Origin of the sequence: uncultured Phascolarctobacterium sp. (assembly GCF_958349595.1) — a bacterium.
In the GTDB taxonomy this organism is placed as follows: Bacteria; Bacillota; Negativicutes; order Acidaminococcales; family Acidaminococcaceae; genus Phascolarctobacterium.
The window spans coordinates 115,344-230,686 of the sequence record NZ_CATWDQ010000003.1 but is presented as its reverse complement, the minus strand read 5'-3'; the positions used below and the strand labels follow the sequence as shown (position 1 = coordinate 230,686).

The following is a 115,343-nucleotide window of genomic DNA, read 5'->3' as shown; positions in this document are numbered from 1 at the left end:
CTTTTAGACGGCTTCAGTTCTTCCATAGATTTACGATACTCCGCTATCGGCATTTCAAAAAACCGCTGATCCCTGCAAGCCTGTCCTTCACACTCCTGCCAGAAATCATCCAACGATGTTTTCAGTTTACGGTCCCTGCGCACATGATTCATCGCATAATAGCCCGCATTGGAAACAGCGTATAAATGTTTGCAGCCTAATGCCGCCGCCACATTACGAATACCATAGAAAATCAGATTTTTAGTCCGGTAACCAAAAAAAGCCTTGGTCAGTCCTTTGATAACCTCACTGCCGTTAGGAGTTCCCTGCAGCGCGCCTATCCACAGCGACATTTCGTCATCTTCGGGTGATGGCGCCAGCCAGAACATGATCTGATAAAGCTCATCTTCTCCCAGCGAAAGTACCAGTGAAAGGCAGCCTTCCTTACGCTGCCCTCCATGAAACAACAGGTCCATCGTCAACGGCTGTTCTTCATAAAGGTCTTCCCATAATCTGATTCGTTCGCCACGCGCATATAATTTTGACATGGCTTCTTCATTTAAAGTATTTTCCAAATATTCAATATGATGCTTTACAATAGCAATACGCTCATCCCAGGTAGAATCTTTATAAAAAAAGGCACGCGTAGTTTGCTCCACAAAAGAAGTTGTATGCTCCAGCATGGCTTTGCGCAGCGGCGTAGCCGCAAAAAAACTCAGCAAATCCCCGATCTGCCCCTTATGTAAATGGCATCTCATTCTAAAAACAAGATATCTTTTTCTTCCTTTGAGTTTTTTTACATTATATAGGTCATACCCGACATATTTTAAAATTTTTTTATCCATTAATACCTCTCCAGTTATATCGTTGGTTACATTATAGCATAATCTAAAAAAACAAGGATAACTATCATCAAATGTTAATATTATAGCATATTTATCAACGATTTACTATGAACAGGTAATCATAGAAAAAACGACCGCTAAAGCGGTCGTTTTGCCAAAAACTTTTACTTATTTTAGAAAGTGAAAGTAACGTCAGTCCACAATCTTTTATCTTTCAGACTATTGCCCTCACTGGTAACATTTTTAGCCTTGGTATCATAATATGCTAAAGTAGCTACGATGTTTTTAGCAACAGCATAATTAGCACCTACGGCGTAACCTTTAAAGCCTGTATTCCAGAAGGTATTGGCATCAGTAGTATGCTCCCAATAAGTGCCTTCACCCTGATCATAGTAACGGGCAAACACACCATAAGAACCGGCCTCAGAAGCTTGAGCGCCTTTATAATTCAAACCAACGGTCCAGCCGTCATCATCGGAATTTCTTTCACCATCCCAATTGGAATTGAGGTACATACCGGATAAAGCAAGGTCATCATTAAAGTTATAAGCTGCGCCTACATGCCAGATACCGTCATCTTTACCGGAATCTCTGCCCATGACGTCCTGGAATTTTACATAGCCGGCAGCAAGGTTCAACGCATCGCTGATATTACCGGAAACTTCACCACCATAATATCTGTTGGCAATGGTTTTAGTTGCGATAACATTATTCACATCAAAATCAGTATCATCGGAAGCCTTGCCCATATAAGCCTTAACTTTAATGCGATCGCCATAGGTAGCAACCAACCCGTCAGCCTGAGCATCCATGATATTACCATCAGCCAGAAAAGCATCGATACGGCCAGCTTTGAGGCCTACACCGCCGACACGGCCATTAACATAAGCACGTTTAAAATCTGTGCCTTCGTCGCCGCTGTCATTACTGAAATCCTGAATATTCTGGATCATAGCTGTATAAGTCCAGTCATCATTGATCTGGCCATTCAGCCACAAACGGCTACGCAGATCAGAATCATATTTGCTGCCCTGGTTGGCTTTGGCTTTTTGGTCAACATAGCGGGCACGGATCTCACCGGTGATTTTTACATTATCGGATTTCTTTTCCAAACCGGCAACACGCACGCCCAAAGAATCAAGTTCGTCAGCAAATTCGGCAGCCAGACGGTCTACATTAGCACCTTTGGCCATAGCTTTAGCTACGATCTGTGCCATTTCATAACGGGTCATCAGACGGTCGCCGCCAAAGGTACCGTTAGGATAACCATCGATAATACCTTCTGCCGCCAGTTTGTTGACAGCATCATAAGCCCAGCTGTTAGCCGGCACATCAGAAAACGGATTAGCGGCATAAGCAGAAGCTGTTACACCTAACGCCATGGCCATACCCAAAACTACAGATTTGTTCATTTTCTATTCCTCCTCAGGAAAGATATTTTCTGCAGCGGTAAAATTCTCAAACAGCAACCAACAAAACACGGACAAGTTACCATGTTACCTCTTCCATTTGCTGTTTCTGCTTTCAGAAATCTATCGGCTACGTCCCTTATCTTACCCCTAGTCAACCCCCTATGCAACTTAGCTTAATTGCAAAAAAGTTTAACTTTAAACAAGTTAATGGAATAAAAAAATTTAAGAAAGCTTTATTTTAAACAGCTATGCTCCATAACGATACCGATAAACAGACAAGCTTAGCTTTTGATAGAAATATAAAAAGCGGACGCATACGCGTCCGCTTAAGCATCTAAGTTAATCTTAGAAAGTAACGATCAATTGAGACCACAGGGTCTTCATTTTGTCGTCAGAATAAGTTTGTTTCAGATCGTAGTATTCAACACCAGCGATCATGTTTTTAGCAACGGTATAGTAACCAGCCAGGCTGTAGCCTTTAAAGCCTTCACCAGCATAAGTCGGGCCATATTCGCCATTCATAGTATGTTGGATAGCAGTACCTGCAGCTTGTTGATAGTATTTAGCAACGAAGCCCAAGGAACCCGGTTTGGAAGCTTTAGCACCGCCTAAAGTACCGGTGATTACAAAACCGTCTTTATCGCCATCAAGATCTTCAACGTCAGATCTCAAATACATAACACCAAGAGATGCTTTGTCGCTGAAATTATAAGTTGCGCCAACATTCCAGATGCTGTCGTCGTCGCTAGTAATAGGAGTAGCATCACCTTCAAATTTAGTCCAGCCAGCTTCTGCATTTAAAGCGCCGATTTTACCATTAACGCGTGCGCCATAAATTTTATCGAAGCCCCAGTTTTTGAAAGAGTTGGTCGGTTTGCCATAGAAGGCTTCCAATTTCACTTCTTTACCGAAAGTCAGGTTTACGCCATCATAACGGGTATCATAGATGTTACCGTCAGCCAGGTTCAAGTTTTGACGGCCTGCGGAAACACCCAATCCACCGATTTTACCTACAAGGTAAGCACGTTGGAAATCAGTTCCTTCATCGCCAACATCATTAGTCAGGTCTTGCTCGTTTTGGAGCATGCCAACATATTTCCAGTCGTCATTGATTTGACCAGTCATGAAAATACGGGAACGGATTTTGGAACGATGGCCGTCGATATCACCGGAATAATCGGTGTAGTCATAACGGATCTGACCAGTGATTTTTACGTTGTCAGATTTTTTCTCTAAAGCAGAAACGCGTACACCCAGGCTGTCCAATTCATCAGCAAATTCAGCTGCCAGACGGTCTACGTTAGCGCCTTTAGCCATAGCTTTTGCTACGATCTGAGCCATTTCGTAACGGGTCATCAGGCGATCGCCACCGAAGGTGCCGTTGCCATAGCCGTCAACGATACCAGCCGCAGCCAGTTTGTTAACAGAGTCATAAGCCCAATGGCCTGCCGGCACATCGGAGAAGGGGTTTGCAGCATAGGCAGAAGCAGTTACGCCCAAAGCCATTGCCATTGCGAGTACTAAAGATTTTTTCATGTTGTTTCCTCCTCGGAAATTTATTAAGCTCAGCTTTCGCCATTTACAATAAATTCCGAAACAAATATGCCATACGAGTTACCTAGTTTCCTCTACACACTATCTGTTCTTCAATTATTATAAACTTTAAAAACTATAAGCTTTAGTTTATTTTATCTGCTCCCTTTAGTTTTTGCAATACTATTTTATATTTATTTAATTAAACTAAAAATCAGTAAATTAATCGTTTGTTCAATTTTTAATAATAATATTTTCAAAAAAAATAATATTTTATCCTTATCGTTCCTGTATTTGCTCAAAAAAAATTTTGTTTTTCTGTTCAAAAATATACAAAAACGGCCACTTTACAGTGGCCGTTTGCGTTTAAACTTATTATCCAGCTTCTTCTACAACCAGTTTCTTAGAAAGTAACTGTCAAGTCAGTCCAGATAATCTTGTCTTTATCACTGGTATCAAATTTAGATTTAGTATCATAATAAGCAGCAGTCAGGACCATATTTTTAGCAACAGTATAGTTAGCACCTACACCGTAACCTTTAAATCCCTGTCCATCAAATGTATTCGCATCAGTAGTATGGGCAATATAAGTCTGCCCACCCAAATCATAGTAATTGGCAAACAGGCCCCAGGAACCTTTTTCAGCAGCTTCTGCGCCTTTGAAGGTCAGTCCTACTGTCCAGCCGTCATCATCAAGACCATCGAGATCACGATCATCAAGACTCATGTCACCTTTAAGATACATAGCGTTCAAGCCAAAATCGCCAAAGGTAGTGCCAGCTCCTACAAACCAGATAGCATCATCAAGCTTGCTGTTTTTAGTTAAAATATCTTTGAAGTTAAAGTAACCCGCAGAAGCGTTAAATTTACCAAAATCAGCAACTACAGCGCCGCCGGCATAGCTGCCGCCAGTAGTTCCGGAATAACCAAATTTATCAAGATCGTCAGTTGCCTTACCGGCAGCACCGATGACTTTGATTTTATCGCCGTAAACAACTTCCACGCCGTCAGCACGATTATCATAAATATTACCGTCAGCAAAGAAAGCATTATAGCGGCCGGCAGTTACATCCATACCACCGAGGCGGCCTTCAAGATATGCGCGCTGGAAATCAGTACCTTCGTCGCCGAAATCAGTCGACAGATCCTGTGTATTCTGCAGCATACCAGTATATTTCCAGCCATCATTGATCTGACCGGTGATCCAGATACGGGAACGCAAAGTGCTTTCATGGCTGTTAGGAATACTGCCTTTACCTTCATGGTTAGCATACAAAGCACGGAACTCACCGGTAATTTTTACATTATCGGATTTTTTCTCCAAAGCTGCTACGCGCACACCCAAAGTGTCCAGTTCGTCTGCAAATTCAGCTGCAAGGCGGTCTACGTTAGCGCCTTTAGCCATTGCTTTTGCTACGATCTGCGCCATTTCGTAACGGGTCATCAGGCGATCGCCACCGAAGGTGCCGTTGCCATAACCGTCAACGATACCGGCTGCTGCAAGTTTGTTAACAGAGTCATAAGCCCAATGGCCTGCCGGCACATCGGAGAAGGGATTGGCGGCATAGGCAGAAGCTGTTACGCCAAGTGCCATAGCCATTGCAAGTACTAAAGATTTTTTCATGTTGTTTCCTCCTCGGAAATTTATTAAGCTCACGATTTTACAGTCAGTTAATAACCTCCGAATTTCCTACTGATACGAGTTGCCTTGTTTCCTCTATTTTCAGAAATTTTTTGTTCTTATACTGCTTAAAACCACAAGCTCTTTTACATTCTAGAGGCTTTCTGAGTATTTTGCAAGCTAAATTACTATTTATTTAATTAAACTAAAAATCAGTAAATTAATTGTTTTTGATATCGATTTATTATTTATTGCCCAACGATTATATTTTTATTGCTTCTCCTTCATTTCTTTCTTTGAAACTTTTATCAGCAAACAGTAAAAAATAAGCCAACCATTTAAATGGTCGGCTTATTGCAGATAAAGCTACTGATTTTTGAAATTATTTAATTTGATCTACTTTTTTCAAATAACTGCGTACAGTCTTAGCAAATTCTTCGCTTTTCCAGTCACTGCGCACTGTCAATGCTTCTTCTATTTCCATATCGTCAGAATACTTTTTAACATAATATCTGCCGGTAACTTTGTTCAAAAATGCAAACTCACCACTCATATCCAACTTCAAAGTAGGCTCGCGACGGGGAAACAAAGCTTTATCATCCAGCTTGTCAAGCGACATGGCGATAACAATATCGGCACCTGTTTCACCGGCAATGCGTTCCAGATTAGCCTTGCTGAAATCAGAAATATCTTTAACACCTACAGCTTTTTCCACGACATCCTCGGCAAGCATGTCAAATTCAGGGAACTTAAACATATCCATGATTTCTTCCATGTAGATCATACTGGCAGTAGTATTATCCTCCACGTGGTTAGCCAGGGGAACAACAGCCAGTTTTGCCGCTTCAGCCTTACCTGCTGCCGGCAATACAAAACAAACAGCCAAAACAGCCATTAATACAAAATTCATAAACTTTTTCATTAAAGAGCCTCCTCTATACCAGATTAACTATTTACTCTGAACATCTTAGCATATTTTCACTGTAAAAAACAAGAGGAGATACAAATTTGCTTTTTTCACAAGCACCTTTGTTAAATTTTATTCCGATGGCTTTAAAAAGATAAACGATAAAAAATAACGTCAGCCGCAACGGCTGACGTTATTTTTATAAAATTACTGATTATTTATCTGCAACTTTTTTGAAAGCATTGCGCACTACATTCTGCAGCACTTCATGCTTCCAGTCACCTCGTACGGTAACGGCTTCTTCGATATTTCTGCTGTCACGCAGATCTTTGTAATAATAAGCGCCGGTAAGGGTATCCAGCGAAGCAAATTTGCCGCGCAAGTCCATTTTCAAAGTTGCTTCCTTGCGCTGCGGCATCCGTTTGGCATCCAGTTTATCCAACTGCATGGCAACCACGATGTCAGCGCCGGTAGCCTGGGCTACCTTCTGTAAGGCTGCTTTACTGTAATCGGCCAACCCATTTTCACCAACAGCCGCGATCACCACATCATCACCCAACAGATCGAATTCCGGATAACGGAACAGCGCCAGAGCCTCCTGCATATAAATGGTACCGGCCATATCGTCGCCAGCCACATTGTTAGCCAATGGTACAACGGCTACTTTTGCAGCTTCAGCCTTGCCGCCCAGCGGCAGGGCAAAACAAACCGTTACTAAGGCCAAGAGCAAATAGTTTAGAAATTTTTTCATCGTTTACCTCCTTTATTAAAATACGTCTGCAGCTATCTTACCACATTTCCGAAAAATCAAAAACTGTTTTGTTGAAAAAAGCGGCTGCCTAAGCAGCCGCTTTGAAATTTACAGCATCTAATTCAGTTAAATTAGAAAGTAATGGTCAGGTCAGTCCAGATAATCTTATCTTTGTCGCTGCTGTGCAATTTAGATTTAGTATCATAATATGCAGCAGTGAAGACCATGTTTTTAGCAACAGTGTAGTTAGCTCCTACGCCATAACCTTTAAAACCTTCGCCGTCAAAGGTATCAGCATCAGTAGTATGAGCGATATAGGTTTGACCGCCTAAATCGTAGTAATTAGCAAACAAGCCATAGGAACCAACTTCAGCAGCTTCAGCGCCTTTCCAAGTCAAGCCAACAGTGTAACCATCATCGTCCAGCTCATTTACGTCTCCATCTTTATCGCTTAAATCACCTTTAAGGTACATGGCATTCAGACCAAAATCACCGAAAGTCGTGCCAGCGCCAACGAACCAGATAGCATTGTCAATACCAGAATCTTTTTGCAGAATATCTTTAAAGTTATAGTAACCAGCAGTAGCATTTACAGACCCGAAATCAGCAGAAACAGCGCCGCCTGCATAATTGCCACCAGTTTCTTTGTCAGTATAACCCCATTTATCAATAGCATCAGTTGCTTTACCAGCAGCCAAAGATACTTTTACTTTATCGCCATAAGCAAGTTCTACGCCATCTGCACGGTTATCATAGATATTACCATTGGCAAAGAATGCATTGTAACGACCAGCGGTAACGTTCATACCACCCAATTTACCTTCAACATAAGCACGTTGGAAGGAAGTATCTTCATCACCTTCATAGTCACCTGCAAAATCCTGGATATTTTCAATCATACCAGTGTATTTCCAATCTTCATTGATCTGACCAGTCAACCAAATGCGGGAACGCAAATCACCAACATAATCATCAGCAACATTGCCTTTACCGTTGGAATCTGCATAACGGAAACGAGCTTCACCGGTGATTTTTACGTTGTCAGATTTTTTCTCCAAAGCAGCAACACGAACACCGAGGCTGTCCAGTTCGTCAGCAAATTCAGCTGCCAAACGGTCGACATTAGCGCCTTTGGCCATAGCTTTAGCTACGATCTGAGCCATTTCGTAACGAGTCATCAGACGATCGCCACCGAAGGTGTTGTCGCCATAACCGTCAACGATACCAGCAGCAGCCAGTTTGTTGATGGAGTCATAAGCCCAATGACCTGCAGGTACATCGGAGAAGGGGTTGGCAGCATAGGCAGAAGCGGTTACGCCCAAAGCCATTGCCATTGCGAGTACTAAAGATTTTTTCATTGTTATTCCTCCTCAGGAAATTATTAAGTTTATAATTTTGCCGTTCAGGAATAACGCCCACCGTCATCATTGTGCGAGTTGCCTTGTTTCCTCTACAAACAGACAGTAAACTATATTCTTTAATTAACTAATTATAAACTTAGTTTATTTTACATCGTTTTCGCAATTTTGACAAGTATTTTTATTTTTATGCAATAAAAATGTAGTATGTTTTTCTTTTCATCTTTTATTTTGCGAATTTATAAAACTTAATTATAAATTCAGCTTATAAATATAATAATTAAAGCCAACAATCATCATGATTGTTGGCTTGAGAAACAATATTAAAATTTAGCAACTTTTTTTAATTCGCGGATCACGTGATTGCGGAATTCATTATGTTCATAATCAGTACGAGCAATAACAGGATATTCTACCATTTCCTCATCATTGATATGATCTTTAGTAACTTTACCATTAAGACCATTGACATACATGATCCGGGCTTTGATTTTAAATTTATAATAATCTTCAATCATACCCATCTGCGGTTCCAGGCTCAGTTCATCCAAAGTCATCATCAAGGCCATATCAGCGCCAGTCTTTGCCATGATACGTTTCAGCATGGCTGCATCAGGGCCGTTTTTACCAACAGCAGCATAATTTTCTTCCTTTAAAGCTTTGTCCAATACGGCATCATCGACCATATCAAATTCCGGAAACTTGAAATAATCCATACATTCATTGAAGAAAACCGGCCCGGAAAGTTCATCATCGGCAACATTGTTAGCCAGCGGCAGAATAGCGATCTTAGCAGCTTCGGCCTTACCAAAAACGGGGGCAGCAAAACCGAGAACAACCACAGCTAACAGCAAGTAACGCAGAATATTTTTCATCAAATATAACCTCCTCTAAATAACTATCAACTATAAGTTATTTTAGCATAAATCAAGCTAAAATAATAGAGCATTATCAGATATTATATCAACGATCATAATAATATTGATTTTAAATATAAAAAAGGGCGATCATAAGATCGCCCTTGGAGAAGCAATTTCACTGAAATTAGAAAGTGAAGACAACCTCAGACCAAATGGTCTTGTCGTTTTTATCAGTTTCTTTTGCATCAAAATCAGAGTACTCAACAGCTGCAACGATATTTTTAGCGAAAGCGTAGTTTAAGCCCAGCATATAACCTTTGAAACCGCCTTCTTTATTGAAATCGTTAGCCAAATCGGTATTCATACCATGATGGATATAAGTACCAGCGCCCTGGTCATAGTATTTAGCATAAACGCCATAAGTACCAGCTTTAGCTGCTTTAGCGCCTTTATATGCCAAACCAATTACATAACCATCTTCATCAACAGACATAGTATTAACTTTATCTACATCAGATTTCAAATAGGTAGCGTCAACTGTGAAATCTCCGAATTTATAATCAGCGCCTACGTACCAGATTTTATCGTCTTGAACAAGTTTACGAACATTGTCAGCTTTGACATAACCAGCATTCAAACCAAGTTTGCCAATCTCGCCGCCTAAAGTAGCTGCTAAATATTCGTCTGCTTTAGGTGCAACACCGTTACCACTGGAAATTTTACCATATTGGAAGCCAACTTTCAGGTCTTTACCAAAACCCAATTTTACAGCATCAGTACGGTTGCTGAGAATGTTACCAACGCCCAAGCCCAAAGCGGTGTTGTTACGGCCCGCTTCAACTTTCACGCCGCCGATACGGCCAGTAACGAATGCGCGTTGGAAGTCAGTGTTTTCATCACCTTCATCGTTGAGCAGATCTTGTTCGTTCTGCAGCATGCCAACATATTTCCAGTCTTCGTTGATTTGGCCGTTGAGCCAGATACGGGAACGCAGAGTGCTGGTAGCATTAGTACCCTTTAAATTAGTACCCTTTAAATTAGTACCCTTTAAATTAGTACCCTTGTCATAAGATTGATACATAGCACGAATCTGAGCGTTAATCTTAACGTTGTCGGATTTTTTCTCCAGAGCAGCAACGCGAACGCCGAGGCTGTCCAGTTCGTCAGCAAATTCAGCAGCCAAACGGTCTACGTTAGCGCCTTTTGCCATAGCTTTAGCTACGATTTGAGCCATTTCGTAACGGGTCATCAGACGATCGCCACCGAAAGTGCTGTCGCCATAACCGTCAACGATGCCAGCAGCAGCCAGTTTGTTGATGGAGTCATATGCCCAATGACCTGCAGGTACATCGGAGAAGGGGTTTGCAGCATAGGCAGAAGCAGTTACGCCCAAAGCCATAGCCATTGCTAATACTAAAGATTTTTTCATTGTTATTTCCTCCTTCGGAAACATTTTATTTTTATAAAACGTCCCGGAAAGAAATCGCCGCTCAGCAGTTTGCTTCATGCGAGTTACCTAGTTTCCTCTACTCGGCGCACTGTTTTGCCTGGATGCTTTCCCAAAACGTATTATAAACAGATTTAAAAACAATTATTATCCTATATATAATTCATTGTTTGGACATATTTTACATTATTTTCAGAATTATTGCAAGTTATTTTGTTAAAAATATAACTAATGATTGTATTTTTCTTTATTTTCGGATAATTCTCTGTATTTTGCAACGCATTGCCGCGACCTGTTTAACAGCCAAAATTTATTTTTACAGGCTATGCTTTTATAAATTACTTATTTAAAGCCGCGCCGCCGTATTTTCAAGCCATTTTCAACATATTTAAAAAGTTTATAAACCTATTTGCTACTGCTCTTTTTGACAAAAATAGGTTAAACTATAGATACAGAAACTTATCTGCATAGGCGGATTTTTAAGCTTCTCCCAGATAAATACCTGTACTAAAAACCTTTTTATAAGGAGGGATATTGTATGAAAAAACAAGAATTATCGTGGAAGGCCGGAGGCCAGCAGGGCGAGGGCCTGGAAAGCCTGGGCGAAATTTTCGCCGCAGCTTTATGCTCGCTGGGCTATGACGTATATGGCTACCGTCAGTTTTCGTCACGCATCAAGGGCGGTCACACCAGCTACAAGCTGCGTATCGCCAACTATCCGGTTGCCACTATCGCCAGCAGCTGCAATCTGCTGATCGCTATGGACCCGGACACACTGGCAGTAGACGCGCCGGAGCTTACTGCGGACGGCATTCTGGTCACTGACTCCGCCTGGCTGCAGGAGAATAAACCACAGGTGCGCACAGTGACGCTGTCCTGGAACGAACTGAGTAAAACCGGCGGCCAAACGCTGCCGAAAAACATTCTGGCTTTAGGCATCACCGCCGCTTTACTGGGCATCGATACCGCAAAGCTGCTGCCGCTGCTGGAGAAACAATACGGACGCAAAGGCGCGGAGGTCATGGCAACCAACCGTCTGGCTTTGGAAACAGGTTACGAATATATCAAGACCAACTATGCTGAGCTGCTGGGAGCCTTAGAGATGCCCGAGCTGGAAAATCCCCAGCCGAAGCTGTTTATGCTGGGCAACGAGGCTGTTGCTTTGGGAGCGTTGACTGCCGGAGCTAAATTTATGTCGGCCTACCCGATAACTCCCTCCTCGGAAATCATGGAATATATGGTCAAGCATGCACCGGCGGAAGGCGGTGTGATGCTGCAGACAGAAGATGAGATCTCGGCCTGCACGATGGCGATCGGCGCAGCTTATGCCGGAGCCCGCGCTTTTACGGCGACAGCCGGCCCGGGGCTTTCACTGATGGCTGAGGCTATCGGCCTGGCAGAAATGACGGAAACGCCGCTGGTAGTCGTCGATACGCAGCGCGGCGGTCCCAGCACAGGCCTGCCGACCAAGCACGAACAGTCGGACCTGATGGCGGCGATCTACAATACCCACGGCGATACTGCCAAGATCGTTATTTCACCTTCTTCAATAGAAGAATCTTTTTACGATACCTTTGAAGCGTTTAACCTGGCGGAAGAATATCAATGTCCGGTCATCGTACTTTCCGACCTGCAGCTGTCGCTGGGCAAGCAGTCCGTAACCAGTCTTGATTACGACAAGCTGCAAATCAACCGCGGTAAACTGGTCAGGGAAGGGCTGCCGGAAATCACTTCGCCGGAATATTTTAAGCGCTACGATCTGGAAGCAGAAGGAAATATTTCCATGCGCGTGCTGCCAGGCACACCCAACGGTATCAGCCTGGGTACCGGTCTTGAGCATGACGAGGTCGGCCGGCCTTCCGAAAACAAGGCCATGCGTACGGCGCAGTCCGATAAACGTCTGCGCAAGGTCCGCAGCGTTGTTGATACTTTTGCAAACCCGCTGTATGAGGACGCGCCTTATCCGCAAAGCGATCTGCTGATCATCGGTATGGCTGGTACACGTGCCGTGATCGGCGAAGTAGCTGAAGAACTGCGCGCCAAAGGCCTGCGCGTCAACCATGTCCAGGTACGGCTGTTGTCGCCGTTCCCGGTCTGCGCGCTCAATCATTATCTGCAGGAAGCGAAAAAGATCGTCGTTGTTGAGCATAATGCTACAGCACAGCTGGCGCGGCTGATAAAAATGAATGTACCGCCCTGCCCGCAGTTACATTCCATCTTAAAATACAACGGCGATATTTTCTATAAAGAAGAATTGCTGGCCAAATGCAAGGAGGTGCTGTAAGATGTCGACTTTAACCAGCTTTCAGAATCAAGTAAAACCTAACTGGTGCCCTGGCTGCGGTGATTATGCCGTGCAAATGGCTTTGCAGCAGGCAGCAGTAAAATTAAATCTGGAGCCGCATCAACTGGCACTGGTCTCCGGCATTGGCTGCAGCGGCCGTATCGGCGGTTATCTGTATGCCTACGGCATGCATACGACCCACGGACGCGCCCTGCCTTTTGCCCAGGGCGTCAAGCTGGCGAACCCTGAGCTGACCGTTATCGCCTGCGGCGGCGACGGCGACGGTTTTGCTATCGGCACAGCCCACACGATCCATGCGATGCGCCGCAACGTCAATATCACCTATATCCTGATGGATAACCATGTTTACGGTCTGACCAAAGGCCAGACCTCGCCCCGCAGTGATATAGGGTTTAAGACCAAAACCACGCCGACCGGCAATATCGAAACGCCGATCGCGGCTTTGGAACTGGCTTTAGCCTCCGGGGCAACTTTTGTAGCGCAGGGATTTTCGGCTCAGCTGCCGCAGCTGGTCGATCTGATCGTCGCGGCCGTTCAGCACGAAGGCTTCTCCTTCGTCAACGTTTTCAGCCCCTGCGTGACCTTCAACCACACTAATACTTATGAGTGGTTCCGTGAGCATTTGAGCGACGTCAAAGATATTGCCGGTTACGATCCGCATGACAAAGGGCTTGTAGCCAAGCACATCATGGAAAAAGAGGGCATGCTGACAGGGCTGCTGTACGAAAACGACCGTGCTTCTTATGAGCAGGCCAGTGGTCTGGCAAATTTCAACACGATCAAAAATGTAGAAAAAATGCCCAAGGCCAACTTTGAAGAACTGCTGGAAGGCTTTAAGTAAAGACAAAGTGAGCATAAAAAATACCACCCTTGCAAGGGTGGTATTTTTGTTTATTAGCCTTATTTTAAAACATGTTCAAAAACAGAGTAATGATAAACGCATTGATAAAATCAATGAACAGGCTGCCTACCAGCGGCACGATAAAATAGGCTTTGGGAGCAGGCCCGTAACGGGCGACAATGGCATTCATATTAGCCATGGCATTCGGCGTCGCACCCATGCCAAAACCGCAGCCGGCAGCAGTGATCACAGCCGCTTCATAATCCCGTCCCATGAGATTGAAAATAACGAACCGGGCAAACAAAGCCATCATTGCTGTCTGCGCCAGTAGCATCACAATCAGCGGCAAAGCCAGCTCGCTGAGCTGCCACAATTTCAGGCCCATCAAAGACATGGACAGGAATATCGACAGGGACACACTGCCCATAACGTCGATTTCTTTAGAAAAAACCTCATAACGTCCTGTCAGGTCGGAAAGATTGCGGATCACCGCAGCCGCCAGCATGGCCCCGATATAGGACGGAAAGGTGATGCCAAAAGAAGTTATCAGTCCTGTGATCCAGGAACCGATACCCATGGCCACCAGCAGCTGACCGATGCCGAAAAGAAAATATTCTTTATCGACGGCGTAAGCCTCTTTGCCAACAACAGGAGTTTTGTGCACAGGCTCCTGCACACATTCAAAGCAGAAAAGGTTATCTTTATCGATCAGATAACGGGCAATCGGCCCGCCGATAACGCTGCCCATAACAAGCCCGAAGGTTGCCGCAGCTATAGCTACGGTAGCCGCTCCCTGTGCGCCCATCTGTTCAAGCAGCGGCCCGAAAGAGCCTGCAGTGCCATGTCCGCCGACCATCGGGATCGAACCTGTCGCCATTCCGATCAGCGGCCCCAGTTTAAAGACCGAGGCCAGGCCGATACCGACCAGATTCTGCAAAATGATCAGTACGGCGCAGATCGCAACCAGTTTCAAAACGCTGAGGCCGCCCTCTTTCAGCATGCGTAAGCTGGCGGTATAGCCGATACTGGTAAAAAACATGGTCATAAAAAAGCCCTGCAGCGAAGTATCCATTGTCAGCTGCCAAAAACCACCTGTCGTCATAACCAGATTCAGCAGGGAGAACAGGACGCCGCCGATAACCGGAGCAGGGATACAATACTGGTCAAAAATATTGAACCTGCGTTTTAAACGCAGGCCAATATAGTAAACGACTACTGCCACAGCAGTCATTTGATACATATCCAGGTCAATATTCATCAGGTATCACGATCCTTAAAAAGATTGTTCCACCCTTTCTTCCATCATAAAAGGTCAATGTAATCGCAGGCTGCCAAAGCAGCTTCCGTACCATCTGCGGCAGCCGTTGTCAGCTGGCGCACCTTTTTCACGCGTCCGTCCCCGGCTGCAAAAATACCGGGACAGGAGGTAGCGCAGTTTTCATCTGTTTTGATATAACCGTAGGCATCTAATTCCACTAAAGCGGCAAAAGCTTTGTTATCCGGAACATGCCCGATGGCAATAAAGACCGCTTCAACAGCCAGAGTCTGCTCGGCGCCGCGGACCTTATTGCGGATATTCAGCGATTCCAGCCGTTCGCTGCCGTTGATAGCAGTTACTTCACTGTCCAGAATAAAAGTAACATTTTTCTGTTCCTGCAGCTTTTCCAGCAGCCGTTTTTCGCCGCTGAAATCAGTGCTGCGGTGGATAAGATAAACATTTTTACTGGTAAAGCTCAGTACCAGCGCATCATCGAGCGCCGTATTGCCACCGCCGACAACAGCCACGTTTTTATCTTTAAAAAAGGCGCCGTCGCAGGTAGCGCAGTAGGAAACGCCGGAACCAATAAATTTGTCTTCATTTTCCAAACCCAGCGGACGTACACGGGCGCCGGTCGCCAGGATCACGGCTTTAGCCAGCAGCTCGCCGCCATATTCGGTCTGGACGCCTTTATGGTCGCCATAATCCTGCAAACCCGTAACTTTATCATAAACGATTTCCGCACCCATTTTGATAGCCTGATTATAAAGGGCTTCGGCAAACTCAAAGCCGGCAATGGATTCAAAGCCTGGAAAATTCTCTACGTGCGAGGCGTTGATGATCTGACCGCCCTGCAGATACTGCTCGACCAGCTTGACGGATTTACCGGCACGCGCCGCATAAACTGCCGCCGTCAGTCCCGCAGTACCTGCGCCGACGATCAAAACATCAGTCATGGTTTTTTTCTCAGTCATAATTTCACCGCTTCCCAGCCGTAATTATTTCAGCATTGCCAAAATCGCCGGCTTCGGCTGCACGCCGACAGAACGCTTCACTTCCTCGCCACCCGCAAACACGACCAGTGTCGGAATAGTTTCAACTTTATACCTGGCTGCCAGATCCTGATTAGCATCCACATCGATCTTGCAGACTTTCACATCAGTCAGTTCACTGCCAAGCTGATCAATAACAGGTCCCAGCATACGGCAGGGGCCGCACCAGGACGCCCAAAAATCGACCAGGACTTTGTCTTCCGCCTGCAGAACTTCTTTTTCAAAGGTTTCATTAGTAACATGTACAACTGCCATAATAATCGCTCCTTTTATCAATATATTTTATCTATATTTTAATTTTACCTATTCATGATTATAATTGCAACAAATAATAATTACATTATCATTGCTAAAAGCTCCATAAATTTATTCCACGATTAGCCGAAAAACTAAAAGCACTTTACCTGTATATACTCTGGTAAAGTGCTTTTATGATCATTTATGATAGATCTTATATTGTTTTTTACCGTTTCTTTTAGCTTCGTACAAGGCTGCATCACTCTGCCTGATCAGCAGGTCGATATCTGTAAGGACATCGCTGACAGCAATACCGACACTGGCAGACAGCACAGAAAATTTATCATTAGAAACTATCGACTGCTGCAAACCATTTAAAAATGTTTCTGCCATCGCAGCCAGTTCCGCATCTGTTTTCTCGCCTAAAACTACCACTAAAAACTCATCGCCGCCGATACGGGCAAGAAAATCGCCGCTGAACGTCTGCTTCAACAGTTTGGCAACCATCACCAAAGCCGTGTCTCCAACCTGATGACCATATTCGTCATTGATCTTTTTAAAATTATCAAGATCGATATAAAAAAGATTGACGTGCCTGGACATGATTTTATTCCGCGTCATATACTCATAAAAATAACGGCGGTTATACAGGTCTGTCAGCTGATCAGTATTAGCGCTGTAAATAATCTTCTTTTCCAGATGACGCTCGACTGTTACGTCGCGGCACATACACAGCATACCTACGGCCGTACCAAAAACATCAAAAATCGGCTTTTCGTAAATTTCCAAATTCTTTTCACGCTTACCCACAATAATTTTGGTATCAGCATAACCTTTGGCATTTATTTCGCTCATATGCGCTAAATTCTGGCGTTTCCACTGCTGATATTCCTGTCCGATCAAAGCTTCCTTCTCCGTCGCAAAATACTGCGCACAGACATCATTGACATTGATGATTTTACCAGCCTCATTAGTCAGAAGCACTGCAAAAGGCAGATTACGCAGAATCACTTCCAGTTCCGCGCCCATATTTTCCAGATCGGTAACGTCATGCGCAATACCAACAGTGCCGATCAGCTGCTCATTATCGTCAAAGATCGGAGATTTATAGGTCTTAAACTGCCGCATCCCGTGCTTTGTTTTAACTTTTTCATCAAAGATACAGGTTTTCTTTTCCTGCAAAACGATCTCTTCTGATTCCAGACAAATATATTCGCCCTGCTCGTATTCTTCCTTCTTCATATCCCAGATATAATAGTGGCCGCGGCCTTCAATATCCTCTTTGGTCTTGCCCACGGCCCGGCAAAAGCTGTCATTGACCTTTAAATGAGCACCGCGAATATCCTTGAACCAGATCAAACTGGGAATACTGTTAATAGCCGTCTCAATATAGCCCTGTGCTAAATTACGGTCTTTAGTGATTTTGATCTGTTCAAAAAGCTTTCTTAGTTTAAACGTCACAAAAGACTTACTATAAGGTTTGATCCAAATATCTGCCAAAGCCTGACTATAAATTTCATCATGACCATTTAAAGTGTCGGCAGCCGTACAAAATATCACTACTGCATCTTTTTTAGAATTTTTGACAACATCTGCCAAAACAGCTTCCGGCAGCTCACAAATAATGACATCAGCAGTTTTTACGGCGTCGTCAGCCGCCTGCTTGAAAAACAGCTCGTGTTCAAAACCGGTCAACGGTTCGATGGCGCTGGCAGCGTCATATATGCAATTATCCTTACTTAAAATCAATACCTGTAATTTGTAATGATACACAATTTCACATCCAAGTTTTTCATTTCCCCATAAATTATTATACAAACATATTATTATAATTTTAACAGCTGTTTTATTTGCATTATATCAAATTATATGTTATTAATTCTTTTTTGTCTACGTCTTAGGCAACATCCGCTTTTCTATGTTATACTATTTTCAAGAAAAAACAGAGGTCAGCTATGTCAGATATCAATACGCTTTTAGAAACCGCAATATCACAAGCCCTACCCACTGACTGGCAACAGCATCCCGACGCACATTTTCCGTCGCTGGCGCTGATCATCAGCAATATCCTGCTGCCTAACTGCTGTAAAATGTCCAACTTGAATAAGCTGGCAGCTTTTATAGAACAAGCTGATGTTTTAAAACAGCTGCCCGCCGCCAGCAAAAACAAATTGACCCATGCAGTTTATGATACTTTGGCACGCTTTAACGGTCTTGGCTAAAAATACAACCACCTTCAACAGATGGGTGGTTGTATTTTTATTTATTGTATTTCAAAAAACAGACTGCAGCTGCAGATCCAGCTTAGGCGCTTTTACCCTTACTGTAATCGTTTCATTCACCAACTGGCTGATCTGGATATCGCAGGCAGCGCTCAGCAGCCTGTAGGCATCAGCGAAATCCAGACCTTTTTTCAGCATTAAAAATTCTACCATATCATTTACTGCCGTTTTTATGGCTTCATTGATATCATTTTTACTGGCCAGAGTATACACAGCTTCCGCCGTTTCAAGCATCGGCCGCTGCAGCTTTTGTTTTTTGATGACATCCACCTTTAAACAGACCCTGCCCGCTGTTTCAATACCGGTCCCGCTCAATTCACCATCACCCATACAGGCATGCAGGTCGCCCAAAGCCATATTGGCGCCGCTGACAAATACCGGTAAATATACTCTTGAACCCACCTTAACAAGTTTAGTATCCATGTTAGAACCATGGTCTCCGGGAACAGCGCAATGCACACTGCCTTCGACCGGAGCAACGCCCAGCACCCCGATCATTGGTGTTAAAGGAAGTTTTATTCTTTCGTTGAATTCGGCAAAGCCATTTTTAATGGGAATTATTTTGGTGTGGGCTTTCATTATTTTTTCACCCAGCACACCCAGGCCGGGTGAAGTTACCATCACGCCTTGTTCTGCCAGCTGAATCGCCAGCACTTCGACACAGAGAACATCTCCCGGTTCAGCGCCATTGACAGCGATAGGCCCCACAGAACAGTCCATAATGCTGATATCAATATCAGGTCTTAAAACTTTTTCCGTTTTGATCTGGCCACTGTAACAATCGTCAGTTTCAACCCAAAATGTTTCACCGGCCTCTACAAAATATACCGGCGCATTGGCCTTACTGAAATCAAAAACGACTTGATCTTTTGCAAAAACCTTCATTTTACTTCGCTCCTTACCAGGCTGCCGGCAGCATTCCAAATAATCCTAAAACAGCATACACAGCCGCGCCGCAGAATAAAATGATCATCAACCACTGTACCCAGGCAGCTGCGATCCAGCCGCATTGCCAGGAAGGTTCCAGATCGCCTGTTTTTCTTGCCGAACGCAGCATTAACACAGGCAGTACCGACATAATAACGCCGCCGAACGTACCCGCCAGATAAATAGCGTCGACAAAGCTCACCAAGCCGCTGTAGGCTAAAACAAACGGCGGAATGACCACACATGCCAGTACAAACAGCCTGGTCTTCACATCATCTTCCGATTTAAAATTAAACTTGTCGACAATATTTGTTAAAAAACTACCGGCTACAGCCCAATAGGACGTCATCATCGCTGCCAGCGCAAATAAATTGGCTGTAAAAAATGCCCATTCGCCCAGCGCCCTGCCCCAGGCAATAGTTGCTACCTGCGTTACATTCTCAGGCCCGGTCAAAGAAAGCACTGCCAACGGTACAAGCGCCAATAAAACCATCGTCAAAGACATTCCTGTAACAATCGCCGGCGCCAGCTTCTGCTGATCGTGGGCTAAGCCACGCGCCAGTTCCGGCACCGCATACTGCGCGATATAGCAAAAGATAGCAACGTTAAATACCGGTATCGCATAAGTCCAGTTTGTGAAAATAGCATTGGAAAAATCAGAGTTCTCTGATAGAAAGGACGCTACTATAATTACAGCCAGCAGCGCCATCATGCCAAAGCTGATGACTTTCTCGGCTACGCCTGTGGCTTTCAGGCCAAACCAGACTACGATAACAGCAGGAACCGAAAAAAGTAAGCTGCCGATCTGGGTAGATAGACCAAACATTTCACTTAAGATCCTGCCGCTGCCATTAGTATAAGCGATCAGACAGCCGATCGTATTGGCCGCCACCGAGATGAAAACAAGCCAGGCTCCCAATTCACCTACATATTTTTTTGCAAGGCCGGGCAGCTGCATAACTTTCCTGGTCCTTAATGTGGTTTCAGCCACATACAGCATTGACGCTGTCGTAAAAAAGCCTGCTATGATCAGCCACAGCATCAATACCGGCCAGCCGGCCTTTCTGGCTGAATAGGCCAGTCCTAAAATGCCCGACCCGATATTAGCGCCGACAATGATCATGGCCGCTTCCCAAAAGGTCAATTTGTGAACCTTGAGCGCACCTTCAACAATATTATTTTCTGATTTCATCATTTTCGCCCCCTCAAACTTACCCAATTTATATTTTAATTGTATTATAATCCTTCGATTTTTCAACTATTTCTTCATAAAAAGCAACTCGAAGTTTTTTCTTATTCGTTTTCTGATAAGTTTATTACACAGGAACATTGTACTGGCATAAAAAATAATACCGATTTGCTCACGTGCATAAAAAAAGAACCTTCGAGAAAAATCTCAAAGGTTCCGTTTTTTTGATAGTGGCGGAGTGGGTGGGATTCGAACCCACGCACGAGTCACCCCGTCTAACGATTTAGCAATTGGTGCAACATCAATTTATACTTTTTAAATACTACATTCAATCCATTCTGTACACTAATTACAATACTTTATTCTTTTTATAATCACTTTTCTTATGTCTTTTTTTACTATTGTCCACCTAAAACTTTACTCATTTTAACCTCTATTCTAATAATTATTAGAATAATTTTGAGCTTATTCTTCACAGTATATTTATAATATCATCACATAGAGGGTATTTTCATATCCCTCTTATTTTTTGTCTTCTTCCGTGTCCGCAACATGTGCAAATTTTGCACATGTTGCGGACAATTCACCGTCAGCGTAAATATTTTTCAGATGTTTTGTCACAACGCTTCTCTCTACATCAAAAAGCTGTCCAATCGCTTATTGTACAATGTTATACTGTGATATTCAAATTATAATGATATAACGCTTGTACCAGGTGATTGGCTGGCTATAGTACAGCCATAACTAAAGCGCCATTGCTTACCGCGCTCTCCATCATGCCTTTTAAGCATTAGCATCACAGACATTTTAAGTATTAGACATAAGTGTTTGTAATTTTCTATAATTGAGCTAAGAAAACCACAAAGGAGGCACCCTATGAAACGACGCGATTTTATCAAGCTCAGCGGTATGAGCATAGCTTCTTTAGCACTCAGCGGCTGCGTACCCAGCCAGGCCAATACTAATACCGGCGCTGCTGCCCCGCCCCCGGCTGCCGCACCGGCGCCAAACATTCCAGAACTAGCCTATCGGGTGCAGGACGCCAACGCCCCGGCCGTTTATTTTCTTCCACAGGTTTCACAAGATGCGCTAGTCAAAGCCTACACAGCCACCGGCCGCCAGCTCACCGGCAAGGTAGGCCTTAAGCTTTCCTTTGAAACTCCCGACGGCCCTTATCTTAATCCGCAGCTGCTGCAAAAGCTGCGCGACCAGCTTGACGGCACCTTTATGGACTGCAACGGCTTTTCCGCCCCCCGCAATACCACTGCTGGTCATTTACGGCTAGCGCGTGACCACGGCTTTACGGCAGTTGGCCCCGTAGATATTTTAGATGCCGATGGTGATCTGGATCTGCCGGTACACGGCGGCAAATACCTAAAAGTCCACCGTACCGGAGCTCATTTTGCTAACTATGATTCTATGCTTTCTTTGGTACGCTTTAAAGCGCATCACATTCGCGATTACGGCGGCACTATCAAAAATCTAACCATCTGCCTTGCCTCCACCTCCGGCAAAGCGCTTATTCACAGCGCTGGTCGTGAAGAATACGGCTACAGCCCATCAGATATGGAAAGTTTTTTGGAATCCATGGCCGACGCAGCCAAAGCGGCTCTGGACGCTAAGCCTGACCGCTGGATCTTTATCAACGTACTTTGCGGCTTTGCCCCCAGCGACAGCTGCCGCGATGCCAAGCCGCTGCCGGATATCGGCGTGCTGGCTTCGCTGGACCCAGTGGCGCTGGATCAGGCTGCCGTGGACTTCACCTTCGGCGCAGCTCCCTCCCCGGCAGTACGCGAAGTATGGGAGCGCGATCACAACGTGCGCGTATTGCAATACGCGGAAGAACGCGGCGTAGGCCGCAGACATTACAGGCTTTTGCCTGTCGATTAAGGAGGAAAATTTTATTATGCAACAAGAAATGATGAAAGCCGCCGTTTTAGCAGGCCCTGAGCAAATTGAAATTAAAACCGTCCCCGTTCCCGCTCTTGAGCCGGGCATGATTGAAATTAAAGTATCCGCCTGCGGCGTTTGCGGCAGCGATATTCACATGTGGAAAACAGGCAAAGGCTGGGGCGATCCCCAAGGCGCAGACTTTTATATGGGCCACGAATTTTGCGGCGTCGTTACCAATCCCGGCGACAGTAATTTCAAAACCGGCGACCGCGTAGTTTTCTGGGCCAATCTATACTGCGGCCAATGCGATATGTGTCAGGCAGGACAGGAGCAATTATGCCGCGATGTTAACGGCACCAACTATATCGGCTTTGTCTGCAACGGCGCTTACGCTGAAAAATATGTGGGCAAAGCTACCAACGCCTACAAACTTCCAGATTCCGTTTCCGATATTGCAGCAGGCTTAATTGACCCGCTGATGGTAGCCTATCACGCTATTCACCAAGCGCAGCTAAAGCTGCATGACAGAGTTTTAGTCGTAGGCAGCGGCATTATCGGCCAGCTCATCGGCAGTCTGGCAAAACGGGCAGGTGCGTCTTATGTAGCTATGTCCAAGGTTAACGACAGAAAAATTGCCAAGGCGAAGGAAATAGGCGATTTCGACGAATATTTTGACGGCAACGACCCTGACCGCGCTGAAAATATGAAGGCAGCTACCAACGGCGGCTTCGACATTGCTTTTGAAGTCGTAGGTGCAGCCGATACGCTGAAAACCTGTATGGATGGCATTAAGCCAGGCGGCAGAATCGTTATGATCGGCAATTCTATCGAACCAGAGGTTTCCTTCTCTCTGAACCGCGCCGTACTGCAGGAAATGCAGCTGATAGGAAGCGTATCCTGCACACGCAAGGAATTTGAAGAAACCATCGACCTGATTGCAAGCGGCATAATCGACCCGGAAAAATTTGTGACGAGCGTTCTGCCCTTAGACCAGCTACAGCACGCCTTTGAACGGCTCACATCCAAAACCGATCAGGTTCTGAAAATTGTTATCAAGCCGTAAGAAAGAAAAATGAAAATCAAAGGATGATCCAATATGTTAAGCAAAAAACTACTCGCAGCAATTTTACTGGGAAGCATTTGCACCATAGGCGTTCTCCCCGCTGCCAACGCCGCCGCACAAGAGCAGTCTGACATTACCGTAAAAAAGGTAAGCTTCAAAAACAATCAAACAAAAATGGCCGGCAATTTATATTTACCCGCTGATTTTGATAAATATAAAAAATATGCCGCTATCAGCGTTGCCCACCCCTGGGGCGGCGTAAAGGAGCAAACAGCTGGCATTTACGCCCGCAAATTAGCGGAAAAAGGTTTTATCGCTCTCGCCTACGACGCTTCTCATTACGGTGAAAGCGGCGGTGAGCCCCGCTATTATGAAAATCCCTCGGAAAGGGTAGAGGATATCCGCAGCGTCATAGATTATTTAAGTACCCACGCTAATGTGGACACGGAAAAAATCGGCGCACTGGGCATTTGCGCAGGCGGCGGCTATACCATTGCTGCCGCTGAGCTGGACCCGCGCATTAAGGCTGTCGCCGGAGTTTCCACCTACGATGTAGGCTCTGCGGCCCGCGAAGGCTTGAAGGACGTTTGGCCTACTACGCCCCAGCAGCTCCAAGCCACGCTAAAGGATTTGGCCCAGCAGCGCACACGTGAAGCCAGGGGCGAGCTCCCGCGCATAATCAAGCTGCTGCCCACCTCCGCTCCGCCTGCCGATGCGCCTCAGTTCGTGCGCAACGCCTACGATTATTACAATACGCCCCGCGGCCAGCATCCCAACGCCACCGGTAATTTCTATTACACCTCCACGCTGCGCCAGCTGGAATTTTACCCCTTCGCTCAAATTGAGTTGCTGTCCCCGCGCCCGCTGCTTTTAATTGCCGGACGCAAGGCTCAAACCCTCTATTTCAGCCAAGAGGCTTATGACTTAGCCAAAGAGCCTAAGGAGCTGTACCTTATCGACGGCGCGACCCACTTCGACCTTTACGACAAGGACGAATTCATTACCCCTGCCGTAGACCGTTTAGCGCAATTTTTTAAGGATAATTTAGGAGTACATTAAGATGAAGAAAATATTACTTGCGTTTGTATGTGCCGCCTGCGCAGCAACAGTAGCAAGCATGGCTCTGTACGCTTCTTCCCCAGCCGCAGAGCCTGCGCCCCTGACGCAAACGCAGCAAACGGCAGCAATAACAACTAACGCTGCCGTCCTTGTTAACGGCCGACAAATCCCCATCCTTTGGGAAGCAACTCCCTTAGCTAAGGAGCTGCAAAGCCGTTTCCCGCTGCGCGTCAACATGGTAGGCTACGATCAGCGAGAATATTACGGCCCTCTTTCCTGGCATCCTGCCGACCCGGGACGCGGCAGACTGAATTTTGACGACGGTGATATCACCTACTGTCCGCGCAATAATACGCTGGCGATTTTTTATTCCCAATCCTCCCAGCCCAACCTGACCATGGAGGTCATCAAGGTCGGCAGCGTTCCGTCCGAGCAGTTGCCCCTTTTCCATCAGCTGGGCGGCAGCATTGAAGCTGTATTTACCATGCAGCAATAATCCCTGGAAGTGTTAACCCATGTCAATAAAATTTCTGCAGACGACGGCTCTTTTGCGTGCGCCTGCAGCTTTTCATACTGCCAATAGCGAGCGCTTATTCAGCGGCCGCGACCTGCGGCAGCTAGTCATTCCACTGGTGCTGGAGCTATTCCTAACACTTTTAGTAGGCATGATCGATTCCGTCATGGTAGCAGGCGTTGGCGAAGCCGCCGTTTCTGCCATTTCCTTAGTAGACACAGTAATGCAGCTAATAATCTATCTCTGTGCCGCTCTCGGCACCGGCGGCGCTATTGTTGCAGGCCAATATCTAGGCAGCGGCGACAGAAAGCAGGCCTGCGCCAGCGCCCGGCAGCTGCTGCTTTTCGCCGCTCTTTTTTCTCTGGCAGCAACAGCCGCTTTACTAGCCAGCAAAGCCCTGCTGCTGGATTATTTCTTTGCCCAAATCACGCCGCAGGTCAAAGACTATGCCGACATTTATTTAACCATCACCGCCTTGTCTGTGCCAGCCATCGCCGTTTATGAAGCAGCGGCCGCTGTTTTTCGCGCTGCAGGCAACGCGAAGGTCACTATGTACAGCGCTCTTTTGATGAATGCCGTTAACATTGCTGGCAACGCTCTTTTCATTTACAATCTGCACATGAATACGGACGGCGCGGCTCTTGCTACGGTTCTAGCCCGCCTGTCTGCCGCCGTTATGCTTTTATACCTGCTGACTAATAAGCAAGGACTGCTGTACGTAAGCTTCCATGACAAATGGCATTTGCAAAAGGATATGCTCCGCAAAATTTTATCCGTCAGCATTCCCAACGGCGTGGAAAACGGTATGTTCCAGCTAGGTAAAATTTTAACCCTCGGCTTAGTCTCCGTCTTCGGCACTCCTGCTATCGCTGCTAATGCCGCAACCTCCCATCTTGCGTCCATTCAGGTCATTCCAGGCCTGGCCATCTCCCTGGCCATTACTACCGTAGTCGCCCGCTGCGCAGGCAAGCGTGATTATGCGCAGGCCAAATATTACAACCGTCTGCTACTCTTTGCCACCTACGGCGCTCTGTTCCTTATGGGCTGGGGCATCTATTTGGCTCTGCCTCTTATCCTACCTCTATACCACTTCTCGCCCCAGTCCGCCGGTATGGCACAGCAAATGCTTTTAATCCATACGATAGGAGCCGTACTGATTTGGCCGCTGGCCTTCGACCTTCCCGCCTCCATGCGGGCCGCAGGCGACGTAAGATTTCCTATGGTGGTTTCCGTAATCTCCATGTGGTCGCTGCGCATCGGTGTTGCCTGGCTATTGACAGAGTACACCAATATTGGCGCTGCAGGAGTGTGGCTGGCTATGCTGGGAGACTGGTTGCTGCGCGCCGCTGTCTTCGCCTATCGCTGGCGCAGCAATGTTTGGCAAAGCAAGCGACTTATTTAAGATTTACAAGCCGCAGCCTGCGCGCTATAATTTTCTTAACAAGCATAACGGAGGTCACGACTATGAACCTGCGCATTTTAAATTACTTTCTGACCGTCGCCCAAGAGCAAAATATTACACGCGCCGCCGCTATCCTGCACATCACCCAGCCCACGCTGAGCCGCCAGCTGATACAACTGGAGAAGGATTTAGGCGTAGCGCTCTTTGAACACAGCCAGCACAAACTAACGCTGACGCCTGCCGGCGACCTTTTAGTGCACCGCGCCAAAGAAATTTTATATTTGGTGGAAAAAACAGAAAACGACCTGCGGGATCAGGAAACTAATCTAAGCGGCAGCATCAGTCTGGGTGCAGGCGAGCTCATGGCTGTGCAAACACTGGCTAATATCGTCCATGCCTTTCAGGAAAAATATCCTGCCGTCACCTTTGACCTGTTTACCAGCACGGCGGACATTATGCGCGAACGAATGGAAAACGGCCTAGCCGACGCCGCGCTGATGTTAGCTCCTATCGATATGGTCAACTATGATTTTATCTGCCTGCCGCAAGCGGAGGAATTCGGCATTTTGATGAGCGCCGATTCCCCCCTGGCAAATAAGCAGCGCATTACAGCTAAAGACCTAGAGGGCAAACCCCTGCTGCTCCCCAGCCGTTTGCAAGTGCGCAGCCAAACGCTTAACTGGCTCAGCGGTAGTATTGCCAACATAAAATTTATCGGCACCTGTAATCTGCGCGGCAACGCAGCTACCTTAGTCGACAGTTCCCATTGCTACGCTATTGTAGTTCGTTCCCCCATGCTGGAAGAAAGCAGGCTGCGTTTTGTTCCTTTAGACCCTCCCGTTACCAGCGAAGTATTTTTCGTTTGGCGGCGCGGCAGCAAATTCAGTTTAACGACGCAAAAATTTATCGAGTTCACGCAATGCTTTTTAGGCATGAAGTAGCCGCTCATTTTAAGTATTAGACATTATACCCCAAGAAATTTATAATTTAGGTATGCAGAACAAGCTGCATACCTTTTCTTTTTACCGGTAATAAAAGAAAAACCTCTTGGCTTAGAGCTAACTTTAAGCTGTATGCTGTTAGTAAAAACAGGAGGCAATTATGACGAAGACAAAATTTTTACTGCAACGTGCGGCAGGCTATCTCGCCGGCTTCGCACTTTTCTACGAGCCCTTTATGCTCTTCGGGAACTTAACCGGCAGATTTTTAATTGAAACAGGCTTCACCTCCATTCACGTTCCCTGTGCCCGTATTCCCCTGGCCAATATCATTACCGGCCAATGGCAGGAAAGCGGTCCCACGTCCCTGTTCTTCTGTCTGCTGCTGGCAGTGACATCCATATGGTTCGGCCCGCTGTTCTGCGGCAGGCTGTGTCCGGCCGGAGGCTTCAGCGAGCTTTTAAGCAAAGCCCTGCCGCCCAAATACCAACTGGATCTGGCGTACCTGCTGCCCTTAACGCCTCTGCGCTACGGATTCTTCGTCGGCTTCCTCTTTTCCGTGTGGCTTGGTCTGGGGGTACCCTGTGCCTACTGCAATTATTACACCTTAGAGCTGCTCGCCGGCTATCTACACACAGGTGTACTGATCAGCAGCTCCCTTTCCCTGCTGGCCACCTTTTTGCTGGCCAACGTGCTGCTGGGACTTTTCACTAAAGGCGGACGCGGCTACTGCAGCCTGCTGTGCCCTGTAGGTACGTTTAACTCCTTGTGCCATATCATCGGGCAAAAGATGCCCGGTCCCTTTAAAATGCAGGTACGGACAAACGCCTGCGTAGGCTGCGGCCGCTGCGCCCAAGCCTGCCCCATGCAGGCCATAGAACTGCACGAGCGTAAGTCCGCTATCAATATTCAGCGCTGCATCGTCTGCGGCCAGTGCCAAAACTGCTGCCCGGTCAAGGCCATTCGCTACGGCAGCAATCTGCAGCAGGAGGAACCGCGCCATGAAAAATAAGCTTACGGACATTTATTTAGCAGGCGGCGCGGCAGGCAGCGTACTTCTGCCCCAGGCCGTCGCCCGGCTTTACCCGCAAATTTTAGCTCCAGTCGCTCCCAATATAGCCCACGCTCTGCCATACTGTACGGGCGTATGCGGATCCTGCGGCGGCAGCTGCCTTACCAGCACCTGTGCCGTAATTTGGCTGGGATGCTGTGCATATTTTAAAAAGGAGTCTAAATACTATGAATAGACGCGATTTTTTAAAGGTCGCCTCGGTAGGTTTCGGCACGCTGCTCGTAAGCGGACTAGGCCTTTCTCTTATTAACAAGCCTGCTACGGGAGCATCAGCTAACGCACAAGCCGCACCGGTATTACCAACCGCTGCCGACGTCAGGCAAAGCATCGTTGTAATAACTGGTAGTCCGCACCGCAACGGCACCTCGGCTCTCTTAGCTGATAAATTTATCGAAGGCGTACAGGCAAACGGCCACAAAACTTTCCGATTTAACGCCGCCTTTGAAAATATAAAGCCTTGCCAGGGCTGTAATGCCTGCCGTCAAAACGGCCCCTGCGTACTGAACGACGCCATAGAAAAAAGTCTGATACCGCAGCTTTTGCAGGCTGATATTATCGCGCTGGTCACGCCGTTGTATTATTATGGAATGTCCACACAGCTGAAAACCGTTGTCGACCGTTTTTATTCACATCTGCGCGGCTTCGACGGCAAAAAAGCCTTGCTGATGGCCACGGCCTACAACAGCGCTGGCTGGACCTTTGAAGCCCTAGTGGATCACTACCAAAGCCTGGCTGAATATATGCACTGGCAGGATCTGGGCATGGTTTTGGGCTATGGCTGCGGTTCCCGCAACGCCACCGAGCGCAGCGAATTTCCCCAGCAAGCCTATCAGCTTGGGCAAAGTATTTAACACGAGGTAACGCTTATGAAGATAGTACTTTTAACTGGCAGTCCACATCGAAACGGAACAACCTCGATACTGACGGACCAATTTGCCGCAGGCGCTCAAGCCAAGGGGCACGAAATTTTTCGCTTCGACACTGCTTTCAAAAACATCCATCCCTGCCTGGGCTGCGACTCTTGTGGCATGAACGGTCCCTGCGTCCACAAGGATGATATTGAAAACGAATTGATTATGCGTCTGGTAGACGCCGATTTAATCGCCCTAATATCACCGGTATATTACTTTCACGTTACAGCGCAGTTGAAAACAGTTGTCGACCGTTTTTATTCCCGTACGGGACGCATCAGCGATAAGCAGGCGGTTCTGCTGGCGGCAGCCGGATCCGATAACGACCTGACCATGCGCAGCCTGCGAAAATTTTACACCACTCTGTGCCGTTATATGCGCTGGCAAAGCCGCGGCATAGTTTTAGCACCAGGCTGCTCTGCCAAAGAACAAATCCTGCGCACAAATTTTCCAAAAGAAGCTTACGAGCTGGGCTTCAAATTATAAAACGAAATACGCGGAGGTGTAACACTATGCAAATCAAAATGAAACAAATTTTCAGCAAAATTTGTTTAAGCCTTTTAACAGCAACATTATTTACATCTGCCATGATAGGAGGTAATCAGGCTATGGCGCAAACAAGGACTGAAACCGCTGCCGCCGCAATGGCCCAGCTGTATGGCAGCACCACGCAAGGCATCGTTCCCCAGGACGCAGAACTGAACGCTATTATGCAAAAATTCGTCTATGCCGATATTAACAAGCAGGTACAGATGCCGCTCCGTCAGCAGGAGCTGCTGACGCTGGCAGCCTTGACCGCTAACAACGCGTCGGCAGATATTCCCATACATGTACGCGGCGCGCTAAAAGCGGGCGCAACTCCCGCGCAGGTACGCGAAACAATTTTTCACTGCACTCCCTATGTAGGTATAAGCCGTGCTAAAGCAGCTCTCGTCACCATGGCCCAGGTTTTCCAGGAGCAAAATATAGCGATCCCTACTGAAGCAGGTACTGTAACCGACGAAACAAGGCACGACGCAGGGCTTGCAGTGCAGCGCGCCATCTTCGGCCCCGCTATCGATAAAGGCAACGCCTCCGCTCCCCCGGATGAAAAGCATATCCGCACCTATCTTTCCGCCAACTGCTTCGGCGATTATTATACGCGCCAGGTATTGGACGTTAAAGAGCGCGAACTGATCACCTTCACCGCCATCATCAGCCTAGGAGGCTGCGAGCCTCAAGCACAGGCCCACGCAGGAGCCAACATTGCCGTCGGCAACACTCGCCAACAGCTATTGGACGCTATCACCATAGCACTGCCCTACATCGGTTATCCCCGCACCCTTAACGCCCTGGCCTGCATTAACGCCGTAGCTCCCGCGCAAGTCGAAGGTTAAAACATTACGCTAATAAATCAATTTCAGGAGGAACGTATTATGAAAAATATCCGCACTATGAAAAAAACACTTCAAGGCTTATTAGTCCCTGCCGTTATCTTCACCGCCTTCAGCGCAGTCTCCGACACAGTGAAAGCAGCCGAAGTCGCTAACGATTATCCGCCCGTCGCCCAGGTACAGGCGGAGCTGGAAAAACTTCCAGGAACAGTATTCCCCATCGGCAACCCCAATCAAAGCCTTGAAATGTATTTCACTGGCCGCACATTCCTCTCGCCGTTGACTAATGACAGTATCAACGTTTCCAATGTCACCTTCATCGACGGCGCCCACACCTACTGGCACATTCATCACGGCTCCTGCCAAATCCTTGTTCCCGAATCCGGCCGCGGCTATTACCAGATTTGGGGCGAAGAGCCGCAGCAGCTTGTTCCCGGCGTAGTCGCTACCATCCCGGAAAATGTTAAGCATTGGCATGGAGCTGCTCCCGAAACCTACATGCAGCATCTTTCCATCATGCAGTCCAACCCCGAGGTTTCCACCGAATGGCTGGAGCCCGTGGACGACGCGGTTTTCGCAGCGCTGAAGTAAATTTTATATTGTTGCGAAGAAATAAAATCAAACGCTACTACACTATAAAATCAAGGAGGTACTCATTATGTTTGGTCTCGGTTTACCTGAATTACTGCTCATCTTAGTCATCGGTCTGGTATTTTTCGGCCCTGGCAAGCTGCCCGACGTAGGTAAAGCCATCGGCAAAAGCATGCGTGAATTTAAAACCGCGTTGAACACGGACGACCCTGCCGACGCTCAGGCTAAGGAAGCGGCAGCAGCTGGGCCTGCTGCCAGCGTGCAAAAAAATGACGGCGTTACTCAATAACCGTCAGCCAGCATACCCTTGGGATGTGCAGAACACCGACAGGGATATGAGCCTAGCCGAACATTTGCAGGACCTGCGTCGCTGCCTGCTGCGCAGTTTGGCAGCCTGGGCCGCAGGCAGCGCTCTTTGCTTTTACCATATTCAGGCCATTGTCGACCTGCTGACAGCAGCGGCAGGCAACCTTTATTATATGCGCCCCGCGGAAGCCTTCATGATTTACATGAAGCTGGCGCTTTTAGGCGGCCTGCTGCTGGCCGCTCCCGTCATTTTGTATCAGCTGTACGACTTTATCAGCCCGGCGCTAACCTTCAGAGAAAAACGCTTTACCATAATGTGCCTGCCGCTGACGCTGTTTTTGATTCTTATCGGTATGCTCTTTTCCTACTATTTCGTTTTTCCCCGTGGCCTGGAATTCTTTTTAGGTTTCGCCGCAGGCAAGGTCAGTACCCTGCTGTCCCTGGAAAGTTATCTGGACTTTTTTCTGATGCTGGTAGTTCCTTTCGGCTTTATTTTTACACTGCCTTTAATAGTACTACTTTTATGCTATTTACAGCTCGTCAAAGTGCCAACGCTACAAAAATACCACAAACATATTATTCTGGCGACTTTCATCGTCGCCGCCGTTATTACGCCTACGCCGGACGTTATCACTCAAAGCCTGCTGGCCTTGCCCATGATTCTACTCTATGAAATCAGCATCGTCCTAGCAAAATTTTTTATCACTGCTTAACGAGGAGGTCTAATTTATGAAACGACGCGAATTTTTAAAAACCACCGGCTTTTCCCTGATGGGTATGGCCGCCCTTTGCCTGGGCTGCGGCTCTTCCACCGCCGCCCCCGTTACTGCTAACGTAACCGCAAGCAATACCGAAGGAGCAAATGCAACCATGAAAACAACTAAAAAAATTCTCATCGCTTACTTTTCCTGGAGCGGCAACACTAAAGCCGTAGCAGAAGAAATCCATAAGCAAATCGGCGGCGAGCTGGTAGAAATCGTTCCCGAAACGGCTTATCCAACTTCCTACAACGCTACTGTAGATAAGGGCAAGCAGGAACAGCAAGCTAACGCCCGTCCCGCTGTAAAAACAAAAATTCCCGACTTCGCCCAATATGACATTGTATTTTTGGGCTATCCCAACTGGTGGGGCAGCTACCCTATGCCCGTAGCAACTTTTATCGAAAGCCTCGATTGGCAGGCTAAGACCGTAGCGCCCTTCTTCACTCACGGCGGCGGCGGCGTACAGCGCTGCCAAAGCGACCTAGCAAAGCTGCTTCCCAATACCAGCTTCGCGCCTTACCTGGCTCTTTCTGGCAGCAGCGCTAAAAACGCCTCCAAGGACGTAGCTCAATGGCTGTCTAAGATGAGCCTGTAAAAATTTTTCATTTATGTTCGTTTTTAGTTCAATATAAAGAGTAACGCCTAAAAGACATTACTCTCAAATATTGCAAATTACACTGTAAATTCATTCTATATCTTTCGCCTAAATTCTATACCCTCATATACTCTCACCGGGTTGCCACGTACTATTTGGGCATGTTCACGCCAAGCAGAATTTATCTGCTTGGCGTTTTCTGCGTCCTGCATTTGCTCAAGGATAGCATTCAGCTTAGTTAAGGCATCCTTCTTATTCAAAAATTGACTTCGTTCCGCAGTAGAAGTCACCGTTAATCTAGAATTATATTTTAATGTACGTCATCATCATTTTTTATAAAATTTTTTCTATTATTGCCCCACAAAACAGAAAAAGAGCCTTCGAGATTTCTCTCGAAGGCTCTGAACCTTTGATAGTGGCGGAGTGGGTGGGATTCGAACCCACGCACGAGTCACCCCGTCTAACGATTTAGCAAACCGTCCTCTTCAGCCACTTGAGTACCACTCCGTTTGACTTACTTGGATAGTATACACTATCCTGATATTTTTTTCAAGAGTATCGCTGCAAATATTTATTCTGCCGCCTTTGATAGCAGACAATAAAAATATGGCGGAGAGGGTGGGATTCGAACCCACGGAGGCTTGCACCTCGCTGGTTTTCAAGACCAGAGCCTTCAACCACTCGACCACCTCTCCGTGCTATTTTGTTATTATACGGCAAATACGCCTTCTCGTCAAGTTCAAACAGACAGACAACAAACTGTCCGGGCTCCTGCTGCACCGCAGTAAGCAAAGACCGCCGTCATTTTTGACGGCGGTCTTATTGCAGCTAAACTCAGGCTTTGCCTGCCAGACGTTTATAGTTATTCAAACGTTCTTTAGCATCCTGTTCAGTTTTCTCGAACAATGCTTCAGCTGTTTCAGGATACTGTTTGAGCAGGGAAGAATAACGAACCTCGCCCAAAAGGAACTCTCTGAAATCAGCAGTAGGCTCTTTGGAATCCAGGCTGAAAGGATTCTCGCCTTTTTCTTTCAAAGCAGGGTTATAGCGGTAGGTTGCCCAGTAACCGCAGTCTACAGCACGCTTAGCTTCCAGCTGGCTGCAGCCCATGCCTGCTTTCAGACCGTGGTTGATACACGGAGCGTAAGCAATGATCAGGGAAGGTCCGTCGTAAGCTTCTGCCTCGGCGATCGCCTTCAAGGTTTGATTTTTATCGGCACCCATGGAAATCTGAGCCACATAAACATAACCATAGCTCATAGCCATCATGCCCAGATCTTTTTTCTTGGTCTTTTTGCCGCTGGCAGCAAATTTGGCAATAGCCGCAGCAGGCGTAGCTTTAGAAGACTGGCCGCCGGTATTGGAATAAACTTCGGTATCGAAAACCATCACATTGACGTTTTCGCCGGAAGCCAGGACATGATCCAGACCGCCGTAGCCAATGTCATAAGCCCAGCCATCGCCGCCAAAGATCCAGTGGCTGCGTTTGACAAAGAACTGTTTTTCTTTATACAGCGCCGCGCATTTATCGCATTGGCCCTGATATTTTTCCAATACAGCCGTCAAAGCTTCAGCACGTTCACGCGTACCTTCGCTGACTTCCATATTGTCGAGCCAATCCTGCATTGCCGCTTTCAGGTCAGCGGGAATATCCCCTGCCAAAGCTACTTTTACCATCTCGGCAACACGTTCGCGGGATTGTTTGACACCCAGGTACATACCCAAACCATATTCAGCATTGTCCTCAAAGAGGGAATTTGCCCAGCTGGGGCCGTGGCCTTTGCTGTTGGTAGTATATGGCATGGAAGGCGCGCTGGCGCCCCAGATCGAAGAGCAGCCTGTCGCATTGGCGATCATCATGCGGTCGCCGACCAGCTGAGTTACCAGTTTGGCATACGGCGTTTCGCCGCAGCCGGCACAGGCGCCGGAGAACTCAAGCAAAGGCTGTTCAAACTGTACGCCTTTAACAGTGTTCTTATTCATCGGGTTAGGTTTAACTGTGACCTGATGTGCGGTGTAATCCCAATGGGCCGTTTTGGCCAGCTGGCTTTCCAGCGGTTTCATAACGAGGGCTTTTTCTTTAGCCGGGCATACCTGCGCACAGTTACCGCAGCCGGTACAATCCAGCGGAGAAATCGCCATATGGAATTTAAGCTCTTTCGCTCCGACAGCATCTTTATATTCCAGTCCCTGCGGTGCGTTGGCAGCTTCTGCTTCCGTCATCAGCACAGGGCGGATAACTGCGTGCGGGCAGACGAAGGAGCATTGGTTACACTGGATACATTTATCCATTTGCCATTCCGGCACATTGATCGCGATACCGCGTTTTTCATAAGCAGAGGTACCGCTGGGGAAAGTACCATCGATGTTTTTATCGAAGGTGCTGACAGGCAGATTATCGCCTTCCAGACGATTGACCGGAGTCAGGATATTATCGATAAATTCGTTGCCGGTAACCGCGATATTGGCATCGCCGGCAGCTTCAGCCCAGGCAGCCGGTACATCGATCTTCACGATGGCATCGACGCCGCGGTCGATCGCCGCATAGTTCATATCGAGCACAGCCTGTCCTTTCAGACCGTAGGAATGATCGACAGCTTCTTTCAAATACTTGACAGCGTCAGCCAGAGGGATGATGTCCGCCAATTTGAAGAAAGCGGACTGCATGATCATGTTGATACGCCCGCCCAGACCGATTTCCTGAGCGATCTTGACTGCGTCGATAGTATAGAAATTAATAGCATTTTTAGCGATGTAGCGCTTGATATTACCCGGCAGATGCGTTTCCAGCTCTTCCTTCGACCAGTTACAGTTCAGCAGGAAGGTGCCGCCTTTTTTCAGGCCCGCGGTAACATCATACTTATCTACATAAGACTGGTTATGTACGGCTACAAAATCTGCAAAGGTGATCAGATAAGGAGCACGGATCGGCTCATGCCCGAAACGCAGATGCGAAACGGTGATACCGCCTGATTTTTTGGAATCATAGGAGAAATATCCCTGAGCGTACATATCGGTATAATCGCCAATGATCTTGATCGCGCTTTTGTTGGCGCCGACAGTGCCGTCACTGCCCAGGCCCCAGAACTTACAGCTCTTGGTAGCGGCAGGAGTAGTATCCAGCAAAGTTGTTACCGGCAGAGAAGTATTGGTAACATCGTCAACGATACCGACCGTGAAATTGTTTTTCGGCTCGGGCGCAGCAAGATTTTCAAAAACCGCCATAACTTCTGACGGAGTCAGCTCTTTGCTGCCCAGACCATAACGGCCGCCGATGATGAGCGGAGAAATTTCTGCTTCATAGAAAGCGCCGCGCACATCCATGTATAAAGGTTCGCCAAAGGAACCGGGTTCTTTAGTACGGTCCATAACAGCAATACGTTTAACTGTTTTAGGAACAGCGCCCATAAAATGTTTGATCGAGAACGGACGATACAGATGTACAGCGAGAAGGCCAACTTTTTTGCCTTCGGCGTTAAGCTTTTCAACAACAGTCTGGATCGTTTCGCAGGCACTGCCCATAGCGATGATGATCTCTTCCGCATCAGGCGCGCCATAATAGTTGAACAGGCCGTATTTACGTCCGGTCAGCTTGCTGATCTCGTTCATATATTCTTCAACGATACCCGGCAAAGCTTCATAATAAGAGTTGACAGCTTCGCGGGTCTGGAAATAGATATCAGGATTTTGAGCCGTACCGCGTACAACCGGATTATCGGGGTTGAGGCCGCGATTACGGAACGCAGTCACTGCGTCATAATCGACTAGTTTAGCCAGATCATCATAAGCCAGAGTTTCTATTTTCTGGATTTCATGCGAAGTGCGGAAACCGTCAAAGAAATTAATAAAGGGAACGCGCCCTTTGATGGCGGCCAAATGCGCCACTGCCGACAGATCCATAACTTCCTGCACGCCGCTTTCAGCCAGCAGCGCAAAACCGGTCTGACGGGTAGCCATAACGTCCTGGTGGTCGCCGAAAATAGACAGTGAGCTGGCAGCTAAAGCACGGGCAGAAACATGGAACACGCCCGGCAGCAGTTCGCCTGCCATTTTGTACATATTAGGAATCATCAGAAGGAGACCTTGCGAAGCAGTATAGGTAGTTGTCAAAGCTCCGGATTGCAAAGAACCGTGTACGGCGCCGGCAGCACCAGCTTCAGATTGCATTTCCAATACTTTTACAGTTTGACCAAAAACATTTTTCTGACCTTGCGCAGCCCATTCGTCTACAACTTCGGCCATGGGAGAGGACGGAGTAATAGGATAGATAGCGGCCACATCGGTGAACGCATAAGAGATATACGCCGCCGCCGTATTACCGTCCATAGTTTTCATTTTTGTCATTTGATCCCCTTCTTTCTTTTTTATCAGAGTACAAGATATGGGAACCGGCCTTATCGGTTCCAGTGAGACGCAAAATAAATGTGCAGCAAGACATAGTTCACCCCTGCTCACACAATTAGTATACACTATTTAAGCACTTTTGTAAATTTGCTTTACATGTATACATGTGAATATTATGCAAGCGTTTTGTAAATTTTTAAAACAACTCGTTTGATTGACAAATGCTATAATAATGCTACGGAGGTGTTGAATTTGCAGACGCTTGTTAACTACATCGCCAAAGCTCTTCGAGCCCGTATTCCCAGAATAAAAATAGATACAGTCAATAATGCTGACACAGCTCACTTGACTATACTAAACAAACACGGCGGAAAACCAATCAACATCTTAACCGGAAACCATACGGGCATCACGGTCGTTTATAACAAAACCCCGCGAATTTTTACGCAGGACATCAAAGACGTAGACAAAATGGTCTTTGATATCGGCGAGTACCTGAATGGCCGCAGCGTATATCTGGATCTGCTGAGACCAGATGGCAGCTGCGAGGCCAAAGATTGTTTCGCCAATTCTATCGAAGTACAGGCAGAAAACTTTGACGCGCTGACAAACCTTATTACCCGCAAGGGGCTTTTGACCGGTGCTGAACTGGCAAAGGCTCTGCAGGCGGGCGACATTGTACGGGTCAATTACTGGGACCCGCGCAAAAATTATGGTTATAAGCTTGATGGCGACCATCTTGCCAAAATAGCCTTATAATCCAATAAAAGAAGAGCTGCTTTGTCAGCTCTTCTTTTATTTTTAAATCACTTCATATTCAGGCCACAAAGGAAGACAAAACAGACGCCTTGGTGATGATCCCGCGAAAAACCTTTTCTTCATCCACAACTGCCAGCGGAAAACTGGCATTAGCAGCCAAAGGTACGATATCTGCAACGGGGGCATCCAGATCGTTGACCTGCGGCACATCGCGAATGATCGCTTCACTGAAGGTCTTTTTGCCGTCACGGACAGCTAAAGCTCCGTCCAAAGTCACGATACCGATAAAGTTCATGTGATCACCAACAACGTAAGCGCTGGAAACCCCATTGGCACGCATGCTGGTAATCGCCGTGTTGGCGCCGTCACTGGCCTTGACGATACAGCTGGGTGTAGACATAATATTGCGCACGCAAAAAACCTTACTGGTATTGACGTTATGGATAAATTTTCTGACATAATCATCAGCAGGATTGGCCAGCATCTGCTCCGGCGTATCGATCTGCACCATACGCCCGTCGCGTAAAATACCTACCCTGTTGCCCAGCTTGAAAGCTTCATTGATATCATGGGTAATGAAAACTATAGTCTTGCCCATCCGTTCCTGTATCCGCAGCAGCTCAAACTGCAAATCGTTTTTGACCAGTGGATCAAGCGCCGAAAAAGCTTCGTCCATCAGCAAAATATCCGGATCGTTGGCCAGCGCCCGGGCAATGCCGACGCGCTGCTTCATCCCGCCTGATAAGCTGCTGAGTTTTTCGTGCTCATAGCCCGTCAGACCGACCATATTGATCATTTCCATAGCTTTGTTTTCACGTTCTTCTTTACCGACGCCGCGCACTTCCAGCCCATAAGCCACATTGCCCAGCACATCGCGGTGACTTAAAAGACCGCCGTTCTGGAAAACCATGGAAACCTTAGTGCGCCGCAATTCCTGCAGCTGTTTTTCATTATATTTGGTAATATCCTCGCCATCGATCAGAATTTCACCTTTCGTAGGCTTGTGCAGCATATTCAGGCAGCGCACGATAGTCGATTTACCGCTGCCGGACAGACCGATCAGTACAAAAAGCTCGCCGCGTTTGACGCTGAAAGAAACATCGCTGATCGCCGCCATGATCCCCGTTGTTTCCATAACATCCATCCTGGTGGCGCCAAGCTCCAGCAGCTTGAAGGCAGCTTTTCTTTCGTCCAGGAAATCATAGGGGCCAAACAATTTATATAAGTTTTTGACTTCTAAAACCGTATCTTGTTCCTGCATCATTTACCCTCCTTCTGCACCAAGCTCTGCGTCAGGCGATCGATAATGATCGCGATAATAACAATGGCAAAACCGGCGATAATACCGCGGCCGGATTCCATGCGGTTGATAGCGATCAAAACTTCCATACCCAAACCATTGGCACCGATCATAGCGCAGGTAACAACCATCGCTACCGCCATCATCATCGTCTGGTTAATGCCGGTCATGATCGTCGGCAGCGCCTGCGGTATCTGCACCTTAAACAAAGTCTGCCAGCTGGATGAGCCAAAAGAACGGGAAGCCTCAACGACCTCCTGATCGACCTGACGGATACCATGACTGGTCAGCCTGATAACAGGCACTACCGCATAGACGACGGTCGCCAGCACTGCCGGGACTTTACCGGGTCCCAACAGCATAACTGCCGGGATCATATAAACGAAGGTCGGCATCGTCTGCATGGCGTCCAGTATCGGCCGCACGACAGTATCAGCTCCGCGCACTGCCGCCAGCGCGATCCCGATCGGCAAACCGATCAAAAGCGAAAAAATTACCGCCGTGATCACGATAGCCAGAGTTTCATTCATCATATGCCAGTAACCACAGGCACCGATCATAAACAACAGGCCACCGTAAAGAACCCCGTTTTTATAACTGTTCATCAATTTTTTTGTGGCAAAAATAACCAGCAGGATCATCAGCCACCAGGGAATCATATCCAGCGCGCCGTTGATGCCGTTAATAAAAATACTGAGCATTTTTTTGGCGGCGACAAAAACCTCGCCATAATTGATGTTGATATAACGCACAAATTCATCTATCGGTTCTGCTATATTCAAATTGATATTCGGAAAATTTAACAACCAACTCGGCATTTCCCCGCCCCCTTACTGTTCTTTTAAAGCCGCTCGCATGGTCTGCGCTTTATCAGGCGGCAGCCACTGCGTCAGCAGATCATCGTGTTTTTGCAGAAACCAGCGGGCCGCCTGGTCGTAAGTCGCTTTATTATCAGCAATATAAGCCAGAGCTTCCGCCGTCAAAGCGCTGGAAGTATGATATTTTTTCAGAAACTCCGCAAATTCAGGCTGCCGTTTGGGAAACCGGCTGTTAGCCGATACCATGACGACTACGGAAGGAGCAGCGGTTTCGCCTGCCTCAAAGCCGGCCTGCGTATAGGGTGCGTCTTCCAAAAGTACCAGGTCCAGCTTGCCGCTGATCCAGGTCGGTTCCCAGTTATAACCGACGATCGGCAAACCTTTTTCATACGCCGTTACAAAGGCCGTACTCAAAGTCGCCTCGCTGCCGGGACGGAAATAGATATAATTTTTGTCCAGACCATAATACTTATATTTTTTAAACATCACTTCATCAACGGCCCAACCGGGGATCGCCCCGTAAATACGACCTTTGGAAGGATTTTCTTCATCAACAAAAAGCTGACTGTAGCGTGCCAGATCAGCAACATTGTGCAAATCAGGAGCCATCGGCGCAATACCACGCTGAGGATCACCTTCGATCACATAACGTGGTACATACAGGCCCTGTTTATTATCATCGAAGTTGACTCCCAGATCAACGATACCACCAGCGGCTTTATCAGCTTCATAAGTAGCAACATTGTCAGTCCACAGTTCCATATTGACATCGACATCACCGCGAACCAGAGCCGCTTCCATGATCGGCGTTGAACCGTTCATAGTTTCCACTTTTAAACCATAAGCCTTTTCTGCAATCAAACCGGCTACCGCATTGTGAAATTTCACACTGTCCCAGCCGGCGTCAGAAAAAACTACCGTTTTTTCGTTACTGCTGCCACAGCCTGCCGCCAGGCACACAAACAAAACCAGGCCTACCAGCTGCAGTATTCTTTTCTTCATCAAAACTCCCCCCTTTACAATCCGACAACTTTATATTATTATTGAGTTGCCTCTATCTGCTTTTTTAGTTTAACTTACTTGGAAAAGCTTGTCAATTTACTTTAATTACTTTTTTACACTGCAAATATCATGTCGGATCAGTTAATCCCGGCTCTCCGCAATGGCTGTATGCCAGCCTGCCGGCTTATCTGCAACAGCTGCGGATATGGTATAATAATAAATAAGATTAAATTTTTCAGGGAACAATTTTTACTATTTTTTTACTGCAAAGGATACCATCATGGCTAATAAACACAAAATAGCAGAACCGATCTACCAAAAAATCGCCGTCGATATCGCTTCTAAAATCGCTGCCGGTAAATATAAGGTCGGCGAAAAAATCTACGGACGCTCCATGCTCGCAGCCCACTATGCAGTTTCGCCGGAAACGATCCGCCGCGCCATGTTCATGCTGCAGGATGTCGGTATCGTGGCGATCGAATCGGGCAGCGGCAGCGTCGTGCTTTCAGCAGAACGGGCAGCGCAGCTGGTAGGCCGCTTCCGCAACATTTCTACTATCACCGAACTGAAAAAAAATATCGAGACCCTGTCAGAACAGCAGAAAAAACAACAGGACGATATTTTGGATAATGTGCACCAGCTGCTGGAATATATTGAAAAATTCCGTCTGGCATCACCTATCCTGCCTTACGAAATAAAAATAACCAGGGATTGCCGTTTTCTCGGTAAAATGATTTCAGAAATCAACTTTTGGCAGAGCACCGGCGTTACCGTGGTAGCGATCCGCAAAGGTGAAGAACTGATCGTCTCGCCCGGTCCGTACGCACTGTTCGAAGCCGGCGACGTCTTCATCATGGTCGGACCGGAAGACAGCCACAGCAAGGTGCAGGATTATTTATACAAAGGCTGATAAAAAACAGGACTTACTTATGTAAGTCCTGTTTTTGCATTTATTATTGTTTTTTACGGTGTGCTTCCAAATACTGTCCTACGATCTTAACAGCGCAGTAATCGCCACACATGGAACAGGCTTCGTCCTCCGACTTATTTTTCTTATCACGGTAAGCCTGCGCTTTTACCGGGTCAAGCGCCAGACGGATCTGCTCCGGCCAGTCAAGATTTTTACGGGCCACAGCCATTTCCCTGTCCCAGGCGATCGCCTGCGGCAGACCTTTGGCAATATCGGCAGCGTGAGCTGCGATCCTTGTAGCGATCACGCCTTCGCGCACATCGTCGATATCCGGCAGACCCAGATGCTCGGCCGGCGTTACATAACACAGAAAATCAGCGCCGCTGACTGCTGCCAGTGTGCCGCCGATAGCAGAGGTGATATGATCATAGCCAGGCGCCACATCAGTCACCAACGGCCCTAAAACATAAAACGGCGCGCCATGACACAAACGCTTCTGCAGCTGCATATTCGCCGCGATCTGATTATAAGGAACATGGCCGGGACCTTCCACCATTACCTGCACGCCGCGCGCCCAGGCCCGCTGAGTCAATTCTCCCAAATTCAAAAGCTCCTGGATCTGCGCCCTGTCCGTAGCGTCAGCCAGGCATCCTGGACGCAGTCCGTCACCCAGACTGATCGTTACATCATATTCGGCACAGATCTCCAGAATCTCATCATAATATTCATATAAAGGATTTTCCCGGTCATTATGCAGCATCCAGCCTGTAATAAAGCTGCCGCCGCGGCTGACAACGTCCATCACCCGTCCTTCACTGGTCAGAGCGTGCAGTACCTGGCGGTTGATCCCGCAGTGGATCGTCATAAAATCAGCGCCGTCAGCGGCCTGCTGGCGAATGACTTCAAACAGGTCTTCTTTGGTCATTTCCACAACGGCGCCGCGTTTTTTGATCGTTTCTACCGTTGCCTGATAAATCGGCACTGTGCCTACCATTACTGTAGACGCTTTGATAATAGCCTTCCGTGAAGCGTCGATATTATCGCCTGTAGACAGATCCATCACAGAATCTGCACCGGCCTCGATCGCGGCGCGCAGCTTAGCCAGCTCCTGCTCAGGGTCAGGATAGGCGCTGGAAGTTCCGATATTGGCATTGACCTTGACCGATAATCCCTGACCAACACCGCGCGGGATAAGATTTTTGTGATTGATATTGCAGCAGACAGCGATCGTGCCTGCCGCCACACCAGCCCTGATAACCTCCGGGTCTAAATGTTCCTGCGCCGCTACCAGACGCATCGCTTCTGTGATCACGCCCTGACGGGCCAATTGCATTTGTGTTGCCATTATTCAACGCTCCCTTCAAAATAAAAAGCCAATCTCCCGCAGGAAATTGGCTTTGGCTTGCGCTTGTGCCACTTCCCTACGCCGGCATTACCCGGAAATCAGGTTCTAAGGGTCGGCCTTGCGGCCTCTCAGCATAACGCGCCCCCAGTGGATCGACTTATGATATTAAATTAACTTTAGCACCTTTTACCGGCAATAGCAAGCAAAATTAAATTTTATCCCCCGGCTCATAAACATGATAGCCGCCCTTGCCGTTGTTTTTTACAACATATGCGGCCATGTCAGCCAAATGCACCAGTTCCTCAAAATCCTGTCCATGTTCAGGAAAATAACAGATGCCGACGCTGGCGGAAACGGTAACATCATCATAAGTAGTATGCAGAATACGGCATAATGCTTCGGCACGCTGCACTGTCGCCTCCGGTGACAGCCCGGGTACGTAAATGTAAAATTCATCGCCGCCAAAACGGCCGATAATATCTTCAGAACGGAAAAACTGCCGCAATTTCGCTGCCATTTCCTGTAAAACTTTATCGCCAGCCTGATGTCCCAGGGTATCGTTGACCGTCTTAAAATTATCCAGGTCCGTAAAAATGAAACTGCCAAACCCGCCGTCACGCAGCAGCGGTTCTACCACGGTCTTAAAGCCGGCTTTATTGTAAACGCCGGTCAACTGGTCCGTCCTGCTGATATCCTGCAACTTTTCTTTCTCCTGCATCTCCTCGTCGATATTTTCCAGCTTGCCTACCAGCCGTACTACTATCTCATCCTTGATAATGCGCTTGGCTCTGACCCTGAACCAGTGCTGTTCGCCATTGGCATAAGCAAGCAGCAGCTCAGTACTGTCAGACTGTTTGTTTTCTATAGCCTTCTGCATAAAGCACCTGATGGCGGCAGCATTTTCAGCAGCTCCCGCAGCAGTCAAAGGCTCCTTATTATCGGAACCAAGTTTAACAAAAGGCTCAAAGCCAAAGATCTTACGATACAGCGGCGACCAGGTGATCTGCTCAGGCAGGACCTCCACATCAAAAATTATTTCGTTAGAAGCCTGCACTAAAAGATCATAACGCTCTTTCTCCAGTTCTAATTCCTGAATGATCCGCTTTTGTTCGCTGATATCGACAATAACGCAGTACATCACTAAAACGCCGTCTTTATCAGTCCCTACGCTGCCACGGATCAAAACCGGTATATAATGCCCGTTTTTATGCAGCAGCCGCATCTCCAGATCGATTTTATCATGAAGATGCCAGACCCCATCCATTAAAGCCTGAAACTTAGGCGTATCCTCTTCGTAGATCAAATGCGCCCTCAAAAAAGACGGGACGTTTTCCAGTTCTTCTCTGGTATACCCGATCAGTTTTAAAAAACCGTCGTTAGCATAACGAATACAGAAACCCACATCATTCGCCAAAGTCAGCACACCGCCGTTGATATTATCGGCGATCTGCCGCAGGATCTCTTCCCGGTCAGCGATCTCGCGATGCGCTTCTTTATTTTCCAGCCATTTTTTTACAGCAAAAATACTCAGCAGCCACACAAAGAAAGCTATACCGATATTCAGGAAAATTATCCGGCTGCCGATCCAGCCTCCTGCTTTATCTACTTCTATGATGCAGCTGGCATTCGGCAGCTCGATATCATATTTCATCCCTCCTGTCATTGCCATTGCCGCCTGGTCAGAAGCAGCTATCGTCAGTTTGGCGCCGTTTTCTATTTTATACAGATGATAACGGTATTTCTGTCCCTGCAGTGCGGCAAAGTTGATATTCTGCAAGGCATATTTAGGACTTGCAGGGTTCATGTCCAAAGTTACAGCAACTAATCCCCAGGGAGAACCGTCAGTATTTTTCACGGCAACGCGTCCTGTCAGCACCAATTCATTGTCCTGAATCCTTCTGAACGGCCCTTCGATCACCAATTCACCCTGCCTTTGGTAAACCTTTCTGATCGCGTCATCCCTTTTGGGCTGCACCATCAGGTTTTTACCCAGAGCACTTTTATTGGTTTCATAAGGAAAACAATAGGAAATAACAGTTTTTTCAGGAATACCGCCCTGCAGCGGACCTTCCGCCATAGCCAAAGATACATTGATAATCAGGTCCATATCGTCAAAAGCTATACAGACATCGTTCATCCTCCGAATCCCAATCTCTGACATATTGCGAAACCCTTTTTCTGTTACCGCCATTTTAGTGCCTTTGGCATCCAGCATCCCCTGCTCAATCAACTCACGCAGAACAAAAGCATCGTCATAAAGATTCATCAGTTCATATCTGGTCTGAGAACCATAGCTTTCTGCCAGAAAGACCGCTCTTTCGCGGGTATATCTATAAGTATCATACAGGCTGCTGCCTGCGGCCAGAGCACAAAGCAACGCCGCTGCTAAACTGAACAGCAGGAAATATTTTTTATTATAACCACGTTTTTTCTCCATGTCCGGACTCCTCAATCTTTATCTTTCACTTTTGTTTTATTATAGCTCATTTTTACTTATTAAACACCAAGTATTTTTATCAAATAAATATTTACGCAGTTTTACTGTTGCTTTTCTGCACAGTAAAAAGCCTGCCGGCATATAATGCCGGCAGGCTTGAAGTTTTATAATCAGCCAAAAATCACTACTGCATCCTTGCATTTGATACGCAGCAAGGCTGTCTCAAAAACGCGGAATTCATGATTCAGCTTAGCAGAACCCATATAACCGGTAATAAGGTCCTGACCGATAACAAGATCCATATTCTGCGGTTCGGCGCAGACTAATACGGCTTTATTGAGACCCAACGCCGGAGTCATATATAATCCGCCGCCAACCAGGCTTTTGATGCGTTCGCTTTCCAGTAATCCAGTGCTGACCTGCAGGCGCTGTAATTGCGCATATAAGTCAGGGCTGACTGCTAAAGCATAACGGCCTCTCAAATTCTTGTCCGCAAAATGCTGCAGACCTTTAACTACATCGCTGAAAGCATTTTCATCCTTGCTCCAGTCTGTTTTTTTAACTTTAAAAGCACCTTCCGCTGTAGCCAGGCCTTCATAACCGGCTTTTGGATTACCTGCAAAGATCATCAGATCTTCTTTTTGCGCGCAGGCATTGGCAGCAGCGCTTACCGCTCCTAAATCGATCGGCATCCCGATCTGTTTGGCCTGTTCCATATCTCTCCAGGACAAAACAAAATCCCTGTAGATCATCGGCAGCTCTTTAAAGCTGCGGCCTGTAACTTTTACCGCTTCTTCTTCTTCACCAAAAAAGTCCACACTGCCTTTTTCAGCAGGAGTCAGCACATCTACGTTCACACTTTGTGCACCGGCGCCTAACGGTCCATAAATCTGTAAAAATTTACGTCCCACTAAAACATTTTTTGCCGCCTGAACCACAGCACTATCAATAGACTGCCATTGCTCGGCAGACAGATTAACATCATCGCGCATTAAAAATTCCATAACCATACCTCCTATTTATCCAGCAGGCTGCCTACGGTAGTCGCCTTATTAGTAACTTCCGTTTTGTCATCGGCAATACCGGCAGCTTTCATGCCCAGCCCTTCCAGCATTTCCTTAACTTCGCCTTCACCGGAAATAAAATGCTCTGCTTCAGCAGGATCGAGATAACGCAGCAAGGTCATCAATTCACCGACATGGGCTTTTTCTTCGTCACGAATGTCGGAAATGACCATTTTAGCCACTTCGTCATCAGTAGCCTGTACATGGGCATCATACAGGTAAATAGCTTCCAGCTCACCTGCAATATCCAGACGTACGGCTTGGATCAATTCTTCTTTAGTTAACTTTCTGTTGACATTACCTTGAAACGGGTTTGCAAAATTTGGCATTACTGCCACCACCTTTCAAAATTTTGATTTATTTGCAGTGTCTAATCGCAACAAATAAAAATTATCTTTTACTACATTATAGCACCAGGAATTTTAAAAAGCAATCAACTTTTCCAAGCCGGCCATTGCTTTAAATTCTCCTTATAGTTTTATTATAACACCGTCACGTTTTTCTACAAGCCCAAAACCTGCTTTCTGCCAGCTTTTTCGCACTTAAAACCTGTTTTTTTTGTTAAGATAATCATTTACAAAAACTAAAAAACAGCCGCCTCTTAAAGAAGCGGCTGTTTAAAAATCAGAAAAAACATTTTAGCAGCAGCACCCATACTGCCGGAATAAACAGCGCCGGCAGCATATTGAGCGTCTTAAACTTTTTCAATTCTAAAATCGCAAAGCCGGAGCTCATAATAAAGACTCCGCCGATAATTGAAATTTCCGTCATCAGCTCGGCTGTCAGAAACGGCGCCAGCCAGCCGGCCAGCAGATAGATCGATCCCTGCCAGCAAAACAGTACTGCCCCGGCCAGAGCGATGCCGATACCATAAGCGGAAGCTAAAACCATCGAAGCTACAAAATCCAGCGTAGCGTTAGTAAAAAGATAAGTATTATTATCATGCAGAGCACTTTCTATCGGTCCCAGGATCGACAATGTCCCGATACAGAAAAGCAGTATCGCCGTAGACAACCCCTGTCCCAGGTCAGAGCCGCCCTTGAGTCGCCCTGCCAGCCGCTGAAAGCGGCCGTCAATATCAAGCAGAGTTCCGATAATACTGCCTACAGCCAGACTGAGGATGAACAGGACCGGAAATCTGCTGTGCGGCATATTACTGACTACCGCATTGGCGCCCAATCCGACGGTCGCCAGTCCCAATGCGTCAAATAAAGCTTTTTTATAATTTTCTTTGATCCCCTGTCTGAAAATACTGCCCAGCAAACTGCCGGCAATGATGGTGCCCGTATTGACGATGGTACCCAGCATGCTTTCATTCCCCCATTGATCGTGCTTCATTTTTCTTTATACTCTAATATTATATGCGTTTCAATGACGATGCACAACTACAGTAATTCACCGTAACGCCGGATATAGAGTTTTTTCATAACTGTAGCCAGGATCATATAGGCCAATATGATGGCGGCCAGCCAGCCAAAATAATCAGCAGGCAGCGACGCCAGTCCTATAGCATGTCCCAGCGGGGTAAAAGGGATCACTGTCAGTACCGCGATACCGATAAAAGTGAGAAAAGTCACCGGCGCTGAAGCATGGCTCTGCAGGAACGGGATCTTCGGCGTCCTGATCATATGGATGACCAGCGTCTGCGACCACATAGACTCTACGAACCAGCCCGCCTGAAAAACAGCGATATACAAAGCCTGCTGTGCCGGATCGTTCAGCTCGTGGAACAAATGGCCGCCGACAGCAGCCGGGCAAATAATGAAGTACATGAGCGCATAGGTCACGATGTCGAAAACAGAACTGGTCGGCCCGATCCAGATCATAAAATTACTGACGCTGGAAGCATCCCATTTTCTGGGTCGGGTCAGGAATTCCCTGTCCACATTGTCCCAAGGGATCGCCGTACAGGAAATATCGTAAATCAGATTCAGCAGAATCAAATGGATCGAAGCCATTGGCAGAAATGGTAAAAAGGCGCTGGCGACCAAAACGGAAAACATATTGCCAAAATTGGACGAAGCCGTCATCTTGATATATTTGATCATATTGGCATAAGTTTTGCGTCCTTCCAGAATCCCTTTTTCCAGGACCAGCAGGTCTTTTTCCAGTAAAATGACGTCTGCCGATTCCTTGGCAATATCCACAGCCGTATCTACGGAAATCCCTACATCAGAAGCCTTCATCGCCGCCGCATCATTGATGCCGTCGCCAAGATAGCCTACAGAATGTCCATTTTCACGCAGCAGCCGCACGATCCTGGCCTTCTGGGCCGGCGCTAATTTAGCAAAAACCGTGGTAGTTTCCGCTGCTGCCGCCAGCTCTTCGTTGCTCATCGCTTCTACTTCAGAACCCAGCAGCATTTTTTCTGCAGTCAGCCCTACATGCCGGCACACACATTTGGTGACCTTCTCATTGTCCCCGGTCAGTATTTTTACCGCAACGCCATGTTCCTGCAGCGCTTTGATCGCCGCCGCAGTCGTTTCTTTAGGAGGATCGAGGAAGGCCAGATAGCCGATCAGGACCATTTCCTTCTCATCAGCTACGGAAACAGCGCCGACAGGCGAAGGATTGGTTTTCTGCGCTACAGCAATGACCCGCATACCATCGTCATTGAGCTCGTCAACCTTCTCCATGACCAGCTTTTTCATTGATGCCGTCAGCGGCACTACGCGCCCTGCATATTCGACAAAAGACGAGATATTCAGCATTTCTTCCACAGCGCCCTTGGTGATCATCTGCGTTTTACCGTTTTTATCTTCTACTACCACGCTCATCCGGCGGCGTTCAAAATCAAAAGGTATCTCATCGACCTTCTGATAGAATTTTTCCAGATCGCCTAACTGGTCTTTATTTTCTTCCTCTTCCAGTTTCGTCCTGCTGATGATGGCAATATCCATCAGATTCTTTAACCCGGTCTGATAAAAGCTGTTTAAAAAGGCATGCCGCAAGACCCGCGGCGCTTCCTTGCCTTCAACATCCAGATGATATTCCAATACGACCTTATCCTGGGTCAGAGTACCTGTCTTATCAGTGCAGAGAATATCGATCGAGCCCAGGTTCTGGATAGAATTTAAATTTTTGATGATAACTTTTTCCCTGGACATCGATACCGCACCTTTAGCCAGGCAGGTCGTCACGATCATCGGCAGCATTTCCGGCGTCAGGCCTACGGCAACCGAGATCGCAAACAAAGCCGCGTTCATCCAGTCGCCTTTTGTAAAGCCGTTAATGAACAGAACTACCGGCACCATCACTAGCATGAAGCGGATCAAAACCCAGGAAACGGAATTGACGCCTTTTTCAAAACTGGTTTGCGGCGGTTTGCTGTTCAAGGCCCTGGCCATTTCTCCCAGCAACGTATCGTTGCCCACGGCCACAACGACTCCTACCGCCGTACCGCTGATAACATTACTGCCCATAAAGGCCAGATTAGGAGATTCTGTCACGGAATCCGACGCGCCGCCCAGGCCGGGATATTTCTCTACCGGTTCACTTTCGCCGGTCAGAGCCGACTGACTGATGAACAGATCCTTGGCAAAGATGATTCGAATGTCAGCCGGCACCATATCGCCAGCCGATAAATGCACCAGATCACCTACGACGACTTCGTCCAGCGGCAGTTCCTGCCGCCCCGTATCCAGTCTTTCCACACAGGTCGTAGTTTCGATCAGCGCCGATAATTTAGCGGCCGCATTGCCGCTTCTCGTTTCCTGCACGAACCGCAGAGTACCGGAAATCATTACCATCGTCGTAATAATGAGGACTGTCACAGCATCTTCTTCACCCGGATCGGCCATCCAGATATCCGTAACCGCTGATACAACTGCCAGAGCAAGCAAAATCATCGTAAACGGATTAACAAAGGCTTTACAGATACGCATCAGCAGCGATTCTTTTTTACCATGCGTCACGATATTATCGCCATACCGCCCGCGCGCCTGCTCCACCATACCGGACGGCAGCCCTTTGCCAGTAGTCTCCAAATGCTTCAGAACTGCATGCACCTCATGAGAGGAAGCAAAACGCAGCCTTTCATTGACCTTCTCACGATGCAGGATCTCCTGCGGGTTATTTTTTAAAAACATTAATTTCTTTTTCATTGTTCTCTACCTCCTTACAGTTTTACTGCATACTTTCAGGAAAGTAGGACACACAACGAAAAGACAAAGTATTTATATGTAATTGTCGTGGAAGAACAGACGCCCTGAAAGCAGACTGCTTCCTGATCCTTCGCCTTTTGGTTTTATGCCCCTACTGCCTCCTGCGTCCATTCTTCTCACCTCACTTTTTCGCTAAAATATCTATAATCAAAATTCTGCGGCGGGCCGCGGCAAATAAAAAAACCGCGTCAATGCTTAAACAAAGACGCGGGTAACAAAACAAAATTACCTTGCAGTTCAATCAGAACCGGCCCTGTTCAAGCTTTAACTCCACAGGGCGATGAAATTGCGTTAGATTATGCCTTGTTGTCGACATAGCCTGTTCAAACCTTCTCATGGTGTCTCCACCACTCCGCGGCAGCAATCCGTATCCCTATGGTAGCCTCACCTACCAGAATCTCCAGTTCCTAAATTATATATTGTCTTATTAAAATTTGTCAATACTTTATTTTAAAATTATATTTTCTCTATGTTCTTAGATGCTCTTGCTCAAATTTCAAACAGCTTGCTTCATAGCCAGCGATTTTTGTATCCAGACGCTCCAGCACTGACTGCATTTCAATAATTTTATCCGCCAGCTGCTGCCGCTGCTCTATCAAAAGCGCCTTGCGCGCACTGATCGTACTGTTTCCCTGCCGAAACAACGCTACATATTCTATCAGCATTTCGACAGGGATACCCACCCCGCGCATACATTTAATAAACCCTACCCAGTTGCAGGCAGTCTCATCATAATCACGGATACCGCTATTACTGCGCCTGACCGGCGGTATCAAACCGATCCGTTCATAATAGCGCAATGTATCAGCAGTCAGGCCAAACATTTTACTAACTTCGGCAATCGTCATAGAGCAACACCTCCTCTTACGGTTATTCTAACACCTGGAGTCAACTCTAAGTCAAGCAATAATTTATTTTCCCGGCTCCGCTTAAAACAAGCTCTTCCCGTGCCAAAACAGCGTCAGCAGCAGGTATAAAACAGGCTGATGCAGAAGATAGACCAGCAAAGACCGTCGGCCGCATAAACTCAGGCAGCGGCTGCCCCAGCTGAATATCTCCGGTAAAACGCCCTGTTCTGTACAGCAACGCCAGCTGTAATAGCCGGCCAGATATAAAAAGAACCAGGGCAGCAGCGAAAAATAATCACTGGAAGCAAAACCGGCTTCCGTAAAGCCCACATAAGTAGTCAGCTTATTTAAATACAGCTGTTCCGGCAGTTTCAACAAATTCCATTGTTCAAAGCCTAAATAGCCGTCGTTGATATTGCGGGTAATGCCAAACAAAGCTCCGCTCACAGCAACGCCCCAGCCCGCCCTCACTCTGCTCAGCTGCCGTTCCAGCAGCGTCAGCAGCAGCATGGCTGAACCAAGGAAAAACAAAACGCCAAAAGTCACCGCCTGCCGCGGTACAAAAACATGAGTTGCGACCAGCACCAACATACTGCCGGTCAAAACCTGCAAAGCCCTGCGTACAGGCCTTTTTCCCAAAGGCCAGCAAAAGCCCGAAAGAAAAATAAAACGCCAGCAAATACTTTGCTGCCACCAATAAAACAAATCATCATGAAACCAGGGCAGCTCCTGCTCAAACAGATATACCAGATCCCACAGATAATGATAAACGATCATTTCCAGCAGCAGCAGACCCCGCAGACTGTCCAGCAAAGCATATCTTGTTTTCTTAATCTGCTCCGCCATAACGACCCCTCCCCAGCACTTAAATTCAAGCCAATACTTTAGAGAGCCAGTTTCGCACTTCTGCCTGCGCCGACATGGCTTCCGCTCCGCGAACAGCCAGTCCCGACATGATCTCCGCCTGACGGCAGGCGGCAGTAATATCCTTAAGGCTCCGCCCCAGACCGCTGCCTTCATGGGTACAGAAAGGATAGAGGCGCAGATGCTGCCAATTGTATTTTTCTAAAAAGGTCAGCACTGCCATCGGCACAGTGCCCCACCAGATAGGATAGCCTAAAAATATTCCTCCATAGCCCTCCAGCGATTGCGGGCAAGCCGACAATCTCGGTCGGGAAGCATTGCGCTGTTCCTTTTGGGCCAGTGCGCTCAACGCCTGATAACCAGCAGGGTACGGCGTGACCGTTTCCAGCTCCCAGGTTTGACAGCCAGTCTGTTCTTTAAGTATTTCAGCAACGCGCTTCGTATTACCGACAGACAGATATATAGTTTTACCGCCGCTGTAATTTTCACCGGCATGCGAAAAATAGACGATCAGATTCTTTTCTTTTGCAAAGCTCATCTGTCTTGCTCCTTTTTAAGAGTAACACCTAAAGTTAACTCCAAATCAAGATCCAGGTAAAAAATTACTCTGTTCTATCATTATATAATACTTTCCGGCAGATGACAGTGATTCAAATAAAAAAAACCTTCAAGATTAATCTCGAAGGTTTTATGCTTTAATTGGTGCGAGTGACAGGAGTCGAACCTGCACGCCGAAGGCGCTAGATCCTAAGTCTAGTGCGTCTGCCAGTTCCGCCACACTCGCAAACAGGCAAAAAAAATGGTGATCCACCCGCGACTCGAACGCGGGACACCCTGATTAAAAGTCAGGTGCTCTACCGACTGAGCTAGTGGATCACATTGGCTGGGGCGGCTGGACTCGAACCAACGCATGCGGGAGTCAAAGTCCCGTGCCTTACCGACTTGGCTACGCCCCAAGGATAGAAAACAGGATAATTATGGGGTGACTGGAGGGGATCGAACCCTCGAGTAACGGAGCCACAATCCGCCGTGTTAACCGCTTCACCACAGCCACCAAATTGTCCAAACTTAATAGCTTGGCGACGAATGTTATTCTACCATAGCCACTAGTTTCTGTCAATCTTTTTTATAAACTTTTTTACATTTACTGAAGGGCTTATTGCCTGCAGACAGCGATCGCTTCGATTTCCACTTTAACGCCTTTAGGCAGCCCGGCAACCTGCACGCAGGAACGTGCCGGAGCGTTTTCGGCAAATTTTTCGCCGTAAATACTGTTGACAACGCTGAAATCTTCCATATCCGTCAGAAAAACCGTAGTTTTTACGACATCGTCAAAGGTCAAACCAGCTGCAGCCAGTACGCCCTCCATATTTTTCAGCACTCTGATCGTCTGTGCTTCAACACCTTCGTCCACTACTTCGCCTGTTTCCGGTACCAAAGCTATCTGACCGGACATATACAGCATACCATTGGCCTGTACAGCCTGAGAATACGGCCCGATAGCGGCCGGTGCTTTTTCAGTATTGATGATTTTTTTCATTTGAAACACCTCCATATTGATCCTCATTATAAATAAAATTTTCAGCTTTTATTATCAGCAGCAAAATAAGCCTGTGCCCAGGCCAGTGCCGTCGGGGTCTGCGCCAGGCCGCCTTCCGCTGTTTCTTTCAGCGTGCACGGCAGCCGGTCACCGACGGACTTCATAGCATCGATCGCCTCGTCGGCAGGAATAAAGCTGGTGATACCGGCCAGAGCCAGTTCAGCCGCCAACAAAGCCTGCGCCGCCGCACCGCCGTTGCGTTTGATGCAGGGTACTTCTACCAGGCCGGCCACAGGATCGCACACCAGACCCAGCATATTTTTGAAAACTATTGCCACGGCATGGCCTACCTGCTCCGGCGTTCCACCCAGCACATCTACAGCGGCTCCTGCCGCCATAGCGGCGCCGCTGCCGCACTCGGCCTGACAACCGCCCATGGCGCCCGACAGCGAAGCACGGTTGGCTATCACCAGGCCGATATTACCTGCCACTACCAGGGCTTCAGCCATTTGCCGCTCGTTCAGCGCATAATGTTTTTTCAGCGACAGCAATACGCCAGGCAGGACACCGCTGGCACCTGCCGTCGGAGCGGCAACGATGCGCCCCATGGCCGCATTACATTCGCCCACGGCCATGGCATAAGCCACAGCGTCATTCACCACGCCGCCCAAAAGATTTTTATACGTTTCCGTCTGACCGGCTTCCATCAGCTTTTTCGCAGCCCCACCGGTCAGACCGCTGTGCGAACGCACTCCCGTCAGACCAAAGGCTGCCGATGTTTCCATCACCTGCAGCATTTCCTGCATCTGAGCCAGGATCTCTGCTTCACTTCTTTCAAGCTCTTCACTGCTGAGCTGCAGCAGATAAGTATGCAAAGGTACTCCCTGAGCTGCTGCGGCTTCGATCCAGATTCTTAAAGAAATTTTCTCGTTAATCACGCTGCACCTCACAAAACATTACGAATGAACCGTACCGACTGCATAGGTTCCAAAGCAGCCACCAGATTGATGATTGGCTCCGGCACTACCTGGTCACATTCGATGACCATCGTTGCCAGTCCGCCTTTATTGGCCCTGAACACCCGCATCCCCGCAATGTTGATGCCGGCACTGGCCAAAGCGCTGCTGACCAGGGAAATGACCCCCGGCTTATCCTTATGCAGGGTCAGGATCGCCGGCAGTTTGCCGCTCAATTCTACGGCAGCACCGTCGATAGACGTTACCAGGACCTGCCCCCCGCCGATAGAAGAACCAATGACCTCGCATTGCCTGCCGTCGGCAGCGGTCAATTTAAAATAAACCGTATTGGGATGAGTCAGATCGCCTAAATTGATCGTCGAAAATTCATATTCCAACCCCTGCTCCCGCGCAAACTCCATCGCCTGCGGGATCCGCGCATCATCAGGCAGCCAGCCCATCAGTCCCGCAAGCAGCGCCATATCCGTACCGTGGCCACGGTACGTCTGGGCAAAGCTGCCGTGCAGGGCGATCTGTGCCTTTACCGGCCAGGCGCCCAGAATACTGATCGCCAGCAGCGACAGACGTACGGCGCCCGCAGTATGCGAACTGGACGGACCGATCATCACCGGACCGATAACATCGAATATATTCATAATAACCTCACTGTTTTTACTATTCCGCGCCCTTATTCCACATTATCCAGCGAACGATGCGCTAATCCGACACACAGCTCGTTGAGATTGAGCACGCCTACCGCCATATAAATGGCCACGCACAGATGCTCGCCGCAGCGGGCAATACCGATCTTGCCGCCCACATTGAAGCCCAGCGCCTTGGTTTTAACCTGCTCTAAAGCCGCATGGGCAGCCCCTGCTACCGCACCGGCACCCACGTGCGTATCCGAAACGAGCCCCTGCCTCTGAGCCGCCACTACGGCACGTTCAACGATCTTGACAATCGACGGGATAAATTCTCCGCCAAAATCCACCGCCGTTGAACGAATCCCATGTTCAGCCAGCTCCTGCTTGACCCGCTGCTCTTCGGTACGCGAACCGGTCACAGCTATTTTTAAGGCCGCACGGCCAATTTCGATACTGGTGAGTTTGCTGTCGGTCATAATATCAAGCCTCTTCTTCTACATATTCGGGTACTTTGATCGGAGTTTTATCAATAACCGCTACTGCCAGGAAGGTCACGATACAAATCAGCCATTCAAAATAAATAACATGCTGCAGCACATGCAGCGCCGGCACAAATTCCCAGACTACCAGGCCCAAAAGCCCGACCAGCGTCGTATAAAAAGCACTGCTTCTGCGGCAGAGTCCCGGCGCGAACACCGTAAATAAAAATACGCAGGTCAGCGCGGTCGTCATCGACAGACCGGCGATCATGGTCTTCAAAATACCAGCGGCATTAAAAGCAAACCACAGGGTTATCAGGCCGACGCCAAAAATCGTCAGCCGGTTGACCGTGACAAATTTTTCATCACTGACCGAGGGATTGATAAAACGCTTGTAAATATCCTGACTGAACAAAGTTCCCGCTCCCAGAAGGATCGTGCAGGCCGTAGAAACGTCAGCCGCCCACAATGCTGCCAGCGTCGTGCCGGAAGCCACCGGATTCAGGCTCATAACGACCTTCGGCAGCGCCATCGTCGCCGTAATATCGGGGAAGGAAACCTTGGCCACGATACCCAGCAGCGCACATAAAAAACCGATCGGAAAAATAAGGATACCGCCTAAAATAAATCCCTTGCGGGCAGTTTTGGCGTCACGGGCGCCGCAGGCTATCTGTACAGGCCCCTGCGCCGTGATCGCCTGCGTGATCATAACGATAAACCAGCCGATAATGACCGCCAGCGGGATCCCCGCTAAAGGATCGAACCAGTCCAGCGTTGGCGGCAACTGCGCTGTAATATTCCCGATACCGCCGGCATTATTGACAGCGGCAACGCAGGAATACAGCACGCCTAGATAGATCAGGCAGACACTGACGATATTGGAAAGACCGGAAGACCACAAGCCGCCGATCAGGGTAATGCCGATGAAAACGACGGCGCTCATCATCATGCCGCCTTTAAAGCTGAAAATATCAGGCAGCAGCGAAGCCAGAATCGCCCCGCCAGCCAAATACTGCAGCGCCGTAATAACAGACATGATGATGACAAGACCGACAGCACTGATGACACGGCCTTTGGTATCATAGTATTTTTCAAAAAATTCGGGAATCGTAGAAATCTTCATGGCTCGCAGCTTACCTGCGGCCACCAGCCCCATAATGATAGCGCCTGCCGCCCAGGCCGCATTATACCAGCCTGCCGCCATACCTACTTTAAAAGCATTCTCGGCCACGCCCACTGTCGAAGCCGCGCCTACGGCAAGCCCCGTAATATTGACCGCGATCAGAACCGGCCCCAGCTTGCGCCCGGCAAACAAATATTCCGCTGAGCCTTTATCGGCCCGCCGTTTCACATAAAAACTGATCCCAAACAAAAGCGCGATATACACGCACACGATAATCAACTGAATAGACAAATTCCACACTACCTTTCTACGCTGCTGCTTAATAAAACCAAATCCGCGCCTGCATCGGCGCCTGCTGCCATCCTACCCTCCTACCCCTTCAAGTATGGATATAATTATATCAATTTTCTGCTGCAAAGTGAAGTAAAACAGCTTTTAAAAATACTTTTTTACTTTCTTTACGTCATTTATATCAGTTGGCGGTCTTGTAAAATTTTTTATAGTTTCCTGCCCACAACAAGGATTTTAGCTTTTTATGTCGAATGTAAAAAAGATTACAGAAGATTTATTTATCTGAAATTCCCCAACAAGCGAGGTTTAAACTTATGTATTCTTATAAAACCAGCGGTACCTGCTCCCAGCAGATCAATTACGATATCATTGACGGTAAAGTACACAATGTTACTTTTGTCAACGGCTGCCCCGGCAATCTCCAGGCTATCGGCATCCTGGTCGAAGGGCTTCCCGTTGAAGAGGTTGCCGCAAAACTACGCGGCATTCGCTGCGGCAACCGCAGCACCTCCTGTGGCGACCAGCTGGCCCTGGCTCTGGAGCAGCATCTGCACAAATAACAGCTAAAGCAAAATTTTAAGGAAAGGAGGGCACCTGCAATGTATAAGATCCTCAAAAGTACACCCAACGGTATTGATGAATTTGAACTTGAACAATTAGAAAAGGGCTGCTGGATCGACATTGTCAGTCCCTCGCCTGAAGAACTGCATGAAATAGCAGCCGCCACAAATATCCAGCTGGATTTTCTGACGGCCGCACTGGACGAAGAAGAAAAATCACGTATCGAGACCGAAGACGACCAGATCCTGATCCTGGTCGACATTCCTTTTCTGCGCAGCAACAAGGACTACGACACCCTGCCGCTCGGCATTATTATCGCCGAAGATTTCATTGTTACGGTCTGTCTGGAGCCTAACGCCGTTGTTGCCGATTTCTCTTCTTATAACCACCGTTTCTTCAGCACCTTCAAAAAAACGCGCTTCCTGTTCCAGATCCTTTATAAATCAGCGACCTTATATCTGAAATATATCCGTATCATCATTAAACGTACTGATGAACTGGAGCAGCATCTGCGTAAATCCATGGAAAATTCCGAGCTCTTCAATCTGCTGGATCTCCAAAAATCCCTGACGTATTTTACGACCTCACTGCGCAGCAACTACATCGTTACCGAAAAGCTGCTGCGGCTGCGTTCCACAAATCAGTCCGGACATCTGATCAAGCTCTACGAAGAAGACGAAGATCTTCTGGAAGACGTTATCATCGAATACAAGCAGGCCATCGAAATGGTTGAAATGTACAGTCACATTCTTAACAGCATGATGGAAGTATTCGCCTCCATCATCAGCAACAACCTGAACCTGGTCATGAAATTCCTGGCTTCTGTAACCATTATCCTGGCGATCCCCACAACGATCGGCGGCTTATGGGGCATGAACGTACCGGTCCCCATGGAAGGCAACGAATTCGGTTTCGTTACCATCACCTCCATCGCCCTGCTGATTTCTGTAGGCACAGGCTACTGGCTGTGGAAACGCCGTATGTTTTAGGAGGGCCTTATGTCTAAAATACTAGCAGAACAATTACTCGCCGGTATCATTCTCGGCGACAACGATAATCAGGAATACATTTATCTTCCCGGCGGCGAAGTTGGCAGTGACAGCCCCTGCTGCATTTTTGAAAGCAAGGCCGAACGTCAGGACCTGCCGCTGGAAGAAGCCGTCGAACAGGTCAAGCGCCTGCATCTAAAACCCGTGGTACATCCGGAAATGGGACGCCGCTCTTATTGAAGCAAGCAATTAAAACACCGCTGCCTTAAGGTTTAAGGCAGCGGTGTTATTTTTATGTTATTCATTTTTGTATATAACGTTCCCAAAATACCTGCGGCGGCAAAGGTTTATCAAAATAATAGCCCTGACCAAACTGACAGCCAAGTTTTTGCAAAACTTTGAGTTGCTCTTCTGTTTCAATCCCCTCTGCCAGCGTCAGCGTATCACCAAACTCGCGGCACATCGACACTGCCGCTTTAAACAGGATCTGCGTTTTGGGATTGTCAACGATACTGTCTGTCAGACTTTTATCAAATTTCACCGTATCAAAATGTACTTGTGACAGCAGCTCCAGATTAGAAAAGCTGGTGCCGAAATCATCCATGGAAATGCTGAACCCCGCCTCATGCAGACGGCTTATTAAATCTACCAGCAAATTTTTTTCCAGTAAACCAAAGCTTTCTGTGATCTCTACATCTATCAGACCGGGGTCGATACCATATTCTCTGCAGGTTTCAATACTGTTTTTAATGATATCCTCCGCGATCAGCGTTACCCGCGACACATTCACAGACACTTTAAAAGGCTCGGCACCCTGCTCGCGCCACTCTTTCAACAGCTGGCAGACCGTCTTCAAGACAAAAGTATCGATATAATTTATCAGACCGTTTTTTTCATATTCAGGAATAAAATTATCCGGCGCTACTACATTGCCCTGTTCGTCAAATTTCCTGACTAAAGCTTCGGCCCCATCCAGCAGTCCTGTCTGTAAATTTATCTTGGGCTGCAGATAAACTGTAAATCTGCCTGCCGCTATTTCTGCCAGCAGCCGGTGCGCTCTTTCCGCCTTATAATTGTAATCAGCGTCCAGCCTTGCATAACCTGATGACTTGCCTGCTTCCATGACCGCGTTGACCTGGGACACTTTTCTGTAAATATCGTCGCAGTCATCACACCATAAGCTGCCTAAAGCGACCCTGAACCCCGGTTCCGCATTAAATTTACTTTTCAGCGACGCTACTTTTGCTTCAAAATCAGTCTTACTGTCATCGATAGCCAAACAGATAAACTCATCGCTGCCGATCCGAAAAGCATTGCTTCCAAAAACACTCCTTGCCAGCTCTGCTATTTTGACTAAAACCTTATCCCCGGACTGGTAACCTTTAGTGGCATTGATATTGCGCAGGCCATTGATATCCATATCAACGATACCTATCCGGGAGATTTTTTTCTCTTCTATTTCTCTTAAAATGCTGTTATATTTTTCCCTATTATATAAGCCTGTCAGATTATCGACCCAGCGAATCTGTTCCAGCTTACGGTCCAGATATTTTTTCTGCTGTTCCAGCTCATCTTCTTTGAAATTATATAAAATTTCAAAACGCAGCCGGCGTCCCATATAATTGAAGAGGATACTCTTAACCTGCAAATAACGCTGTACCGACGGCTGGTATATTTCTTCCACAAACAGACGCTCCGTTGTCAGCTGGCTGTTGCGGCAAAACCTGCACTGCCGGTCCTGTCCCTGCAAAAATTCGTAACACTTTTTCCCACAATAGCTCTCGTCGTCATAAGCCATCTGCAGCATTTCCTTAGCGTAATTATTCATGTAAACAATTTCGCAGGTATCAACATCAATCAGATAGATCGCTCTGGCTGTCTCTGTCCGCGCTATGCGGGGAAACTGGTCGAATCCCATCATTTCTGAGTTCATTTCCACACCTCTTCTATAAATATTACAATCCCAATACTTTTACTTTTGTTTAAAAAGCTTTCTTTGTGCTATTGATTTTTAACAATATTAAAAGTTTCTATTTTGTTTATCTGTTTGTATTATAGCATTATTATAAATTATATTCAATATTTTTGATTTTATATAACAATTTCATTTATTGTAAAATAAAAAGGCGTTATGTATATAATACATAACGCCTTAAAAACTATTATTATTTTATTACAATGACGGGTACTCCGGCTTCTTCGACCACTGTCTTACTGACGCTGCTTTTTAAAAGCCCTTCCAGCGCACCAAAACCGCGGCTGCCGATCACGATGCTGTCACAGCTTTCGCGCCGGCTCAGTTTGATTATTTCTTCGGCAGGTCTGCTGCCGACAGCCAGTAAATAATCACAGGGAATATCCTGTTTATCCATCAAATGTTTCGCGGCTCCCAGAACTTCATTACCGATCTGCATCACAGGCCCGTTGGCACTGTAGACCAGCTCTTCTTCCAGCGGTGCGCCGCCAACAGCTTTAATCCCCGGCTTAACGACCGTCAAAATAACCAGGTGTCCACCCGACAGTTTGGCCAGCGAAGCGGCATATTCCATGGCTCGCCAGGAATATTCAGTCCCGTCGATAGGTACGAGGATTTTCTTTAACATGTTCATCATCCTTCATTAAAACTTTAAATATGACCTTATTTTACGATCAGTACCGGTACAGTTGCATACTGAGAAACCTTGGAGCTGACGCTGCCCAGGAAAAATTCAGCAATACCGCTGAGTCCGCGGCTGCCCAAAACGATTGCGTCCACTTCTGCTTTTTTTGATAAAGCAATGATACGCTCGGACGGATGACCTACTTCCATATCGTATTCGACTTTATGCGGATAGGAGCCAACCATTTCCCTGGCCAGTTCCAAAACCTTATCGCCGACTTTTTCCAATTCGCTGTTGCCCTGGTTGATCGTTGCATGATCAAGAGGAACCGCTAAAAGCGCTGCATTATTATAAGGCTGGATGACATTCACTACCAGGATCTCGCTCTCGAATTTTTTACCGATCTCCAACGCATTATTCAATGCGCGCCATGCGGTTTCAGAACCGTCTACAGGTACTAAGATTTTTTTAAACATAATTCGCACCTCCCGCTATATTAACTGCTCTTAGAATCTTCAAAATCAATAATACAATTATTGGTTTTACTGTTAATTTCTCTTTTTAAAGCCTGAATTCCTGCTAAAGACCAATTATTTAACTTTATTTTTTTTCGCCTGATGCTTAAGTGATTTTTTACTCACTTTTTTGATCTCCGACGGCGCCGGAGCATCATCCATGCTGCCGCCTCTGCCAAAACGGTAATACAGCAGCATCAATCCCAAAGCCAGCATCGGCAAAGCACCAACGACATAACGGTATTCTGCCGGCGCCGTGATCGTCAGAAAATCGTAACCGATGATAGCTACCGGCACAAGAATGATCTGAGCATAACGGCTGGCAGAACTGGCAGTGCCCAGCAAACGAATCACCAGCCCATAGGCCAGAAAGGCTACGGCAAAAGAAACAAAAGACATAAAGCATAAGAAAATGAAAAATTCCATAACAGCTCTCCTCGTTTAACGTTCTTCCCTGTCATAAGGCAGCCCCAGCGCCTGAGGCGCTGCCAGCCGTCCACCCTTCCGGGCCAGGACCAAAATCAAAACCACGATCGTAAAAATATACGGCAGCATATTCAGAATAAAAACAGATACCGGCAGGCCGATGACCTGCAGATGAAACCCCAGCGCGTCGATACCGCCGAAAAGATACGATCCCAGCAGAGCGCGCCAGGGGTCCCATAAGGCAAAAATCACCAGGGCCACCGCGATCCAGCCGCGCCCGGCCGTCATATTTTCCAGCCAGCAGGGAGCATAAGCCAGTGACAGATACGCACCGCCCAGCCCGGCCAAAGCACCGCCCATAACCACGTACACATAGCGCAATCGGAAAACATTGACGCCGACAGCGTCAACAGCCGCCGGATTTTCACCCAACGCCCTCATAAACAGCCCGGCCCGGGTACGATAGAGATAAAAGGCAGCAGCAGGCACTAAAAGATAGCTGAGATACACCAGCAGATCCTGCCTGAACAGCACAGGCCCCAGCACCGGGATCTCACTGAGCCCCGGCAGGGCCAGCTTGCTGAAAACAACGGTCGCCTGCTGTCCCACATAATCCAGGCCCAGATAACCTGATAAGCCTGTGCCAAACAAGGTCAGAGCCAAACCGCTGACGACCTGGTTAGCCCTCAGGGTGACTGTCAGAAAAGCATGTATCAACGCCATCAGCGAGCCAGCCAGCAGCGCCATGCCTACGCCGCACCACAGGCTGCCCGTCTGCTGAGCGGCAATAAAGCCGGCACAGGCACCCACCAGCATCATGCCGTCCACACCCAGATTGGTAACACCGGCCCGTTCAGAAATCAGCTCGCCCAGTGCGGCAAATAAAATCGGCGTCCCGGCCGTGATCGAGGCGGCTAAAATTGAAATGAGCAAAGTCTCATTCATGCTCTTCGCCTCCTTCATCTTTGATCAGACGCAGCTGATAATTGGTGAAGATATCAGCGCCGACAACAAAGAATAAAATAGCGCCCTGCAGCATTGTTGCCACCGCAGAAGGTATCCCCAGCGTCTGTACCATAAAACCGCCGACATGGATGATCGCAAACAGAAACGCCACTACGATGATCGCCGCCGGATGCAGACGCGCCAGCCAGGCCACAATGATCGCCGTATAACCATATCCGGGACTGATGCCCGGCTGCAGCTTACCGACGATACCGCTGACCTCGATCATGCCGCCCATACCGCAGATAGCGCCGCTGAGCAGCATCACCAGTAAAACGTTCCGGGGAATATTGATGCCCGCATAACGGGCGGCAGTAGGATTGGAGCCGATGACCAGCGTCTCGTAACCCCAGCGGGAATCTCGGAAAACTACAGCCAAGACTGCCGCTAAAACAAATACGATAATGATACCGGCGTGTACGCGCAAATCACCGAAAGCCGGCAGAAGCGCCGCCTCACTGAAGGCTGCTGTCAGCGGGAAATTCAGGCCTTTGGGATCGCGCCAGGCACCGTAGACCAGATAATTGACCCATAAAATAGCAATATAATTCATCATCAGCGTCGTGATCAGCTCGCTGACCAGCCACTTGGTTTTGAACCAGCCTGCCAGCAGACCCCAGAGTCCGCCAGCCGCAGCTCCCAAAAGCAGCATACCCGGCAGCATGACATAAGCAGGCAGCTCAGGAAAGGTAAGCGGCAGCCAGCTGGCCGCACAGGCACCCATATAAAACTGACCCTCCGCACCGATGTTCCAGATCTGCATCCGAAAAGCGACAGCGATACCTAAACCGCACATCGCCAGCGGGATCATTTTGACGATTGTTTCCGAAATACCATACTCAGAACCTAAAGCGCCGCTGAACATAGCGTAATAGACCTCAAAAGGATCACGCCCCGTTACTGCAAAAAAGATGCCGCAGAAAACCAACGCCGCCAAAGCTGCCGCTACCGGCACCAGCGAACGCATCAGCGAGCTGGGAGCCAGACGTTTTTCCATGACCAGTTTCATACGTCCGCACCTCCCGTCTCGGTAATACCCGCCATCAAAGCGCCGATTTTTTCTGTGTCCATTGCACTGACAGGGAATTCACCTAAAATCTGCCCGGCAAACATCACGCCGACCCGGTCAGCCAGCTTGGCAATTTCCTCCAGTTCTTCCGACACCAGAATGATCGCCGTCTGTTCCGCTTTCAGCTGCAAAAGCAGCTTGTGCACCGCTTCGATAGCGCCTATATCCAGACCGCGCACCGGATACAGTACGATCATCAGCCTGGGTTTAGCGGCTATCTCCCGTCCCAGCAGCAGCTTCTGCAGATTGCCGCCGCTCATCATCTTCACCGGCTGGAAGATCGACCCCAGCTTCACGTCAAAGTCTTCGACGATACGTTTGGTAGCCGCTATGGCAGCTTCGCGCCTGATCCGCCAGCCTTGGGAAAATTTGCCGTCATATTCCTTCAAAATCACGTTATTGACCGAGTCCAGATTCGGCACCAGTCCCATACCCAGACGGTCCTCGGGCACATAGCTGATACCGGCCTCGATCATTTGCTTCGGTTTTTTATTGGTAAGATCCTGTCCGTAAAAAATGATCTTCCCGCCCATTGACGGCCGCAGACCGGCCAGCACCTCAGCCAGCTCCCTCTGTCCGTTGCCCGAGACCCCCGCGATACCGTAGATCTCGCCGGCCCTGACCTCCAGGCTGACATTATTCAGTCCCATCGTGTTCATATCGTTAAGAGCTGAAACCTGCTGCAGCTGCAGCACGGTCTCGCCGCAGTGCTCACAGTTTTTTTCGTAGGTATTCAGCACCTCACGCCCGATCATCATCTGCACCAGCTGACCGCGCTGCATATTGGCCTTATCGGCACTGCCGGTCACGCAGCCGCCGCGCAAAACCGTGACCCGGTCGGCCAGCGCTTCCACTTCATTCAGCTTATGCGAAATAAAAACGACAGCACAGCCGTCATCCGCCATTTTGCGCAGATTGACGAACAGCTCGCGGGTCTCCTGCGGCGTCAGCACAGCTGTCGGTTCGTCCAGGATCAGTACCCGGCTGCGGTGATACAGCATCCGCAGGATCTCTACCCGCTGTTTTTCGCCTACGCCCAGCTGCCAGACATAGGCCCGCGGATCGACCCGCAGACCGTATTTCTCGCCCAGACTTTCAATATCAGCCACGATCTGCTCCGGCTTCAGCAAAAATCCGCCTTTGCTCTGGCTCAAAACAATATTTTCAGCTACCGTAAAAGATTCGATCAGCTTAAAATGCTGATGCACCATGCCGATGCCGCTGGCAATAGCGTCAGCAGGCGAAGTAAATCTTACTTCTTCGCCATTGACCAGGATGCAGCCTTCCGTAGGCTTATAAAGTCCCGTAAGAATACTCATCAAAGTACTTTTGCCGCTGCCGTTCTCACCCAGCAGCGCATGTATCTCACCGGGATACAAGTCCAGATCTATTTTATTGTTGGCGATAACGCCGGGAAACCGTTTCGTTATCTGCCGCATACTGATAAGAGGCAAGGTCATGACTTTGCTCCGTTCATCATAAAATTATTTTGCTTCCCCGCTCATGCGTGCGCCGATCTGACGGGCGACATAAACACCGCTGGCACTGGCCTGTGACAGTCCCCTGGTGATACCGGCGCCGTCGCCGACTGCGAACAGGTTCGGGATCTTCGTTTCCAGTTTATCATCAAGCTCCAGCCTGGCGCTGTAGAATTTTACCTCTACGCCGTACAGCAAAGTATCGGCGTTAGCCATCCCCGGCGCCACTTTATCCAGCGCATAGATCATCTCGATGATATTATCCAGATGCCGTTTGGGCAGCACCAGGCTCAGATCTCCGGGCGTAGCTGCCAGTGTCGGCTTGGTAAAGCTCTTTTCCAGACGTCTTTCATTCGTGCGCCGGCCTTTGATCAGATCGCCGAAGCGCTGCAGCAGCACCCCGCCGCCCAGCATATTGGAAAACGAAGCAATACGTTTGCCGTATTGATGCGGCTCCGTAAACGGCTCCGTAAACTTATTGCTGACCAGCAAAGCAAAATTCGTATTATGGCTGTGCAGCTTGGGGTCACGGAAGCTGTGCCCGTTGACCGTGATGATACCGTCCGTATTCTCGGCGACCACATAACCGTTAGGATTCATACAGAAAGTACGCACCAGGTCGTTGTACTGACGGGTCCGGTAAACCAGCTTCGCTTCATAGACCTCATCGGTGATGTGTTTAAAGACCTGCGCCGGCACCTCTACCCGCACGCCTACATCCACCTGATTGTTGATAAAAGACAAGCCCAGCCCGCGGCACTGTTCAGTGAACCATTCTGCGCCGGCCCGGCCGGGAGCCGCGATCAGATAATCACAGCGAATATCAGCTTTATCCTCGCCGCATACGCTCAGTTCAAAACCGTCGCCATGCCGTTTGATAGTTTCCACATGGGTATTGCAGCGGATCTCCAGCCGCTCCGCCAGATATTTATAGATATTCTCCATAATGATCAGGTTGTTTTCCGTACCCAGATGCCGCACCTTGGCGTTTAAAAGATGCAGATCGTGCCCCAGCGCCAGACCGCCGATCGTACTGTTTTTCGTGCTGAAATATTCGCCGGGAGCGCCATGACGGCAGTTCAGCTCATCAACATAATCGATCAGCTCGATCACTGTCTTTTCGGGAATATACTCATTAAGCCAGCCGCCAAATTCCGTTGTGAAATTATATTTACCGTCGGAAAAAGCGCCGGCGCCGCCAAAGCCGCGCATGATATCACAGGGCACGCAGCGCAGACAATGGTCCACTTTTTTTGCAGCCAGCGGGCACTGCCTTTTTTCGATAGGATTGCCTTCCTCCAGCATGATCAGCCTGACCGCCGGATATTTCAAGGTAAATTCATACGCAGCAAAAACCGCCGCCGGCCCGCCGCCGATAATCGCCACATCATAGTTCTCGTACATAAAGGACCTCCGTTCTGTATGTTTTGATCACAGATCGTATTTTTTGCTTTCATCGCCCAGAGGCTCATCTTTTTTGGGATCATTTTTAAACAGCTCAATATTTTTCTTTGCTTCACGCAAAGCATCGTCATACACAGTTTTAAACGCGCTCAGATCAGCCGGTTTACCGGCTTTCAGCCATTCGGTAACGACCCGGCCCAAAGCATAGGTGCTCCCCACTGCTACCGGTATCTGCAAAGGGGCAAACGGTATCAGCGTTGTCAGCGTACTGCCAACAAAATAAGCGCCCAAAGAGCTCAGCAGGCTGACAGCTGCTTTTTCGCCGATTTCTTCCTCATAAACGCTGCCTAATTTTATCACCAGATACACATCATTGGCAATCAGCGCCATCGTTCCCAGCAGCGGAGCAACTACGATAACGCCGGCCCTGGCAGCCGCCCAGCGGCACAAAGTCTCGGCTTCCTCCTGACGCATCCTGTCGTCAATAACAGTGACCTTTGTTTCCTGATCCATCTCCATTTGCATACCCTCCTTCAGGCATAGTAAACCACTTATTATTATTCGCAGTCTTCCCGAAAAATCCTGCTAAGTTCTGCCGATAAATACGCCGTCGGCATAAAAAACCGCAGGCCTGAAAGCCTGCGGTCAAAACCACTTTTATTATGATAGCAATAAACTATTTTTCCAATCCGTCAGCCTGACGCTTGGCAATCACCTGACGCATATAGTCGGTGATCAAAGCCGTGCTTTCTTCAAACAGCACCAGTGCGTGCGTAGCTTTTTTCTCTAAAAACGGGATCAGCTTTTCCAGGTTTTCTTTCTGGTCAACGAGCGTTACCAAAACAGGCAGATTGGAAACACCGGTAAAGAGTGATACCGGGCGGCGGTCAATACCGCGCACTTCAGTCGCGTACCCTTCGATACCCTTAATGACAGTAGCACCGGCGATCTTTAACCGGCGGGCTTCCTCAAGAATAGTTCTGTACAGGGGGTCATTACCCACGATGACGTCCTCGCCCGTATAAATTTTCAGCATCCAGCATTTTTTGAATTCAGCAGCCATACTGATCCCCCTTTTCTAAAAATTATTCTTCTTTTCCTGTCTTAATTATAACACGCTGTCTCTAAAAATACATGTATCACACAAAAATATTTTTGTCATCCGGCTTACAGTTTATGCAGCTGACTTCAAACCGGCGCTGCTGCGACAGTGAATTTGCAGCAGCCTACTGCCAGATCAGCTTCATTATATTTTTATATTCTTCCTGCAGATGCCTGATAATGACATCTAGCACCGTATAGATCAGATCGCCTTCCACCTTGCCTTTCGGCAGCAGTACGCAGCTTTCCAGATACAGGCCGCCGTCTGCTCCCAGATAATATTTGAACACCTTATATTTGCCGTTGGTAGTATTGAGCTGCCGCAGCAGTTCCAGCTCATTATTTTCTTTTAAAGCGCCGGGCGCTGCCAGTACCCGGATCATACCATAAATACTGCTGTCCAAAATAATGATCGTCGGCAGCTGCTGGCCCTCGACCTCGATCGTCGACCGAAAAACTACCGTATTCAGCTGATCTTCCTCTATTTCTTCCACCGCAAAACAGGTAATGGACTTCGTTTCTAAATATTTTTTAAAATCTTCCGCTTTTTTATTCATCTGCATTGCTCCTTTTGGATAGGGAGCGGCTTGAAGCCGCTCCCTGCTTTTTTAAACGTTCTCACCGATCACAAGATCATCTTCCTGAAGTTCCTGCTGCTGATCCTCCGGCAATTCGTACAGCGCAAAGCGCTGATACAGCGATACTCCGGAAGGATTGTTCTTTTCATAAACATCACGCGGCATTTCTTTTTTCAGGAAACGCAGATGATTTTCACCCGTAAATCTCTGATTATAAGCATAATGGTAATCATCCAGCGAGATCAGTACACCATTGCTGATCTGGGTCCGGTAGCGGTCAGTAAAATACAGATGCATCCAGTTGCCCAGATATTCGTCATTATGCCACCCCAACAGGTTATTCTTGGGATCGTTAGCGGCATAATTGAACCAGTAGATGCTGTTGCTGCCGTCACGCAGCGGCGGCGTACCGTAAACCGAAGTCCGCATATCGCTGTTGCTGAAATAAGCCACATCGGCTACAGCCAGCTTATCGATATAGAACCGGCCGCTTTCCACGTGCAGATTGGCATTTCTGACCCACAGCTTATCAAACCGAACACCATTGCTGGTATTGATATTTTTGATCGTAAAATCTCCGATCGGCTCGTCATCTTTGGCACCGCCAGGGCTGATGATCAGCATACCGTCAGCATCGTCACGCTGTTTGATATCGTCGAGCGTGATATGATTGCCGCTGACTATGAGCTGATTACCGGCAACTATTTCTTTGACATCCATATTGTTGTCCATGTCTTTGGTGATCAGGACAACGATATTGCCATCGATCTTGCAGAGCCGTAAATGTCCGTTTTCCGTACCGGCCGAAGCTTTATCCTTAGCATAGATCTCGTGGAGATCAACATCGCCCTTCTGTGTATACACATCTACAGAGCCGTTGATCGAGGACAGCTTAACGTCGGTACCGGCAGGGTTATCGCCGCCGTCAAAGTGACTGCTCCTGATATCGCCCTCTGTAACGTGCACTGTCAAAACGCCATCCTGTGCCGTAGCATCAGCACCCATAAAGACATCGCCGAGTTCCGTCCGAATATTGATATGCTTTTGCGCTGTCAGGGCTGCGCCGACGTTGATCGCGCCAGCTCCTGCAGCCGCAGTATTTTGAGTAGCCAGACTGATGCTGCCCTGTTCGGAGTGGACCGTTCCATTGCTGCCGGTATTGATATTGCCGGCTGCCGCCGTCAACGCCACATCCTGAACAGCAGTCAGACTGCCATTATTGCTGATATCATTGCCGGCATCCATGGTAATAGCGTCCTGCGCCGTGATCTTACCCGTATTGCCGATATCCTGCCCGGCTGTAAGCAACACCTGCCGCCCGGAGTCTACCGCGCCGCTGTTGACAAGATCATTGCCGGCGTCTATGACTACATCATGGCCTTCACCGCTGTTTACCGCAGTCTGATTGATGATATCTTCCGCAGCCTGCATCTGCACCGCACCTGCAGCCACGATCGTACCGGCAGCAGCCGTATTGCGGATACTGCCCTGCCCGGCCGTCAGATCGACTGCCAGACCTGTGCCGCCTGCCGTCAGATTGCCTTCATTAATGATGTCACCTGCTTTGGCCAGCATGGAGATCAATTTTGCAGCACTGACATCAGACGCATTGGTAATACTCTTGGCCGCAGTTAAGGACACATCTGCATCGGCACTCACCGCATCTTTATTAATGATACTGCCGTCCTTAGCCTCCATCAGCAGGTCTGTACCGGCACTGACTGCTTCGTTATTAGTGATATCTTCGCCAGCCTGAAGGTCGATAGCCTTGCCGGCAGTTACGCTGCCCTGATTGATGATGTTGCCAGTAACAGCATTCATCAGCAGACCCTCGCCTGCTTGGACCGTACTGCTGTTGGTAATACTCTTGGCCGCAGTTAAGGACACATCTGCATCGGCACTTACAGCGCCCTTATTGATGATACTGCCGTCCTTAGCAGCCATCAGCAGGTCTGTACCGGCGCTGACTGCTTCGTTATTGGTGATATCTTCGCCAGCCTGCAGGTCGATGTCCTTACCGGCAGTTATGGCATCACGGTTGCTGATATTGCCGTCAGCCGTCATCCCGACAGCCTCCGCCGCCTTCAGCACGCCTGTAGTAGCCAGATCTCCCCTGCCGCTGAAATCGATACCGCCGGCGGTAACATTTACGCCGCCATTGATCGTCAGATCGCCGTCAGCAGAGATATTACTGATGCTGACGTTACCTGCATTGACATTGAGTCCGTTCAGCTGGACCGTTAAACCACCGGCTGCCTTGCTGACAAATTCTATACCGCCGTTGATGCTGTTATTCTGCCCGATGCTTTGGGCTGAGAAATTGCTGATCTCGTTATTTTGGCTCAGCAGTTTCTGCCCGCCGCCGGTAACAGCCGTCAGTGATGTGGACTTGATGCCTTCCGCCGCAGCATTTTGGGTAATATTGCCCTCTGCCTGCAGCAGCAGGTTCCCCGCTGCTCCATTGATAGTGACGCCGCCGTGATCCAAAGCAATGTTCACCGCTTTGATGACGCCGTTGTTCTCAGCCGTTACCCGGCCCTTGACCCCGGTCACCGTCACTATGCCTTCATTGTCCTGTTCCTCGGCGCGGCCCAGGCTCACATTACCGGCACTGTTCAATGTAAACGTACCGTCTGTCCTGATCGTACCCAAGACCAGATTGCCGTTTTCCCTGCCGTCCAGATAGATATCTTGGCCGGCGTCGGCATTGATAACGGCGCCATTGTTGAGGATCCGGACGCCATTACCGTCTACGCCGATGCTGCCCTTAGCCGCAGTTAAAGTGATCTGTGTCCCGGCACTGATATAACCCATATCCTTGCCTTCTTCGGCAGACATTTTCATACCGTCGTCGGCATTCAGCACGACTTCTCCGCCTGCCGCTACTGCCTGGATCGTCAAAACGCCGTCCTGCTGCGTCAGATAGACGGATTTGGCGCTGTTCGCATCAAGAGTACCGGAAATCTTCGTTTCGATGTGCTTATCCGCACTGCCGATACTGCCATTGCCGCCGTAAATGATCAGGTTCTCGCCTTCCAGCCGGCCATTGCCGATCATATGCACACCGTTGTCGCTCATCAGTTTGATATCATGCTCGGTCTTGATCCCGGCAATGTTGAACACGGTATCCTTCGTCCCGGCCAGATAAACATTATCGCGGCCGGCAGCATGGATCTCGCCCTGATCCCTGGTCTGGAGATTGATCGCCCGCTGCTGCCTGAAAGTAACGGTATTTGTTTCCGCATTCCAGGTCAGATCGCCGGCTTTAGCCGATGCCAGCAGCTGCAGATTTTCCAGCTTGCCCAGCTCATCATAACTGATGACCTTATCCGCCGCATCGACGCCGATACCGCCGTTAGCGGCATTGAGCGTGATATTGTTTGCCGTGACATTGGCTTTGTCAACTGTCTGTACCTGTCCCGGCTTGCTGTTGATAACGCTCTCCTGGATAGCGTACAGCAGCTGGTTCTTGCTCCAGCCATAATTATCGCTGGTGCTCACTTCTGCATAAGACGCGATCAGATTCTGCTCGTCTGCGTTATAGCCGGCGCCGGCAAAATAATCCTGCTGCGCCTGCTGATATTCGCTGTAAGCCGCGGTTATGGCCGCAGTCTTTTCTGTCGCATCGCTGATACCGTCAGCCTTTTGCATAGCTTCGATATAAGCAGCCTTGGCAGCCTGCAGACCAGCGTCGTCAGCATAAGCCTGAGCGGCGTCTTTGTAAGCCTGCACTTTACCTGTGTCGCCGCCAGCCAGAGCCTCTGCCCGGGAATCAAGTCCGGACAAACGTTCTTCCTTAGCCTTTTCTGCCGCTTTACTGTTGCTGTCATCGGCATCAGCACTGCTGATAAGGCCGTTTTCCAGCCACCGGTCGACCTTGGCGGCGCTGTCCGACAAGCCAACGCTTTCTTCATTATAAGCATCAACAAAGCTGCCGTTGGCCACTGTCAGCACCGCATCACCGTTAGCGCTTTCGATCGTGCCCAGGCGCATATTGCCGTCAGTCTGCGTTAAAACGATGTCGCCCTGTGCCGAAGCATTGATACTGGAGGTCATACTGTCGCCGCTGAACAGCTCGCTGCCGCCCAGCACCTTCAAAGCCTTGTCTTTAGTACCGATACCGCCGGTATTGCTCACCAGGTCGATACGCTGGCCTTTGACCGTATAGTCGCCGCTGCCGGCATCAAGAATATCGCCGTCAGCCTGCAGATAAATATTACCGGTCTCTGCCTTGATAGCATTAGTGCCGCCGGTCATCAGCCGGACGATGTTCAGAGCGCCTTTGTCGGAAATAAAGCTGATATTGCCGTTATTCGTTACCGCGTCTACATTGGCGCTGCCGCCGATAGCCGCATGGTTCACCTGGATACCCGTATTGGCGGTGATCCTGACATCGTCAGAATTGATCTTGGCGTTGCCCAGAGCCGTGACCGAACCCTGATTGCTGTTCAAAGTCACGTTGCCCAGGCCCTTGTAATTACCGTTGTTATCGATAACGGTGGCGTTGCTGATGTTACCGGCCAGGATCATATCGTTCTTGCTGGTGACATTGATGTTGCCGCTGCCGTTACCATTGCCCAGGAAGCCGATACTGATACCGTAATCAGCCTTCAGGCTGGAAGTAGAGGTACTGGCCGTACCCTGCTTGCCTGTCCAGTAATAATAGGTAGTGCCGTAGCCGAAGATCTTACCGGCCGTGCCGTCATACCGCTTATCAGCCGTAACTTCAGAAAACTTCTCTTCACTAGTCGTATAATGGCTGGAGCTGATCGTAAACTGCGTGCCGTTGTTGCCCGTAGTAATGACCGAACCCGTAGCCAGGCTCTGGCCGCTGCCGGAATCAGTGGTAAATTGATACTCTTTGCCATCGCGGTTCAGCCCGTCTACAAACTCGCCGGTATTACTGTAATCCAAAAGTCCCCAGAACAGGAATTTTTCACTGTAGCTGTACTTTTTCGTAGTCTCGCCGGAAACGCCGCCGGTCCACTGATACTGCAGTCCGCTTTGCGGATCATAGGTATAGCTGCTGCCGCCAGACGACCATGCCGGAAGCTTGTCTGCAGCCGTACCGACTGTATAACTGCGCTGCTGGCCGTTCATATATTCAGTGACCTTATTGGTGTTTTTATCAGTAATACTGATCAGCCCACTGATATCATTATTAGTGATCGTATTGACTTTGACCGTACGGTCGACGGCCACCGTATTGATACCGATATCCGCAGCACCGTCCATCGCCATCAGCCGGCCGTTGCCGGTGCTGGAGATTTTACCGGTGATATAGATCTTACCGCCGTTAGGCGTAATGCTGTCAGTCAGCAGCTGTTTGGTCGAAGGATTGTAATAAACCTTGACCTCATAATCCCAGACCTTGGTCGTACTGTTCCAGACCTTGCCGCCGCCGTTGATGCAGTAAGCATCATTGCCCATGACCTCGTTATCGCTCAAAGGCCGCTGGTTGGCTGCCCAACTGGCATCCAGGGACGCCACTTTACTGGCGTCGGCAGCAGACAGTTCTGTCGAATAGTTACCGTAGCCGCTTTGTACCAGACCGCCGATATTCACGTTCAGCCCGCTGATATAAACGTTGTCGCCTGCTACGATACCGGCGCTCTCGTCCGGCGTGTAATTCAGTTCGCTGCGATCGATGCCTACCGTCTCGACCAGCCAGTTGACATACTCGTCATAGCTGTTGAAAGTAAAGGTTTTGCCCTCACCTAACTTATAAAGGTAATCCTGGATCTTTTTCGCCACCGAGTCGCTGAACTGATAACGGGTGACAGGGTCACCGCCGATATTGACCAGACCTTCGCTGCTGGTCTGCGTTACCGAACCGTTGACGGCCGACAACGTGATATTGCGGCCGCTGATATTGCCCTGTACCAGCACGTTGTAATTATCATTATTGATGATAATATCGCCGGCCGTATTGCTGATATCGCCGAAAATACCGATATCTGCCTGCGGCGAAGGATTATCTGTAAATGCCGAAGGAGAATTGCTGTTGACCGTGATCTTCGGCGTCTCCGTACTCAATCCGTCGGCTTTGACCGTACCGGTAAAGCTGTTGCCGCTGCTGGTGTTCTTCAGGTCAGAACCATTGAACTTCAGCTGGCCGCCGGCATCTTTGATCGTCAGGTCGCCGACTGCCAGATACAGGTCGCTGCTGTTATTTACCGTGAGCTGCGGCGCGCCCTGCGCTGTCAGCTTGCCACTGCCCTGCAGCTTATCGGTATCGATATTGATATTGCCGCCTGAAACCACGATATCCGGCAGCCTGATCGCCGCAACATTGATCTGGTCCACAGGGATATCCGTCTGATTACCGTTTACATCCAAAGCGACCATACCGGCTTTTCTCATTTCCAGTACGATATTGCTCAGTTCATTTTTGTAAGCTTTATATTCGTCCGAATCCACCTGGTACTCCTGCATCAGTCCGCTTACTTCTTTATAACGGGCCAGCAGACCGTTGCCGATGATCATCTCTGCCGGAGTAATGCCGTCTTTATCAAACCAGTCGGCACCCTCGCCTACCGTAATTGTAATGCCGCCGTAGCTGACGCTGCCCGGGGTCAGCATATTACCATTATCGTCATATGTCGGAGCAGTGATCGCGGTAGCGCCGCTGATATCGACTTCCAGCTTATTATGGATACCCGATTTGACCGAACCGGTCACATTGACATGATTATCAGTGATTTCGCTGCCGATAGTCTCGCCTAAAACAGTCGAAGCAACCGAACCGCTGCCGCCCGTACCTGTATAAATATTATACTCGCGGGCCGATTCAGTGACCGTCGTCGTACCTTTGCCTGCTTTGACATTGACATGGCGCACACTGCCGACATCGCCGGCGATCTCGACCTGATTATTCTGCGTCATCGTATTTCTGACGCTGGGCGCGGTATAAACGGGGATCACCGTCTTATTATAGGCGTCCGCCAGTACTTCCAGCCCCAGCGAAGAATTGATGCCGCCGCTGTTGGCACCGGCATACAGATTGACATCGTTAGTGCTTTCCAGATAAGAATTTCCGTCAACCTTCAGCTTATTGCTGCGCGCCAGTTCGTTTTCGGCCCTGGCCGAAGCCGCGCCGACAGCGCCGCCCTGTGTATCGGCGATAGTTTCCAGTCTGACTTCGGTGTCATCGCTGGCCGCCAGGGTGATATCCTGGTCCTTTTTCGACGTTTTCAGCGTCGAACCAGTAATATCGACACTATTATCATAGACCAGTTTATGCTTGCTGGCCGCTAAGGAAACAGGGACCAACCCGGCTGACTTCAAGCTGTTGGTACTGTTGATGGTACCCTGCGTCAAAGCCTGCGCCGTGATCGAACCGCTGTTGCCGAGAGCGGTCAGTTCACTCTTATCTACCGTGACCCCCGCCGTAAACGCAAACGCATCGTTCAGGTCGGATGCATTGACATTCACGCCGCCATAGCCGCTGGCGTCAATTTTCCCTGTATGATCCACATTATTCTGGGCCGTGTAAACCTGGGCCCCGTTACTTGTGATTTTCGCATCTTTTACAGCCACATTGGCAGCATTGCTGACATTGTTTTGGAGCCAGACACCGCTGCCGCCAACAACAGCCGCACGTACTGCGTCCGCATGCAGATCGATATCACTGCCATTGATCGCGCCTGCGGTGACCACGCCGTCCGTAGTCCAGTCCCCGCTCAGTTCCACATCAGTATCGGCACGATACTCATTTTCCACCTTGGCTGCATAAGGACTGATATCGATCAAAGCGCCGCCATAACCGTTTGCTTCGCTGTCGATAGCGGCATAGCTCTTCGCATTAACGGTCAGATCATTGATATGACTGCCTGCCTTACTGCCTGCCGCTGTGACCTTCGTCGTTAAAACAGCCTGCGTAGCGGCAAGGTTAGTGCCTGTAGCAAAGGCCGTACCTGCGCTGATACCGCTGGCCCGTACCTTCTGCGACACACTGTTGCCTGCCTCCAGCAGCAGATCGGCAGCCCCGTAATTATTCTCTCCCAGAGCCTTGCCCCTGTAGGTATTGCTGCCGGCATCCACAGTCACATCACTGTAGATAGAACTGCCGCCGCTGTTGATCTGGGCCGCGCCGCCGGGGAAGGGCGATGCGCTGATACTCAACGCCTGCATATCCACATTCTGCTTGGCATTATTCTCTGCCTTGACGCTGATCGTCTCAGCCGCCAAAACATTATTATCACCAATAGTCACACTGGTCTTTAAATGTTTAGCCTCGGTACCGATATTAGCCTGCGCCACCGTTACAGCTGCCGAAGCCAGCAGACTGCCGCTGAGCGCGCCGGTGACCGCTTTGACTGCGGGAGCGTTGAACGCGGCGATATCGACAGCTTTACCCGCCGTCAGGTTATTGCCGCTGGTCACAGCTATATTGACCTCGCCGTTTTCACTGGCCTGCGCGCTGACGCCGGCCCCGGCAAATACCAGACCGCCGCTGCCTGCCATAGCGCTGGCCTCTAACGAATAAGCCTTTTCACTGCCGTCGGCGTTTCTCGCCTTGCGTTCAGCATTGATCTCAACGTTCTCCTCCGCCGTCAAGTCACTGCCGTCCACCTTGATATTGAGCGCACTGCTGTTTTCAGCCTGCGCCACGATCACGCCGGCCGCTGCTACGCCGGCCGTCAGGCCGACCGCATTGACCGAAGCACTGCTGCTGTCGGCAGCAGTCACAGCCACGTCTTTTTTCGTCGCCGTCAAAGTACTGCCGCTGATATTAACGGTATTAGTACCCGCAGTGCTCACCCGTCCGTAAGCCGCATTGACGCCAAGCAGGCCGCCGCTGCCCTGATACATGTTCAGCTGCGTTTTGCCGTTGATCTCGCTGCCGGCTTTTATTTCCGTACCGCTGAGCCTGGTATTATTGATATTGACCGCCAGATTACGGTTGACATTGACAATACCCACACCGGCATTGACTGCGGCCGCTCCTAAGGAACCGCTACCGCCGGTCATGCTGATATTATCAGTTTCTTTAGCAGTCACAGCCAGCTTGCCCTGCGCCGTCAGACTGCCGCCGTTGATGTTGGCAGAGATCTGGGAATCCTTACCGCCGCCCTTGCCTGCGCCTACAGCAACTGTATCGCTGCCGGCATTGATGCCGCTTTTCTTCAATGCGCCCAGACTGCCGGCAAAGCCCAGCATATCCGTTTCGCCGTAGACACCATTGGCTTCATCCAGCTGAGCCAGGGCCGCCCTTTCATTTTCATCACCGGCATCCAAAGCCTTGCCGGCGTTGGTAATGATGATATTGCCGCCCACAGCTGCGCCGCCGACTGCCGCATTGGTAGCCACCTGGCTGATGTCGCGGATCTCTTCGGCCGTAACCGTGATATCCTTCGCAGCCGTTAAATTACTGTTCGTCACATTGTTCTGCACGGTGCTGTCGATAGTATTGACAGTCACACTGGCGCCGACGCCGCCTACGCCGCCGGCATTGCCGCCGGTATAGGCATCGAGCCCGATCGTATTCTTAGCTGCCGAAGTGATCGCGCCGCCGGTAGAAGTAAGTGCAGAATCACTGATATCCGTGCTCACTCTGCCATTGATATTATTGACGGAGACCGATCCGGCCACACCAGCGCCCAAACCGGCAATGCCAGTGGCTGTGATGCCGGAGGTCACAGTCGTTTTATTAGTTGCAGTCAGCTTCTGATCGCCGCTGCTGGTAACTTCACTATTTGCAATTACGGCTTCTGTGTCCGAATCATCCTTCAGCACGCCTACGGATAACCCGATCCCGGCGCCAACGGCGGCGCCGCCGACCGAGATATTACCGGCATTTGTGCGTGCCAGATGGTTGGCCCCAACATCAAGTGTTGTGACATCCGCATCGGAAGCGGACAAAGCCGCCTTCGTCTTACTGTTGATCTCACTGACCGTGACCACGCCGGCTACGCCTGCGCCGATACCGGCCGCTCCTGCGCCGATAGTGAACGAGGAAATACCCTGCTTGCCTTCGGCCTGTACCTTCAGCGCCTGCGCCCTGATCTCGCTGTCATCGACCTCAGCCGTAACATTGCGGCTGACAGTATTGGTATCTGATCCGGCGCCGATCCCGGCTCCTTCGATCCCGATCCCGGCCGAACCCACAAAGCCGGAGCTGTTGGAGTAGTCACCGGCACGAACGCTGACGTCTGCCCGGCTGCCGCTGCCGCTAAGGCCGCCGTTCAAAACAGCATTAGTGATTTTGGCGCTGGTAGCGCCTTCGATCATATTTACATTGACTGTTGCCGCCACACCGGCATACATCCCGCCGCTGGCATTCACCAGGAAGGATTTCAGATCGCGCGTCGAAGAAGCGTCGACCACGATGCCCTTCTGCGTCGACTGCGTCCGTTCGATATGGGAATTGATCGCTACGGTTTCATCATCGATCAGCGTATCATGGATCTGGCCGTCAGCGACCGTACCATAAGTAGTGATACCGCTGTCATTGCCTTTAGCCGTGACCTGGGTCTTGTCAGCGCCGCTTTCACCGATCGAGGCCGACGTTGTACCGGAGATCTGGTTGACGCTGGTCGAAACACCAACTGCCGCCGTACCGCCGCCGCTGACGCTGCCTGCATAATTGGCTATCTGTTCATCGCTCTGAGCCACTACGCCGACGCTGCCGTCAGCTGTGATCACCGCACCAGACCCAATATGGGCAGTGGCGTCATTTTTGATCATGTTGACGGCTACCGAACCGGTAACGCCCACATTGCCGCCGACCGCTCCACCGACGCCGATGGTTTCTATTCTGGGCGCGGCTGTAGCGCGCACGTCCAGACCGCGTATATTCATCGTACCGCCCAGCACCTCGGCCTCAGTCTGCTGCACGATCCTGTTTACCGCTACGCCGGCGCCGACTGCAACTGTTCCTGCGCCTGCCGCTACCACGGCTGTATTGAAGATCTTGCTGTCTGCATCCGCTTTTACGGTCACACTGGCTTTAGCCGCATCGGCTTCGTCTTTATCGATATCCGTGGCTTCTATCGAAGCCTGGGTCTGTTTATTGATCAAAGCCGTCGAGGCAGCGCCCTGCACAGCTACATTGCCGGCTCCGCCTACGCCTACGGCCACATTCAGCACTTTAGAACTGTCATTGGCGCTGACGTTGACAGCCGCCGCATCCTGGGTTGCGATCTTAGTATTTTTGATCTGCGCCCTGGTGATCTGGCCGGCCTTATCCGGATCGCCGGAGCTGCCGCCGATATCCGTATAGGCCACGCCTGCACCCACACCGACCTTAGAGCCTGCCGCTACATTACCCATCACCGTATAGGTATAGGTAGTATCAGCCGCTTTAACGTCCACCTGCTGCGCATTGTCTATCTGCGAATCGCTGATGACGGCGTCAGTTTGTCCGTCTGCTCTCGTCAGCACCACTGTACCGGTAATGGCAGCGCCTTCTGTAGCTGCCGCCAGGCTGGCGCCCACCGTATACATTTTATTGCCGTTGGCCGCATTGGCGTAAACATTGACGCCGTCCGTATCAGCCATCCTTTTATCAATAACGTTGTCCTGTAGATACGCTCCGGTGACATTGCTCAGGCCGCTGTAGCCCAAACCTGCTCCTACAGCACTCTTACCGCCGGCGATCTGGCCGGCCACGTTGATCATTGCCGCAGTATTCACAGCCCGTGCGCCCACGTTCTGAGCGTTGATCTCCGAACCGCTGATCGTAGCCGTGGCCGCATTATCGATATTCTGCCAGGAAACATTGCCGATGCCGCCCAGCTTATTGCCGACGGCTACACCGCCGGCCACACCGACCAGCAAAGTATCAGAATTGGCCTGCGCTTCCACATTTTCAGCAGTAATGGCAGAATCTGTGATCTTCGCTGTGAAATTGTTTTGGATATCGCTGACGGCCACCGAAGCACCCACTGCCGCATCGCCGTTAGTTACAGCCACGCCTGCAGCCGCCGTGACGATAGTGCTGCCATGGCTGCCGACACTGTTCATATCCAGCGTTCCATCGCCTGTACCGTCATCGGTCATACTGGTATCCAGACCGTCATAATAAGAATTGCCTTTCGTATCGATCAGGGAACTTATTTTGGCCAGCTCCTGCTCTTTGCTGCTTGCGCCCTTGGTCAGCAGCTCCTGGTACACGCCTGCATCTTTGGTATTGGTATCCATCGCCCGTACCCGCACAGAGCCATTTTCCACCGTCTGGATATTAGCGCTGTCGATATAAGCGTTGACCTGATTGCTGACGCCGTTATAAACGCCCGCACCCTGGATATCGACGCTGACGCCGTCGCTGGAACTGGTTTTAGTAGCGCCGGCCGATACTGCCGCCGTTACAGCGGTCAGCGCGGTCAAAGCATGTACTTCCACATTGCCGATATCTGTATAAGCAGCTCCGTTCTTGCCGGTGCCTTTGATCCCGGCGTTGACGGTATTATTCAGGGAAGCAACAGCTACCGAAGCACCAAGCGCCTTGCCCTGGTTACCTGCAGCTACCTGCATCCCGCCTGTTACCTGCACATCGCTCTGATAGCCGGTAACGTCGATGGCCTCAGCCTTATCGACTGTATTATCTTCCATCAAAGCATTGACAGTGCGGTCGATCAGATTGACTGAAACTGCCGCGCCGCCCGTGCCGCTGCCGCCTTCATTTTTCGATATTTCCATGCCTAGGCCGGCCGCGATAGTAGTACCCCCGCTCAAGCCCAGCACATCGATCTTGCCCGCATTACTGATATTACTGTTAGAAATGACGGCGCTGATAGTATTATCCAGATCATTGACCGCCGCCGCGCCTGCTAAAGCCGCGCTTTTGCCCTGAGCGCCGCTGTCGCCACTGGATTTCCAGACGATAGCCGCCGCGCCGCTGTAAGCGCCGACAAAGGCGTTATCCTTGCCGACGACGCTCAGATCACCGTCGTTCAAAGTAATGACGGCGTTATCGACTACGGCTTTAGTAGCATTGTCCAGACTGTTGACAGAAACACTGCCTGAACCGGCGATACTGAACTCCGGCATAGCACCGTTGCCGCCGCCCTGGTTATCACGGTTGATATGCAGCTGGCCGCCGCCCTGTTCCGTACCGTTGGCGTTGAAAGCGTCATCGACAGCCGACGAAGAACTGCCGTCGCCATTGAGCTTATCGGCGAATATCGACCCGGCTTTTCCCACCAGGCCGTTTTCTCCCAAAACCTTATCGGTAAGGCCGTTTATTTTATCGCCCACCTTGCCGAAGAAGCCCTTCTCGCCTGAGCTGTCATTTTTAGAGACGCTGCCGGCCACACTGACGGTATTGATCGTGCCGTCGGTAACGGCTTCCACGTTCAGCCCGTAAGCAGTGATCGCAGCGGCTTTTTTCTGGCTGCCGGTCGCCGTATAGGCCGTAGTATAACCGTCGCCGCCTGTTAATTCATCATTATCCTCGCCGAAGATCTCGGCGCTGAAACCATATACGTCACCGACGCCGGCAATATTCTGCACCGCAAAATCATTGATGGCCACAGCAGCCCCCACGGCTCCGTTAGACTCAGTCATAGCCAGGCCGCCGGCCACATTGACCAGACTGGTATCATTATGGCCGCTGATGGTGACTGTACCGCTGGTCGTATCCGCGCCGCTGCTGTTTTTAGACGCAGTCAGCGAAACCTCGTCATCGACGATCGTCAGCACTTTGCTGTCGCCGCTGATCACCGAGACCATACCGTTCAGCGTCACGCCCGAACCTCCTGATTCGCCGGAAGCACCTTTGCCGGCGCTGGCAGCTACCGCCACATGGTCGATAGTATTGCTGCCGGTGATATTGATCTCGCCGCCGCTGATCTGCGAACCTTCGCCCACAGCAGCGACCGTATTAGTATCAAAGTTACCGATATTGACCGTAGCGCCCATCGAGCTGTTGCCGCCCGCATTATTGAAAATGGACGCAGTTACACCGGCCAGGCTGACATCTTTCATCGTATTTTCAGCCCCGACCTCTACCGTGCCCTGGGAATCGATCTTTACGTTATTACCCAGCAAAACCTTGCTGTTATTTTTGACGTTCGTTACCATCACAGTACCTGCGACAGTTGCCTGCGTGCCTGTGCCCTGGCCAGAACCATCATCGCCCTTGGCATTGGAGACCGCCCCGAAATTGGCATAATTATTGGGATCGGCAAAAGCCACGGCATTCACCACTACGTCGCTCAGCCCTGATACAGCCTGTTTCAGCTGAGCTGCCGTAGTCTTCTGTGCCTCATCAGTTCCCGCCTCTGCCGCCGCGATCTGCTCGTTCAGGGTGTCCAAAGCCGCCAGCAATTCTTTGGCCGCAGTAAAGGGTCCTGCCGCCTCCAGTATGCCATCGTCGCTCGTCAGCAGGGTCTCATCGGCTGAGAACGTCCCTACTGCCGCTTCCAAAGCCTTCGCTTTAGTTTTGACGGCATCCAGCAGATTCTGCCAGTCGCTGCTGATACTGCCGCCCAGACCGCTGAAACCGGCTTCGATATTGGCAGCAGCATCCTTGACAGCGTCGACCATCTTCTGCACACGGTTATAGTCTATTTTGACCTGACTGTTGATAGTCACGCCTTTAGCGCCGCTGATAGCCGCGTCGGCAAGTTTAGCATCGCTGCGGTCAGCTACCGTCACAGTAGCCTGATTTTCCAGATTAGTGACCAGTACCGACGCATTGCCGACGATACCGCCGCCCTGTTCTTTGGTGTAGGAATTGCTGGCGCCGCTGGCCGTCATATGGATATCGTCCATCTGCATTTTAGCATCCAGCGTGATCTGCCCGTTTTGTGCCGTCAAACCGGCCTCTGAACCGATATTGACAGAGGCGTTATTCTTTTCATTGACTACCGCTACCGTAGCGCCGGCCTTCAGGAAATCAGACAGCTTGATGCCTTCATAAGTCAGCTCCTCGCCGCCCTGGGCGCCGTCTTTTTTGAACAAAGCCTCCTTGATCTTCCCGCCGACCGCCTTCATGGCGTCTGTAGCGCCCACCTGCTCCAGCGTTTCCGTCGCTTTGACGACATATTTGCCAGAACCGATCTTATTATTGCTGCTGACAGTATTATTGGTAAAAGTATCAGCGGCACTCACATTAAGGTCATTGCCCGCCAGCAACGAACGGTCTACATTTACGCCGGCACTACTGTTATAATTGGTGACATTGACAGCAGTCACCAGTGCGGAAGCATCAGCTCCCGACACATTTTCTTCCGAATTCAGGTCGTTCAGGGCTTCGGCTTTGACATTGACGTCCTTACCGGCCGTCAGCGCCTGCTCATATCCCGCCGCCTGATTTTTATTGATATTGACCTGCGCCGCATTGTCGCCGTTGGTAACCATGACGCCGACCACGACCTGATTGGCGTTGCCGCCCTTGACTGCCAGATTGTCCACAGCGTCGATCTTCAGATCTGCCTTGGCTGCCACGTCAACGTCACCGGCAGCGGTCAGCTTACCGTCCACATTGACCGTGGCCTTATTAGACGCTTCCGTATATACTACTGCTCCAGCCGGGACATAAGTACCCTTTTGTCCGCCCAGGCTGGCATATTTATAGCCCGTGGCAGAAGCCTGCGTTGCCGCCAGCGTAGTGCTTTCAGCGCTGACAGACACATTGCCGCCGCTGCTGCTGACTGTAGCTTCCGAACCGATGTTGACTGTGGCCGCCGTATCCAGCACGGCAAACGCCACATCGCCGGTGAGCGGCGTAGCTGCTCCCAGCCCCAATACCGATGCTTTATGCACCAGTCCGTCCTCATCAACGTATTCATTTTTAGCGCTGGCGCTTACCTTGACATCTTTTACGCCGCTGACATTGCCAGCCAGATCCACTGCAGCCGTTACTTTAGCCAGACTGCCGGGATCTGCGTCAGTAGTATCCGTCCTTTTACCATTTGCAGCTATCGCCGATATTTCCACACCGCCTGCGGCGTCGATCGTGCCATAATTTTTGACCGTGGCTGAGATATCCCTGTAAGTGAACTCGTCAGCCAGTCCATCCAGCTTGTCTTTGATAAAGTCAGGCGCGCCGTCAGCCAGTCTTTTTGTCCCCGCATCGGCGGAAGCCTTCAGGATGATATCACCGCTGCCCGCATCCATCGTCGCCGTCAGATTGCCGGTCAGACCCGATTGGATATCGCCGCCGTTGCCCTTGATATTGACCAGATCAGTAAAATCGACCACGCCTGTGCGCAGTGCGGCAGTCTTGTCGACCACGCCGCTGCCGTCGATACCCACAAGGATATTAGCTGCGCGCAGATCGATCTTATTGGTGGCGTTGACCTTACCTAAGACCGTGATCGTCCCGCTGGGGTTCAGGGGGATCTGTGCCGGGCTGTTGCGCAGCAGCTCCAGCTGTGCCTTCTGGTTTTCCGTAGTACCGGTCGACAACACGTTCTGCATTGCCGTCATCTGTGCCGCCGTAGGCGTCATAACATGCAGTGCGCCCGTATTGATCACGCCGCTGCTGCCTACTGCCATGCCTTCCTTACTCAGAAAATACAGATTGCCGCCGATCTTATTGTCCCTGATCGCGTTTACTGTACCGTTGACATCGATATGGCTGTTGACAAAGTTGACCAGATTATCAGCCTGGTTACTGTTGGCCTTGTCGCCGAAATACATATTGGCGATCTGATTGGCGTTCAGATCGAATTCCTTAAAAATATTGACGCCTGTACGGTCAATGATCTTCTTGGTTTCGATGTCGATGACGCTGCCGTTGCTTGTAACCTTGGTAAAATCAGCACCCGCAAGGATCTGCGCCGAAGCAGCCAGCGGATTGGCAAAAATGCCCATAGCCGTAACAGCCGAAATGATCCGTCTTGCCAGATGCGGCCTTTTTTCTGCTATGATCTCGGACTGTTTGTTTTTCAGTTTTTCGTTGCTCCTCCTGATCTGTCTTTGCTTACTCATTGTCCTGCTCCTCCCTAAAACTGTCCGTTAAACATAAAATGCAGCCGTGTTTTGCCGGTTTCGGTGCCGTTCAGCTCCCGCCGCAGCGGTATACCCAACGTCAGACTGCTGTAAAAATTCTGCGCTATCGTCGCTTTGATGCCGATACCCGTACCGGCAAGGATATGATCGTCAAAAGCGCTGTCGCCATAGACCGCGCCGTAATCAAAAAACGTAAACAAAGAAGTCGCCTTAGCTATGGGCACGGCATATTCCACACTTGCCGACCAGCCATGGTCGCCGCCCAGCAGACTCTCTTTATAACCACGGACGCTATAAGCGCCGCCGATATAAAACTGTTCGGCCGACGGCAGATAATCAGTGCCGCTGAACTGGGCGTCCAATCTGCCTGACAGCATCTGCCCGCCCGCATACAGCTTCTGGTACAGTCCGTTGAACTGATATTTGCCGAAATTTTTGGAACCGCCGTCAATATTTTCCCAGTCACCGAACCGGTAACCGTGTTTCTGATAGATCACCGAGCTCCTGCCGTAATTCATCATACTGAAGGAAGCCGTATAGCCGCTGATCGTATCGTCCACCCAGTGGATACCCAGAAAATCCGTCTGTGAATTCTGCCGGCTGTATTCCAGTGCCACGTCAGTTTTGATGTTTTCCGTAACTATCAAAGGCTGCGTCAGCGAAACGCCATACGCAGTAGAATGGCCTCTGACATTCATCGGTTCCAGTTCGCCGTCGATGATATGCACACTGTTGGCGCTGTACTGCACCCCTAATTTGGTGCCGCTGCGCCCTACAGGCGTGGTATAGGCAAAGCTGCCTGATTTTGTGCCTTTGGAAAAGATCCCGCTCAGCATCAGCTGATCCCGGTTGCCCGTCAGGCTCTTATTGGTATAAAAGAGCCCGCCGCGCCATAGGCCGCTGCTGTCGCTGCCGGCGTTATCCGAATATACCGTAAAATTATGCTGCTTCGGCTCATAGGCGGTGATCACATAATCAGTGGTCCCAGCCTCCTCTCCGGCCTGCATGAAAATACGCAGCTGCACGTCGTTAGTACCATTGAATCGCAGCATATCTTTATTTAAAGTATGGATATTGTTGATTTCGCCTTCGGTCAGCCGCAGGCGGTTTTTGATATATTTACTGCCTGTCGATTTGTTCCCCTCTATGATCAGTTTACCGGTACGCCCCTCCACCAGGTTGATGTGGACGATACCCTCCTTGATCGTCTGCGGCGGCAGAACGGCCCTGCAGGTCAGATAGCCTTTATCCTCGTAAAGCTTATTGATCTCGGCGACCATGGTATTGAGCTTCTGCAGAGAGACCTCCTGCCCGACATATTTGGCCGTAATCGCCTCTACAGCGTTATTGTCCAGGACCTGCGAAGCATCAACGACTACTTTTTTCAAAACAAACAGTATTTTATCCGATGCTTCCGCCTGTTCGCCTTCTTTGGCTTCTTCCACTTCACTGCGCTGCTTCTCCCGCTCCTCCTGGATCCTTCTGGCGATCTGCTCGCGTTCCAGATATTCCCTGGTACGGTTGAGCTGTACCCCGGCGTCATTATAACCGCTGGGCGGAGCAGCCGGCGGAGTCTGTGCCGACGCTGTCAGAGTTATACCGGCAAGTCCCGTCACCAGCGCCAACCGCAGTGCTTTTTCCAAATATTTCCCATTCATCTTTTACCGCCCCCATTTTATTTTCTCAAAACATATAAGTTAAATAGATACCCTTTTAAAACCATTATATTAGAAATATTTTTCCACTTTGTAAATTTTTTATTTACATCTTTCTTTCTGAAATACCACTTGTATTAAACATAATGTAAATGCTATCATTAGTGCGTAGAGAATTTAGTTTTTATTTTTGTGTTTTTGCAGTTTTACAGAGAGGGAGCGCTATCATGCTTACAATACTGACCATCTGCACACCAAAGATGACTAAAACTTTCAGCGAATTATTTATCTACAGCACTTTTTTTGAAGCAAAATTTATTTTTGTAATGGACTATGCCGATGCCGTACAGAAATTTTACTTGTTAAATCCTGCTGCTCTGGTCATCGAATGTCCGACTTCTGATGCTGAAGAAATAAAAACTTTTTACACCCTTACCAAAACTACGCCGCTGCTGGCCGTATCAGCCCGACCTGACGAAGATACCGCTATCGCCGCTTACCAAAACGGCGCCACTACCTTCATCAGATTGCCCTGCGGCAGCAGGGAATTTTATTACCGGCTGTTTTCCATCCTGAAAAAATGCTATCAGATCCCCTTCAATGAGCTGCATGCCACTATCGACATCGGCAATATCAAAATCTATACCAAAAGCAACCGGGTCCTGCTGAACGGCACTATCGTCAACCTGACCCACAGCGAATATAACCTACTGCTTTTGCTGGCGCAGAATGTCAATAAAACAGTCGCCACTGAAGAAATGTATCAGCGGTTATGGGCCAGCGGCGAACTGAAACATACCAGCCGCGGCCTGCAGATGCATTTGAGCAAGCTGCGCCGTAAGCTGGGGCTGAACGACGATACAAAAGTACGCATCATTACCATACACGGCAAAGGCTACTGCCTGAGCACCGCAGATTATCTGCTGTGATAAGGGCTGTCATTTTCTCGATTTCATCATATCATATGTCCCCCCCTAATCAAGTTTTGTTTTTTCAAGATACACATTCCCTGTCCGCAGACCAAAAACAGACTGTGCCGGAATATTTCCGGCACAGTCTGTTTTTATTGTTCCGCAGGGCTTATTCACTTTCTTAAAGTCGCCTGCCCCCTTATTAAGCTCTGATCATAACCCTGTCTGAAGCTTACGCCGCAGCAGTCTGCTCTTTATGCGCCCAGCTAAAATTTCCTGCTGGCCGGGTCATAAATTTGGTATAATAAAACCAGTACAATTATGCCGGGAGGTCTATTATGTCTGTTACCTGTCAGGATCTACTGCCTTTAAAATACTTTGAGCGTATCAAGCTGGTGGCCGGACAAAACGGCCTCGACCGCACAGTCACCTGGCCCTATGTAGGCCAGACCTCCAGTGTCTCCCAATGGGTGCACGGAGGCGAGCTGCTGTTTATTACCGGCATCGCCCACAGTGCCGATAAGCTGAAAGACCTTATCTTAGAATGTATCCAGAAAAAACTGGCCGGGCTCGTCATCCTGGTCGGTAATGAATATATCAACGCTATTCCGGAAGAGCTGCTGGCCCAAGCCGATGCGGCGGATTTCCCGCTTTTTGAAATGCCCTGGGATGTGAAGCTGATCGATGTGACGCGCGAGATCACCGACCTGATCATGCGTGATAAATTTGAGATCAAAAAGTCCAAAAACTTTCTGGGACGCCTGCTTTTCGCTTCCGACGTCGATTACCGGCAAATGCTGGACACAGCAGTTATCAACGATATCAAGCTGCTGGAATACAAATTTATCGCCGTTTTCAACGTCAGCTATCCCGCCGGCGAGGTACTGACAGACGCCGGGCACGACAGTATCGAAGATAAACTGCAGCATTCCGTCGGCAGCCTGTGTAAAGAAAAACAGCTGCCCATCACTACCCTGGTCTACGGCAACAACGTGATCTGTCTTGCCAGCGCGTCTACGGCAGAAAAAGCAGCCGAAGCGGCGGCTTATATGGAAACGGTTTACGGACTTTTAAAACAGATCTACAGCGGCAGCGACCTCTACCTCAGCTTCGGACGCCCTTATACCGCTATCGAACAGATCAAAGCCAGCTATCAGGAAGCGCAGAAAGCGCTGCTGCTCTGGAAAAAAATGGAGCGCCGCGATCACATCGTCTACTATTCCAAACTTGGTTTATACCGCCTGCTCTTCAAGATCGACGACAAAGAAGAGATCCGCGAATACTACCGCTACAACCTCGGCGCACTGCTGCAGCATGACAGCAAAAACAACTCGGAGCTGCTGGAGACCCTGCGGCAGTATTTATACTGCAACGGCAGCCTCGTTAAAACCTCACAGGCGCTTTTTATTCACCGCAACACGCTTTTATACCGCCTCAACCAGATCAGGGACCTGCTGGGACGCGATATCGACGACGCGCTGGTGCGGCTTGACCTGCTGAACAGTATCGTGGCTAAAGATTACCTTGACGAATAAAATAAAAAAGCACCGGACCCCAAGCAGTAGTCGTCCGGTGCTTTTCCATGTTTTATTTATAGGAGGATTTGTAAGTTTGCTCAAATTTAAGATGTAAGATCAGCCTTCCGGAACGGTAACGACCTCTTCGGGAGGCTTTTTTTGTTTGGCCAGAGATAAGGTAACTACGCCGGTCATGATCAGGGCGCAGGCCACGATCTTGATCATGGTCACCGTTTCACCCAGCAGCAGCACGCCGCAGATAATACTGGTGATCGGCTCGAAGGTAGTCAAAATAGCGGCGGTAGACGCGCCGACATGCTTGATGCCTATTTGCAGCAGCGACAGGGCCACGACGGTACACAGCAGGGCAAAGACCGTAGAAATGAACCAGGCCTGCGGCGTCAGCGTCGTCAAAGTCAATTCGCCCGTGCCCATGCCAAAGATCCCCATAGCGATCGAGGACATCAGCGCTACATAAAAGGAAATCTTAAAAACAGGCTGGTTTTTTAAACCGCTCTTGTCCATGTAAATGATGTAAAAGGCATAAGTAACGCCGGAAGCAACTGCCAAAAAGAGTCCCAGGAAAGTGCCGCCGCTGAAACCGGCGCTCATATCCACGCCCAGAAAGAAGCAGGCGATGCCGGCAGTAGCGATCAAGAGCGCGATAAACTTCTGCAGACCCAGGCGTTCTTTATAAAAAAGCACGCAGCCGATAGTTACAAAAACAGGATAAATAAAATGGATCGTTGTCGCTACGCCTACGTCGATCAGTGAAAACGCAATGAACAGCATCAGCGTAGTGACAGCGTTGCCGATCCCGCCTAAAACAGTCAGGCTCCACAATTCTTTGGCGCTGACGCGCAGGGACACGCCCTGATACCAAAGGATCGCCAACAGCACCGGCAGGCTCAAAAAATTACGCAGAAAGGTCAGGGTCACCGGATTACTGCCGGCTTCGCCATAGGTCATCGGCCCTAAGGTGAAGGCAAAACCGAAAGTAACAGCCGACAGCATCGTCAGTAAAATACCCCTGGTACTTGTATTAGCCATGATGATTCTCCTTTATGAGAGACGAAGCGGCAACGGCCGCTCCGTCAAATACCGGAATTAAAATTCTTTATCGCAGATCTTGACCAGTTCATCCAAAACACTGTCAATGATCAGCTGGCCGCGGGCGGCAGAGGAAGAACGCGCCGGAGCAAGAACGCCGGTCGGCGGTACTGCGTCTTTAGGCACAGGATAGATATGGTACGGGCAGGGAGTTGCGCCCTGAGTGTCCACCATTCTGTCCTCATGCACCAGCTCGGGCGCAAAAGCCATCATCAGAGAAGTTTCGGTAACGGCGGCATGCTCAAAAGCCCAGCCCGGGAACGGCACTTCGTCAAATACTTTATCAATGATCTCTAACGGCATCGGGTCCCACCAGTTAGCGATCAGGATCTTAGCCTGTTCACCGTATTTCTGCGCGATCAGGTCAACTGCTTCGCAGACAAAAGCTTCGTTTTCAAAGTGACAGCTAAGAACCATGATTTTTTTCACGCCGTCTTTGATAAGCTCTTCCAGAACATCATAAGTCAAACGGATCAGAGTCTCGCCGTTCAAATCTACAGTGCCGGGGAACAACGGACCGCCGCCGGAGAGAGGTTTGGATTTATAACCATAGTTGATAGTCGGAGCAACCATACCACCCACACGTTCCGCCAGTCTTTCGGCAAAGCCGTTGGCCAGAACCGTATCAACGCACAGCGGCAGATGCGGGCCATGCTGTTCGCAGGCGCCGATCGGCAGGATAGTGATCGCGCCTTCATCGATTTTTGCTTTAAATTCCATCCAGGTCATTTCGTTCATTCTAATCATGATTCATCGCTCCTTTTTAATGTTTAGCTTGTAATATTTCGTCATTACTGTACCTGTTACTGACGCGCAGTGTCCTGCGCCTTACCGTTAATTTAAGGAAGATTTATTGCGTGGTACCTGTGAACTGCGGCTGCGCCGCATTATTAAGTGAACTGACTTGCTTTGACTAAGAGTTTTCGCCCTGTCCCCGGGCCGTGTGTTTTTTGTGCAGCAGCTAGCTTTACTGTGCTTTCAGTATACTCCCGCCGCAGCCTTGTACACAACGTACAAAAAAGCCAAAAACGTCCCTGCCTGCCAGTGCATTTTCTGCACAAGCCGCTCCAGCATTTTTGTATCATTCGTACAGTGCTTTTTAGTCTTCCACTTGCTATACTGATTGCGACAAGAGTTTTCGTTACAAAGCTCCTCCGCCACAAAACTTAAATTTGTAAAGGAGACTTTCTAATGAAAAGCACATTATTCACCAATGTTAAATTAAAAGGCCAGGACGGCCTGCAGGACCTGTATATCGTAGACGGTAAATTTAAAGAGATCGGCCCCGGCCTTGCTGCCAAAGTAAAAGCCGACAAAGTTGTCGACCTGGAAGGCAAACTTGCCGTACCGCCTTATGTAGATCCCCACATCCATCTGGATTACGTTTTCACCGCCCTCAATCCGGCAGCCGCCAACAAAACCGGCTCTTTATTTGAAGGCATCCAACGCTGGTCTGAAACCAAAGGCAACCTTACCAAAGAAGAAATCAAAGAACGCGCCCGCCAGGCCATGAAACAGGAGATCCTCACCGGCGTACAATATATCCGTACCCATGTTGATGTGACCGATCCCAAGCTCACCGCTTTGCAGGCCATGCTGGAACTGCGTGATGAAGTAAAAGATACCTGCACCCTGCAGATCATCGCTTTCCCGCAGGAAGGTATGTACGCTTATCCGGACGGCGACAAATTAGTTGAAGAAGCCCTCACCATGGGCGCTGACCTGGTCGGAGCCATCCCCCATTTTGAATATACCCGTGAGGACGGCGTCAAAAGCGTACAGAAAGCCTTTGAACTGGCTGTTAAATACGACAAAATGGTCGACATCCACTGCGACGAGACCGACGACGATCAATCCCGCTTTATCGAAGTACTGGCAGCAGAAGCACTGCGCAGCGGTATCGCCGAAAAAGCTACCGCCAGCCATACCTGCGCCATGCACTCTTACAACAACGCCTACACCTATAAGCTGTTCAAATTGCTGGGGCTCTCCAAAGTCAATTTCATTTCCTGCCCGACAGAAAACATCCACTTACAGGGACGTTTTGACAGCTATCCCAAACGTCGCGGCCTGACCCGCGTCAAAGAACTGAATGAAGCCGGTATCAACGTCTGCTTTGCCCAGGACTCCATGAGCGATCCGTGGTATCCGGTCGGCAACGGCAATCTGATGAACATCCTCGACGCCGGTATCCATATCGCGCAGATGATGAGCATCGAAGAGATCAGCAACTCCCTTGACCTCATCACTGTCAACGGCGCCCGCACCCTGAACATCCTTGACAGCTACGGTATCGAAGCCGGCAAACCGGCCAACTTTATCGTGCTCAACGCCAAAGGAGAATTTGAAGCAGTCTGCAACCGTGTTTCTGTTGCCTGCTCCGTCCGTGACGGTGAATTCCTCTTTGAACGTGCGCCTGAAGTCATCACCACCGACAACGGTTTGTTGAAATAAGGGTTACAATGAAACAATCCCCGCCAAACTTAAAGTTTGACGGGGATTATTTTCGTTGTTTTCTTTTTATGTTTATTTTCTTTTTATCTTTTAGATGTTCATTTCTTTTGGCGTCAAAAGTTGCCTTAAACTTTCTTGGAAGAAAGTCAGCAAAGAGCTCTTCAGATAGGAATTTGAATTTAGGTTTTCTTTTTCTTATGCAGCTTTCTTCCAGAAGCAAGCTGCGCAAAGAAAACCAATTTTTCTTTAGATTTTCTTTATGTTTTTTCATTTTTGTTTTTCATTTTTGTTTATGCCGCTTTCTTGAAAGCAAGCGGCGCAAAGAACTTTCAGCGCTGTTAAGCTTTGGATTGCGCTTCACTCGCTGTACGCGCTCCGGGCAACTCGGCATCACAGGGAAAGATTCAAATGCTCTGCCGTGCATAGCCTGCCGATGCCTCAGACATACCCTGCGCCTGCTTGCAGCTGCGTGTCGCTCATCTGCCAAATCTTCCCAATGCGCTGTAAAACACTCTGTATCGTACGTTTGGCTTTTTTAAGCAATAATCACTGGTTTCATTGATAGTTCGATGCCGTTCTTATGAAATTTAGCAGCAATTTGTACGATACAGGGTTTTAAGCGCACATTGTGGTCAAGTTCGTTGTGTGCGCTGCGAGCTGTAAGCGTTGGAGGGACTGTTTGAGGCATTGCTGCTTTGCAGGTAAAGATTTTCTCTGTATGACAATGCCGAGTTGCCCGGAAGCCGGACAGCGAGCAAAGCTAAACAGGACTTGCCACAGTGCGCAAAGTTCTTTGCTGACTTTCTTTCAAGAAAGTCTAAAACAACTCTTTCAAAAAAGCTACATAATATAAAAATAAATCCAAATCCTCAACAAAAAAAATAAACCCAGTCATAACTGACCGGGCAAAATATCTGCCGAAAAACTAAAAAAACAAAGCATAAAAACCACTATTTTTTACCGTTTCAGGCAGGATTTTTATTGCGTTTGTAGAAGTATTTATATACAAAAAAGAATCAGCATTCATGAGCATCCACTCTCACTCAACTGACTTTTGCGGAGTGTTACCACTACCGCCTGTAACATTTCCGATCTAACTATAGGCGCAGATGTTTTAAGGAGGGATTTACCATGATGAAAAAAATTCTTGTACCGTTCGATGGTTCCGAAACAGCGCTTCGCGCACTGGACTTTGCCGCAGGTATCGGCAAACCGTTCGGCAGCGAAATTATGGTAGTCAATGTTATCGTACCTTATGACTACACCAAAGTTCCGCCCAGGAAACCAAAAAATGCTATCGAAGAAGCCGAAATGGCGGCTAAAGAGCCTGACCCGACGCCGCTGGATATCGCCAAAGGCATCCTGGAAAAAGCAGGTTATCCCAATGTGTCCTTCCGCATGATCGTTGACATCGACCCTGCTGAGAGGATTCTGGATTACGCCAAAACTGCCGAAGCAGATATGATCGTGCTTGGCAACAGAGGCATGGGTATGCTGGCCGAGTTGTTGATGGGCAGCGTCAGTATGAAGATCTCGCAATATGCGGAATGCCCCGTAGTGATCGTGAAATGATTAATTGATATAAAAATTCCCGTCTTGAGAAGGCGGTAATCCCTTGGAAACGGCCCCTTACCCGCTGGAGGTAAGGGGCCGAGGTGTTTTTAAAGCTCCTGCTCCGGCAGGGCATCATTCATGCTGCCGCTGCGAAAGCCTTCCAGATCCAGGCTTACATACAGAAAGCCCGCCTGTTTGAAAGCGGCGACTATTTTCCGGCGCAGCTGCGGCTGCGCTATTTTTTCAATAGCAGACTCACTGACCTCGATCCGCGCCAGTTTATCATGGCAGCGCACACGCATTTCAGCAAAGCCCAGATCCAGTAAAAGCTGTTCCGCCTTTTCGATCATCTGCAATTTTTCTGCCGTGATCACTTCACCGTAAGGTATACGGGACGCCAGACAGGCATAGGAAGGCTTGTTCCAGGTAAAAAGCTCAAACTCGCGCGAGAGCTGCCGCACTTCCGCTTTGGTAAGTCCCACTTCCCTGAAGGGACTTTTGACACCCAGCTCCGCAGTCGCTTTCATGCCCGGACGGTAATCACCTTCGTCATCCAGATTGGAACCGTCGGCTACACAGCTGCAATGATACATCCTTGCCATCTCGGCGACAGTTTCAAACAGGGCAAGCTTGCAATAATAACAGCGCTCCGGCCCGTTTTCGGCAAAACCGGGGATCGCAAGCTGGTCAACGCCGATTTCAAAATGAGGGATCTGCAGCTCACGCAGCAGCTGTGCCGCGTCTCTGGCCTCGTGCCCCGGATAGCTCGGCGTCCTTACCGTTACCGCCAGCACGTTGTCACCCAGGGCTTCGTGCGCCGCATACAGCAGCAGCGACGAATCGACGCCGCCGGAAAAGGCTACGGCAACACTGCCGTAGCCGCGCAGCAGCTCCAGTAAATGTGTATATTTTCTGCGTAATTCTATTTGCATTTTACACCGCCTGTCTTAATTCTGACGATTGACTAAATCTTCAATGGCTTTTTCGCGCAAAGCTGTTTTCAGCACTTTACCGGTGCCGTTTTTAGGCAGCTGTTCGCAGAAGAAAAAATATTTAGGCACTTTATACCCGGCCAGACGTTCCATCAGAAAGCGCCGCAGCTGCGGTTTGGTCGCTTCCTGACCTTCCTTGAGCACCACATAGGCGCAAACGGCCTGACCACGCAGTTTATCCGGCACCCCTACCACGGAGTTTTCCTGCACTGCAGGGTGATGATACAGCGCTTCTTCGACCTCGCGCGGATAGACGTTCTCGCCGCCGGTAATGATCATATCCTTGAGCCTGTCTACGATAAAGATATAACCTTCTTCGTCCTGATAGGCCAGATCGCCTGTATGCAGCCAGCCGCCGCGCAGAGTGACGGCGGTTTCCTCCGGCCGGTTCAGATAGCCCAGCATCACATTGTCGCCACGGGCACATAATTCTCCCACCGTTCCATCCGGCACCTTCCGGTCAGCTTCATCACGAATCTCGACTATTACATTCGGCAGCTGCGGCCCGATCGAGCCGACCTTGATTTTGGCGGCCGGATTAACGGTGCAGACCGGCGAGGCTTCTGAAAGCCCATAGCCTTCCTGGACCGGCTTGCCAAATTTTTTCTTAAAATCTTTTGCCAGCTTCTGCGGCAGCGAGGCCCCGCCGCAGATAAAAAAGCGGAGCGACGCCAGCTGCTGCGGTTCCGCGCCTTTTTCAAACATCTGGATCATCGTCGGCACGCCGGCAAACTGGGTGATTTGATAGCGCTCGATCAGCCGCAGTGCTTCGGCCAGCGTATAATTTTCCTGAATAATGATGCTGCCGCCGTGCAGCAGCGGCCCGGTAACAGACACCGTCCAGGCAAAGCAATGATACATAGGCAGCACGCACAGCGTTTTATCCTCAGGATACATCAGTACCCGCTGCGTAAAACCAGCAGCATTAGCCAGCAGGTTGCGGTGCGACAGCATAGCCCCTTTAGGCTGTCCTGTTGTCCCGCTGGTATAAATGATCGTGCAGTTGTCGTTTTCGTCAATAGCTACGGCTTCATAAGGTCTTGCAGCAGGCTGCCGCAGCTCTTCAAAATCCAGCTGCTTTAAAGCGCCACAACCGCGTTCACTCAAAGCTGCTTCCAGCTCCAGTTTTTGCCGCGTCACCATGACTTTCATCCCGGCGTCCTGTACGATATAAGCAACCTCAGGCGCAGCCAGCTGAAAATTAAAAGGTACAACAACGCCGCCGGCCTTGATGATCGCCAGATAGGCAAGCACGAATTCGCTGCAGTTTTTGCTGAACAGGCCCACCTTATCGCCCTGACGCACACCGCAGCTTTGCAGATGCGCCGCCCATAAAGTCACTTCCTCGCGTACCTGACCATAAGTCAATATTTTATCCTGACAGATCAAGGCCGGCGCAGCAGCCGGATGACTGTCGATTATTTCATAAAAAAGCATAACTTTCGCTCCCCGTTGCGGCAGCAGCCGCATAAACTCAACTGCCTGCCGAACAGATTTTGCGGCAGCAGTATATCCTTTATTATACTAAATAAAAACCCACTTGCACAATGCTAAAAATCAGGTTAAGATGTAAACAGCAGATACAATTACTATTCGCAGAAAGGCAGGTTTAATGAATGAAAGTTGAATTACGACCCGGTCTAACAGGACGAGCCGAAGCAATCGTTGACACGACCAATGTTGCAGCAGCTATGGGCAGCGGCGACCTGGACGTTTTTGCTACCCCGGCCATGATCGCCCTGATGGAGCAGGCCGCATGCAACGCGCTTGTTCCGTGTCTCGACGCAGCAACCAGCAGCGTCGGCATCAAAATGGACACTACCCACGATGCAGCTACGCTGCCCGGCAAAAAAGTTATTGCCACAGCCGAGCTGACAGCTGTCGAAGGGCGTAAGCTGACCTTTAAAGTCGGCGCCTGCGACGACCACGGCCCGATCGGTACCGGCACCCACGAGCGTTTCATTATTGACAAAGCTAAATTTATTGCCAAATTGCAGTCCATGCTCTGAAGCACTTTTTAATAAAAAACTCCCGCTAATGCGGGAGTTTTTTATTGGCCGGCTTGGCCTTACCGGCAAAGGTTCCATCCACAAATACAACTGCTCTGCTGCCATTTAAAGTAACAGACAGCCAATTTTGGCCGTCTGTTACTTTAAATGCTGATTTTATAGAATTTCCACTACTCAATGATGCCACAGCAAATGCTGTTTGACCGCCGGCTCCAGTCTGGCTACCACCAGCAGGCAGATAGAAACCGCGGCGGCGACCATGCCGATAACACCGCTCCAGCCGTAGCCTTCCAAAAATACACCGCCCAAAGTGCCCAGCGAACTGGCACCGGCATAGTAGAAAAACATATACATCGACGAGGACTGCGCTTTGTCACCCTTGTTCAGCTTGCCGACCCAGCCGCAGGCTACGGAATGCGAGCCCAGCATACCAAAGGTAAAGACGGCCAAGCCGATGAATTTGAACAAAAGCGGCTGCAGCAGGGTGATCAGCCCGCCGGTCAGCATGATCAACAGCCCCAGAATAAGTACTCGCCCGTTGCCCTGCTTATCCGACAGCCGGCCCATATAGGTAGAACTGAAGGTACCGAACAGATAAACGACGAACAGCAGACCTACTACCGTCTGGCTCAAAGAATACGGCGGCGCCAGCAGAACATAAGAGATAAAGTTAAAAACGGCGACGAACGAACCCATGATCAGAAATGCGACCAGATAGATCCACAGCAAGCGTTTATCCTGCAGAGCCGTCCTAAAGGTCCTGCCCAGCTGCAGCCCGCCCTGCGGACGCTGACGCCGGTATCTGGGCCGGGGCAGCAGGATATAAAAAGCGATGCCGACAACCAGATATAAAATACCGATCGCGATCAACCCCAGCCGCCAGGAGGCCAGGTCGGTGACGGCGCTGACCACAAGCCGGTCAAAAAGACCGCCTACCGTGGTGCCGCTGATATAGATACCGATCACAGTGCCGACATTGAACGGCTCAAATTCTTCATTGATATAGGCAATGATAAGCGAAGGGAAGGCAGCCAAAAGCAGCCCCTGCACCAGACGCATGCCCAGAATGACTTCAAAGCTGCCGCTGAGGCCGATCAGGATCGTCAGTATGGCCGCGCCGATCAGACCTGCCGCCGTTGCCAGCTTACGGTCAAACCGCGGCGCCAGCCCCGCAATGAACAGCATCGCGACCGACATGCCCACCAGTCCGAGCGAAACAGCCAGACTACCCTGCACAGCGTTCAGCCCAAAGCTGCCGGCAATCACAGGTATGATCGGCTGCACGCAGTATTCCGCGCCGAAAGCCGCCATGCTCCCTAAAAAAATAATAAACAGCGTGCGCCAGTAAACCTGCGAACCTGTTTTGATATACTCACGTTCTTCCAAGAAAAAGCCCCTTTTCTGTATGATCTGCTTTTATATTGTACACCTTCTGACGCATTAGTCAATTCTTAAAATAAATAAAACATCTATCGTTTATATTTATTTCAAACACACAATAGCTTTAAGCGGATCATTCACGCAGCTCGGCCAGAGAAGGCAGCGCTGCCCGTACAGGCTTCCACAGCATGATCGAGATCGTATAGTCGATCAGCGAATGCAGAAAGGTCCCGACACCAACCAGCACCAGCACGCTCATAACATAACCGTCGGCCAGCTGTTCCGGCTTGAAGATACTGCCGGCCAGGAAAAAAGGCGACACGACAGCCACTTCGGCCGCAGCATGCACCAGAGCCATCCCGCCGTTGAACATGGTACCGGCTAACGGCTTTTCGATGATCTCCGGCATCTTTTTGATGAGCAGCGCTCCCAACACTGCAAAAACAATGTGGCTGGCCGCCCGCAGAGCGATAATGACCGGCGTCGTCATAAAAAAGCCCAGCGTCGTTCCCAAACAAACGGCTGCTGCCAGCTTCGGCGAGATAAACATCGCCATAAAGATAGCCACGTGGCTGGCCAGCGTAAAAGACATCGGACCGATCACTATTTTAGGCATCAGCATCGGCACTACGATACCGATGCCGCACAAGACCCCGGCTACCACCAGCTGATTGATATTTTTGCTTTTCATCCCACAACACTCCTTCATCCTATAACCTTTAGGCTTTTACTGCAAATTGATCCTCCTGTTTTTTATCATGCCAAATATATTCTATATTTTCAGCAATACTTTCGGCAACTGAATTACCAAATCTATCAGCAACAAATCCCAGTGCCATATCAATGCCGGCAGAAACTCCCGAAGCGGTATAATATTTCCCAGCCACACACCAACGTGCCTTTGGCTGCCAATTAACTGCTTCGTTTACTGAAACAACCCAGGAAAAAGCCTTTTTATTAGAAGTGGCCTGTAACCCATCCAGCAAACCTGTTCCGGCAAGCAATGCAGCACCAGTACATACAGTCAGACACCAGCATGAAGCGGCAGCCGCTTCACGCAGATCCGCAATAAATTCCGTCTCCTGTACCAATGGTCTTGTTCCCTGACCACCCGGTACAAGTAAAATACCATTTTTATCCATATCATTCAAGTTCCCGGTCAAAATCATTGTACCCTGCCGGCTTTTAACAACTCCGCCGCTCCAGGATACATATTTCAGCTTATAACCGGCAACTCTGCCTAAAACTTCTACTGGTCCGAAAACATCTAAAGTTTCAAAATCATTGAACAATAAAATATTGACAATCATAATTGACACCTCCACTTATTTCAAATAGCGAAAACAGCGCCCAAAGGCGCTGTTCTTATTTTAGCACAATTATTTTAACACCGTCTGTAAAAATGCCTGCAAACGTTCATTTTTCGGATTGGTAAAAATATCCTCCGGTCGTCCCTGTTCCTGCACTTTGCCATCAGCCATAAAAATAACCTTGGTCGCCACTTCACGGGCAAAGCCCATTTCGTGGGTCACGACCACCATGGTCATTTTTTCTTCGGCCAGCTCACGCATGGTGCGCAGCACCTCGCCGGTCAGTTCCGGATCCAGTGAAGACGTCGGTTCGTCAAAAAGCATGATCGACGGCTTCATGGCCAAAGCACGGGCGATCGCCACACGCTGCTGCTGCCCGCCGGAAAGCTTACGCGGATAAACGTCCGCTTTTTCGGACAGTCCGACCTTGCCTAAAAGGATCTTTGCTTCTTCTATGACCTCTGCACGTTCACGCTTTTGCACCTGCACCGGCGCTTCGATCAGATTCTGCAGTACCGTCATATGCGGAAACAAATTGAACTGCTGGAAGACCATGCCCATTTTGCAGGCGATGCGGCGGCTTTCGTCACCGGGCGCATAGATCACTTCACCGGCGCTGTTGGTCTCTACCAGCGTTTCACCGTCGATGATGATCGTGCCTTTGTTGATCGTTTCCAGCTTGTTCAGGCAGCGCAGCAGCGTGCTTTTGCCGCTGCCGCTGGGCCCGATGACGGCGATGACCTCGCCTTCCTCTACATCAAGGTCGATGCCCTGCAGAACGTCCAGTTCCTGAAAACTTTTATGAATATTACGCGCTTCGATTTTTTTCATGGCTTACTCCCGTCAATCGTACTTCGAAAATCTTTTTTCCAGTTTATCAAATCCGTAGGTCAGTACCAGCGTCATCAGCAGATAAAATACGCCCGCCACTAAAAACGGCGTGATGCTGAAATCGCGCTGCACCAGATTGCGTGTCGTTCGCAGCAGATCGTTCATGGCCAGCACATAGATCAGGGAAGTATCCTTGACCAGAGTGATCGTCTCATTGCTGACCGGCGGCAGAATGATGCGGAACACCTGCGGCAGGACGATACGGCGCATGGTCTGCACATAATTCATACCCAGTGTGCGAGCCGCTTCATACTGTCCTTTAGGGATCGCCTGTATTCCGGCGCGGAAGATCTCGCAGAAATAGGCGGCGTAATTCAGCACAAAAGCAAAAATAGCGGCCTGAAAGTCATCCAGCCTGATGCCGATACCGGGGATAAATGGCAGCCCGTAATAAACAAACAAAAGCTGCAGCATCAACGGCGTGCCGCGCAGCAGCCAGACATAGACGCCGACCGCGCTGCGCAGACTGCTCAGGGAAGACACCCTGGCCAGCGCCAGCAGGATACCCAAAGGTATCGATAAAATGATCGTAATAAAAAACAGTTTTAAAGTTTCGACCGTCCCCAGCCACATCTGCGGCAGGATGGAAATAATATAGTCCATGATGAGTCTCCGTATCTGTATGCAAAATAAATAGAGGAAAAGGGCCGACAGCTCATGCCACCGGCCCGGAGCTTATTAATATTTAGTGATGTCAACGCCCATCCATTGTTCGGAAATCTTTTTCATGGTGCCGTCTTTTTTCATTTCGTCCAGCGCCTTGTTGATCTTTTCACTGTATTCTTTGTCATCTTTGCGGAAGGCTACAGCTACCACTTCGTCGCCCATATTTTCGTCCAGCACTACGTATTTATCGGGGTGTTTTACCATATAATAACGGGCCAGAACAGCGTCAACGACCATAGCGTCGATACGGCCGGCGTCCATATCCATATAAACGGCGGCAAAATCAGGATACTTTCTGTAATCCTTCAGCGAAGTCCTCAATGCGTCATTTTTATCTACCAGATAAGAACCGGTACTGTCGTCCTGCACTGCCAGCACTTTGCCTTTCAGGTCGGCGATCTTGGTAATAGCAGAGCCTTTGGGCACGACTACCAGCTGCGCGTTGACCATATAAGGTTTGGAAAGGGTATACGCTTCCTGACGTTCAGGATTGACTGTAAAGCAGTTCCAGATCGCGTCGACGCGTTTGCCTTTCATTTCGGCTTCTTTGGAAGCCCAGTCGATCGGTTTGAATTCCACTTCCATGCCGGCACGTTTGCAGGCTTCTTTGGCCAGATCGATATCAAAACCAACGATCTCGTTCTTCTCATTACGGAAGCCCATCGGCGCAAAGTTGTCGTCCAGACCGATAACCATTTTTTTCGGACCGCTGCTGCCGCAGCCGGCCACCAAAGATAACGCCATCAGCAGCGTCATTGCTAAAAGTAAAAATTTCTTCATCATCCATCCCCCTCTAAGGTGTTGTTTTCCTGCTATGTTTATGATTATACTTTAGTCTGCTAAATTTGTAAAGAGGTAAAATTGATTTTTTTAAAATTTTTTGCAGGAATTTACTGCCTAACTGCGGAATTTATCCAGCAAACGCTATTATTAAGAGAAAGAGGGGCTCACAATGATCGTTACAGACAGAAAAACAGATATTTTTGAACGCCGGGCAGGCGGCAAGGGCAATACTATTATGGAGCACATCGTCGATGAAAAGGTGTACGGCGGCAAGATCGCCGTTTATGCCCGTGTAGTCTTGAAGCCGGGCTGTTCGCTGGGTTTCCACAAACACGAAGGCACCAGCGAAACCATGTACGTTTTGCAGGGCACCGGCCTTTATAACTACAACGGCAGTGAAAGCACGCTGCACCCCGGCGACGTTACCTTCTGCCCGGAGGGCGAGAGCCACAGTATCGAAAACATCGGCGACGACGACCTGCTGGTCATGGCGCTGATCGTCAACGAAAAATGATCCTGATAAAAAACACAGATCCCTCGGGATCTGTGTTTTTTATCTAATATTGCAGAGCGCCGGCATTATCAAGATAGCGCAAACATTTTAGAAATTTATTTTTCACAAAGCTTCTCTGCCGCTACGCATTTTACCGTCAGCCGCAGAATATTCTGCCCCCGCTCACGGCTGTAACTGATGCCGTCGACAAAGCTTCGCATGAAGGTTCTGCCAAAACCGCCGGGCGCGGCTGCCGCCAGGTCTGTTTCCGCACTCTTGCCAGGCACCGCCAGGGGATCGAAAGGTCTGCCGCCGTCTGTGATCTTCAGCAGCAGCTGCTGATCCTTCACCTCGCAGGACAGCAGCAGATACTGCTCTTTTATTTCAGGAGCATAAGCATAAAGCACGATATTGGTGCAGATCTCCTCTGCCGCCAATAACAGCCGCAGCAGCTTGGTCCTGGCTAAGACGCCTGTACCCTGCTCTTCGACCCAGGCAAGCATTGCCGGTATTTCTGCCGCTGCCGCCTGAAAATATTTTTCAACCGTTCCGTTCATGACGAACCTCGAAGAAGGAATCGAACCCGGAGATCTCCAAAACCTCACGTACCAGTCCTGAAAGACGGCACAGCACTATGCGGCTGTCTCTGGCAGACGCGACCTTGGCCAGGATCAGCAGACTGCGCAGCCCGGCGCTGCTGATATATTCTACCTGGTCACAATCAAGCACCAGCTCGCTGCCGCTCTGCAAGTACGGCAGTACCTGCTTTTCAAAACTGCCGGCCGTCGTCGTATCTATGCGGCCGCTGACCTCGAGAATGATCCGGCCCTGTTCTTCTATACTTTTGATCTCCATCATAAGCCTCCAATAATACTTTCTTTTTTCTTTTATTCGTCTTTCGGCAAATAAATCCTGCCTGATATAGTTTCAGCGCTGGATTTTGTGATAAAATAAAAGAAAAATCCTCGAGGTGCCGCTATGCGTTTCACACTTCAACCACCTTTGCTGAGCCTGCTCACCTGCCGCAGAGTGTTAATAACAGCCTTGATCTACAGTCTGGCAATTATTCCTACAAAATTGCTGCTGATGCTGCTGCCCGGAGCAGAAGTCCGCTTCGGCGCCTGCATCCCCGTAGTTATGGGTATGCTTTGGGGCCCTGCCGGAGCTGTTGGCAGCGCCTTAGGCAATTTTTTAGGCGACTTTTATGCCGGCGACAGTCTCTACGTGTGTTTTTGGGGCGCCGTCGCCAATTTTTTTCTGGCTTATCTGCCCTACAAGCTTTGGTACGGCTTTAACGTCGACGCCAAGACTTGTTTTTTCATCCATGATACACGCAGCTTCCTAAAGTTTCTGGTGATCATTTTGGTGACCTCTTTGATCTTTGCTTCGATGCTGACAGCTATCGTTTTGTCTATGGGCAATACTGCACCTCTGGAAAGTTTTTTTATCTTTTTTTCCAATAATTTTGATTTTCCGCTTCTGCTGGGTATCCCGCTGTTATTTTTACTGCGCGGCAGCCGCCTGACCTTTGTGCTGCCCCCGGTTCAAAAAAAATCCGCCAGACCCTACCTGCTGGTACTTCTGGCCGCCGCCGTTGGCTGTATGATTTTTTTAGCTGCGGCAGTTGCAGGCAGCCCCAGTCAGCAATTTGATGATACACTCTTTTTAGCAGCAACAACGCTTTTGCTTATCTATGTATCCCATCTGCCGGCTAATTATGACCCGCAGCCTTTCAACAATGATCCGCGTTTTTTCTACTCTATCGGGGCCAAAGCTACTACCGGTTTTTTGCAGCTGGCGATCCTTTCCGTGCTTTTTATAGGTTTTTCTATTTTCATTACTAACCCGGCTCTACTGCAAACCTCACAGCAGCTTGATCTCTGGCAGACCATTTTTACTACTTTGCTGCTCAGCATCAATATTATTTTTATTGCCGTTTTATTCATTCTCTGGCAGACAGAGAAAAAAATCGTCCAGCCGCTGATCAGGCTCAGCCAGAGCGCGAGGAAATTTGCCGGCTGTCAGTATCTGACCGCGCCGGCACCTGTACCCAAGAAAAGCGACGCCGGGCAGACGGTTGACGAGATCGACGACCTTAACGATTCCTTTATCAAAATGACGGCAGATCTCAGACGCTACGTCAGCGACCTCAGCACGGCTATTGCCGAAAGGGAAACTCTGGCGGCGCAGCTGAACATTGCTGCTGAGATCCAGCAAAACATGCTTGCCGATACTGCAAAAATCAACCAGCAGCTCAAGCAATATCAGCTGTTTGCCGGGATGTTCCCGGCAAAAGAGGTAGGCGGCGATCTTTATGACTGCTTTTTCCTGGATGACGAGCATTTGGTGATCCTGATTGCCGACGTTGCCGGCAAGGGCATACCTGCAGCGCTGTTTATGATGGTCACCAAAGCGCTTTTAAAAAACAATGCTTCTGCCAGTCCCGGTAAGATTCTGGAACAAACCAACAATACGCTGTGTGAAAACAACGACAGTATGATGTTCGTTACAGTCTGGCTGGGGATCGTCCATCTTCCCAGCGGCAGGCTTACTTATGCCAATGCGGGCCATAACTATCCGCTGCTGCAGATCAGCGACCAAAGGCCCGAACAGCTCTGTCAGCGCAGCGGTCCGGCCCTGGGCGTATACTGCAATCTGTCTTTCTCCGATCATACGGCCGAGCTGCCCTATAACAGCAGGCTTTTGCTTTATACTGACGGTATTACCGAGGCCGAAAACAGGCAGCATGAATTTTTTGGTACGGACAGGCTGGCTCAACGGTTTGAACGGACACATATCCCTGAAGATATTTTGTTTGCCGTGCTGGAATTTAGCGAGGGCGCCGAACAAAGCGATGATATCACGGTTTTATGGCTCGAACGCCAGTCCTGAATAAAAAAAGTCTATCAGCAAAAGCTGATAGACTTTTTTATTTTTTAGAGAACCAAAGGCCCGGAAATATCAAGCCCGACCAGAGTAGTGCCACGTTTTGCAACACGCTCTTTATATGCGCTGAATTTGGCATACGGGACAGGCAGCGCACCCGAGAAACCACTGCCTTGATCCATGATTCCTTGAACACTCCTGCTGAGAGGATCATACGTCATTTTGCCGCTGACAGTTACAGTGCTTACCATCAAAGTGCCCTGATCATTAACATAGGGCTGCGAATAATACATAGTAGCTGAACCGCCGGCAACCATGTCCAATTCTTCATCACTCATCATTTCTATTTTTGCATCGGGAGCAATAAATTTTTCTGTCATTATCAACACCGACCTTCTTTAAATATTTTTATTTAACAGCACCGGCTGTCATAAAACTTCTACAGAACCGCCCTTATACTGATCCATCAATTCAAGGGCCTCTTTACTGGCTTCAGCTTCGCTTTTAAAGCCGCCCAGAGAAATCTTCGTGCCTATTCTTTTTTGGCATTAAACTTTATCTTTTCGGAATATAATTATTATACTACGAACCGGGATTTTAAACAAGCTGCCGCTGCGCCAGCTGTGCAAAAATACCATTTTCCGCCATCAGCTCGTCATAACTGCCTTCTTCTACGATCCGGCCTGCCTCCATGACCAGTATCCTGTCGACATTCCTGATCGTACTCAGACGGTGTGCAACGATGATCCTTGTGCAGTGCATGGCTTCCAGACTGCTGGTCACTATTGTCTGCGTCGTATTGTCCAGGGCGCTGGTAGCTTCGTCCAGCAGCAGGATACGTGGATTATTGACGATACTGCGGGCGATCAAAATGCGCTGCCGCTGGCCGCCGGAAATATTGCCGGATCCTTCACTGATAGCAGTATACATCTGCATCGGCATCCTTTTGATGTCCTCGGCCAGACCCACACGTTCTGCCGCCAGCCAGGCATCCTGCATCGTCAGCGCCGTCGTACCTACGATATTGGTAAAAATATCGCCGGCCATCAGCTGCCCGTTCTGCAAAACTACGCCCATCTGACTGCGGACCGAGGCCAGGCTCAGCTCATTAAGATCGCAGTCATCATAATAAACAGCGCCCCGTTTAGGCTTTTCAAAGCCCAGCAGCAGCCGCATCAGTGTCGATTTGCCGCAGCCGCTGCGCCCAACTATGGCGATCGACTCGCCAGGCGCTACGTGTAAATTGATATCGTGCAGGATCTCAGGCCCGTCATCACTATAAGCAAAACTTAAATGCCGAATTTCTATTTCTCCTGAAAGCTGTCCTGCTTCCAGTTTATCGTTGTCCGTTTCCGGTTCAGTTTCCAAAATCGGCCGCAGGTTCTCGATATGAGGACGAATACTGAAAAATTTTACGGCTAAAGGTATCATACTGACCAAAGTAGTATTGAAGGAACTGAACGCGGCCTGAAAGCCCATAAATTCGGCATAGCTCATGGCTGTCTGCGCTCCGGCCAGCGTTTTACCTTCCAATCCGTAGATAGCCGTATAGTAAAGCAGTAAGGTCAGGATCAGCGGCTGCACCGCGTTGATGATACTGCTGTAATTATTCTGCCAACGTAATTTCAGGTTCCATTTCCATTCTTCGCCGAAACATTTGGCCCACAGATAAAAAGCCTGTTCTTCGGCTCCCTGACTGCGGAATTTGGCTAAGCCATTAAAAATCTGCAGTACCTGCCCCGAGGTTTTATTGGCTGCGCTGACGGCATTCTTCTGAAAGCCGTAGACGCGGCGGTAGATAAAGGCTGTCACAAAAAAATAAACCAGCCATACCAACAAAGCCACACCGGTGAGCCTGATGCTATAGTAGCACATCAGCGCTATACTCCAAAACGAAAAAAACGTATTGAAGATACTGCCCACAAACTCTCCCGTCACCAGCGACTTCACGGCATCGATACCGCCCATACGCTGGACCAGCTCACCAGTTTGATATTTTTTAAAAAATCCGGCCGGCATTGCCAAAAGGCGCGACCACAGGGCAGCTTCCGTCGCCATATCCAGATGATTAGTGATCCGCAGCACCGCTATAGCCCTGACCAGTGAAACAGCAGCGCTGGTAAAACCTGCGACCATCATGACCTGCGTGATAGTCGCCAGTCCCTGCCTGTCGCCGACGGGGATAACATCGCTGAAAATAGTTTCTGTGATCACCGGCGTGAACAGAGGGATCAGACCAGCTATAAAGCTGGCCATCAGGATATATTTATAATCCAGCTTCCAGCACTGATGATACATAAACAGCAGCAGGTCTTTTATTTTTAATTTACGTGCTGGAAACCCGGCATAGCAGGCATAACCTTCCGCAGCCAATGCTTCGGCATTGTCCTGCGTCAGAGCCTGCCCCTGCGGCTGCTTTTCACTGTAGATCCGATATTTGCCCGGGCTTTCAGGGATTGCGGCCACCATTTCACCACCGTACCAGGTGAAAAAAACGCCGCTGTCCTTCTCGTACCAGGCTCCTTCCAGCACTACCTTCCGCAGCTGCATCCCGCCTCTCCCTGCCAGGCGCTTCAAAAGGCTGAGGCCGTGCAGCTGCCGGAGAATATCTGCCGGCAGCTCGATCACCGATGTGTCCATGCGGAAAAATTCCGCCGCTTTACGCACGATATAAACAATATTATCATTGGCTTTGCCCTGAGTGGCTTCCAGCCAAAAGCTGAAGTCTTCCCTGCCAATCAAAGTCCCGATCGCTGCTCCCAGCAGCTTTGCTTTTTTCTCCTGCCTTTGCTGCAGCCTGTCGGCAAAATACTTTTGCAGCGAATGGAATTGGCCGCTCACTAATAAAGCCAGAATGTTCTGATGTTCCAGAAAATACGCCCACAGCTCCATATCCGGCAAATTGGCCAGAAAATCTTTTTGCCCCCACTGGCCTACAAAATCATCTTTCCGCACCGCAAAAAAACGCAGCCAGGGCAATGCCAAAAGCGAGCCAAACCATTCCCGCATTCCGCGGCGCAGCGCTCCGCCCTGCCCGGACACCAGGCTTGCCACCGCTTCGGTCGGATACAATGTCAAAATCATATCAGTTTTAGCGAAAAGATAAAACTCAACGGCCTGAAATTCATCCAGGGCGCTGAAAAAATAGCTGCCTTCCGTACGGGTAAGCAGGAACATCCTTTCATGCCGGTCAGCAGTAGTGGCATACAGCTCCGCCACACCGGATCTTATCAGTCCCAGCGCGCCCTGTTGTTCAAAATAAAATCGCTCTCCCTGCCGCAGGCTGATGGTTTTTTCCAATATCACAAAACCTCACCACCCTTTCCTGACAGCGCATCCTGATCCGTCAACAATTTTTGATAAGGGCCCGCTGCCGTGATCATCTCCCGATGCGTGCCTCGTTCAATGATCTTTCCGTGCTCGATGACAATGATCTCATCACAGTCGCGGATCGTACTCAGGCGATGTGCAACGATGATGCAGGAACAGCCGCGCCGCCGAATATTTTCCATGACCTGCTGTTCCGTCAGGGGGTCTAACGCGCTGGTTGCTTCATCCAGCACCAATACGGAAGGATTAACAGCCAAAGCTCTCGCTATCTCAAGCCGCTGGCGCTGGCCGCCGCTGAAATTGAAGCCGCCTTCCCCAACCCGGGCTTCGTAGCCGCCTTCAAGCTTCAGGATGTCGTCATGGATACAGGCATCCTGCGCTGCACGCACTACATCGCTGTGACGTATCGACTCATCAAATAAAGTAATATTTTCTTCTACCGTGCCGGAAAGCAGGAAGATGTCCTGATCGACCGAAGCTACAGAATTACAGATAACTTCGTGCGGGATCTGCGCACGGGGAATACCGTCAAAAAGCACTGCGCCGCTCCATTCCTGATAGATGCCTGTGACAATCTTGGCCAGCGTCGATTTGCCGCTGCCGCTGCCGCCTACCAAGGCAATCCAGTTGCCCGGCTGCAGGGTCATATTAAAAGCTTCAAATAACGGCGCGTGCAAAGGACTGTAGCCAAAACGCACGTTCCGCAGGCAGACCTCGCCATACAGTCTGGCCCTGCCTATCGGCTGCGGCGGTGTTTCCGGATAATTAAGTTTATCTCTTTCATAGCGCATCACGTCGTCCAGCCTTTTCATCTGCATTTCTGTAGTCTGCAGTGTATCAGCCAGATTCAAAAGATTATTAAACGGCGTCTGGAAGTTGCTCATCAGGCTCTGGAAGGCCATAAAGATACCGGCTGTCATCAACCCGTCCATAATGGCAAAGCCGCCCACAGTCATGATCAGCGCCGTATTAATACCGCTTAAAAGCAGCGGCAGCATCTGCATCGTCGTGTTATACAGGGTTATTTTCTGGCTGCCTGCCAGCACTTTCGTCCTGTAGCCGGCCCATTTAGCAAAAAACTCACCTTCATTTCCATTGGCTTTTAAGGTCTCGATCATCAAAAGGCCATTCATGGCCACGCCATATTCTTTGCCGGCATCCTGCTGTACCTTCATCGACATTTCCAGCAGCTTGCCGCGGATGCAAAAGAATAAAACCACGCCTACCAGGCTGAATGCCAGTCCGATCAGGGTCAGCGTAACGTTATACTGAAACAGCAGCAGTAAATAAAAAAGGGCGATCAGAAAGTCAAGCACCGCCGTAGCGGCAGAGCCTGTCAAAACCGAAGCAACGGCTTCATTAAAGGCTACACGCGAAGCGACTTCGACCCCGAAGCGCTGCTGGAAAAATTCCATCGGCAGCTGCAGCACGTGCCAGAAAAAACGCGCTGAATCTGACAGTGTCAGCTTCGCCTGCCATTTAGTCAGGCACCAGGCACGCAGCCATACTAAAACAGACTGGATAATAAAAGTACCGATAATGGCCAGGACCAGATTGAACATCCAGTCCTTATGCTTGCCGGTCAGTATATCATCCAGGAAGATCTGCCCGAACACAGGCGATACAAGCCCCGGAACGATCAGGCAGGCGCAGACGATAAGCACAAACAGTGTCGACCACTTGTCAGCCAGCAATTTTTGCAGGATGACGCTGGCGATATTATATTTGCTGCCGGCCTTGACGAACTGTTCGCCGGGCCTGATCTCCAGGGCGATCCCCGTATAGCTGGAGACAAAATCCGCAAAGGGCAGCACTCTGTGCCCTACGGCAGGGTCATTGATATAGGCCTTTTCATTTTCTATTCCTTCCAGAACGACAAAATGATTGAATTCCCAGTGGATCAACAGCGGAAAAACGGCTTTTTTCAGCATTTCCGCAGGCCAGCGATAACCGGCGGCAGTGCATAAACGCCCCCGGGCAGCTTTCACGATATTGCTGGCAGAAACGCCGTCACGATTGACGCCGCATTCCTGGCGCATTTTTTCCAGCGGCACCCATAACCCGTAATAGGCCAGAATGATGCTCAGAGACGCGGCTCCGCATTCAGCGGCTTCCATCTGCAGGATCGTCGGAGTTTTGACCTTTTGCTTTTGTAAGGTTTTCGTAAACGGCCACATAATTTATCTGCTCCTCAGCCATTGACTGAATTTATAAAACACTTTTTCCAGCGGCTGCTTACGGTCAACTATTACCGAACCGGCACAAATACTGCCTGCTGTTACGGGCTTATGCCGACCGACGATGCTCGTCCATAAATAACCGGATTCTGAATTTTCATCCTTGACCAGATCAAAGTTCACTTCCATGACCGCATTGTCCGACTTGCTCAAGATCCACTGCACCAGCTGCTGATTGCCCAGCCTGTTGAGCATGGCGTTGGCCGATACCGGATACTGAGATACTGAGCGCACTACGGCCAGCAGACTGCCGTCCTCACTGCTGTCAACGCCGTTAGGTGCCAACTGCACAGTCATGCCCGGCTCGATCCGCTTGCCATTGCTGACAGGCACATACAGCACACCGTTTATTTCATCGCGTTCCTGGTCTTTACGGATAGTGCAAACAGAAGTCCCGGCGGCAACTACCGCGCCCGGAGAGGTCGATACCTCATCGACGATACCATCGGCTTCACTAAAAATAAAGGAACTGACATCCTGCTGATAGCGCTTGGCATCGTACTGTGACGCACGCGTCAGGGCCTCACGCTCACTTTCGGAAAGATACATATCGGAACGGGCCAGTTTGGTTTCCATGCTCTGCTGCGGCTGTTCCAGCACGGCGATCAGATCGCCCTTCTGCACGCGCATACCAGTCCTGACAAAAACGTCCTCTACCCTGCCGCCGGAAACCGAAGTCACACTGACAACGCCGCCTGAATCCAGCAGGATACCAACTCCGTCAACCTTCACGACCATAGCCCCGAAAACAGACCACACTAATACGGACAAAACCATGACGACCATGGCCGCCAAAGCCATCCAGCCGATCGGCGTAGTGACTTCCAGCAGCGTATCCAGCTTTTCGGGAGAACGCAACTTGTCCATGGCTTCCTTACTGAATAATTCGTTATTGGCCATCAGCCGCGCCTCCTTTGACATTGACCTCAGCTTTCATACCATTGCTCAAGCCTTCCTTACCTGAAACTATTATTATCTCTCCCGGCTGCAGACCGGCGAATACTTCTACATAATTTCCATCTGTGGCTCCCGTGGCTATTTTTCTTAATTCCAGTTTGCCATCGGAAGGATGCCAGACATACACGGCATCGTGCCTGTTTTCCAGCAGGGCGCTTTTAGGGATGGCCAGATTTTTTCTTTCTTTTATGGCAAAAATCTTCACATCTTGATACCGCTTGGGTTCCAGCAGGCCGCTTGAATTATCCACACTCCAGCGGATCGTCCGCATAGCCGCCTCGATCTCAGGCGGCGGTTCCACACTGACTATCCGCGCCAAAAATCTTTGCTGTGCCCCTTTATTGCCTTCATTGTAGCCTGTGGCATAGATCTTATCCAGCTCACGCTTGCTGAACGCCAGCTCCCCGGGAACATCCAGGGGCTCTAAACGCCGTAATTCATCATCAGTAACGACCTCTGTAAACTGCAGGGTCGAAAAATCACCTATCAAAGCTACCGAGGTGCCCGCCTGCAAAAAGCTGCCCTGCTTCTTGTACAGCATCAGGACTTCGCCTTCCAAAGGCGCTGTAACTATCAGCCGTTCTTCCTGCAGCTCATATTGGCGGCGTTCCAGCTGCAGCTGCTTGACTTCTTCCGCCGCCGCTTTGTAATTGGTCAGCGCTTCTTCATATTGTTCCTGCGAAACAGCCCCATAATCTATCAGACGTTTATAGCGTTCATAAGAATGTTCATACCGGATCAGAACAGCTTCGGCCTTGGCGATATTGACATCTATCTGCGCCAGCTTGATGGGTATATCCTCGTTGGCAATGCGGCAGATAGCCTGACCTTTGCTGACATGGTCATTCTGCCTGACAAATACTTCTTCGATCGTGCCTTCCAGCCTTGAAATAGCATCGGTCATGTTCTCTGCCGACAGACGCATACTGTCCAACTCCCAAACCGGCAGCAAAACACGCTCTTCGGCTTTGACCCCATCCAGGCGCAAAACACGGTTTGCCATTCTGAGATCAATAACCTTTTCGCTTTTGTAGTTTAAAAAAGCCCCGTACCCTACCAGCATGATCGCCGCGGCCATGATTACCGTTACCGCTATCAAAAACAGTTTTTTCAAGCTGCTCACTCCGTCCCTATCAGTTTATCCCATTTTATGACAATTTTTCTTATACCATTATATCTGTAATAGAACAATTTGACTATCTTTATAATAGTCTGCCGCCGCAAATTTTCTTCATGCTCAGTGCAGCAGTATTCATAAGATATAAAAAGATTAATGGCATCGCGCAGAAGCAGCGATGCCATCAGCAAACTTATAAAATTTTAAGAACAAGCCGGCAGCAGAAGCAGACGAATTTTTTCTCTGTCCCTTGAATTTTTAAAAAGCGCCGCGTTCCAGCTTACGCTGCAGCCA

Annotated in this window: 95 protein-coding genes, 6 tRNA genes and 2 riboswitches (2 of these 103 cut by a window edge); of the genes, 30 read left to right on the top strand and 71 right to left on the bottom strand. The window is 49.3% G+C overall.

Annotation, left to right across the window (positions count from 1 at the left end; genetic code table 11):
- From Q4G98_RS04480 to Q4G98_RS04440, 9 genes are all read right to left on the bottom strand, one after another.
- On the bottom strand, window positions 1–824 hold the 5' portion of the coding sequence (locus Q4G98_RS04480) for a VirK/YbjX family protein (protein WP_293663590.1). The gene continues 82 nt to the left of window position 1, outside the view; the window shows 824 of its 906 coding nt (coding positions 1–824); it begins with the start codon at window positions 822–824; the stop codon falls past the left edge of the window.
- 173 nt (window positions 825–997) lie between these two features.
- The gene (locus Q4G98_RS04475) at window positions 998–2,236 is read right to left on the bottom strand and encodes an S-layer homology domain-containing protein (protein ID WP_177560933.1); all 1,239 of its coding nucleotides are present in this window, start codon (window positions 2,234–2,236) and stop codon (window positions 998–1,000) included.
- A gap of 345 nt (window positions 2,237–2,581) precedes the next feature.
- On the bottom strand, window positions 2,582–3,772 hold the full coding sequence (locus tag Q4G98_RS04470; RefSeq protein ID WP_301961853.1) for an S-layer homology domain-containing protein: 1,191 nt from the start codon (window positions 3,770–3,772) through the stop codon (window positions 2,582–2,584).
- Window positions 3,773–4,172: 400 nt separating this feature from the next.
- Complete coding sequence (locus Q4G98_RS04465; RefSeq protein ID WP_298566011.1) at window positions 4,173–5,393, bottom strand: S-layer homology domain-containing protein; 1,221 nt, start codon at window positions 5,391–5,393, stop codon at window positions 4,173–4,175.
- A 379-nt stretch (window positions 5,394–5,772) separates the two neighbouring features.
- Window positions 5,773–6,312 (bottom strand): hypothetical protein, encoded by a 540-nt coding sequence (locus tag Q4G98_RS04460; protein WP_293663589.1) that lies wholly within the window; start codon window positions 6,310–6,312, stop codon window positions 5,773–5,775.
- Between the two features lie 199 nt (window positions 6,313–6,511).
- The gene (locus tag Q4G98_RS04455; protein WP_298566008.1) at window positions 6,512–7,048 is read right to left on the bottom strand and encodes a hypothetical protein; all 537 of its coding nucleotides are present in this window, start codon (window positions 7,046–7,048) and stop codon (window positions 6,512–6,514) included.
- Between the two features lie 131 nt (window positions 7,049–7,179).
- The gene (locus tag Q4G98_RS04450; RefSeq protein WP_301961852.1) at window positions 7,180–8,406 is read right to left on the bottom strand and encodes an S-layer homology domain-containing protein; all 1,227 of its coding nucleotides are present in this window, start codon (window positions 8,404–8,406) and stop codon (window positions 7,180–7,182) included.
- A 323-nt stretch (window positions 8,407–8,729) separates the two neighbouring features.
- Complete coding sequence (locus Q4G98_RS04445) at window positions 8,730–9,281, bottom strand: hypothetical protein (protein ID WP_298566004.1); 552 nt, start codon at window positions 9,279–9,281, stop codon at window positions 8,730–8,732.
- A gap of 169 nt (window positions 9,282–9,450) precedes the next feature.
- A complete protein-coding gene (locus tag Q4G98_RS04440) occupies window positions 9,451–10,695 on the bottom strand; it encodes a porin (RefSeq protein ID WP_301961851.1) in 1,245 nt (414 codons plus the stop codon).
- 556 nt (window positions 10,696–11,251) lie between these two features.
- Between Q4G98_RS04440 and Q4G98_RS04435 the strand changes: the two genes are divergently transcribed.
- Together Q4G98_RS04435 and Q4G98_RS04430 are read left to right on the top strand one after the other, a co-directional pair.
- Complete coding sequence (locus Q4G98_RS04435) at window positions 11,252–12,997, top strand: 2-oxoacid:acceptor oxidoreductase subunit alpha (RefSeq protein WP_293663584.1); 1,746 nt, start codon at window positions 11,252–11,254, stop codon at window positions 12,995–12,997.
- Window position 12,998: 1 nt separating this feature from the next.
- Window positions 12,999–13,859 (top strand): 2-oxoacid:ferredoxin oxidoreductase subunit beta, encoded by an 861-nt coding sequence (locus tag Q4G98_RS04430; RefSeq protein WP_298566000.1) that lies wholly within the window; start codon window positions 12,999–13,001, stop codon window positions 13,857–13,859.
- Between the two features lie 64 nt (window positions 13,860–13,923).
- Here Q4G98_RS04430 and gltS read toward each other — a convergent pair whose 3' ends face one another.
- From gltS to Q4G98_RS04410, 4 genes are all read right to left on the bottom strand, one after another.
- The gene (gene gltS, locus Q4G98_RS04425; RefSeq protein WP_298565998.1) at window positions 13,924–15,117 is read right to left on the bottom strand and encodes a sodium/glutamate symporter; all 1,194 of its coding nucleotides are present in this window, start codon (window positions 15,115–15,117) and stop codon (window positions 13,924–13,926) included.
- 44 nt (window positions 15,118–15,161) lie between these two features.
- A complete protein-coding gene (locus Q4G98_RS04420) occupies window positions 15,162–16,091 on the bottom strand; it encodes an NAD(P)/FAD-dependent oxidoreductase (RefSeq protein WP_298565996.1) in 930 nt (309 codons plus the stop codon).
- A 24-nt stretch (window positions 16,092–16,115) separates the two neighbouring features.
- Window positions 16,116–16,424: a thioredoxin gene (gene trxA / locus Q4G98_RS04415; protein ID WP_298565994.1), complete on the bottom strand. Its 309-nt coding sequence runs from the start codon at window positions 16,422–16,424 to the stop codon at window positions 16,116–16,118.
- A 180-nt stretch (window positions 16,425–16,604) separates the two neighbouring features.
- Window positions 16,605–18,179, bottom strand: coding sequence for a sensor domain-containing diguanylate cyclase (locus Q4G98_RS04410; RefSeq protein WP_298565992.1), 1,575 nt, complete (start codon window positions 18,177–18,179; stop codon window positions 16,605–16,607).
- 182 nt (window positions 18,180–18,361) lie between these two features.
- Between Q4G98_RS04410 and Q4G98_RS04405 the strand changes: the two genes are divergently transcribed.
- Window positions 18,362–18,628 carry a hypothetical protein gene (locus tag Q4G98_RS04405; protein WP_177560946.1) on the top strand — a complete coding sequence of 89 codons (267 nt, stop codon included), beginning with the start codon at window positions 18,362–18,364 and terminating at the stop codon, window positions 18,626–18,628.
- A gap of 51 nt (window positions 18,629–18,679) precedes the next feature.
- Here the strand turns inward: Q4G98_RS04405 and Q4G98_RS04400 are convergent, their stop codons facing one another.
- Together Q4G98_RS04400 and Q4G98_RS04395 are read right to left on the bottom strand one after the other, a co-directional pair.
- Entirely contained in the window at window positions 18,680–19,573 is an 894-nt protein-coding gene (locus Q4G98_RS04400; protein ID WP_177560947.1) for an acetamidase/formamidase family protein, read from the bottom strand.
- 13 nt (window positions 19,574–19,586) lie between these two features.
- On the bottom strand, window positions 19,587–20,810 hold the full coding sequence (locus Q4G98_RS04395; RefSeq protein ID WP_177560948.1) for an aromatic amino acid transport family protein: 1,224 nt from the start codon (window positions 20,808–20,810) through the stop codon (window positions 19,587–19,589).
- Window positions 20,811–21,680: 870 nt separating this feature from the next.
- Here Q4G98_RS04395 and Q4G98_RS04390 point away from each other — a divergent pair.
- The 15 genes from Q4G98_RS04390 to Q4G98_RS04320 all read left to right on the top strand — a co-directional run bounded on the left by Q4G98_RS04390 (window position 21,681) and on the right by Q4G98_RS04320 (window position 33,282).
- Window positions 21,681–22,694 carry a DUF362 domain-containing protein gene (locus tag Q4G98_RS04390; protein ID WP_177560313.1) on the top strand — a complete coding sequence of 338 codons (1,014 nt, stop codon included), beginning with the start codon at window positions 21,681–21,683 and terminating at the stop codon, window positions 22,692–22,694.
- A gap of 16 nt (window positions 22,695–22,710) precedes the next feature.
- Window positions 22,711–23,760: a zinc-binding dehydrogenase gene (locus Q4G98_RS04385; protein ID WP_177560315.1), complete on the top strand. Its 1,050-nt coding sequence runs from the start codon at window positions 22,711–22,713 to the stop codon at window positions 23,758–23,760.
- 33 nt (window positions 23,761–23,793) lie between these two features.
- The gene (locus Q4G98_RS04380; RefSeq protein WP_177560317.1) at window positions 23,794–24,819 is read left to right on the top strand and encodes an alpha/beta hydrolase; all 1,026 of its coding nucleotides are present in this window, start codon (window positions 23,794–23,796) and stop codon (window positions 24,817–24,819) included.
- A gap of 1 nt (window position 24,820) precedes the next feature.
- Entirely contained in the window at window positions 24,821–25,315 is a 495-nt protein-coding gene (locus Q4G98_RS04375; protein ID WP_298565986.1) for a cyclophilin-like fold protein, read from the top strand.
- A gap of 19 nt (window positions 25,316–25,334) precedes the next feature.
- A complete protein-coding gene (locus Q4G98_RS04370; RefSeq protein WP_298565984.1) occupies window positions 25,335–26,735 on the top strand; it encodes an MATE family efflux transporter in 1,401 nt (466 codons plus the stop codon).
- A gap of 62 nt (window positions 26,736–26,797) precedes the next feature.
- Window positions 26,798–27,676 (top strand): LysR family transcriptional regulator, encoded by an 879-nt coding sequence (locus Q4G98_RS04365; protein WP_177560321.1) that lies wholly within the window; start codon window positions 26,798–26,800, stop codon window positions 27,674–27,676.
- A gap of 160 nt (window positions 27,677–27,836) precedes the next feature.
- Window positions 27,837–28,685 (top strand): 4Fe-4S dicluster domain-containing protein, encoded by an 849-nt coding sequence (locus Q4G98_RS04360; protein ID WP_298565981.1) that lies wholly within the window; start codon window positions 27,837–27,839, stop codon window positions 28,683–28,685.
- Window positions 28,675–28,920 (top strand): hypothetical protein, encoded by a 246-nt coding sequence (locus Q4G98_RS04355; RefSeq protein WP_177560325.1) that lies wholly within the window; start codon window positions 28,675–28,677, stop codon window positions 28,918–28,920. Before Q4G98_RS04360 ends, Q4G98_RS04355 begins: the two co-directional genes overlap by 11 nt.
- Window positions 28,913–29,596 (top strand): flavodoxin family protein, encoded by a 684-nt coding sequence (locus Q4G98_RS04350; RefSeq protein WP_177560327.1) that lies wholly within the window; start codon window positions 28,913–28,915, stop codon window positions 29,594–29,596. Before Q4G98_RS04355 ends, Q4G98_RS04350 begins: the two co-directional genes overlap by 8 nt.
- 15 nt (window positions 29,597–29,611) lie before the next feature.
- Complete coding sequence (locus Q4G98_RS04345) at window positions 29,612–30,142, top strand: flavodoxin family protein (protein WP_298565978.1); 531 nt, start codon at window positions 29,612–29,614, stop codon at window positions 30,140–30,142.
- Window positions 30,143–30,168: 26 nt separating this feature from the next.
- The gene (locus Q4G98_RS04340; RefSeq protein ID WP_298565976.1) at window positions 30,169–31,032 is read left to right on the top strand and encodes a carboxymuconolactone decarboxylase family protein; all 864 of its coding nucleotides are present in this window, start codon (window positions 30,169–30,171) and stop codon (window positions 31,030–31,032) included.
- A 39-nt stretch (window positions 31,033–31,071) separates the two neighbouring features.
- The gene (locus Q4G98_RS04335; protein WP_298565974.1) at window positions 31,072–31,620 is read left to right on the top strand and encodes a cupin domain-containing protein; all 549 of its coding nucleotides are present in this window, start codon (window positions 31,072–31,074) and stop codon (window positions 31,618–31,620) included.
- Between the two features lie 67 nt (window positions 31,621–31,687).
- Window positions 31,688–31,909 carry a twin-arginine translocase TatA/TatE family subunit gene (tatA, locus tag Q4G98_RS04330; protein ID WP_177560332.1) on the top strand — a complete coding sequence of 74 codons (222 nt, stop codon included), beginning with the start codon at window positions 31,688–31,690 and terminating at the stop codon, window positions 31,907–31,909.
- Complete coding sequence (gene tatC / locus Q4G98_RS04325) at window positions 31,890–32,639, top strand: twin-arginine translocase subunit TatC (RefSeq protein WP_177560334.1); 750 nt, start codon at window positions 31,890–31,892, stop codon at window positions 32,637–32,639. Before tatA ends, tatC begins: the two co-directional genes overlap by 20 nt.
- A 16-nt stretch (window positions 32,640–32,655) precedes the next feature.
- Window positions 32,656–33,282, top strand: coding sequence for a flavodoxin (locus Q4G98_RS04320; RefSeq protein ID WP_298565971.1), 627 nt, complete (start codon window positions 32,656–32,658; stop codon window positions 33,280–33,282).
- A 416-nt stretch (window positions 33,283–33,698) separates the two neighbouring features.
- Here the strand turns inward: Q4G98_RS04320 and Q4G98_RS04315 are convergent.
- The 3 genes from Q4G98_RS04315 to nifJ all read right to left on the bottom strand — a co-directional run bounded on the left by Q4G98_RS04315 (window position 33,699) and on the right by nifJ (window position 37,626).
- A tRNA-Ser gene (locus Q4G98_RS04315) sits at window positions 33,699–33,789 on the bottom strand.
- A 100-nt stretch (window positions 33,790–33,889) separates the two neighbouring features.
- A tRNA-Ser gene (locus Q4G98_RS04310) sits at window positions 33,890–33,977 on the bottom strand.
- A gap of 139 nt (window positions 33,978–34,116) precedes the next feature.
- Window positions 34,117–37,626, bottom strand: coding sequence for a pyruvate:ferredoxin (flavodoxin) oxidoreductase (gene nifJ / locus Q4G98_RS04305; protein ID WP_177560337.1), 3,510 nt, complete (start codon window positions 37,624–37,626; stop codon window positions 34,117–34,119).
- Between the two features lie 252 nt (window positions 37,627–37,878).
- Between nifJ and Q4G98_RS04300 the strand changes: the two genes are divergently transcribed.
- The gene (locus tag Q4G98_RS04300; protein ID WP_177560339.1) at window positions 37,879–38,385 is read left to right on the top strand and encodes a hypothetical protein; all 507 of its coding nucleotides are present in this window, start codon (window positions 37,879–37,881) and stop codon (window positions 38,383–38,385) included.
- A 58-nt stretch (window positions 38,386–38,443) separates the two neighbouring features.
- On the opposite strand, the gene Q4G98_RS04295 is transcribed toward Q4G98_RS04300, so the two are convergent.
- From Q4G98_RS04295 to Q4G98_RS04285, 3 genes are read right to left on the bottom strand one after another with little or no spacing between them, the layout of a single operon-like run.
- A complete protein-coding gene (locus Q4G98_RS04295; protein ID WP_367949975.1) occupies window positions 38,444–39,646 on the bottom strand; it encodes a glycine betaine/L-proline ABC transporter ATP-binding protein in 1,203 nt (400 codons plus the stop codon).
- Complete coding sequence (locus Q4G98_RS04290; RefSeq protein WP_293663562.1) at window positions 39,646–40,503, bottom strand: proline/glycine betaine ABC transporter permease; 858 nt, start codon at window positions 40,501–40,503, stop codon at window positions 39,646–39,648. Before Q4G98_RS04290 ends, Q4G98_RS04295 begins: the two co-directional genes overlap by 1 nt.
- 12 nt (window positions 40,504–40,515) lie before the next feature.
- Window positions 40,516–41,505 carry an ABC transporter substrate-binding protein gene (locus Q4G98_RS04285; RefSeq protein ID WP_293717536.1) on the bottom strand — a complete coding sequence of 330 codons (990 nt, stop codon included), beginning with the start codon at window positions 41,503–41,505 and terminating at the stop codon, window positions 40,516–40,518.
- A gap of 280 nt (window positions 41,506–41,785) precedes the next feature.
- On the opposite strand from Q4G98_RS04285, the gene Q4G98_RS04280 reads away from it, so the two are divergent.
- Window positions 41,786–42,415: a TrkA C-terminal domain-containing protein gene (locus Q4G98_RS04280; protein ID WP_293663564.1), complete on the top strand. Its 630-nt coding sequence runs from the start codon at window positions 41,786–41,788 to the stop codon at window positions 42,413–42,415.
- A 43-nt stretch (window positions 42,416–42,458) separates the two neighbouring features.
- Here the strand turns inward: Q4G98_RS04280 and thiC are convergent, their stop codons facing one another.
- The 18 genes from thiC to Q4G98_RS04190 all read right to left on the bottom strand — a co-directional run bounded on the left by thiC (window position 42,459) and on the right by Q4G98_RS04190 (window position 58,169).
- The gene (gene thiC / locus Q4G98_RS04275) at window positions 42,459–43,760 is read right to left on the bottom strand and encodes a phosphomethylpyrimidine synthase ThiC (protein ID WP_298565966.1); all 1,302 of its coding nucleotides are present in this window, start codon (window positions 43,758–43,760) and stop codon (window positions 42,459–42,461) included.
- Window positions 43,761–43,816: 56 nt separating this feature from the next.
- A riboswitch (TPP riboswitch) is annotated at window positions 43,817–43,916 on the bottom strand.
- A 52-nt stretch (window positions 43,917–43,968) separates the two neighbouring features.
- On the bottom strand, window positions 43,969–46,197 hold the full coding sequence (locus tag Q4G98_RS04270) for a diguanylate cyclase (protein ID WP_298565963.1): 2,229 nt from the start codon (window positions 46,195–46,197) through the stop codon (window positions 43,969–43,971).
- Between the two features lie 170 nt (window positions 46,198–46,367).
- Window positions 46,368–47,201: a family 1 encapsulin nanocompartment shell protein gene (locus Q4G98_RS04265; protein WP_177560346.1), complete on the bottom strand. Its 834-nt coding sequence runs from the start codon at window positions 47,199–47,201 to the stop codon at window positions 46,368–46,370.
- 11 nt (window positions 47,202–47,212) lie between these two features.
- Entirely contained in the window at window positions 47,213–47,590 is a 378-nt protein-coding gene (locus tag Q4G98_RS04260; RefSeq protein ID WP_021718117.1) for a demethoxyubiquinone hydroxylase family protein, read from the bottom strand.
- Window positions 47,591–47,885: 295 nt separating this feature from the next.
- The gene (locus Q4G98_RS04255) at window positions 47,886–48,569 is read right to left on the bottom strand and encodes a DUF554 domain-containing protein (protein ID WP_366917028.1); all 684 of its coding nucleotides are present in this window, start codon (window positions 48,567–48,569) and stop codon (window positions 47,886–47,888) included.
- A 77-nt stretch (window positions 48,570–48,646) separates the two neighbouring features.
- Window positions 48,647–51,364, bottom strand: a complete 2,718-nt coding sequence (mgtA, locus tag Q4G98_RS04250) for a magnesium-translocating P-type ATPase (RefSeq protein WP_298565954.1) — start codon at window positions 51,362–51,364, stop codon at window positions 48,647–48,649.
- A 305-nt stretch (window positions 51,365–51,669) separates the two neighbouring features.
- Window positions 51,670–51,827: riboswitch (M-box (ykoK) riboswitch) on the bottom strand.
- 64 nt (window positions 51,828–51,891) lie between these two features.
- Window positions 51,892–52,272 carry a MerR family transcriptional regulator gene (locus tag Q4G98_RS04245; protein ID WP_177560351.1) on the bottom strand — a complete coding sequence of 127 codons (381 nt, stop codon included), beginning with the start codon at window positions 52,270–52,272 and terminating at the stop codon, window positions 51,892–51,894.
- Window positions 52,273–52,353: 81 nt separating this feature from the next.
- Window positions 52,354–53,118, bottom strand: coding sequence for a heparan-alpha-glucosaminide N-acetyltransferase domain-containing protein (locus Q4G98_RS04240; RefSeq protein WP_298565950.1), 765 nt, complete (start codon window positions 53,116–53,118; stop codon window positions 52,354–52,356).
- A 25-nt stretch (window positions 53,119–53,143) separates the two neighbouring features.
- Complete coding sequence (locus Q4G98_RS04235; RefSeq protein WP_301961849.1) at window positions 53,144–53,674, bottom strand: flavodoxin; 531 nt, start codon at window positions 53,672–53,674, stop codon at window positions 53,144–53,146.
- Window positions 53,675–53,836: 162 nt separating this feature from the next.
- Window positions 53,837–53,920 (bottom strand) — tRNA-Leu (locus Q4G98_RS04230).
- Between the two features lie 16 nt (window positions 53,921–53,936).
- Window positions 53,937–54,012: transfer RNA gene (locus tag Q4G98_RS04225), tRNA-Lys, on the bottom strand.
- Between the two features lie 4 nt (window positions 54,013–54,016).
- Window positions 54,017–54,092, bottom strand: a tRNA-Gln gene (locus Q4G98_RS04220).
- A 22-nt stretch (window positions 54,093–54,114) separates the two neighbouring features.
- Window positions 54,115–54,190 (bottom strand) — tRNA-His (locus tag Q4G98_RS04215).
- A gap of 102 nt (window positions 54,191–54,292) precedes the next feature.
- Window positions 54,293–54,676: a RidA family protein gene (locus tag Q4G98_RS04210; RefSeq protein WP_293546739.1), complete on the bottom strand. Its 384-nt coding sequence runs from the start codon at window positions 54,674–54,676 to the stop codon at window positions 54,293–54,295.
- Between the two features lie 41 nt (window positions 54,677–54,717).
- Window positions 54,718–55,614 carry an L-serine ammonia-lyase, iron-sulfur-dependent, subunit alpha gene (gene sdaAA / locus Q4G98_RS04205; RefSeq protein ID WP_298563343.1) on the bottom strand — a complete coding sequence of 299 codons (897 nt, stop codon included), beginning with the start codon at window positions 55,612–55,614 and terminating at the stop codon, window positions 54,718–54,720.
- Between the two features lie 8 nt (window positions 55,615–55,622).
- Entirely contained in the window at window positions 55,623–56,288 is a 666-nt protein-coding gene (sdaAB, locus tag Q4G98_RS04200; protein WP_293661151.1) for an L-serine ammonia-lyase, iron-sulfur-dependent subunit beta, read from the bottom strand.
- A 32-nt stretch (window positions 56,289–56,320) separates the two neighbouring features.
- Window positions 56,321–56,752 (bottom strand): HutP family protein, encoded by a 432-nt coding sequence (locus tag Q4G98_RS04195; protein ID WP_177560361.1) that lies wholly within the window; start codon window positions 56,750–56,752, stop codon window positions 56,321–56,323.
- Window positions 56,753–56,756: 4 nt separating this feature from the next.
- Window positions 56,757–58,169: a sodium:solute symporter family protein gene (locus Q4G98_RS04190; protein WP_177560363.1), complete on the bottom strand. Its 1,413-nt coding sequence runs from the start codon at window positions 58,167–58,169 to the stop codon at window positions 56,757–56,759.
- A gap of 314 nt (window positions 58,170–58,483) precedes the next feature.
- On the opposite strand from Q4G98_RS04190, the gene Q4G98_RS04185 reads away from it, so the two are divergent.
- The 3 genes from Q4G98_RS04185 to Q4G98_RS04175 are packed head-to-tail and all read left to right on the top strand — an operon-like array spanning window position 58,484 to window position 59,959.
- Window positions 58,484–58,729 carry a TIGR03905 family TSCPD domain-containing protein gene (locus Q4G98_RS04185; protein WP_298563338.1) on the top strand — a complete coding sequence of 82 codons (246 nt, stop codon included), beginning with the start codon at window positions 58,484–58,486 and terminating at the stop codon, window positions 58,727–58,729.
- A gap of 39 nt (window positions 58,730–58,768) precedes the next feature.
- Entirely contained in the window at window positions 58,769–59,719 is a 951-nt protein-coding gene (locus Q4G98_RS04180) for a magnesium transporter CorA family protein (RefSeq protein WP_177560367.1), read from the top strand.
- Window positions 59,720–59,728: 9 nt separating this feature from the next.
- On the top strand, window positions 59,729–59,959 hold the full coding sequence (locus Q4G98_RS04175) for a hypothetical protein (RefSeq protein WP_298563335.1): 231 nt from the start codon (window positions 59,729–59,731) through the stop codon (window positions 59,957–59,959).
- Between the two features lie 61 nt (window positions 59,960–60,020).
- Here the strand turns inward: Q4G98_RS04175 and Q4G98_RS04170 are convergent, their stop codons facing one another.
- The 13 genes from Q4G98_RS04170 to Q4G98_RS04110 all read right to left on the bottom strand — a co-directional run bounded on the left by Q4G98_RS04170 (window position 60,021) and on the right by Q4G98_RS04110 (window position 88,455).
- A complete protein-coding gene (locus tag Q4G98_RS04170) occupies window positions 60,021–61,652 on the bottom strand; it encodes an EAL domain-containing protein (protein WP_298563332.1) in 1,632 nt (543 codons plus the stop codon).
- 232 nt (window positions 61,653–61,884) lie between these two features.
- The gene (locus Q4G98_RS04165) at window positions 61,885–62,322 is read right to left on the bottom strand and encodes a universal stress protein (protein ID WP_177560373.1); all 438 of its coding nucleotides are present in this window, start codon (window positions 62,320–62,322) and stop codon (window positions 61,885–61,887) included.
- A gap of 35 nt (window positions 62,323–62,357) precedes the next feature.
- Window positions 62,358–62,795 carry a universal stress protein gene (locus Q4G98_RS04160; protein WP_177560375.1) on the bottom strand — a complete coding sequence of 146 codons (438 nt, stop codon included), beginning with the start codon at window positions 62,793–62,795 and terminating at the stop codon, window positions 62,358–62,360.
- Between the two features lie 114 nt (window positions 62,796–62,909).
- Window positions 62,910–63,260: a hypothetical protein gene (locus Q4G98_RS04155; protein WP_293717505.1), complete on the bottom strand. Its 351-nt coding sequence runs from the start codon at window positions 63,258–63,260 to the stop codon at window positions 62,910–62,912.
- Window positions 63,261–63,275: 15 nt separating this feature from the next.
- Window positions 63,276–64,205, bottom strand: coding sequence for an ABC transporter permease (locus Q4G98_RS04150; protein ID WP_177560379.1), 930 nt, complete (start codon window positions 64,203–64,205; stop codon window positions 63,276–63,278).
- Window positions 64,198–65,274, bottom strand: a complete 1,077-nt coding sequence (locus Q4G98_RS04145) for an ABC transporter permease (protein WP_293661159.1) — start codon at window positions 65,272–65,274, stop codon at window positions 64,198–64,200. Before Q4G98_RS04145 ends, Q4G98_RS04150 begins: the two co-directional genes overlap by 8 nt.
- A complete protein-coding gene (locus tag Q4G98_RS04140) occupies window positions 65,271–66,794 on the bottom strand; it encodes an ABC transporter ATP-binding protein (protein ID WP_298563328.1) in 1,524 nt (507 codons plus the stop codon). The genes Q4G98_RS04145 and Q4G98_RS04140 overlap by 4 nt, the downstream gene beginning before the upstream one ends.
- Window positions 66,795–66,818: 24 nt before the next feature.
- Window positions 66,819–68,216, bottom strand: a complete 1,398-nt coding sequence (locus tag Q4G98_RS04135; RefSeq protein ID WP_298563326.1) for an NAD(P)/FAD-dependent oxidoreductase — start codon at window positions 68,214–68,216, stop codon at window positions 66,819–66,821.
- 27 nt (window positions 68,217–68,243) lie between these two features.
- Window positions 68,244–68,735: a hypothetical protein gene (locus Q4G98_RS04130; protein WP_298563324.1), complete on the bottom strand. Its 492-nt coding sequence runs from the start codon at window positions 68,733–68,735 to the stop codon at window positions 68,244–68,246.
- 157 nt (window positions 68,736–68,892) lie between these two features.
- Window positions 68,893–69,279, bottom strand: coding sequence for a DUF190 domain-containing protein (locus Q4G98_RS04125; RefSeq protein WP_177560387.1), 387 nt, complete (start codon window positions 69,277–69,279; stop codon window positions 68,893–68,895).
- A gap of 163 nt (window positions 69,280–69,442) precedes the next feature.
- The gene (locus tag Q4G98_RS04120; RefSeq protein WP_298563322.1) at window positions 69,443–69,874 is read right to left on the bottom strand and encodes a YbjN domain-containing protein; all 432 of its coding nucleotides are present in this window, start codon (window positions 69,872–69,874) and stop codon (window positions 69,443–69,445) included.
- A gap of 51 nt (window positions 69,875–69,925) precedes the next feature.
- Window positions 69,926–86,776: a leukotoxin LktA family filamentous adhesin gene (locus Q4G98_RS04115; protein ID WP_301961848.1), complete on the bottom strand. Its 16,851-nt coding sequence runs from the start codon at window positions 86,774–86,776 to the stop codon at window positions 69,926–69,928.
- A 14-nt stretch (window positions 86,777–86,790) separates the two neighbouring features.
- Entirely contained in the window at window positions 86,791–88,455 is a 1,665-nt protein-coding gene (locus Q4G98_RS04110) for a ShlB/FhaC/HecB family hemolysin secretion/activation protein (protein ID WP_177560393.1), read from the bottom strand.
- Between the two features lie 224 nt (window positions 88,456–88,679).
- Here Q4G98_RS04110 and Q4G98_RS04105 point away from each other — a divergent pair, with 224 nt between their 5' ends.
- Window positions 88,680–89,381 carry a response regulator transcription factor gene (locus Q4G98_RS04105; RefSeq protein WP_177560395.1) on the top strand — a complete coding sequence of 234 codons (702 nt, stop codon included), beginning with the start codon at window positions 88,680–88,682 and terminating at the stop codon, window positions 89,379–89,381.
- 320 nt (window positions 89,382–89,701) lie between these two features.
- Entirely contained in the window at window positions 89,702–90,898 is a 1,197-nt protein-coding gene (locus Q4G98_RS04100; RefSeq protein ID WP_177560396.1) for a PucR family transcriptional regulator ligand-binding domain-containing protein, read from the top strand.
- 99 nt (window positions 90,899–90,997) lie between these two features.
- On the opposite strand, the gene Q4G98_RS04095 is transcribed toward Q4G98_RS04100, so the two are convergent.
- Together Q4G98_RS04095 and Q4G98_RS04090 are read right to left on the bottom strand one after the other, a co-directional pair.
- A complete protein-coding gene (locus Q4G98_RS04095) occupies window positions 90,998–91,930 on the bottom strand; it encodes a DMT family transporter (protein ID WP_293717487.1) in 933 nt (310 codons plus the stop codon).
- A 57-nt stretch (window positions 91,931–91,987) separates the two neighbouring features.
- The gene (locus tag Q4G98_RS04090) at window positions 91,988–92,737 is read right to left on the bottom strand and encodes a creatininase (protein ID WP_177560400.1); all 750 of its coding nucleotides are present in this window, start codon (window positions 92,735–92,737) and stop codon (window positions 91,988–91,990) included.
- A 444-nt stretch (window positions 92,738–93,181) separates the two neighbouring features.
- Between Q4G98_RS04090 and codA the strand changes: the two genes are divergently transcribed.
- Entirely contained in the window at window positions 93,182–94,444 is a 1,263-nt protein-coding gene (gene codA, locus Q4G98_RS04085; RefSeq protein ID WP_298562836.1) for a cytosine deaminase, read from the top strand.
- A 46-nt stretch (window positions 94,445–94,490) separates the two neighbouring features.
- Here codA and Q4G98_RS04080 read toward each other — a convergent pair whose 3' ends face one another.
- Window positions 94,491–94,715 carry a hypothetical protein gene (locus Q4G98_RS04080; RefSeq protein WP_301961847.1) on the bottom strand — a complete coding sequence of 75 codons (225 nt, stop codon included), beginning with the start codon at window positions 94,713–94,715 and terminating at the stop codon, window positions 94,491–94,493.
- An 860-nt stretch (window positions 94,716–95,575) separates the two neighbouring features.
- Here Q4G98_RS04080 and Q4G98_RS04075 point away from each other — a divergent pair.
- Window positions 95,576–96,016, top strand: a complete 441-nt coding sequence (locus tag Q4G98_RS04075) for a universal stress protein (protein ID WP_177560407.1) — start codon at window positions 95,576–95,578, stop codon at window positions 96,014–96,016.
- An 89-nt stretch (window positions 96,017–96,105) separates the two neighbouring features.
- On the opposite strand, the gene larE is transcribed toward Q4G98_RS04075, so the two are convergent.
- Together larE and Q4G98_RS04065 are read right to left on the bottom strand one after the other, a co-directional pair.
- Entirely contained in the window at window positions 96,106–96,930 is an 825-nt protein-coding gene (gene larE / locus Q4G98_RS04070; RefSeq protein WP_298565578.1) for an ATP-dependent sacrificial sulfur transferase LarE, read from the bottom strand.
- A 15-nt stretch (window positions 96,931–96,945) separates the two neighbouring features.
- Entirely contained in the window at window positions 96,946–98,427 is a 1,482-nt protein-coding gene (locus tag Q4G98_RS04065) for a class I adenylate-forming enzyme family protein (protein ID WP_298565576.1), read from the bottom strand.
- Window positions 98,428–98,606: 179 nt separating this feature from the next.
- Between Q4G98_RS04065 and Q4G98_RS04060 the strand changes: the two genes are divergently transcribed.
- Entirely contained in the window at window positions 98,607–98,999 is a 393-nt protein-coding gene (locus Q4G98_RS04060) for a thioesterase family protein (RefSeq protein ID WP_298565574.1), read from the top strand.
- Between the two features lie 174 nt (window positions 99,000–99,173).
- On the opposite strand, the gene Q4G98_RS04055 is transcribed toward Q4G98_RS04060, so the two are convergent.
- From Q4G98_RS04055 to Q4G98_RS04030, 6 genes are all read right to left on the bottom strand, one after another.
- Window positions 99,174–100,385 (bottom strand): MFS transporter, encoded by a 1,212-nt coding sequence (locus tag Q4G98_RS04055; protein WP_301961846.1) that lies wholly within the window; start codon window positions 100,383–100,385, stop codon window positions 99,174–99,176.
- 127 nt (window positions 100,386–100,512) lie between these two features.
- Window positions 100,513–101,070 carry a hypothetical protein gene (locus Q4G98_RS04050; protein ID WP_293717470.1) on the bottom strand — a complete coding sequence of 186 codons (558 nt, stop codon included), beginning with the start codon at window positions 101,068–101,070 and terminating at the stop codon, window positions 100,513–100,515.
- 28 nt (window positions 101,071–101,098) lie between these two features.
- Window positions 101,099–101,689 (bottom strand): DJ-1/PfpI family protein, encoded by a 591-nt coding sequence (locus Q4G98_RS04045; protein ID WP_298565568.1) that lies wholly within the window; start codon window positions 101,687–101,689, stop codon window positions 101,099–101,101.
- A 69-nt stretch (window positions 101,690–101,758) separates the two neighbouring features.
- Window positions 101,759–102,520 carry an amino acid ABC transporter ATP-binding protein gene (locus Q4G98_RS04040; RefSeq protein WP_298565566.1) on the bottom strand — a complete coding sequence of 254 codons (762 nt, stop codon included), beginning with the start codon at window positions 102,518–102,520 and terminating at the stop codon, window positions 101,759–101,761.
- A gap of 12 nt (window positions 102,521–102,532) precedes the next feature.
- Window positions 102,533–103,183: an amino acid ABC transporter permease gene (locus Q4G98_RS04035; protein ID WP_177560421.1), complete on the bottom strand. Its 651-nt coding sequence runs from the start codon at window positions 103,181–103,183 to the stop codon at window positions 102,533–102,535.
- A gap of 75 nt (window positions 103,184–103,258) precedes the next feature.
- Window positions 103,259–104,029, bottom strand: a complete 771-nt coding sequence (locus tag Q4G98_RS04030; protein ID WP_293545164.1) for an amino acid ABC transporter substrate-binding protein — start codon at window positions 104,027–104,029, stop codon at window positions 103,259–103,261.
- Window positions 104,030–104,198: 169 nt separating this feature from the next.
- On the opposite strand from Q4G98_RS04030, the gene Q4G98_RS04025 reads away from it, so the two are divergent.
- Window positions 104,199–104,543 (top strand): cupin domain-containing protein, encoded by a 345-nt coding sequence (locus tag Q4G98_RS04025; protein WP_177560423.1) that lies wholly within the window; start codon window positions 104,199–104,201, stop codon window positions 104,541–104,543.
- Window positions 104,544–104,638: 95 nt separating this feature from the next.
- Here the strand turns inward: Q4G98_RS04025 and Q4G98_RS04020 are convergent, their stop codons facing one another.
- Together Q4G98_RS04020 and Q4G98_RS04015 are read right to left on the bottom strand one after the other, a co-directional pair.
- Window positions 104,639–105,079, bottom strand: a complete 441-nt coding sequence (locus tag Q4G98_RS04020) for an ATP-binding protein (protein ID WP_298565563.1) — start codon at window positions 105,077–105,079, stop codon at window positions 104,639–104,641.
- Window positions 105,063–105,380: an STAS domain-containing protein gene (locus Q4G98_RS04015; protein ID WP_293661201.1), complete on the bottom strand. Its 318-nt coding sequence runs from the start codon at window positions 105,378–105,380 to the stop codon at window positions 105,063–105,065. Before Q4G98_RS04015 ends, Q4G98_RS04020 begins: the two co-directional genes overlap by 17 nt.
- 120 nt (window positions 105,381–105,500) lie before the next feature.
- Here Q4G98_RS04015 and Q4G98_RS04010 point away from each other — a divergent pair, with 120 nt between their 5' ends.
- Window positions 105,501–107,414 (top strand): PP2C family protein-serine/threonine phosphatase, encoded by a 1,914-nt coding sequence (locus Q4G98_RS04010; RefSeq protein WP_298565561.1) that lies wholly within the window; start codon window positions 105,501–105,503, stop codon window positions 107,412–107,414.
- Window positions 107,415–107,458: 44 nt separating this feature from the next.
- Here the strand turns inward: Q4G98_RS04010 and Q4G98_RS04005 are convergent, their stop codons facing one another.
- From Q4G98_RS04005 to Q4G98_RS03980, 6 genes are all read right to left on the bottom strand, one after another.
- Entirely contained in the window at window positions 107,459–107,788 is a 330-nt protein-coding gene (locus tag Q4G98_RS04005; RefSeq protein ID WP_298565559.1) for a hypothetical protein, read from the bottom strand.
- A 217-nt stretch (window positions 107,789–108,005) separates the two neighbouring features.
- Complete coding sequence (locus Q4G98_RS04000) at window positions 108,006–110,714, bottom strand: NHLP bacteriocin export ABC transporter permease/ATPase subunit (RefSeq protein WP_301961845.1); 2,709 nt, start codon at window positions 110,712–110,714, stop codon at window positions 108,006–108,008.
- Window positions 110,711–112,915: an NHLP family bacteriocin export ABC transporter peptidase/permease/ATPase subunit gene (locus Q4G98_RS03995; RefSeq protein ID WP_298565555.1), complete on the bottom strand. Its 2,205-nt coding sequence runs from the start codon at window positions 112,913–112,915 to the stop codon at window positions 110,711–110,713. The genes Q4G98_RS04000 and Q4G98_RS03995 overlap by 4 nt, the downstream gene beginning before the upstream one ends.
- A 3-nt stretch (window positions 112,916–112,918) precedes the next feature.
- The gene (locus Q4G98_RS03990; RefSeq protein ID WP_298565553.1) at window positions 112,919–113,875 is read right to left on the bottom strand and encodes a biotin/lipoyl-binding protein; all 957 of its coding nucleotides are present in this window, start codon (window positions 113,873–113,875) and stop codon (window positions 112,919–112,921) included.
- A complete protein-coding gene (locus Q4G98_RS03985; protein WP_298565551.1) occupies window positions 113,865–115,046 on the bottom strand; it encodes an efflux RND transporter periplasmic adaptor subunit in 1,182 nt (393 codons plus the stop codon). Before Q4G98_RS03985 ends, Q4G98_RS03990 begins: the two co-directional genes overlap by 11 nt.
- Window positions 115,047–115,307: 261 nt before the next feature.
- Window positions 115,308–115,343 carry the 3' portion of an MATE family efflux transporter gene (locus Q4G98_RS03980; RefSeq protein ID WP_298565550.1) on the bottom strand. 1,320 nt of this gene lie beyond the right edge of the window, so 36 of the gene's 1,356 nt are visible here — the last part of the coding sequence; the start codon falls outside the window, past its right edge; it ends in the stop codon at window positions 115,308–115,310.

Bases quoted from the DNA above. Each gene is read 5' to 3' on its own strand.
- Q4G98_RS04475 (WP_177560933.1), bottom strand. From the start codon at position 2,236: ATGAACAAATCTGTAGTTTTGGGTATGGCCATGGCGTTAGGTGTAACA.
- Q4G98_RS04470 (WP_301961853.1), bottom strand. From the start codon at position 3,772: ATGAAAAAATCTTTAGTACTCGCAATGGCAATGGCTTTGGGCGTAACT.
- Q4G98_RS04465 (WP_298566011.1), bottom strand. From the start codon at position 5,393: ATGAAAAAATCTTTAGTACTTGCAATGGCTATGGCACTTGGCGTAACA.
- Q4G98_RS04460 (WP_293663589.1), bottom strand. From the start codon at position 6,312: ATGAAAAAGTTTATGAATTTTGTATTAATGGCTGTTTTGGCTGTTTGT.
- Q4G98_RS04455 (WP_298566008.1), bottom strand. From the start codon at position 7,048: ATGAAAAAATTTCTAAACTATTTGCTCTTGGCCTTAGTAACGGTTTGT.
- Q4G98_RS04450 (WP_301961852.1), bottom strand. From the start codon at position 8,406: ATGAAAAAATCTTTAGTACTCGCAATGGCAATGGCTTTGGGCGTAACC.
- Q4G98_RS04445 (WP_298566004.1), bottom strand. From the start codon at position 9,281: ATGAAAAATATTCTGCGTTACTTGCTGTTAGCTGTGGTTGTTCTCGGT.
- Q4G98_RS04440 (WP_301961851.1), bottom strand. From the start codon at position 10,695: ATGAAAAAATCTTTAGTATTAGCAATGGCTATGGCTTTGGGCGTAACT.
- Q4G98_RS04435 (WP_293663584.1), top strand. From the start codon at position 11,252: ATGAAAAAACAAGAATTATCGTGGAAGGCCGGAGGCCAGCAGGGCGAG.
- Q4G98_RS04430 (WP_298566000.1), top strand. From the start codon at position 12,999: ATGTCGACTTTAACCAGCTTTCAGAATCAAGTAAAACCTAACTGGTGC.
- gltS (WP_298565998.1), bottom strand. From the start codon at position 15,117: ATGAATATTGACCTGGATATGTATCAAATGACTGCTGTGGCAGTAGTC.
- Q4G98_RS04420 (WP_298565996.1), bottom strand. From the start codon at position 16,091: ATGACTGAGAAAAAAACCATGACTGATGTTTTGATCGTCGGCGCAGGT.
- trxA (WP_298565994.1), bottom strand. From the start codon at position 16,424: ATGGCAGTTGTACATGTTACTAATGAAACCTTTGAAAAAGAAGTTCTG.
- Q4G98_RS04405 (WP_177560946.1), top strand. From the start codon at position 18,362: ATGTCAGATATCAATACGCTTTTAGAAACCGCAATATCACAAGCCCTA.
- Q4G98_RS04400 (WP_177560947.1), bottom strand. From the start codon at position 19,573: ATGAAGGTTTTTGCAAAAGATCAAGTCGTTTTTGATTTCAGTAAGGCC.
- Q4G98_RS04395 (WP_177560948.1), bottom strand. From the start codon at position 20,810: ATGATGAAATCAGAAAATAATATTGTTGAAGGTGCGCTCAAGGTTCAC.
- Q4G98_RS04390 (WP_177560313.1), top strand. From the start codon at position 21,681: ATGAAACGACGCGATTTTATCAAGCTCAGCGGTATGAGCATAGCTTCT.
- Q4G98_RS04385 (WP_177560315.1), top strand. From the start codon at position 22,711: ATGCAACAAGAAATGATGAAAGCCGCCGTTTTAGCAGGCCCTGAGCAA.
- Q4G98_RS04380 (WP_177560317.1), top strand. From the start codon at position 23,794: ATGTTAAGCAAAAAACTACTCGCAGCAATTTTACTGGGAAGCATTTGC.
- Q4G98_RS04375 (WP_298565986.1), top strand. From the start codon at position 24,821: ATGAAGAAAATATTACTTGCGTTTGTATGTGCCGCCTGCGCAGCAACA.
- Q4G98_RS04370 (WP_298565984.1), top strand. From the start codon at position 25,335: ATGTCAATAAAATTTCTGCAGACGACGGCTCTTTTGCGTGCGCCTGCA.
- Q4G98_RS04365 (WP_177560321.1), top strand. From the start codon at position 26,798: ATGAACCTGCGCATTTTAAATTACTTTCTGACCGTCGCCCAAGAGCAA.
- Q4G98_RS04360 (WP_298565981.1), top strand. From the start codon at position 27,837: ATGACGAAGACAAAATTTTTACTGCAACGTGCGGCAGGCTATCTCGCC.
- Q4G98_RS04355 (WP_177560325.1), top strand. From the start codon at position 28,675: ATGAAAAATAAGCTTACGGACATTTATTTAGCAGGCGGCGCGGCAGGC.
- Q4G98_RS04350 (WP_177560327.1), top strand. From the start codon at position 28,913: ATGAATAGACGCGATTTTTTAAAGGTCGCCTCGGTAGGTTTCGGCACG.
- Q4G98_RS04345 (WP_298565978.1), top strand. From the start codon at position 29,612: ATGAAGATAGTACTTTTAACTGGCAGTCCACATCGAAACGGAACAACC.
- Q4G98_RS04340 (WP_298565976.1), top strand. From the start codon at position 30,169: ATGCAAATCAAAATGAAACAAATTTTCAGCAAAATTTGTTTAAGCCTT.
- Q4G98_RS04335 (WP_298565974.1), top strand. From the start codon at position 31,072: ATGAAAAATATCCGCACTATGAAAAAAACACTTCAAGGCTTATTAGTC.
- tatA (WP_177560332.1), top strand. From the start codon at position 31,688: ATGTTTGGTCTCGGTTTACCTGAATTACTGCTCATCTTAGTCATCGGT.
- tatC (WP_177560334.1), top strand. From the start codon at position 31,890: ATGACGGCGTTACTCAATAACCGTCAGCCAGCATACCCTTGGGATGTG.
- Q4G98_RS04320 (WP_298565971.1), top strand. From the start codon at position 32,656: ATGAAACGACGCGAATTTTTAAAAACCACCGGCTTTTCCCTGATGGGT.
- nifJ (WP_177560337.1), bottom strand. From the start codon at position 37,626: ATGACAAAAATGAAAACTATGGACGGTAATACGGCGGCGGCGTATATC.
- Q4G98_RS04295 (WP_367949975.1), bottom strand. From the start codon at position 39,646: ATGCAGGAACAAGATACGGTTTTAGAAGTCAAAAACTTATATAAATTG.
- Q4G98_RS04290 (WP_293663562.1), bottom strand. From the start codon at position 40,503: ATGCCGAGTTGGTTGTTAAATTTTCCGAATATCAATTTGAATATAGCA.
- Q4G98_RS04285 (WP_293717536.1), bottom strand. From the start codon at position 41,505: ATGAAGAAAAGAATACTGCAGCTGGTAGGCCTGGTTTTGTTTGTGTGC.
- Q4G98_RS04280 (WP_293663564.1), top strand. From the start codon at position 41,786: ATGGCTAATAAACACAAAATAGCAGAACCGATCTACCAAAAAATCGCC.
- thiC (WP_298565966.1), bottom strand. From the start codon at position 43,760: ATGGCAACACAAATGCAATTGGCCCGTCAGGGCGTGATCACAGAAGCG.
- Q4G98_RS04270 (WP_298565963.1), bottom strand. From the start codon at position 46,197: ATGGAGAAAAAACGTGGTTATAATAAAAAATATTTCCTGCTGTTCAGT.
- Q4G98_RS04265 (WP_177560346.1), bottom strand. From the start codon at position 47,201: ATGGAATTTTTAATGCGCGATGATGTTAATCTGTCTGCCGAGCAATGG.
- Q4G98_RS04260 (WP_021718117.1), bottom strand. From the start codon at position 47,590: ATGCCAAATTTTGCAAACCCGTTTCAAGGTAATGTCAACAGAAAGTTA.
- Q4G98_RS04255 (WP_366917028.1), bottom strand. From the start codon at position 48,569: ATGCTGGGTACCATCGTCAATACGGGCACCATCATTGCCGGCAGTTTG.
- mgtA (WP_298565954.1), bottom strand. From the start codon at position 51,364: ATGAAAAAGAAATTAATGTTTTTAAAAAATAACCCGCAGGAGATCCTG.
- Q4G98_RS04245 (WP_177560351.1), bottom strand. From the start codon at position 52,272: ATGACGATTGCCGAAGTTAGTAAAATGTTTGGCCTGACTGCTGATACA.
- Q4G98_RS04240 (WP_298565950.1), bottom strand. From the start codon at position 53,118: ATGGCGGAGCAGATTAAGAAAACAAGATATGCTTTGCTGGACAGTCTG.
- Q4G98_RS04235 (WP_301961849.1), bottom strand. From the start codon at position 53,674: ATGAGCTTTGCAAAAGAAAAGAATCTGATCGTCTATTTTTCGCATGCC.
- Q4G98_RS04210 (WP_293546739.1), bottom strand. From the start codon at position 54,676: ATGAAAAAAATCATCAATACTGAAAAAGCACCGGCCGCTATCGGGCCG.
- sdaAB (WP_293661151.1), bottom strand. From the start codon at position 56,288: ATGAATATATTCGATGTTATCGGTCCGGTGATGATCGGTCCGTCCAGT.
- Q4G98_RS04195 (WP_177560361.1), bottom strand. From the start codon at position 56,752: ATGACCGACAGCAAACTCACCAGTATCGAAATTGGCCGTGCGGCCTTA.
- Q4G98_RS04185 (WP_298563338.1), top strand. From the start codon at position 58,484: ATGTATTCTTATAAAACCAGCGGTACCTGCTCCCAGCAGATCAATTAC.
- Q4G98_RS04180 (WP_177560367.1), top strand. From the start codon at position 58,769: ATGTATAAGATCCTCAAAAGTACACCCAACGGTATTGATGAATTTGAA.
- Q4G98_RS04175 (WP_298563335.1), top strand. From the start codon at position 59,729: ATGTCTAAAATACTAGCAGAACAATTACTCGCCGGTATCATTCTCGGC.
- Q4G98_RS04170 (WP_298563332.1), bottom strand. From the start codon at position 61,652: ATGAACTCAGAAATGATGGGATTCGACCAGTTTCCCCGCATAGCGCGG.
- Q4G98_RS04165 (WP_177560373.1), bottom strand. From the start codon at position 62,322: ATGTTAAAGAAAATCCTCGTACCTATCGACGGGACTGAATATTCCTGG.
- Q4G98_RS04160 (WP_177560375.1), bottom strand. From the start codon at position 62,795: ATGTTTAAAAAAATCTTAGTACCTGTAGACGGTTCTGAAACCGCATGG.
- Q4G98_RS04155 (WP_293717505.1), bottom strand. From the start codon at position 63,260: ATGGAATTTTTCATTTTCTTATGCTTTATGTCTTTTGTTTCTTTTGCC.
- Q4G98_RS04150 (WP_177560379.1), bottom strand. From the start codon at position 64,205: ATGAATGAGACTTTGCTCATTTCAATTTTAGCCGCCTCGATCACGGCC.
- Q4G98_RS04145 (WP_293661159.1), bottom strand. From the start codon at position 65,274: ATGAAACTGGTCATGGAAAAACGTCTGGCTCCCAGCTCGCTGATGCGT.
- Q4G98_RS04140 (WP_298563328.1), bottom strand. From the start codon at position 66,794: ATGACCTTGCCTCTTATCAGTATGCGGCAGATAACGAAACGGTTTCCC.
- Q4G98_RS04135 (WP_298563326.1), bottom strand. From the start codon at position 68,216: ATGTACGAGAACTATGATGTGGCGATTATCGGCGGCGGGCCGGCGGCG.
- Q4G98_RS04130 (WP_298563324.1), bottom strand. From the start codon at position 68,735: ATGGAGATGGATCAGGAAACAAAGGTCACTGTTATTGACGACAGGATG.
- Q4G98_RS04125 (WP_177560387.1), bottom strand. From the start codon at position 69,279: ATGGCTGCTGAATTCAAAAAATGCTGGATGCTGAAAATTTATACGGGC.
- Q4G98_RS04120 (WP_298563322.1), bottom strand. From the start codon at position 69,874: ATGAATAAAAAAGCGGAAGATTTTAAAAAATATTTAGAAACGAAGTCC.
- Q4G98_RS04115 (WP_301961848.1), bottom strand. From the start codon at position 86,776: ATGAGTAAGCAAAGACAGATCAGGAGGAGCAACGAAAAACTGAAAAAC.
- Q4G98_RS04110 (WP_177560393.1), bottom strand. From the start codon at position 88,455: ATGAATGGGAAATATTTGGAAAAAGCACTGCGGTTGGCGCTGGTGACG.
- Q4G98_RS04105 (WP_177560395.1), top strand. From the start codon at position 88,680: ATGCTTACAATACTGACCATCTGCACACCAAAGATGACTAAAACTTTC.
- Q4G98_RS04100 (WP_177560396.1), top strand. From the start codon at position 89,702: ATGTCTGTTACCTGTCAGGATCTACTGCCTTTAAAATACTTTGAGCGT.
- Q4G98_RS04095 (WP_293717487.1), bottom strand. From the start codon at position 91,930: ATGGCTAATACAAGTACCAGGGGTATTTTACTGACGATGCTGTCGGCT.
- Q4G98_RS04090 (WP_177560400.1), bottom strand. From the start codon at position 92,737: ATGATTAGAATGAACGAAATGACCTGGATGGAATTTAAAGCAAAAATC.
- codA (WP_298562836.1), top strand. From the start codon at position 93,182: ATGAAAAGCACATTATTCACCAATGTTAAATTAAAAGGCCAGGACGGC.
- Q4G98_RS04080 (WP_301961847.1), bottom strand. From the start codon at position 94,715: ATGAAAAAACATAAAGAAAATCTAAAGAAAAATTGGTTTTCTTTGCGC.
- Q4G98_RS04075 (WP_177560407.1), top strand. From the start codon at position 95,576: ATGATGAAAAAAATTCTTGTACCGTTCGATGGTTCCGAAACAGCGCTT.
- larE (WP_298565578.1), bottom strand. From the start codon at position 96,930: ATGCAAATAGAATTACGCAGAAAATATACACATTTACTGGAGCTGCTG.
- Q4G98_RS04065 (WP_298565576.1), bottom strand. From the start codon at position 98,427: ATGCTTTTTTATGAAATAATCGACAGTCATCCGGCTGCTGCGCCGGCC.
- Q4G98_RS04060 (WP_298565574.1), top strand. From the start codon at position 98,607: ATGAAAGTTGAATTACGACCCGGTCTAACAGGACGAGCCGAAGCAATC.
- Q4G98_RS04050 (WP_293717470.1), bottom strand. From the start codon at position 101,070: ATGAAAAGCAAAAATATCAATCAGCTGGTGGTAGCCGGGGTCTTGTGC.
- Q4G98_RS04045 (WP_298565568.1), bottom strand. From the start codon at position 101,689: ATGATTGTCAATATTTTATTGTTCAATGATTTTGAAACTTTAGATGTT.
- Q4G98_RS04040 (WP_298565566.1), bottom strand. From the start codon at position 102,520: ATGAAAAAAATCGAAGCGCGTAATATTCATAAAAGTTTTCAGGAACTG.
- Q4G98_RS04035 (WP_177560421.1), bottom strand. From the start codon at position 103,183: ATGGACTATATTATTTCCATCCTGCCGCAGATGTGGCTGGGGACGGTC.
- Q4G98_RS04030 (WP_293545164.1), bottom strand. From the start codon at position 104,029: ATGATGAAGAAATTTTTACTTTTAGCAATGACGCTGCTGATGGCGTTA.
- Q4G98_RS04025 (WP_177560423.1), top strand. From the start codon at position 104,199: ATGATCGTTACAGACAGAAAAACAGATATTTTTGAACGCCGGGCAGGC.
- Q4G98_RS04020 (WP_298565563.1), bottom strand. From the start codon at position 105,079: ATGAACGGAACGGTTGAAAAATATTTTCAGGCGGCAGCGGCAGAAATA.
- Q4G98_RS04015 (WP_293661201.1), bottom strand. From the start codon at position 105,380: ATGATGGAGATCAAAAGTATAGAAGAACAGGGCCGGATCATTCTCGAG.
- Q4G98_RS04010 (WP_298565561.1), top strand. From the start codon at position 105,501: ATGCGTTTCACACTTCAACCACCTTTGCTGAGCCTGCTCACCTGCCGC.
- Q4G98_RS04005 (WP_298565559.1), bottom strand. From the start codon at position 107,788: ATGACAGAAAAATTTATTGCTCCCGATGCAAAAATAGAAATGATGAGT.
- Q4G98_RS03995 (WP_298565555.1), bottom strand. From the start codon at position 112,915: ATGTGGCCGTTTACGAAAACCTTACAAAAGCAAAAGGTCAAAACTCCG.
- Q4G98_RS03990 (WP_298565553.1), bottom strand. From the start codon at position 113,875: ATGGCCAATAACGAATTATTCAGTAAGGAAGCCATGGACAAGTTGCGT.